At 47.2% G+C, this 115,343-nt stretch carries 103 protein-coding genes and 1 tRNA gene (2 of these 104 cut by a window edge); 53 read left to right on the top strand and 51 right to left on the bottom strand.

Going from position 1 to position 115,343, the window contains the following annotated elements; genetic code table 11:
* The 8 genes from trmD to ACWQXP_RS13055 form a co-directional block, all read left to right on the top strand.
* Positions 1-39, top strand: partial view of a tRNA (guanosine(37)-N1)-methyltransferase TrmD gene (gene trmD / locus ACWQXP_RS13020; RefSeq protein WP_454063306.1) — the 3' portion only. Its footprint begins 714 nt before the window's first position; only the last 39 of its 753 coding nucleotides appear in the window; the start codon falls outside the window, past its left edge; its stop codon occupies positions 37-39.
* A 139-nt stretch (positions 40-178) separates the two neighbouring features.
* Positions 179-646 (top strand): 50S ribosomal protein L19, encoded by a 468-nt coding sequence (gene rplS / locus ACWQXP_RS13025; protein ID WP_454063307.1) that lies wholly within the window; start codon positions 179-181, stop codon positions 644-646.
* Between the two features lie 62 nt (positions 647-708).
* A complete protein-coding gene (locus ACWQXP_RS13030; RefSeq protein ID WP_454063308.1) occupies positions 709-1,323 on the top strand; it encodes a ribonuclease HII in 615 nt (204 codons plus the stop codon).
* 2 nt (positions 1,324-1,325) lie between these two features.
* Positions 1,326-1,718, top strand: a complete 393-nt coding sequence (locus ACWQXP_RS13035; protein ID WP_454063309.1) for a YraN family protein — start codon at positions 1,326-1,328, stop codon at positions 1,716-1,718.
* Between the two features lie 380 nt (positions 1,719-2,098).
* On the top strand, positions 2,099-2,767 hold the full coding sequence (locus ACWQXP_RS13040) for a cell division ATP-binding protein FtsE (RefSeq protein ID WP_454063310.1): 669 nt from the start codon (positions 2,099-2,101) through the stop codon (positions 2,765-2,767).
* Complete coding sequence (gene ftsX, locus ACWQXP_RS13045) at positions 2,764-3,663, top strand: permease-like cell division protein FtsX (protein ID WP_454063311.1); 900 nt, start codon at positions 2,764-2,766, stop codon at positions 3,661-3,663. Before ACWQXP_RS13040 ends, ftsX begins: the two co-directional genes overlap by 4 nt.
* Positions 3,660-4,856 (top strand): murein hydrolase activator EnvC family protein, encoded by a 1,197-nt coding sequence (locus ACWQXP_RS13050; RefSeq protein WP_454063312.1) that lies wholly within the window; start codon positions 3,660-3,662, stop codon positions 4,854-4,856. The genes ftsX and ACWQXP_RS13050 overlap by 4 nt, the downstream gene beginning before the upstream one ends.
* Positions 4,857-4,883: 27 nt before the next feature.
* On the top strand, positions 4,884-6,206 hold the full coding sequence (locus tag ACWQXP_RS13055; RefSeq protein ID WP_454063313.1) for a S41 family peptidase: 1,323 nt from the start codon (positions 4,884-4,886) through the stop codon (positions 6,204-6,206).
* Between the two features lie 15 nt (positions 6,207-6,221).
* Here ACWQXP_RS13055 and ACWQXP_RS13060 read toward each other — a convergent pair whose 3' ends face one another.
* Both ACWQXP_RS13060 and ACWQXP_RS13065 read right to left on the bottom strand, forming a co-directional pair.
* Positions 6,222-6,458 (bottom strand): Lrp/AsnC family transcriptional regulator, encoded by a 237-nt coding sequence (locus ACWQXP_RS13060; RefSeq protein ID WP_454063314.1) that lies wholly within the window; start codon positions 6,456-6,458, stop codon positions 6,222-6,224.
* Positions 6,459-6,647: 189 nt separating this feature from the next.
* A complete protein-coding gene (locus ACWQXP_RS13065) occupies positions 6,648-7,118 on the bottom strand; it encodes a histidinol-phosphatase (protein WP_454063315.1) in 471 nt (156 codons plus the stop codon).
* A 593-nt stretch (positions 7,119-7,711) separates the two neighbouring features.
* On the opposite strand from ACWQXP_RS13065, the gene thiS reads away from it, so the two are divergent.
* The 14 genes from thiS to ACWQXP_RS13135 all read left to right on the top strand — a co-directional run bounded on the left by thiS (position 7,712) and on the right by ACWQXP_RS13135 (position 22,139).
* On the top strand, positions 7,712-7,957 hold the full coding sequence (gene thiS / locus ACWQXP_RS13070) for a sulfur carrier protein ThiS (RefSeq protein WP_454063316.1): 246 nt from the start codon (positions 7,712-7,714) through the stop codon (positions 7,955-7,957).
* Between the two features lie 22 nt (positions 7,958-7,979).
* Positions 7,980-8,753: a thiazole synthase gene (locus ACWQXP_RS13075; RefSeq protein WP_454063317.1), complete on the top strand. Its 774-nt coding sequence runs from the start codon at positions 7,980-7,982 to the stop codon at positions 8,751-8,753.
* Between the two features lie 96 nt (positions 8,754-8,849).
* On the top strand, positions 8,850-9,482 hold the full coding sequence (gene thiE / locus ACWQXP_RS13080; RefSeq protein WP_454063318.1) for a thiamine phosphate synthase: 633 nt from the start codon (positions 8,850-8,852) through the stop codon (positions 9,480-9,482).
* 228 nt (positions 9,483-9,710) lie between these two features.
* Positions 9,711-11,390 carry a proteasome ATPase gene (gene arc / locus ACWQXP_RS13085; RefSeq protein WP_454063319.1) on the top strand — a complete coding sequence of 560 codons (1,680 nt, stop codon included), beginning with the start codon at positions 9,711-9,713 and terminating at the stop codon, positions 11,388-11,390.
* A gap of 49 nt (positions 11,391-11,439) precedes the next feature.
* Positions 11,440-12,915: a depupylase/deamidase Dop gene (gene dop / locus ACWQXP_RS13090; protein ID WP_454063320.1), complete on the top strand. Its 1,476-nt coding sequence runs from the start codon at positions 11,440-11,442 to the stop codon at positions 12,913-12,915.
* 24 nt (positions 12,916-12,939) lie between these two features.
* A complete protein-coding gene (gene prcB / locus ACWQXP_RS13095; RefSeq protein WP_454063321.1) occupies positions 12,940-13,785 on the top strand; it encodes a proteasome subunit beta in 846 nt (281 codons plus the stop codon).
* A 3-nt stretch (positions 13,786-13,788) separates the two neighbouring features.
* Positions 13,789-14,472, top strand: a complete 684-nt coding sequence (prcA, locus tag ACWQXP_RS13100; RefSeq protein ID WP_454063322.1) for a proteasome subunit alpha — start codon at positions 13,789-13,791, stop codon at positions 14,470-14,472.
* Between the two features lie 540 nt (positions 14,473-15,012).
* A complete protein-coding gene (gene pafA, locus ACWQXP_RS13105; RefSeq protein ID WP_454063323.1) occupies positions 15,013-16,386 on the top strand; it encodes a Pup--protein ligase in 1,374 nt (457 codons plus the stop codon).
* A complete protein-coding gene (locus ACWQXP_RS13110; RefSeq protein WP_454063324.1) occupies positions 16,383-17,306 on the top strand; it encodes a M23 family metallopeptidase in 924 nt (307 codons plus the stop codon). The genes pafA and ACWQXP_RS13110 overlap by 4 nt, the downstream gene beginning before the upstream one ends.
* A gap of 72 nt (positions 17,307-17,378) precedes the next feature.
* The gene (locus tag ACWQXP_RS13115) at positions 17,379-17,963 is read left to right on the top strand and encodes an LOG family protein (protein WP_454063325.1); all 585 of its coding nucleotides are present in this window, start codon (positions 17,379-17,381) and stop codon (positions 17,961-17,963) included.
* A gap of 62 nt (positions 17,964-18,025) precedes the next feature.
* Positions 18,026-18,886 carry a tryptophan 2,3-dioxygenase gene (gene kynA, locus ACWQXP_RS13120; protein ID WP_454063326.1) on the top strand — a complete coding sequence of 287 codons (861 nt, stop codon included), beginning with the start codon at positions 18,026-18,028 and terminating at the stop codon, positions 18,884-18,886.
* A complete protein-coding gene (locus ACWQXP_RS13125; RefSeq protein WP_454063327.1) occupies positions 18,858-20,084 on the top strand; it encodes an aminotransferase class V-fold PLP-dependent enzyme in 1,227 nt (408 codons plus the stop codon). Before kynA ends, ACWQXP_RS13125 begins: the two co-directional genes overlap by 29 nt.
* A gap of 999 nt (positions 20,085-21,083) precedes the next feature.
* On the top strand, positions 21,084-21,404 hold the full coding sequence (locus ACWQXP_RS13130; protein WP_454063328.1) for a hypothetical protein: 321 nt from the start codon (positions 21,084-21,086) through the stop codon (positions 21,402-21,404).
* A 57-nt stretch (positions 21,405-21,461) separates the two neighbouring features.
* On the top strand, positions 21,462-22,139 hold the full coding sequence (locus ACWQXP_RS13135) for a class I SAM-dependent methyltransferase (protein ID WP_454063329.1): 678 nt from the start codon (positions 21,462-21,464) through the stop codon (positions 22,137-22,139).
* Between the two features lie 143 nt (positions 22,140-22,282).
* Here the strand turns inward: ACWQXP_RS13135 and ACWQXP_RS13140 are convergent, their stop codons facing one another.
* Positions 22,283-23,098: a hypothetical protein gene (locus tag ACWQXP_RS13140; RefSeq protein WP_454063330.1), complete on the bottom strand. Its 816-nt coding sequence runs from the start codon at positions 23,096-23,098 to the stop codon at positions 22,283-22,285.
* 271 nt (positions 23,099-23,369) lie between these two features.
* Between ACWQXP_RS13140 and ACWQXP_RS13145 the strand changes: the two genes are divergently transcribed.
* The 6 genes from ACWQXP_RS13145 to ACWQXP_RS13170 all read left to right on the top strand — a co-directional run bounded on the left by ACWQXP_RS13145 (position 23,370) and on the right by ACWQXP_RS13170 (position 29,660).
* Positions 23,370-25,010 carry a TolC family protein gene (locus tag ACWQXP_RS13145; protein WP_454063331.1) on the top strand — a complete coding sequence of 547 codons (1,641 nt, stop codon included), beginning with the start codon at positions 23,370-23,372 and terminating at the stop codon, positions 25,008-25,010.
* Between the two features lie 234 nt (positions 25,011-25,244).
* Positions 25,245-26,390 (top strand): efflux RND transporter periplasmic adaptor subunit, encoded by a 1,146-nt coding sequence (locus ACWQXP_RS13150; RefSeq protein ID WP_454063332.1) that lies wholly within the window; start codon positions 25,245-25,247, stop codon positions 26,388-26,390.
* 4 nt (positions 26,391-26,394) lie between these two features.
* On the top strand, positions 26,395-27,111 hold the full coding sequence (locus ACWQXP_RS13155) for an ABC transporter ATP-binding protein (protein WP_454063333.1): 717 nt from the start codon (positions 26,395-26,397) through the stop codon (positions 27,109-27,111).
* Between the two features lie 84 nt (positions 27,112-27,195).
* Positions 27,196-28,347 (top strand): ABC transporter permease, encoded by a 1,152-nt coding sequence (locus ACWQXP_RS13160; protein WP_454063499.1) that lies wholly within the window; start codon positions 27,196-27,198, stop codon positions 28,345-28,347.
* Positions 28,348-28,406: 59 nt separating this feature from the next.
* A complete protein-coding gene (locus tag ACWQXP_RS13165; RefSeq protein WP_454063334.1) occupies positions 28,407-29,105 on the top strand; it encodes a CPBP family glutamic-type intramembrane protease in 699 nt (232 codons plus the stop codon).
* 132 nt (positions 29,106-29,237) lie between these two features.
* Positions 29,238-29,660 (top strand): DUF6941 family protein, encoded by a 423-nt coding sequence (locus tag ACWQXP_RS13170; protein WP_454063335.1) that lies wholly within the window; start codon positions 29,238-29,240, stop codon positions 29,658-29,660.
* Positions 29,661-29,686: 26 nt separating this feature from the next.
* Here the strand turns inward: ACWQXP_RS13170 and ACWQXP_RS13175 are convergent, their stop codons facing one another.
* A complete protein-coding gene (locus tag ACWQXP_RS13175; RefSeq protein ID WP_454063336.1) occupies positions 29,687-30,493 on the bottom strand; it encodes an SDR family oxidoreductase in 807 nt (268 codons plus the stop codon).
* A gap of 787 nt (positions 30,494-31,280) precedes the next feature.
* Here ACWQXP_RS13175 and ACWQXP_RS13180 point away from each other — a divergent pair.
* The 4 genes from ACWQXP_RS13180 (at position 31,281) to uvrA (ending at position 36,589) form a co-directional block, all read left to right on the top strand.
* A complete protein-coding gene (locus ACWQXP_RS13180; RefSeq protein WP_454063337.1) occupies positions 31,281-31,886 on the top strand; it encodes a nucleoside deaminase in 606 nt (201 codons plus the stop codon).
* 10 nt (positions 31,887-31,896) lie between these two features.
* On the top strand, positions 31,897-32,730 hold the full coding sequence (locus ACWQXP_RS13185) for an ROK family protein (RefSeq protein ID WP_454063338.1): 834 nt from the start codon (positions 31,897-31,899) through the stop codon (positions 32,728-32,730).
* Between the two features lie 97 nt (positions 32,731-32,827).
* Positions 32,828-33,205: a fluoride efflux transporter CrcB gene (crcB, locus tag ACWQXP_RS13190; protein WP_454063339.1), complete on the top strand. Its 378-nt coding sequence runs from the start codon at positions 32,828-32,830 to the stop codon at positions 33,203-33,205.
* Between the two features lie 582 nt (positions 33,206-33,787).
* Positions 33,788-36,589 (top strand): excinuclease ABC subunit UvrA, encoded by a 2,802-nt coding sequence (uvrA, locus tag ACWQXP_RS13195; protein WP_454063340.1) that lies wholly within the window; start codon positions 33,788-33,790, stop codon positions 36,587-36,589.
* 269 nt (positions 36,590-36,858) lie between these two features.
* On the opposite strand, the gene ACWQXP_RS13200 is transcribed toward uvrA, so the two are convergent.
* The gene (locus ACWQXP_RS13200) at positions 36,859-37,239 is read right to left on the bottom strand and encodes a hypothetical protein (RefSeq protein ID WP_454063341.1); all 381 of its coding nucleotides are present in this window, start codon (positions 37,237-37,239) and stop codon (positions 36,859-36,861) included.
* Between the two features lie 340 nt (positions 37,240-37,579).
* Between ACWQXP_RS13200 and ACWQXP_RS13205 the strand changes: the two genes are divergently transcribed.
* The 4 genes from ACWQXP_RS13205 (at position 37,580) to ACWQXP_RS13220 (ending at position 41,602) form a co-directional block, all read left to right on the top strand.
* Positions 37,580-40,039: an ATP-binding protein gene (locus ACWQXP_RS13205; RefSeq protein WP_454063342.1), complete on the top strand. Its 2,460-nt coding sequence runs from the start codon at positions 37,580-37,582 to the stop codon at positions 40,037-40,039.
* Positions 40,040-40,114: 75 nt separating this feature from the next.
* Entirely contained in the window at positions 40,115-40,531 is a 417-nt protein-coding gene (locus tag ACWQXP_RS13210) for a DUF2780 domain-containing protein (protein ID WP_454063343.1), read from the top strand.
* A 105-nt stretch (positions 40,532-40,636) separates the two neighbouring features.
* Positions 40,637-41,305, top strand: a complete 669-nt coding sequence (locus ACWQXP_RS13215) for a DUF2959 domain-containing protein (protein WP_454063344.1) — start codon at positions 40,637-40,639, stop codon at positions 41,303-41,305.
* Positions 41,306-41,353: 48 nt separating this feature from the next.
* Positions 41,354-41,602, top strand: a complete 249-nt coding sequence (locus tag ACWQXP_RS13220; RefSeq protein WP_454063345.1) for a GlsB/YeaQ/YmgE family stress response membrane protein — start codon at positions 41,354-41,356, stop codon at positions 41,600-41,602.
* A 419-nt stretch (positions 41,603-42,021) separates the two neighbouring features.
* Here the strand turns inward: ACWQXP_RS13220 and ACWQXP_RS13225 are convergent, their stop codons facing one another.
* The 17 genes from ACWQXP_RS13225 to ACWQXP_RS13305 all read right to left on the bottom strand — a co-directional run bounded on the left by ACWQXP_RS13225 (position 42,022) and on the right by ACWQXP_RS13305 (position 60,861).
* Positions 42,022-42,417, bottom strand: a complete 396-nt coding sequence (locus ACWQXP_RS13225) for a glycine zipper family protein (protein ID WP_454063346.1) — start codon at positions 42,415-42,417, stop codon at positions 42,022-42,024.
* Positions 42,418-42,885: 468 nt separating this feature from the next.
* The gene (locus ACWQXP_RS13230) at positions 42,886-43,368 is read right to left on the bottom strand and encodes a response regulator (protein WP_454063347.1); all 483 of its coding nucleotides are present in this window, start codon (positions 43,366-43,368) and stop codon (positions 42,886-42,888) included.
* A gap of 982 nt (positions 43,369-44,350) precedes the next feature.
* Positions 44,351-45,178 carry a response regulator gene (locus tag ACWQXP_RS13235; protein WP_454063348.1) on the bottom strand — a complete coding sequence of 276 codons (828 nt, stop codon included), beginning with the start codon at positions 45,176-45,178 and terminating at the stop codon, positions 44,351-44,353.
* Positions 45,179-45,242: 64 nt separating this feature from the next.
* On the bottom strand, positions 45,243-45,377 hold the full coding sequence (locus ACWQXP_RS13240; RefSeq protein ID WP_454063349.1) for a hypothetical protein: 135 nt from the start codon (positions 45,375-45,377) through the stop codon (positions 45,243-45,245).
* Between the two features lie 427 nt (positions 45,378-45,804).
* On the bottom strand, positions 45,805-47,721 hold the full coding sequence (locus ACWQXP_RS13245) for a PAS domain S-box protein (protein ID WP_454063350.1): 1,917 nt from the start codon (positions 47,719-47,721) through the stop codon (positions 45,805-45,807).
* Entirely contained in the window at positions 47,718-48,692 is a 975-nt protein-coding gene (locus ACWQXP_RS13250) for an ABC transporter substrate-binding protein (protein ID WP_454063351.1), read from the bottom strand. The genes ACWQXP_RS13245 and ACWQXP_RS13250 overlap by 4 nt, the downstream gene beginning before the upstream one ends.
* A gap of 561 nt (positions 48,693-49,253) precedes the next feature.
* Positions 49,254-50,708: a mechanosensitive ion channel gene (locus ACWQXP_RS13255; RefSeq protein ID WP_454063352.1), complete on the bottom strand. Its 1,455-nt coding sequence runs from the start codon at positions 50,706-50,708 to the stop codon at positions 49,254-49,256.
* Positions 50,709-50,819: 111 nt separating this feature from the next.
* On the bottom strand, positions 50,820-51,278 hold the full coding sequence (gene mscL, locus ACWQXP_RS13260; RefSeq protein WP_454063353.1) for a large-conductance mechanosensitive channel protein MscL: 459 nt from the start codon (positions 51,276-51,278) through the stop codon (positions 50,820-50,822).
* A gap of 589 nt (positions 51,279-51,867) precedes the next feature.
* Positions 51,868-52,302, bottom strand: coding sequence for a response regulator (locus ACWQXP_RS13265; RefSeq protein ID WP_454063354.1), 435 nt, complete (start codon positions 52,300-52,302; stop codon positions 51,868-51,870).
* 325 nt (positions 52,303-52,627) lie between these two features.
* Positions 52,628-53,686, bottom strand: coding sequence for a DUF481 domain-containing protein (locus ACWQXP_RS13270; RefSeq protein WP_454063355.1), 1,059 nt, complete (start codon positions 53,684-53,686; stop codon positions 52,628-52,630).
* A 363-nt stretch (positions 53,687-54,049) separates the two neighbouring features.
* Positions 54,050-55,837 carry a sigma-54 interaction domain-containing protein gene (locus ACWQXP_RS13275; RefSeq protein ID WP_454063356.1) on the bottom strand — a complete coding sequence of 596 codons (1,788 nt, stop codon included), beginning with the start codon at positions 55,835-55,837 and terminating at the stop codon, positions 54,050-54,052.
* A gap of 114 nt (positions 55,838-55,951) precedes the next feature.
* Positions 55,952-56,347 (bottom strand): hypothetical protein, encoded by a 396-nt coding sequence (locus ACWQXP_RS13280; protein ID WP_454063357.1) that lies wholly within the window; start codon positions 56,345-56,347, stop codon positions 55,952-55,954.
* A complete protein-coding gene (locus ACWQXP_RS13285; protein WP_454063358.1) occupies positions 56,348-56,845 on the bottom strand; it encodes a Rab family GTPase in 498 nt (165 codons plus the stop codon).
* A 17-nt stretch (positions 56,846-56,862) separates the two neighbouring features.
* Positions 56,863-58,617: an OmpA family protein gene (locus ACWQXP_RS13290; protein ID WP_454063359.1), complete on the bottom strand. Its 1,755-nt coding sequence runs from the start codon at positions 58,615-58,617 to the stop codon at positions 56,863-56,865.
* A gap of 101 nt (positions 58,618-58,718) precedes the next feature.
* The gene (locus tag ACWQXP_RS13295) at positions 58,719-59,342 is read right to left on the bottom strand and encodes a hypothetical protein (protein ID WP_454063360.1); all 624 of its coding nucleotides are present in this window, start codon (positions 59,340-59,342) and stop codon (positions 58,719-58,721) included.
* A gap of 921 nt (positions 59,343-60,263) precedes the next feature.
* On the bottom strand, positions 60,264-60,476 hold the full coding sequence (locus ACWQXP_RS13300; RefSeq protein WP_454063361.1) for a hypothetical protein: 213 nt from the start codon (positions 60,474-60,476) through the stop codon (positions 60,264-60,266).
* A gap of 34 nt (positions 60,477-60,510) precedes the next feature.
* Positions 60,511-60,861 (bottom strand): hypothetical protein, encoded by a 351-nt coding sequence (locus tag ACWQXP_RS13305; RefSeq protein WP_454063362.1) that lies wholly within the window; start codon positions 60,859-60,861, stop codon positions 60,511-60,513.
* Positions 60,862-61,126: 265 nt separating this feature from the next.
* Between ACWQXP_RS13305 and ACWQXP_RS13310 the strand changes: the two genes are divergently transcribed.
* The 8 genes from ACWQXP_RS13310 (at position 61,127) to ACWQXP_RS13345 (ending at position 69,791) form a co-directional block, all read left to right on the top strand.
* Positions 61,127-61,543 (top strand): protein-tyrosine phosphatase family protein, encoded by a 417-nt coding sequence (locus ACWQXP_RS13310; protein WP_454063363.1) that lies wholly within the window; start codon positions 61,127-61,129, stop codon positions 61,541-61,543.
* Between the two features lie 68 nt (positions 61,544-61,611).
* Positions 61,612-62,442: a bifunctional DNA-formamidopyrimidine glycosylase/DNA-(apurinic or apyrimidinic site) lyase gene (gene mutM, locus ACWQXP_RS13315; protein WP_454063364.1), complete on the top strand. Its 831-nt coding sequence runs from the start codon at positions 61,612-61,614 to the stop codon at positions 62,440-62,442.
* Positions 62,443-62,753: 311 nt separating this feature from the next.
* Complete coding sequence (locus tag ACWQXP_RS13320) at positions 62,754-63,731, top strand: PhoH family protein (RefSeq protein WP_454063365.1); 978 nt, start codon at positions 62,754-62,756, stop codon at positions 63,729-63,731.
* Positions 63,732-63,803: 72 nt separating this feature from the next.
* Complete coding sequence (gene ybeY / locus ACWQXP_RS13325; RefSeq protein ID WP_454063366.1) at positions 63,804-64,259, top strand: rRNA maturation RNase YbeY; 456 nt, start codon at positions 63,804-63,806, stop codon at positions 64,257-64,259.
* 97 nt (positions 64,260-64,356) lie between these two features.
* A complete protein-coding gene (gene ftsY, locus ACWQXP_RS13330) occupies positions 64,357-65,274 on the top strand; it encodes a signal recognition particle-docking protein FtsY (protein ID WP_454063367.1) in 918 nt (305 codons plus the stop codon).
* 170 nt (positions 65,275-65,444) lie between these two features.
* Positions 65,445-67,514, top strand: a complete 2,070-nt coding sequence (locus tag ACWQXP_RS13335) for a M1 family metallopeptidase (protein WP_454063368.1) — start codon at positions 65,445-65,447, stop codon at positions 67,512-67,514.
* Positions 67,515-67,524: 10 nt separating this feature from the next.
* Entirely contained in the window at positions 67,525-68,622 is a 1,098-nt protein-coding gene (locus ACWQXP_RS13340; protein ID WP_454063369.1) for a hypothetical protein, read from the top strand.
* A 38-nt stretch (positions 68,623-68,660) separates the two neighbouring features.
* Positions 68,661-69,791 (top strand): phosphatase PAP2 family protein, encoded by a 1,131-nt coding sequence (locus ACWQXP_RS13345; RefSeq protein WP_454063370.1) that lies wholly within the window; start codon positions 68,661-68,663, stop codon positions 69,789-69,791.
* Between the two features lie 347 nt (positions 69,792-70,138).
* On the opposite strand, the gene ACWQXP_RS13350 is transcribed toward ACWQXP_RS13345, so the two are convergent.
* From ACWQXP_RS13350 to ACWQXP_RS13365, 4 genes are all read right to left on the bottom strand, one after another.
* On the bottom strand, positions 70,139-71,530 hold the full coding sequence (locus tag ACWQXP_RS13350) for an NAD-dependent malic enzyme (RefSeq protein WP_454063371.1): 1,392 nt from the start codon (positions 71,528-71,530) through the stop codon (positions 70,139-70,141).
* A gap of 458 nt (positions 71,531-71,988) precedes the next feature.
* On the bottom strand, positions 71,989-73,695 hold the full coding sequence (locus ACWQXP_RS13355) for an ArnT family glycosyltransferase (RefSeq protein WP_454063372.1): 1,707 nt from the start codon (positions 73,693-73,695) through the stop codon (positions 71,989-71,991).
* On the bottom strand, positions 73,688-74,020 hold the full coding sequence (locus tag ACWQXP_RS13360) for a lipid-A-disaccharide synthase N-terminal domain-containing protein (protein ID WP_454063373.1): 333 nt from the start codon (positions 74,018-74,020) through the stop codon (positions 73,688-73,690). Before ACWQXP_RS13360 ends, ACWQXP_RS13355 begins: the two co-directional genes overlap by 8 nt.
* 64 nt (positions 74,021-74,084) lie before the next feature.
* Positions 74,085-74,882 carry a glycosyltransferase family 2 protein gene (locus ACWQXP_RS13365; RefSeq protein ID WP_454063374.1) on the bottom strand — a complete coding sequence of 266 codons (798 nt, stop codon included), beginning with the start codon at positions 74,880-74,882 and terminating at the stop codon, positions 74,085-74,087.
* Positions 74,883-75,537: 655 nt separating this feature from the next.
* Here ACWQXP_RS13365 and ACWQXP_RS13370 point away from each other — a divergent pair.
* Entirely contained in the window at positions 75,538-75,786 is a 249-nt protein-coding gene (locus ACWQXP_RS13370; RefSeq protein WP_454063375.1) for a hypothetical protein, read from the top strand.
* 69 nt (positions 75,787-75,855) lie between these two features.
* Here the strand turns inward: ACWQXP_RS13370 and ACWQXP_RS13375 are convergent.
* From ACWQXP_RS13375 to ACWQXP_RS13415, 9 genes are all read right to left on the bottom strand, one after another.
* A tRNA-Pro gene (locus tag ACWQXP_RS13375) sits at positions 75,856-75,932 on the bottom strand.
* A gap of 102 nt (positions 75,933-76,034) precedes the next feature.
* Complete coding sequence (locus ACWQXP_RS13380) at positions 76,035-76,379, bottom strand: MerR family transcriptional regulator (protein WP_454063376.1); 345 nt, start codon at positions 76,377-76,379, stop codon at positions 76,035-76,037.
* A gap of 40 nt (positions 76,380-76,419) precedes the next feature.
* Positions 76,420-76,695, bottom strand: a complete 276-nt coding sequence (locus ACWQXP_RS13385) for an integration host factor subunit alpha (protein WP_447969143.1) — start codon at positions 76,693-76,695, stop codon at positions 76,420-76,422.
* A gap of 270 nt (positions 76,696-76,965) precedes the next feature.
* Positions 76,966-78,588, bottom strand: a complete 1,623-nt coding sequence (cimA, locus tag ACWQXP_RS13390; RefSeq protein ID WP_454063377.1) for a citramalate synthase — start codon at positions 78,586-78,588, stop codon at positions 76,966-76,968.
* A 12-nt stretch (positions 78,589-78,600) separates the two neighbouring features.
* Positions 78,601-79,833: an aspartate kinase gene (locus ACWQXP_RS13395; protein ID WP_454063378.1), complete on the bottom strand. Its 1,233-nt coding sequence runs from the start codon at positions 79,831-79,833 to the stop codon at positions 78,601-78,603.
* Entirely contained in the window at positions 79,833-81,059 is a 1,227-nt protein-coding gene (locus ACWQXP_RS13400; RefSeq protein WP_454063379.1) for a hypothetical protein, read from the bottom strand. The genes ACWQXP_RS13395 and ACWQXP_RS13400 overlap by 1 nt, the downstream gene beginning before the upstream one ends.
* A 73-nt stretch (positions 81,060-81,132) precedes the next feature.
* Positions 81,133-82,191: a threonine synthase gene (thrC, locus tag ACWQXP_RS13405; RefSeq protein ID WP_454063380.1), complete on the bottom strand. Its 1,059-nt coding sequence runs from the start codon at positions 82,189-82,191 to the stop codon at positions 81,133-81,135.
* Positions 82,192-82,209: 18 nt separating this feature from the next.
* Positions 82,210-83,532, bottom strand: coding sequence for a homoserine dehydrogenase (locus ACWQXP_RS13410; protein WP_454063381.1), 1,323 nt, complete (start codon positions 83,530-83,532; stop codon positions 82,210-82,212).
* Positions 83,529-84,719 (bottom strand): aminotransferase class I/II-fold pyridoxal phosphate-dependent enzyme, encoded by a 1,191-nt coding sequence (locus ACWQXP_RS13415; protein ID WP_454063382.1) that lies wholly within the window; start codon positions 84,717-84,719, stop codon positions 83,529-83,531. The genes ACWQXP_RS13410 and ACWQXP_RS13415 overlap by 4 nt, the downstream gene beginning before the upstream one ends.
* Positions 84,720-84,974: 255 nt before the next feature.
* Between ACWQXP_RS13415 and ACWQXP_RS13420 the strand changes: the two genes are divergently transcribed.
* Genes ACWQXP_RS13420 through mutS form a run of 4 tightly spaced genes read left to right on the top strand, consistent with a single transcriptional unit; the run spans position 84,975 to position 90,558 of the window.
* Positions 84,975-85,697, top strand: a complete 723-nt coding sequence (locus ACWQXP_RS13420) for a pyridoxine 5'-phosphate synthase (protein WP_454063383.1) — start codon at positions 84,975-84,977, stop codon at positions 85,695-85,697.
* A 56-nt stretch (positions 85,698-85,753) separates the two neighbouring features.
* Entirely contained in the window at positions 85,754-87,376 is a 1,623-nt protein-coding gene (locus ACWQXP_RS13425; RefSeq protein ID WP_454063384.1) for an NAD(P)H-hydrate dehydratase, read from the top strand.
* Positions 87,373-87,867 carry a tRNA (adenosine(37)-N6)-threonylcarbamoyltransferase complex ATPase subunit type 1 TsaE gene (gene tsaE / locus ACWQXP_RS13430; RefSeq protein WP_454063385.1) on the top strand — a complete coding sequence of 165 codons (495 nt, stop codon included), beginning with the start codon at positions 87,373-87,375 and terminating at the stop codon, positions 87,865-87,867. The genes ACWQXP_RS13425 and tsaE overlap by 4 nt, the downstream gene beginning before the upstream one ends.
* 48 nt (positions 87,868-87,915) lie before the next feature.
* Entirely contained in the window at positions 87,916-90,558 is a 2,643-nt protein-coding gene (gene mutS / locus ACWQXP_RS13435) for a DNA mismatch repair protein MutS (protein WP_454063386.1), read from the top strand.
* A 62-nt stretch (positions 90,559-90,620) separates the two neighbouring features.
* On the opposite strand, the gene ACWQXP_RS13440 is transcribed toward mutS, so the two are convergent.
* The 11 genes from ACWQXP_RS13440 to ACWQXP_RS13490 all read right to left on the bottom strand — a co-directional run bounded on the left by ACWQXP_RS13440 (position 90,621) and on the right by ACWQXP_RS13490 (position 102,033).
* Positions 90,621-91,247: a hypothetical protein gene (locus tag ACWQXP_RS13440; RefSeq protein WP_454063387.1), complete on the bottom strand. Its 627-nt coding sequence runs from the start codon at positions 91,245-91,247 to the stop codon at positions 90,621-90,623.
* A gap of 82 nt (positions 91,248-91,329) precedes the next feature.
* Entirely contained in the window at positions 91,330-91,881 is a 552-nt protein-coding gene (locus ACWQXP_RS13445; RefSeq protein ID WP_454063388.1) for a hypothetical protein, read from the bottom strand.
* A gap of 196 nt (positions 91,882-92,077) precedes the next feature.
* Complete coding sequence (locus ACWQXP_RS13450) at positions 92,078-93,343, bottom strand: M16 family metallopeptidase (protein ID WP_454063389.1); 1,266 nt, start codon at positions 93,341-93,343, stop codon at positions 92,078-92,080.
* 33 nt (positions 93,344-93,376) lie between these two features.
* Positions 93,377-95,473, bottom strand: coding sequence for a polyribonucleotide nucleotidyltransferase (pnp, locus tag ACWQXP_RS13455; protein WP_454063390.1), 2,097 nt, complete (start codon positions 95,471-95,473; stop codon positions 93,377-93,379).
* Positions 95,474-95,566: 93 nt separating this feature from the next.
* Positions 95,567-95,836 carry a 30S ribosomal protein S15 gene (gene rpsO / locus ACWQXP_RS13460; protein ID WP_454063391.1) on the bottom strand — a complete coding sequence of 90 codons (270 nt, stop codon included), beginning with the start codon at positions 95,834-95,836 and terminating at the stop codon, positions 95,567-95,569.
* Positions 95,837-95,869: 33 nt separating this feature from the next.
* Entirely contained in the window at positions 95,870-96,871 is a 1,002-nt protein-coding gene (truB, locus tag ACWQXP_RS13465) for a tRNA pseudouridine(55) synthase TruB (protein WP_454063392.1), read from the bottom strand.
* 28 nt (positions 96,872-96,899) lie between these two features.
* Complete coding sequence (gene rbfA, locus ACWQXP_RS13470) at positions 96,900-97,280, bottom strand: 30S ribosome-binding factor RbfA (protein ID WP_454063393.1); 381 nt, start codon at positions 97,278-97,280, stop codon at positions 96,900-96,902.
* Positions 97,281-97,306: 26 nt separating this feature from the next.
* Positions 97,307-97,588, bottom strand: coding sequence for a DUF503 domain-containing protein (locus tag ACWQXP_RS13475; protein ID WP_454063394.1), 282 nt, complete (start codon positions 97,586-97,588; stop codon positions 97,307-97,309).
* A 97-nt stretch (positions 97,589-97,685) separates the two neighbouring features.
* Complete coding sequence (gene infB, locus ACWQXP_RS13480) at positions 97,686-100,256, bottom strand: translation initiation factor IF-2 (RefSeq protein WP_454063395.1); 2,571 nt, start codon at positions 100,254-100,256, stop codon at positions 97,686-97,688.
* Positions 100,257-100,277: 21 nt separating this feature from the next.
* Complete coding sequence (gene nusA / locus ACWQXP_RS13485; protein WP_454063396.1) at positions 100,278-101,483, bottom strand: transcription termination factor NusA; 1,206 nt, start codon at positions 101,481-101,483, stop codon at positions 100,278-100,280.
* 64 nt (positions 101,484-101,547) lie between these two features.
* Entirely contained in the window at positions 101,548-102,033 is a 486-nt protein-coding gene (locus tag ACWQXP_RS13490) for a ribosome maturation factor RimP (protein WP_454063397.1), read from the bottom strand.
* 563 nt (positions 102,034-102,596) lie between these two features.
* Here ACWQXP_RS13490 and ACWQXP_RS13495 point away from each other — a divergent pair.
* Positions 102,597-103,472 (top strand): P-loop NTPase, encoded by an 876-nt coding sequence (locus ACWQXP_RS13495; RefSeq protein ID WP_454063398.1) that lies wholly within the window; start codon positions 102,597-102,599, stop codon positions 103,470-103,472.
* 143 nt (positions 103,473-103,615) lie between these two features.
* Here the strand turns inward: ACWQXP_RS13495 and ACWQXP_RS13500 are convergent, their stop codons facing one another.
* The 5 genes from ACWQXP_RS13500 to ACWQXP_RS13520 all read right to left on the bottom strand — a co-directional run bounded on the left by ACWQXP_RS13500 (position 103,616) and on the right by ACWQXP_RS13520 (position 109,930).
* On the bottom strand, positions 103,616-104,473 hold the full coding sequence (locus ACWQXP_RS13500; RefSeq protein WP_454063399.1) for an SWIM zinc finger family protein: 858 nt from the start codon (positions 104,471-104,473) through the stop codon (positions 103,616-103,618).
* A gap of 560 nt (positions 104,474-105,033) precedes the next feature.
* The gene (locus tag ACWQXP_RS13505; protein WP_454063400.1) at positions 105,034-105,432 is read right to left on the bottom strand and encodes a hypothetical protein; all 399 of its coding nucleotides are present in this window, start codon (positions 105,430-105,432) and stop codon (positions 105,034-105,036) included.
* A gap of 748 nt (positions 105,433-106,180) precedes the next feature.
* On the bottom strand, positions 106,181-106,681 hold the full coding sequence (locus ACWQXP_RS13510) for a hypothetical protein (RefSeq protein ID WP_454063401.1): 501 nt from the start codon (positions 106,679-106,681) through the stop codon (positions 106,181-106,183).
* 100 nt (positions 106,682-106,781) lie between these two features.
* A complete protein-coding gene (locus ACWQXP_RS13515) occupies positions 106,782-108,620 on the bottom strand; it encodes a beta strand repeat-containing protein (RefSeq protein WP_454063402.1) in 1,839 nt (612 codons plus the stop codon).
* Positions 108,617-109,930: a hypothetical protein gene (locus ACWQXP_RS13520; RefSeq protein ID WP_454063403.1), complete on the bottom strand. Its 1,314-nt coding sequence runs from the start codon at positions 109,928-109,930 to the stop codon at positions 108,617-108,619. Before ACWQXP_RS13520 ends, ACWQXP_RS13515 begins: the two co-directional genes overlap by 4 nt.
* A gap of 327 nt (positions 109,931-110,257) precedes the next feature.
* Here ACWQXP_RS13520 and ACWQXP_RS13525 point away from each other — a divergent pair, with 327 nt between their 5' ends.
* From ACWQXP_RS13525 to ACWQXP_RS13535, 3 genes are all read left to right on the top strand, one after another.
* Complete coding sequence (locus tag ACWQXP_RS13525) at positions 110,258-111,907, top strand: tetratricopeptide repeat protein (RefSeq protein WP_454063404.1); 1,650 nt, start codon at positions 110,258-110,260, stop codon at positions 111,905-111,907.
* A gap of 823 nt (positions 111,908-112,730) precedes the next feature.
* The gene (locus ACWQXP_RS13530; RefSeq protein ID WP_454063405.1) at positions 112,731-115,256 is read left to right on the top strand and encodes a protein kinase domain-containing protein; all 2,526 of its coding nucleotides are present in this window, start codon (positions 112,731-112,733) and stop codon (positions 115,254-115,256) included.
* Positions 115,257-115,260: 4 nt separating this feature from the next.
* On the top strand, positions 115,261-115,343 hold the 5' end (the start) of the coding sequence (locus ACWQXP_RS13535; RefSeq protein ID WP_454063406.1) for a sigma 54-interacting transcriptional regulator. Its footprint extends 1,270 nt past the window's final position; 83 of the gene's 1,353 nt are visible here — the first part of the coding sequence; the start codon lies at positions 115,261-115,263; its stop codon lies off the right edge, out of view.

Raw genomic sequence — 115,343 nt, forward strand, 5'->3', positions numbered from 1 at the left:
GAAATTCTGCACGAACAATCTCACGCCACGAGCAGTTAGCACGCGATCAACTGCCATATTTCCATAGGTCATTCTATGAAGAGCAAGAACAGTGTATTTTCCATACTGAAGCATCAAACAACAGATTTTTTATAACAAGACTCGTTTGTAGAAGAAAGCGGCAGGAAGGAGCCCAACGATGAACCGGTTAGAGCGATTAGAACAATCATTTGCACAAGACACAGTACCCTTTTTTGAGATTGGTGACACCGTTCGCGTCAAGGTGAAAGTCATCGAATCAAAATCATCCGGGAAAAAAACTGAAGAAGAAAAAGAACGGATTCAGGTATTTGAAGGGGTCGTCATTGCCAGAAAAGGCAAAAGCGTCAGTGAACGATTTACCGTTCGTAAAATTTCCTTTGGCGTCGGAGTCGAACGAATTTTCCCGATTCATTCGCCCAGTATTGCCGGGATCGAGGTTATTCGGAAAGGGAAAGTCCGACGGGCCAAGCTCTATTACCTGCGAACGAAAAAAGGGAAAGCCGCGAAGGTGGCTGAACGAGAATTTACGCGAACAAGTAAGGTCAGCAAGACCCCTGTCACAGCTCCGTCTTCAGAACCGGTTAATGAAACAGCCGATGCTTCTGATTCAGCTCAAGAAGCATGACCAGTGCCTGCTGCGACCATCGTATGAAAACAGATCAACAACCACCCCAATCATGAGGGCTCATGGAGCCCGACCATTTTTTTGAAGACACGGCCCATTCGTGTGGGTATCAACGTATTGCCGGCCTTGATGAAGCGGGACGAGGTCCCTTGGCAGGGCCAGTAGTCGCCTCCGCGGTTATTCTTCCTCGACGATTTCAACTCTGCGGACTCAATGACTCAAAAGTTTTGACCGAATCCCAACGAGAACTTCTCTTTATCGATCTGACGCATCGCGCCTCGGCATGGGCCATTGGCCTGGCTACCGAAGAAGAAATTGATCACCTGAATATTCTTGAAGCCACACGCTTGGCTTTTCTCAGAGCACTGACTGCTCTGTCGGTTATTCCCGATTATCTACTCATTGATGCCGTTGATTTACCTCATGTTCCCATTCCCCAACGCGCAATTATCAAGGGCGATAGCCTGTCTCTGACGATTGCTGCAGCCTCAATCTTGGCCAAAGTGAGTCGAGATCGCGTGATGAACGAGTATCATGAGCGCTTTCCTCAGTATCAATTCCATGTCCACAAAGGCTACCCGACACCACAACACCTTCAACTTCTTGCTGAATATGGTCCCTGCCAAGGACACCGGCAGAGCTTTCGTCCCGTTCGAGAGTGTCAGGATATTGCCTAAGCATGACGAAAAAGCCAGCGAGTCACCTTTTTGGACAAACAGCTGAATCGCTCGCCGCTCAACATCTCAAAAAGAAAGGCTATCACATCCTTGGTCGAAATGTGCAGTTCCAGGGTGGGGAACTGGATTTGATTGCCCGTGATGGAAAGACTCTTGTGTTTGTCGAAGTCAAAGCCAGACGCTCAGACAGCCACGGAGGTATGCTTTCGACAATTACTGAATCGAAAAAACAACGATTAATCAAACTGGCCTCCCGCTATTTATCTCAACATCAACTCAGCTATCAAGAAAGCCGCTTCGATGTGGTGCTCTGCCGTCAACATCCGGATGATTCTTTTGAAATTATCCACATTGAACATGCATTTGAAGTTCCAGGGGAAGACAGCAGATGGTGAGCTGGTATAATACTCCTTATAGCCATTTCAGTTATACCGAAACGATAAAGCGTCAACGTGTACAATGTTGATATCCAATACGTGACAGAAAACCTCAATCATTACCAGTACATCCAAGCGGGTATAACCTTCCGCATGTTTGAAGTGAATAATCTCGCTGAGTTAGTTGATATGCCCAGCTGGAACTTATTTGGATTCGCTATAGCAGACATTTGAGTTGGATGAATTCGCGATAGTATCCACTAACAAAGCCGCTGACAGAAGCTTGCGAAAATCTGAGAAATCATGTGATCTCGTCTCGACCGAAGAGTAGTATCGATGAATGAACTCGAATTGACCATGTTCGTCCGGCCTCTATCACCTCGTATGACAGAGGCCGGATGATTCAACTTTTTCACGTCACAAAATATTATGAAGGATGCATTGCTCTTTCCGACCTCTCCCTACGGGTGGAGAAAGGTGAATGTATTCTAATCACAGGGCCAAGCGGCGCAGGAAAAACAACATTACTCAAGCTTATCTTTGGGGCGGAGTTTCCTGATGATGGCCAAATACTCGTTCAAAATCGCAATATCGCCCGTCTTCGGGCGACAGACATTCCTTACCTTCGCCGAACCATGGGATTCGTCCTGCAAGACTTTAAGCTCTTGCCACATAAAACGGTGTATGAAAACGTCGAACTGCCACTGATTATTCGAGGGCTGTCTTCTTTTGATGCCAGAAGAAAAGTCGCCGAATCTCTCCAATCGGTCGGCATGGATCACAAACGGACCACACAAACATCTGTCCTATCTGCCGGTGAACAACAACGAGTCTGTATTGCACGAGCCATTGTGAACAGCCCCATTATCTTGCTCGCTGATGAACCAACAGGAAATCTTGACCCCCAATTAACGTATGAAATTTCTGAGTTATTCAAAGCGATTCATGCTCGAGGCACCACTGTGATGCTCGCCACTCACAACCGTCAAGTTGTCGAGCAAATCAATGGACGAATGATCAAACTCGACTGCGGCCGCCTGCTGACTGATCAAGGAACACTTTCGTGAAACGTCTCATGTATCTTCTCCGTGAGGCCATGAGAGGCCTCCGGACGAACAGAACCAACACGCTGATCGGCATTATCACGACGGCCTTTACGATCGCGAGTTTTGGTATGTTTTTATTGTTGTATCACAATGTTCGGACCATTGCCGGCTCACTTCAGGATCATGTCCAAGTGATCATTTACCTTGAGGAGGAGATATCCAACGAAGAACACGCCAACCTCAAAAAAACATTGAACCAAGAAACACACATCGATACGCTGACCTTTGTCTCAAAAGAACAGGCCCTCAAGGAATTCCACGAGCAATTCCCTGAGGAGTCTTATCTGCTTGATGGCATTGGCGATAATCCATTACCTGCCTCCTTCGTCGTCACGGTCACTCCGCATGCTCAAGTATCTGATCTCGTCTCAGAACTCGCCTCTCGGGTCAAAACGCTTTCAGGGGTCGAGCATGTCCGGTATAGTCGTGACTGGGTCGAACGATTGACGCTCTTTACCAACTACCTTGAAATTGGAGCATTGAGCATCGGCCTCATTCTCGCTCTGGCGTCAATGACCATCATTTCGAATACGGTTCGACTTGCGTTTTATGCGCGACGCGACGAAATTGAAATCCTTCGTTTGATCGGAGCAACTGGAGCATTTATCGCCATCCCATATCTCATCGAAGGGGCGGTACTAGGAGCGGTCGGAGGGGCCTTGTCTCTGGGTTTGTTACGCGGAGGCTTTGAAATTGTGAAAGACAAAATCCACGAATTGGGCTGGGTCGGAGGCCTTCAAACCACTCTTGACTTCTTCCCCATTCACATGTCGGGTATGTTAGTGTTGGCAGGACTGATTCTGGGCTGCGCAGGAAGTGCCCTGTCAATTTACGGATGGATGAAGGTCAGAACATGAGAGTCGTCGCGCCACTGCTCCTCCTCTTCATTATCGAGACACATCTACTCCCTTCATCGTGGACGTGGGCCAAACCGCTTACCAAAACAGCCATTTCTCAAGAGTTGGAACAAGAGCGCCTTCGGCTTAAAAAGCTCAATGATGAAATTAACCAGACCACACAAAAAGCGGAAAAAGCTGGAAAACAATCAGAGTCCGTTCTCAAGAAAATTGAAAAGCTAGATAAGTCGCTCATTGAAAAGCAACGGGAATACCGTCGCGTCAGCAAAGAACTCAAAGGGAAAGATCGCGAACTCGGCAAACTTCAAGAACAATTATCAGACGTTCAAGCAGAAGTCTCACAACATCGACGCTCAATTTCAAATCGGCTCCGGGTTCTCTACATGGAAGGGCGTGGTGGATATCTCAAAACCTTATTCGAAGCCAACACCTTGGCAAACTTTGAACGACGGGTCGCCTATTTATCGACGATTTCAAAACAGGAGTTTCAACTGTTGGACACCTATCGCCAGCAATTGATGGAATTAGAAGACCTCAAAGAACGTCAAACGCAAACACGGGAAGAACTTCTGAACTATAGACAGCATACACTACAAACCATCACGGAGATGAAGGGTGTCAAAAAAGACAAACATGTGGTCTTGACGAGTTTGTCGAAAGAACAAGAATTATATGAGCGCACAGTCGAGGGACTGAAGCGGTCGGCGAAGCAGGTTGATGCCTTACTCAAAGAGTTGGATCAGCGCTTTAAACTCTCTCAAGCGAAGCCAAAGTCAAAAAAGGGCCAAGTCCACACCAAAGGATCCTTACTCTGGCCAACACAAGGAAAAGTGGTGTCGTTTTTTGGCCGTCAAAAGCATCCAACCTTTGATACGTATGTCAATAAAAAGGGAATAGAAATCAAAACTCATCAATCGAGTCCGATTCACACAGTCTCTCAAGGTAACGTGGTCTATGCCGATTGGCTGAAAGGGTACGGACTCGTCGTAATTGTTGATCACACGAATGGCTTCTTTTCTCTGTATGCTCATGCCTCGACCTTACTCGTCAAGGAAGGACAGGCTGTGGCCAAGGGAGACGTCATTGGAAAGACCGGAGAAACTGGACTTACAGATAAGAATACGCTCTACTTTGAATTACGAAAAGGCACTACACCCGTTGATCCTCTTCGATGGCTTGTCAAACGTCCATAACTGTGGAGTAGCAAAAGGAATTTTTGTATGAAACAAGAACACCAGTCAACTGTATGGGTAACCGGACTTACCGTCGTCACTATTCTTCTTGTCGGTGTCCTCATCGGGAAAGGGTGGGATCGAACCGGTTATGCGAGTGAGAACTATGAAGAACTTCAAATTTTTGCGGAAGTGTTATCCCAAGTCAAAAAGCACTACGTCGAAGAGACGAAGATGCAAGACCTTGTGCATGGTGCCGTCCGTGGCATGCTGGCTGGCTTAGATCCGCACTCATCATATATGACTTTAGATATGTATAAAGAGATGCAAGTCGAAACTAAAGGAGAATTTGGGGGACTGGGGATCCAAATCGGAATCAAAGACAACCGATTAACCGTCATTGCGCCGATCGAAGATACCCCAGCCTTTGCTGCAGGCATTCAAGCCGGTGACGTGATTGCCAAGGTTGGTGATACACCAACCAAGGACCTGACACTCATGGAAGCTGTACAAAAAATGCGCGGCCCCAAAGGCACCGCTGTCACTCTAACCGTCCTTCGCGAAGGGACGAAAAAGCCGTTAGTCTATGAGATCACACGAGATACCATCAAGATTCAAAGCGTGCGCGGCAAGGTTATTGGTGGCAATACCGGCTATGTTCGTATCACGCAATTTCAAGAACAAACTCCTGATGATTTATCCGACACATTAGAAACCCTGAAGGAACAAAACATCCAAAGTTTAATTTTGGATTTACGGAACAATCCTGGTGGACTCTTGACCGCAGCGGTTGGAGTCTCAGAGCAATTTTTGAAATCTGGAAAATTAATTGTATCGATTAAAGGGCGAAACGGGCGAGAAGATGAATATCGTGCCAGAGCGAATGGCAATACACTCGAATATCCGATGATTGTTCTGATCAATCATGGTTCAGCAAGTGCTTCTGAGATTGTTGCCGCTGCCATGCAAGATTGGGGAAAAGCTGTTATTCTTGGAACAACCAGCTTCGGGAAAGGCTCAGTTCAAACCATTCTGCCACTGTCTGATGGGTCTGGACTCCGCTTAACGACGGCCAAATATTACACGCCTGAAGGTGAGTCGATTCATAACATTGGAGTCAAGCCGGACATCGTCGTGGACCCAAAAGCCACGGCAAAGGTCAAAGAAACCGCCTCAACGGAAGAAGAAGACGCTAAGGCTGAAGACACCGTCGCCCTTTCGCAGAAACCTGCTCAAGACGCCGGCGAAGAAAAATCTGAAGACAAGAAAAAGAACGATAACGACGTTCCGCCAGATGATATCCAACTCCAGAAGGCCTTGGAACTTCTGAAAACCTGGAAAGTCTTCAAACAGTTACGGCCAGCAGCTTAACGTCGTGAATGCGCGTTAGAATTTCAGGACAAGTGCCGTGCTGGTTTTGAGCACACCATCAATACTTCGAATACGGGAGAGGACAATATCATGTAATTCTTCAATGGTTTCAGCTTCAATTTGCGCAATAAGATCGTGTGCACCTGTTACAGCAGCTAGCGATTGGACACCCTGAATTCTCATGATCGTTTTATAAGCACTTTTCGTATGATTTCCTGTTACATCAATAAGAATAAAAGCAGAAATCGACATAACAAACGATTCTTTCTTCGTTAGAAATTGTTATTCACAAGACTTCCAAACTCGGGAATTCAGCCTGGAGATGGGCTACCCATATCATACAGAGCGTCTGCCCTCAATCTCTCTGATTTTTAAGTGTAAGAAATTGACATTGGGATTTTTCAAACGCTACCAAAGCCTTACGGTACCGTCAATCGACAGCTATCGAGTTAACTTTGAAGCGAGGACATGAATGGCCGCTAAGATTTCGTCAGTCCGTTCCGCCATTCCCGGAATTGTTCGCAACATGTGAGAGCGGACTAATTGTTCTAAATCATCTAACGTCTGAATGCCTAAACGAAAATACAAATCATGCACTAGATGCTCAGAAAAACCTGGAAGCGTCGTCCACTCTTTCACCTCATCCGGCAATGGGGTTTTGAGTTCTTCATACGCTTGAATATGTCCGGTCGATAAATACTCCTGAATTTTCACGGAGAGATCTTTCCCTACCCCTGGAATCAACTGCAAATCTCCTCGTTTTGCGATCTCACTCACATCCTCTTGTAATTCGAGCAACGACTCTGCAGCTTTACGGTAAGCTCGAATACGATAAGGATTGGTATTTCGCCCTGACAGTAAGCCTGCCATCGAATGAAAGAGGCCCGCTAATGCTTGATTGTGATGTGCCATACTCACGACTCATGACCGTCTCAATAACCAGCAACCCCAAAATCGTATTCTAAGGGAAATTCTCCATTTGATCTACTGTAGTAAATCCAATAAATTTCCAGTTAATTTGAAAGGGAGCCCTAGACGACGGTTGTGGCGTAACCCTATGCATCCCAATGGCGCAACTGACGTTGAATATTATTCAGCCCCTGCGGTATCGATTTAAGTTAGCCTTGGCTACGATCGCTGTATATCTCACCGAGAACCGAATAGACATTGAACGTTGAACCCGGCTCTTCCCCTGCTGTGTTGATTAGAAGTAGCCAAGACAGTGTAATCCTACGCCTCAAACATCAGAAATTATTTGCAACGGCTATAGAGCGAACCAACAGAAGGCATGGACCGTTCAGACGCACGGAAATTTATGAATACGGTTATGGGAACTTTCTCCTCGTGTATTATGGTCACAAGCGACTTTCAACAACACCCCGAACCCACATCAAGTCCCTTAAGGCTATTTTATTGACAAGCATTTCAAGCCTACCGTAGGATAAAATTTAAGCTAAGCATCCATATTCACTTAACATTCTTGACCATGGTTCTACGGTCTTTTCATGGATATTCAAGTCAACGGAGAATCTCAAACTTTCCAAGACGGGCTCACCGTCACAGACCTTCTCCAGCAGTTGGACATTCGTACCGAACAGGTCGCGGTTGAACTCAATTTACAAATTTTGGATCGTGATGATTTCTCCAAATCAATCCTACGCCATGGAGATGCGATAGAAATTTTAAGCTTCATTGGCGGCGGGGCTGGGACAACATCACGAAGACACATTACGTCGACAATTCCACACTAAATACAGGATTAAATATTAGACTATGAGTGATGATCAATTAGTGATTGCAGGCAGAGAGTTTCGGTCCCGTCTTTGGGTTGGTACAGGAAAATATAAAGATTTCAATGAAACCAAAAAAGCCATTGACGCTGCCGGAGCCGATGTCGTCACCGTCGCCGTTCGGCGAGTCAATATCACGGATCGAAAGTCAGAAAACTTGCTTGACTACATCGATCCAAAACACTACACCATTCTTCCAAATACGGCAGGGTGTTACACCGTCGAAGATGCACTTCGCTACGCACGTCTTGCCCGAGCAGCCGGGGTCTCGGATTTAGTCAAACTCGAAGTGATTGGCGATGAACGAACCCTCTTCCCTGACACTGCAGGGCTCATTGAAGCGGCAAAAATTTTGGTTAAAGAAGGATTCATCGTCTTACCCTACACCAATGACGACCCCATCGTGGCACAGAAGCTTGTTGATGTTGGCTGCCCAGCCGTCATGCCGTTAGCTGCACCCATTGGGTCAGGGTTGGGTATTCGTAATCCGTATAATTTGAAAATCATTCTTGAAACCATCAAAGTCCCCATTGTCGTCGATGCTGGCGTCGGAACGGCATCAGATGCGGCCTTGGCCATGGAGTACGGGGCAGACGCCGTACTGATGAATACAGCAATTGCCGGCGCAAAGAATCCCATCATGATGGCCGAAGCCATGAAGTTGGGAATTGAGGCGGGAAGATTGGCTTACAAAGCAGGCAGAATCCCCAGAAAACTTTATGCCACCGCAAGCACGACTATCGAAGGGATGCTCTAGAAGGATAATGTAAAGTGCAAAAGTATACAAGCAGGGCTTCTTTAACTTTGAATTTTTCAATTTAGACTTTTTGTTTTAAATTTCTCTTCCTCCTTGATGACCAAAAAAATTTTACCCCGTTTGTATGTGGTGACCAACCGTCACCAAACGCGTGAACGCTCTCTTCAGGCAGTTCTTCAAGAAACCCTCAGTGCAGGAACAACGTTCGTTCAGCTACGAGAAAAAGATATCCACACCCGGCATCTTCTTGCACTCGCACAAGACCTACTGCCCGTAGTCCACCAACATCATGCGTTCCTCCTCATCAATGACCGGGCGGATATTGCAAAACATATTGGCGCAGATGGCGTTCACTTGCGATCGAACAGTTTGCCAATTCCTCAGGTGCGCCAATTCCTTGGCCCACAAGCGTTAATTGGCAAGTCCACACACACACTACAGGATGTATTAACCGCAGAGCGTGAAAGTGCTGACTTTCTTGTACTTGGCCCAATCTATGATACGCCCTCAAAAAAAACCTACGGTCCCCCCCTCGGATTAGGGGTACTAGAGCAGGCCTGTCAACAATCCACGCTGCCTATTTACGCCATAGGCGGAATCACCCCGGAACGTGTAAGCGATGTGAAACAGGCAGGGGCCTATGGCGTCGCAGTCATTTCAGCAATACTGGAATCCACCAGCATTCCTTCTGCCACTCATCAATTTTTGCAAGCACTTGAAAATTCATAAGTCAAGCTTTTTTGCCCATCAAACAGCATTGACCATATGCTTTGTCGGTTGACCCTTTTGAAAATCGAGTGATAAGATAATTTTACTTCAAACAATTCACATAGATTAAGAAATACGAAATACAGAATATGATTTGACAGTCTTGATATACGCATTACCCAGTGATTGAGATGTTCTCTCCTAAGTCCTGCCGGGAACGTTCATCATAAACGAATAGGTGGAACGACTATGGGGATGGGAAAACAGAATGATCCGAACAGTGAACTAGAAAAACTCCGCAGCGAACTGGAGTCTATGGAGACTGAAATGCATCAGCTCTACGACTCACGTCAGCAACTTCGTCAGTCTCAACAACAAAACGAGCGTCTCGTTTCCACCCTTCAAGAAGCCAAATCCCAGATTGAAGCATTACGGAAGGAAGTAGAAAAACTTACTGCGCCTCCTTCAAGCTACGCCATTTTCTGCAGTCTGAATCAGGACGATACCGCCAACGTGTCAGTCTCTGGCAGAAAAATGCGCGTCAGCATGCACCCAGCACTTACCGGGAAAGAATTGCGAAAAGGACAAGAGGTGATTCTCAACGAAGCTCTCAACATCATCGAAATGCGAGAATTTGATCCGCAGGGCGAAGTCGTCCAATTAAAAATCCAGCTCGATGATCATCGAGCGTTGGTCAAATTACGGCATGATGAAGAGCGTGTCGTTGAAGTGGCTCAACCGTTACAACATGAACCCCTTAGCGTTGGGGATCTCTTGCTCTTCGATCCACGGTCCGGCTACATCACCGAAAAACTTCCTAAATCCGAAATGGAAGAATTAGTACTGGAAGAAGTCCCAGACGCGAACTATGAGCAAATTGGAGGCCTTGAAAAAGAACTCGTGCAAGTGAAAGACGCTGTCGAGCTACCATTTTTACATCCTGACCTCTACGCCGAACACCGACTCTCTCCACCCAAAGGGATCTTGCTATATGGTCCTCCAGGGTGCGGCAAAACCTTGATCGCCAAGGCCGTCGCCAACTCGATTGCTCAAAAGTTAAAACATCTCACAGGAAAAGATATTCGAAGTTACTTCCTGCATGTCAAAGGCCCAGAGTTATTAAATAAATATGTTGGAGAGTCTGAACGTCAAATTCGTGAAGTCTTTGCCAAAGCCAAAGAAAAAGCTTCTAACGGCTATCCAGTCATCGTATTTTTCGATGAAATGGATGCGTTGTTTCGAACACGAGGTACGGGCATTTCTTCAGATATAGAGTCAACTATCGTTCCACAATTTCTTGCGGAAATCGATGGAGTCGAAAGCCTCCGAGATGTCATCGTCATCGGTGCCAGCAATCGACAAGATCTCATTGATCCAGCAGTCTTGCGACCAGGCAGGTTAGACGTCAAAGTGAAAATCCCTCGACCGGACAAACTAGGCGCCAAGGAAATTCTAGGAAAATATCTCACGCCCGATCTTCCCTTCTCTAAAACTGAACTTGATCAACAGCAGAATGACGCTAAAAAACTGGTCGCACATCTTATCGATCTCGCCACTGATGCGCTCTATGCTAAATCAGAGGAAAATCGTTTCCTGGAAGTCACGTATGCAAATAGCGAAAAAGAAACATTTTACTTTAAAGACTTTGCGAGTGGTGCACTCATTGAAGGCGTCGTCTCTCGAGCGAAAAAGATGGCTATCAAACGTGCGATTGCGACAGGCGAAAAAGGCATTATTGCTGATGATCTTCTCAAAGCCATTCGAGAGGAATTTAAAGAACAAGAAGATCTTCCCAATACAACAAACCCCGATGATTGGGCGAGGATAGCCGGCAAAAAAGGTGAAAAAATTATCCACGTTCGGACATTGACTGAAGAACCATCTGAATCACGAGAAATAGAAACCGTCAGCGTCGGACACTATTTCTAGTGTGAGTCTCACTTCCTACCCATCTATTTCAAGCTGACATGGAGGAGCATTGCACCGAATTCTAGGCACGGAAACAGAGTTTGGCATTCTTGCCAAGGGGGCTGGACATTCCGATCCCGTCACAGATTCCATTCGACTCATCAGTCACTACCCCACGCTCCCTTCTCCCCAGGGCATCTGGGATTATGAGAATGAAAATCCATTCTTTGATGCTCGTGGCTTTCTCGTTGAGGGAGAACCTGAGCGACCGAATATCCGACATAATCGTCAGCTGAACAAACTTCTCCTGAATGGAGGACGTCTCTACGTCGACGGAGCTCACCCAGAATACTCCACGCCGGAATGTACGCTTCCGCTTGAACTCCTGGCATACGAACGAGCCGGCGAGCGAATGATCAACGTTTGCCTACAGGCTCTCAATTCGACTCAGGAGTCTGATACGTTCTTTATCTACAAAAATAACTCTGATGGAAAAGGCAATAGCTACGGCTATCACGAAAATTATTTGCTTTCGCGTTCAGTACCTTTCGAAAAAATTGCCCGAACGCTCATTCCATTTTTTGTCACGCGTCAAATTTTTACCGGTTCCGGAAAAGTCGGGTCTGAAAACGGCACCGACGCCGTCGATTACCAAATTTCTCAACGTTCAGACTTCTTCGAATGCGTGATGGATCTCAATACGATGGTCAAACGGCCCATCATCAACACACGCGATGAGCCTCATTCCGAGCAAGATGTTTACCGACGATTACATGTCATCGTTGGTGATGCCAACATGGCAGAAATTCCCACCTACCTGAAGATTGGCACGACCGCCATCATTATGGAGATGCTTGACGCAGGATGGGAGTTTCCCAAAATTGTCCTTGAAGATCCAGTTCGAGATATCAAGACCGTTTCACGTGACATAGGCGTCAAGGCGAGCCTGCGATTAACCAATGGCCGGGCCACCTCATCCATCGATATTCAACGCACGTATCTTCAGGCAGCTTATGAGTTTTTTAATACTCGAGACCTTCCGCCAGGAACAAAAGATGTCCTTGTATCTTGGGAACGAATCCTCGACAAACTTGAGCAAGACCCGACACAACTTGGACGAGAGCTGGACTGGGTGGCCAAACAACAGATGATTCAATCATTCATGGATCGCAAGGTCTGTGGCTGGAAAGATCCTCGCATTGCTCTACTCGACCTGCAGTATCACGATATGCGGCCGGATAAAGGCTTGTACTATACTCTTGAACGCGGAAAACGCATTGAACGCTTACTTCAAGATAGCGATATTGAACAGGCCATGGTCGAACCGCCGCTTAATACACGGGCATACTTCCGAGGAACGTGTCTTAAGCAATTCGCAGAAAAGGTGTACGGCGTCAGTTGGACATCCGTCTTGTTGGACCAAGGAAACGATACAATCAAACGAATTCCTCTCATGGATCCTTACCGCGGAACACGCGCCTTAACCAATGACCTCTTAGAGGGCGTCTCAACCGTCGAGCAACTTCTTACGAAACTCTCAGGATAAGCGCCTGAGAGCTAAAGGATCTTCATGAAAACTCACGACCTTGATATCCCTCAATTTCCACATGATCACTGTTCCAGTTTTTTCCAATTTCTTTCAACCCATCGACCAGAACTCACACCAGCTTCACGCTGGGGACAACCGATCCTTCAACAACCCAGCACCTTCGAGTTCAGTGGCACACCCAAACCATCCCCCCTGACGCATGGGACAACCGTTCTCGCGTTCAAATATGATCAGGGAGTCGTGATTGCAGGCGACAGGCGGGCAACGGAAGGGTTTCAGATCGCCGAAAATCGAATGGAAAAAGTGTTTAAAACAGATGATTATTCAGCCATGGCTATTGCAGGAGCGGCGGGACCCTGCGTGGAAATGGCCAAACTGTTCAGCATTGAACTCGAACATTACGAAAAACTTGACGGCGTTCAATTATCCTGCGAGGGCAAAGCCAATAGACTGGGACAAATGGTCAAAGCCAACCTTCCATTAGTCATGCAAGGGCTCGTCGTCATCCCCTTGTTTGTTGGGTACGATATCAAACGAAATCTGGGCCGAATTTTTAAGTATGACATCACTGGAGGCCGATATGAAGAGACGGAATATCATTCAGTGGGATCAGGGGGAAAAGACGCACGACTCATGCTCAAAGAACGATTCAAAAAAAATCTCGACAAACAGGCCGCCATTCGAATTGCTCTTCTTGCCTTAGCCAATGCCGCCGAGGAAGATGTTGGCACGGGTGGACCAGATCCACGTCGACGCATCTACCCTACGATGAAATTCGTCAATACCCAAGGCGTTCAAGACGTTGAAGAGGCCACCCTCTCAACAGTATGGGAAGAACTCTCTCGCACTCGAACCCAGGAGCATTAATTCGTGGCACTCCCCTATTACGTTTCTCCAGAACAAATGATGCAAGACAAGGCGGAGTATGCCAAAAAGGGTATTGCCAAAGGACGCTCTATTATTGCCATTGAATATGAACACGGCTTGTTATTAATCGCCGACAATCCCAGCGCCTCATTATTTAAAATCTCTGAAGTCTATGATACCATCGCCTTTTCTGGAGCTGGGAAATATAGCGAATTTGAAAATCTTCGAAAAGCTGGCATTCAACATGCCGACCTCAAAGGGTTAATGTACAGCCGAGAAGATGTCACAGCTCGATCATTAGCCAACGGATATTCACAGACCCTCGGAACCATTTTCAGCCAAGAACTCAAACCATTCGAAGTTGAACTGCTGTTAGCTCAAGTGGGTGAAGCGCCAGGACGAAACGAACTGTATCGTATTGCGTTCGACGGAAGCATCGTTGACGAACAACGGATGACCGCGATTGGAGGACGCGCCGAAGCTCTCCTGACTTTTCTCCGCAATGAAAGCCCTGAAAACCTCCCAACGTTACAACAAGCCCTAACCCTCTGCAAAAAGGCCTTTGAACAGGTAACAGAACAACACATCACGATTGAAGGATTAGAAGTCGCCATCCTTGATCGCGACAGGCTTGGCAGAAAGTTTCGACGCATTCCTTCGGCTGAAACCCACACACTACTTTCCTAACGTTGAGTCACATGTCACTTGGGATGAGCACCGACCCTTAGGGCCTGGGCACACGCCACCGGGAGAAATACGAACATTCGCAATCAACAAGGCAAGTGACACATGACTCCCTAAAGCGGTTATCGTTCAGTCTCATACCATTCATGCCATAACGAATAGTTATAATTTCAACTAGTAATTATTAGAATTTGCTATAATATTGAAGATTGAGGAGTCACGATGTATGCTGAATTATAGCGAAGCCATTTCATTTCCAGTTGAATTATTATAGCGAATAGTAAAATTTCCAGGCGAGCCAACCAGACTCACCCAGCGGAATTTACTACTCCAACAATTGGAAGAACATTGAATCGGCTATAAGACTGCCACAGCGTATGACTAAGCCTCAAATATCGGAAGGTTATACCCACATGGATGCTCTGCAGCAATTGACCTTGTATATCACGTAGTGGATATCTAAATTAGCAAATGGATATTCTACCGATTCGCCATAACTGAAACGGCTATAACCACGGCTTCCATTGCCTTGGGGGTTCTACCATGAAACGCATCTTTGGGCTTGAATGCGAATATGGTCTGACGTTTTCACCAAACGGCCGCGTCTATTTGCCTATTGAAAAAATCCTTGGATATATCTTCGAGGGATTGATTCCCAATAGTTGGCCATCGAATGCTTTCCTCGCAAATGGCGCACGCTTTTATCAGGACACAGGATGTCATCCCGAGTACTCTACGCCAGAATGCGACGATCTGCTTGACCTCGTCATGCACGATAAAGCCGGAGAGCGAGTCCTAGAATCATGTCTCCCGATTGCAGAAGATCGACTACGGGAAGAAGGTCTTTCCGGGAATATCTTCATTTTCAAAAATAACACCGACTCGCTTGGCAATACATATGGATGCCACGAAAATTTCCTCATGCGTCGAGACGTCGACTTTTGGAAAGTCTCGGAACAATTGATTCCGTTCTTCGTCACGCGACAAATCTTTTCAGGAGCAGGGAAAATCCTCAAGGTGTCAGGGAAACCGCAATATTTTATTTCTCAACGTGCCCAACATATTCATGAAAAAACCTCTTCATCGACCACCTCATCACGAAGTATCATCAATACACGAGATGAACCACATGCCGATGCAGAAAAATATCGACGTCTCCACATTATTCTTGGCGACTCGAATATGTCTGAATTCGCCACCTACCTCAAAGTTGGAACCACAGACTTAGTCCTTTCCATGATTGAAGACAAGTTCACCGTGCCAAGCGTTGAGCTTGATGAACCAGTCAAAGCCATTCGGGACATTTCAAAAGACACCACCCTAAAAAAACGAATCAAGCTTGAAGACGGACGGGAACTCACGGCCCTGGAAATCCAGCGGATGTATTGGGAACGAGCCAGCGAATACCTCGAAACCCATCCTCATGACAAAATCATGCACGATGTCCTGAGAGAATGGGAGCGTGTCCTTGATCGCTTAGAAGATTCTCCCATGCTCCTGGTTCGAGAGCTCGATTGGATAACCAAGAAATGGATCATGGAATCGTATATTGAGAAAAAAGGGTGTGAATGGGATGACCCTCGACTCGCTATGATGGATCTGCAATATCATGATATCAATCAACAACGAGGACTGTATTATCTCTTAGTGGGACGGGACCATATCCGAAAGGTCGTTTCGGAAGAAGCGATTGAGCGGGCAAAAAATATTCCACCGCAAACGACTCGGGCAAAAGTGAGAGGGGACTTCATTCGCTTCGCGAGGGCCAAAAACCGTTCATACACCGTGGATTGGACATACTTAAAACTGAATGGCTACTGGGAGGAAACCATCCTCTGCATGGATCCCTTTTGCGCATCCAACCGACGGGTGGAAGAACTCCTCACCCAGGTACCACAGACGAGACTCAAGACATGAGTGTTTATCGAATTGATCAACCGTTCTCAAAATCCCGACTGCCCGGGAAAATCCTGCTCGTCATCACCTTGCTCATTGCCAGCATTTTTCCGCTCAAATTGGTTCCGAGTGCAAAAGAACAACGACCAGGCATTGATGGACAATTGAGTGCTAAGCAAGGAGAGGTCCTCTGGGTCCACGTGCCTGTCGGGACGCTCAACCCAACAAAGGTCACAGGGACATTTCTTAAGCGAAACATTCCATTTATTCAAGAATCATCTACTACCTATGTCGGACTCCTGGGAATCGACATGCAGGATAAACCCAGCCTGCATGAATTAGATATCACGATCACAACAGAGGCTGAGACAAAACATCGAAGCTACACCGTCTTGGTCATGAAAGAAAACTACTCCGTCCAACACTTGAAACTTCCTAAAAAGAAAGTTGACTTGGACGACAAAACACTCATTCGTGTCAAAGCCGAACGAAAAGAAATGATGGCAGCCTTTGCATCTATCAGCCCCCACCCATTTTGGGAAGGCCCGTTCATTGCTCCAGTGAAAGGGCGTATCTCAGGTCGATTTGGCAGTCGACGAGTCATTAATGGACAATCCAAAAACCCCCATAGTGGAGAGGACATCGCCGCGCCGAAAGGCACCAGTGTCGCCGCCATGAATACAGGAACGGTCAGCCTCACCCATGATCATTTTTTCACAGGCAAAGGCGTCATCCTCAATCATGGAGTCGGACTGTACTCCATGTATTTCCATCTTTCAAAAATCTCCGTCAAAGAGGGAGAGGTTGTGAAGAAAGGACAGATCATTGGGCAAGTTGGCTCAACCGGACGAGCCACCGGCCCGCATCTTCATTGGGGCGTCCGCCTAAACGGATCACGAATTAATCCTTACGCACTCATCAATCTTCCCATGAAATCCTAACTACACGCCCATCTCTGAACCTGAACCTCAGGACTCAGAGAATAATCGTGATCATTATTGAAAGCAAAACACATGAAACGTCTTTGTGTCTTCTGCGGTTCGACAAAAGGCAGTCAAGCATCCTATGAACAGGCGGCTCGTCAGCTCGGTCAGCTACTCGTTCAACGAGGGATCGGCTTAGTCTACGGTGGCGGCAATATCGGGTTGATGGGCGTCATCGCAGAAACGGTGCTGAAAGAAGACGGGGAAGTCATTGGTATCATTCCAGCTGCTCTCGCAGAAAAGGAACTGGCGTTTCAGGAATTGACTGATTTACGCATTGTCCAAACCATGCATGAGCGAAAAGCGATCATGGAACAACTCTCCGATGGGTTTATTGCACTCCCTGGTGGGTACGGAACATTAGAAGAAATATGCGAGATGGTAACCTGGGCTCAATTGAACATTCATCACAAGCCCTGCGGGCTTTTAAACGTGGAAGGGTTTTACGATTCGTTACTCGCCTTCATGGACCATCAAGTCCAACAGGGCTTTGTGACATTAACCAATCGCACCCTAATCCTTCAAAACCAGGACCCAAAACGATTGTTAGACCAAATGAATGAAAAAGTAAGAATTTCAAAATCCTCCCCAAGAAAACAAGTTATCGTCAAGTAATAAAAATTCCCTCTTCACAAAATACAGCCATCGGCCTACAATCAGTCCATACATTCACAACTATGGACGAGCACACCCCACATATTCGAAAGTTAGAAGCAGGCATTCAACTCGATTTTCACGATCGAATGACCTATGCCGGGTACTTGCATCTCGATCAATTACTCGCCACACAAAAACCGTTAAGCCATCCCCCGCATCACGATGAAATGCTTTTTATCATTCAGCATCAAACATCTGAACTCTGGATGAAACTGATTCTTCATGAACTGCGGGCAGCAATAACCCATATTCAACGAGATCGGTTCAATCCTTGCTTTAAAATCTTGGCGAGAGTCAAGCAAATCCAACGGCAACTCTTTGAACAATGGGCCGTACTCGAGACTTTGACCCCTAACGAATATGGTCAATTTCGTAACGTGTTAGCCAATGCTTCAGGATTTCAATCTATCCAATACCGGTCTATCGAATTTATTCTTGGCAATAAGGATGCTGCCGCTGTCGAAGTCTTTCGACATAATGACCGCCTGTATCAAGAAATGATGCGCGTGCTCAATGCCCCCAGCCTCTACGATGAATTTCTCTGTTCATTATCCAGACAAGGACACCCCATTCCTCAGACATGCCTTGAGCGAGACTGGTCTCAACCGCATTCACGTAATGCAGAGCTCACGCAAGTCTTCAAGCAAATCTATGACCATCCGGAAGCGCAATGGGACGCCTATGAAATGTGTGAAAAACTTGTGGATGTCGAAGAAAATTTTCAGCTTTGGCGCTTTCGTCATCTGAAAACCGTGGAGCGTATTATTGGGTTTAAGCGGGGAACCGGGGGTTCTTCAGGCGTGAATTTTCTCAAACAGGCACTCGAGATCACCTTTTTCCCAGAGCTCATCGATGTCCGGACGGAAATTGGAAACGAATAACATTCAGCATGCCCTGGCGGCCCTGGGCTCTGGTCCATTAGAGGAACACACTCTTCTAACTCATATTCACCCCTTGTTTTCAGAGGTATTACGTCGACAGGAGACGTATCTCGCCAACCACTCATTAGGGCGCCCGTTAGACCAGACAAAGACAGACATTCAGCAGGCATTAAACCATTGGTATGCAGATATGGATAATGCCTGGGACGATTGGCTTGCCGAAATTCAACACTTTCGTCACAGTATTGCTCAACTCATCCGCGCACCTTCAACAGACTGTATTGTACCCAAAACCAGTGCAGGCCAAGGATTACGAGCAGTGTTGAATTGTTTTGATCAAAAGTACAACGTCATTACTACGACAGCTGAATTTAGTTCCATCGATCACATCCTCAAAGTTTATGCGCAACGAGATCGGATCGCATTACAACATGTCAAGCCGGACGACCAGGGGATCTATCACGAAGAAGATATGGCCGCTTCCGTGAAGCATGCCAATTCATTAGTCGTCATCTCAATGGTTCTGTTCTCAACAGGTCAGTATTTCACCAATTTAGCGGAAATGATTCGTGAAATGCAGGCACGTGGAGCCATGGTGCTCATCGATCTGTATCATGCAGCTGGAGCGTTACCAGTTAACATTGAACTGCTAGGAGCTGATTTCGCGATTGGCGGATGCTACAAATACTTACGCGGTGGGCCAGGTGCCTGTTGGTTATACATCCATCCACAGCACCTCACCGGTTCATTAACCACTCTTGATACCGGTTGGTTCGCACAACCGAGTCCATTTGAATTCAGACGGCCAGAGGAAGCAAAACTTGCGCAAGGCGGGAATGCCTTCCTTGAATCCACACCAGCCGTTCTTCCGTACTACCAAGCGAAAGCCGGGCTTGCACTCACACTCGGCCTTGGAGTTGAACGTCTCCGTGCGTATTCGCTAAAGCAACAAGCAAGATTGACAGACCTTCTCCACAAACATGGTATACACGTATTGGGGAAACCAGAAACACGAGGGGCTTTCTTGACCATCCGTCATCAATCGGCAAATAGCATTGCGTCAAAGCTGAAGAATGCCAAAATCACCATCGATGCTCGAGAAAACCTTCTTCGCATCTGTCCAGACATACTTAATACGGACCAAGAATTTGTTACAAGTGTTAGTCAATTCGGCACTATTATGGGAAGGAATCAATAGGTCGAATGGAGCAATAAGTTAAACACACCACTTAGTATGACATGAAAATAGGATAAAGCCGTAAGTAATTCGCAACCGAATACCAAGAATGTTTCTTTCAACCGTATTCTTCAAGAAATGAGAAAGTAATGATTAATCCTGTTTTGAGAGACAACGGGAAAACTCCGGATGAGCCACTCAGTGCACATCTAGGACTCTGGCTTCCACCAGACTCTCCGTATGGGAACTTTTCACTAAAGCTGATAGGCTAATCCATCGATTTGACGAAGCGAATCGCCGGCTAATCGACAGTTTCAAATTGTGGAATATGTGTCAAGTGGATTCCATATTTCCAGATAACTCTCTTGAACGTCACAAATATGCGACAGAGCAAGCGATTTACTTAATCAAAAGAGGCGCTGACGATCTAATCGCACTCACTTAGTGTTTGTGGGGTTGGGAGAAGAATCATAACTATCCTAATAAAATAAAGGTTGATTGCATCGGTCATGCGTTAAAACGAAACTTAGATACACGATTACCACTCTGGAACGATCATGTTGACATTCTCCGTTTGCTAAACGATATAGGTAATGCTTTTAAGCATTCATTCATAAATTCGGATACAACATCGATAATGGGGGTCGATGAGCCCTGTATATCAGTGCTAAACTTAGAAAATAACCAACTGGATTCAGAGGTTCAGTTCCACAGTGTTTCGCTAATCAGTGTTGTATTAAAATTTAATAAATTCTATCGTGCGGCGATAGAATCGTTGCCTATCTCAGAAACACACCGCCAGTAAAATGCGTAGTCGCCATGAAAAAGAAGCAGCTTCAAGCTTTTAACTTTGTCTGCCATCTGACCAAATTTACAAAATACAAAAGAGGCAACATCAAATTCTTTTCTATCATAAATATCATTATTTTAATGAAATTCAGGAAAGTGAGTAATTACCAGTTTTAACTTTTGTGAGTATTTTTTATGAGGATCTGCTTTAAGGGGGAGGATTAAATGCAAATGGATATTACAAGTTTAAAACGAATTAAGACATTTATGGAATTTCTTCAACGTACCAAACAAGAAGGCGTCAAGCCTTCATTTGTCAGCACCCCCACCGAACACGGCGACAATATTAATGCCATTGCGACGATCGATGGAAAACAAGAAAACATCGGATTGGTCTTTTGGGATGTCAGTTTGCTCCAAAATCACGGATTAGCCGATACCCTAGACGATGAAGAGCTCGCTCTTGGCATGAATATCACCGATGGTTTGGTTGAGGACGCGGAAAAGATCCTGGCATTTGTCGACACCGAACTTGCAAAGATTGATGGGTAGGGATAAATCTGCTCAGAAAAACAAGATCGGACGTTACCTGAGAAAGAGGGTTGTCCTTTGAGTCATACAAAAATCATCACACTTCCTCAGCTCGGAGACGTTCCAATTGTCATCAAGACCAAACGAGACATTTCAGATGAAACCTCCATCGATAAACGGGATGATGAGTCACTTGGGTGGGGATATTGGGATCGAATCTGGCCGTCGGAAGTGGCCCTGTCGATATTCCTTATCAAAAGCTTCTTTCCACAAAAATTGAAGGGACAAAAAGTTCTGGAAATTGGTTGCGGTGTGGGCTTAGCCGGCATCGTCGCCGCACAATTAGGTGCATCCATGACATTTTCTGACATGGTTCCCGTCACGCTCGAAGGAGTGAAGGAATCGTGCCACTTAAATGACATCACACACTTCGACACCTGCACCTTGGATTGGTTTGACATCATCAATTTGAATCAGATCTACACTATCGTATTGGGAAGTGAGGTGTTTTATGATGAAAAGAACTTACCAGGAATCTCAAATGTCCTGAGCACTGCGCTCAAACCCGGAGGACAGGGATGGTTTTGTGATCCTAACCGTCTTGGAGTGGGGACGATTGAGTACTACTTCCAAGAAAATTTTAAATTTTCCGTGGAAGAGATTCCTCTTGACTCTGCACTCCGAAAAGCTACGGGCGGACAAAAAAAGATTGGATATGTCTACAGATTATTGAAGAAATCTAGCCAGATTACATGAAACGAGATACCAACATTCTACGGAATCCAAGTTTACGTGCCGTCAATGGACAAAGTTCTTATTCTTACATTTGAGGTACTTCGACTCTACATTTTCCACACAAGGAAGAACACCACTCTTAATTTCAGTTCAGCCCGAAATGGTTAGTATGCCGGCGGGCGCGAGAGTGGAAGGTTCGTCAAGTACTCCTGTGCACGAAGATTATCGAAAGTAAATGGTCCTTTCCCCCATGTGACCAGGCCAACCTTGCCTTCTTTAAACGTGGAATCGGAAAGTGATAACAACATACGGTCGTCAAAGAATACATTGAATAGATCATGGCTCATCATCGGACTTCGCTGAACACGAAGAGCATGCCAATCGCCTTTAACCAGCTTTAATTCTGACTGACCAAACGACGTGGCCTTTCCATCTCGAACGAGAAAGGCTTCTACCGTCTTGGAGGCGGGCGTCACAACCGCTGCATAGAAATTCTTATGATCCTTGGCTCCCAACACAATCCCAGCCTTCCCTGGTCCTATGTCCTTTGTAAGCTTTATACGTACGGATACATCGACATAGGTCACTTCCGTTTCTTCACCCAGAATCACGTCATAACACGAAACATCGGAACAATCCGCATCTTGAACCACAGCTTGTGGTTGAGAAGGCGCTGAAGGCTCATTGGTGACCAACCATGTGCCTTTGGCATCATGATTCTTCACATCGCTCATAAAGCCAGCTGGCGGAGAGCCAGCCTGCTCTTTATCAAAATTCCAATCCTTATAAAGCGGCTGTGTGGTTTTAATTTTAGGCTTAGGAAGTTCTTGTGGCCCTGCCTCTTGATCTGCAAAAGCCTCAGGAGGGCCTGAAAGACCAAATAATGCAATCGCAGCCCACAACACATACCGAGTCTTCACATCACGAGTGTCAAATTTCGATGATCTACACCAGGATTTCAGGAAAGTCTTTGCCAACACGTACATACAACTCCTTATCTTTCACAAAATATGATGGAATAAATCGCAGAAGGCGATATGGAATATGTCATGATTTTACGAATTTACGTCACACGTTCTCAAGAGCTACCAGTGATTGGACACAAGCCGATGATAGAGTCGCAGATGAAAGCAAAGAATAGCATTTCTACTTAAATTTACCACAACACGAGGGATTCCAACCGTATTCATCACTTCCTTGATTTGCATAGTGACTGACTCGTTTGATAGCGTAAGATATACTATCAGCGACTTGAAAACGACGTTTCGATTCTACAATCCATCAGCTGTTTCTCGTCTGCTCAAAAAGATGCAGCTACATACTTACGGTTGGACCTCTCGTATCACAATCCGAACGGTCTGGCTCATCAATTGCCTCCTATTCTCTTCATTGCTGGGGCAGAGCTATATCGCGATCGCCGAATCTCCCCTGACTGCACTCATCGACCCCGAACCCATAGAGACCCTCACACTGAACGAAGCGGTACTACGAGCACTTGAAAGTAATCTGGATATTACCATTGGTCGTCAAGCACGAGATGTTCGGCTGACCGATATTATCCTGCAACAAGCACAATTCGACCCTACGGTCGAACTCTCCAGTCGATACGATCGAACCATTACTCCTCTCAATCGGCCCATATTCGGGTTCGATAACATGGTGACTGGATCAGATCCTGATAGCATTGATCAAAACGATATTAGCATGAGGCTTGGCCTCACCCAAAAACTCTATTCGGGAGGAATGTTCGATTTGGCATTTGATTCGAACAGAAACTCCGTCGCAGGACAAACGTTTTTTTTGTTCAATCCAGCGTATACCAATACCCTTTCCTTAAATCTCAGCCAACCGTTGCTACGTGATTTTGGAGCGGATATTAACAAGACACAAATCAGCATTGCCCGAAATGCCGCGACAACCGAACACCATGTTTTCGTCGACCAGGTGTTAACCGTGATCAAAGATGTCGAACAAACGTATTGGGAACTGGTCTTTACTCGAAAAAATGAAAAAGTTGCCAAAGCCACGCTCAAGGCGGCCCAAGAGTTATTAGCCACCAATCGAGCTAAAGTACGAGCCGGAGTCATGGCTGAAGTCGAAGTGTTACAAGCACAAGCCGGCGTGGCCAGCCGTGTGGAACAAGTTCTAGTGGCCCAGAAAGCCGTGCGCGATCAAGAAGATCAACTGCGGCGACTCTTCAGTCCTTCTGAAGAAGACCTTCGACAAGACATTGTCGTACTGGCAACTGATACCCCGATACAAAAAGCGAACACCAGTACCTTAAGGCAAGATATTGAAACTGCACTTAAGAATCGACCAGAAGTCCTACAAGCTCAAAAAAATATTGAAACGGGAACACTCAACACGACTTTAGCAAAAAATCAGCTGCTTCCCAGTCTGTCACTCGAGGGGGGGGTGGGCCTGAGTGGGTTAGGAAAGAATCCTCAAGATTCACTTGACCGGACATCCAGTTCAGACTTTTACAATATTGGTGGTGGTCTCATCTTGAGCTACCCCCTTGGTAATCGTGCAGCGCAAAGCCAATACAATCGACGAGTCCTGGAAGCCAATCAGGCCAAGGCATTGCTCCAACGTGTTCGTCACCAAGTCATCATCGATACGAAGGAGGCGGTTCGCCGAGTCAAAACTGACTTCAAGCGTATCCGCACCACTCAAACTGCCCGGCAACTGGCTGAAAAACAACTGAAGGTTGAACAGGAACGATTTCAGCTAGGCTTGAGTACAACCCGTATCGTCCTTGAGTTCCAAGGCGACCTTGCCGTCGCACGAGGCAATGAACAACGAGCCATTGTAGACTATAATCAATCATTGGCCAATCTTCGCCGAATGACGGCAACGGCGTTAGATGAATATCAAATCGTTCTCCAATAGACACCGGTCATGCAAACGTAAAGGGTAAAATGTAATACGTTTCATCTGTCCGGGATATCTGTTCACTGGCAAATTTCAGTTTGAATTTGAATTTGTCTAATATCCCTCTCATAACTGCTGTCCTCCATTCCCTCAAGTCATTCAAGCTTGGTACTATAGAGTACCGGTGACCAACAGATTTCTGTCGACCACCTTCTTAAGCGCTCAGGAACGTGAGTGCCGCGGAAACCTAATATGATGAAGCGATGGACCATCGTCTTTTTCCTACTTTTCGCCTTCGGTGTTGGCGCACTTGTCTGGGTATTTTCTCCACTATCTGGAACCGCTGATACCTCCCCGAATACACCAAACCTTGTCACCGTGACCAGGGGGTCCATTGAGACGCGAGTTTCGGAAACCGGCACACTCCAACCCTCAAAAACCGTTGAAATTAAATCACAGTTTTCAGGTGAAGTGGCACAACTGTTGGTGACAGCCGGACAACGTGTTGAAGTCGGGCAACTGCTGGCGGTTATCATTCAAGAGCCTCGAGAGGCTCGACAAGTCGCCCAACTTCGAGCTGCGATTCAGGAAGAACGAATCAATGCGGACAAAGCAAACCGTGAACTTGTTCGCATGCAGTCACTCTTCGAGAAGGGGTTTATCCCAAGAAAAGAGTTAGAATCGGCTGAACAAGAGCACCGTCGAACCCTGGTTCGTTTAGAGTTAGCCGAACGACAATTACTCCTTGCACTGGGCAGCAATCAAGTGCTGTACCAACGGTATCTCACCAAACAGCTATCTCCTAATCGTCCGGAAGAATTTCAACTCAAATCACCATCCTCCGGGACGATTTTAGAAGTTCTGGTGCAACCTGGAGAAATCATTACGTCCGGGACGGCCACATTTGGGGGCGGCACAGTCCTTATGCGCGTATCCGACTTACGTCAAATGGTCGTAAAATCAAAAATCAATGAAGTCAGTATTGCCCGAGTCAAAGTTGGTCAACGCGTAGATATTCGTCTTGATGCCTTATTACGACAACAGTTTCAAGGAACGGTCACGAACATTTCGACCCAGGGACTTCAAGAAAACAATATTGTCACCTATGAAGTGACCATCGCCATTGAAAATCCCACGTCAGACCTCCGCCCGATGTTGACAGCCAATGTTGATATTGTCACCGACTCTCTTGACGATGTCCTGACCATCCCCCTCGAAACACTTCAGGCCGACCGAGGTGATGACATTGTCGAAGTCATACACAACGGCACACCCACAAAGCGTAAGGTCCGAGTCGCCTTTCGAACAGAGTCTCAAGCAGTCATCACAGAAGGGCTTACTGAAGGCGATGAGGTTGTCATTCCGTCCTTCAACAAACCGGAATCCTCACAACGGTAAGTCCATGACACAGGCTACTCCTCTTATCGAATTAGAACAGGTGAGTAAGGTCTATCAAGCTGGAGAGATTGAAGTACGTGCGCTGGTCAATGTCAGCTTTTCTATTCAGCGTGGGGAGTTTGTCGCGATTATCGGACAATCTGGAAGTGGGAAAACGACCTTACTTGATATATTAGGATGCTTAAATCGTCCGACTGATGGAGAATATCGACTCGACGGTGATGTCATTCATTCATTACCCGAGCATGAACTGACAAGGATTAGAAATCGAAAAATTGGATTTATCTTTCAGACCTTTCATCTTCTTCCTCGAAAAACCGCTGTAGAAAATGTGCAATTGCCGCTGCTGTATGCGGGATTTTCTGAAGACAAACAACGGCATCGCGCACTCGAATTGCTCACGAAAGTTGGACTGGACAATCGGACACATCACTACACGAATCAATTGTCAGGAGGACAACAACAGCGAGTGGCGATTGCACGAGCCTTAGTCAATCGACCCGATATTATCCTAGCGGACGAACCAACTGGAAATTTAGACAGCCAATCCGGGCACGATGTCCTCACGATGTTTCACCAACTCCACCAACAGGGGCAAACAATTATTCTGATCACACACGACCGGGACATCGCCTCGCAAGCTCAGCGTCGTATCAGTTTGGCCGATGGCGAAATCGTGGCCGACGACGGCGTATCTACTCCAAGGCCAGTGGTAGTCTAATCCCCATAGCCTATGATCTTATACTCAATCATACTTGATGCCTTGAGAAATTTATCGGCTAACCTACTTCGTTCAGCTCTGACGATGCTGGGCGTCATCATTGGAGTCGCCTCTGTGATCACCATGATTGCCATTGTCGAAGGCGGGCAAATCTGGCTCGTCAGCTCCATTGAGCGTCTCGGGACCAACTTACTGTTTGTCTGGAAAAAATCCTTGACTGTCGAAGAGCAGCGTCTTTTTAAAGGCCGGTCTACTGGATTGGATTATGATGACTCCCTTGCCATTCGTCAAAAATTTCCACATCTTCACGTCATCCCTCGTGTCGAACTTGAACAAGAAGTCAAAGCGGGAGAACGCCACTTTAGCGGAGACATCACCGGAACAACGCCGGAATATTCAGAAGCACGAAACTTTCATGTCGCACAAGGACGTTTCCTGCTCACAAACGATATAGAAGAATGGAAACGAGTCGTTGTCTTAGGAAAGGAAATTGCGGAACGCCTCTTTGGGAGTGAAACGGCAGTGGGAAAAGAAGTCAACATCGGCAACCAACGTTTGACCGTAGTCGGCGTCATGCAACCCAAAGGCATCGTGTATGGATCAAATTATGATGAAATGATCTTTATCCCCGTGACCACAGCGATACGGCGCTTTCAAGGAACAGATGAATTACAATCAATGGTCATTCACGTTCCTAAACGAGACATGATGGATCAAACGATGAAACGACTCCATGCATTTCTCATTCAACAACACGATGGAGTCGACGACATTCGTGTCCGCAATCAAGGCGACTTTCTAAACGCCGTGGATCGCACCATCTGGACGTTTCGTATCGTTCTCGGCGGCATTGCCGTCGTGGCTCTTGTTGTGGGCGGCATTGGTATTATGAATATTATGTTGGTGACGGTGACGGAGCGAACACGAGAGATTGGACTCCGAAAAGCGATAGGAGCCAGGCGTCAAGATATACTCCTTCAATTTCTTATTGAATCTGTGACGATTAGCGTCGTCGGTGGACTCATTGGCGTGCTCATGGGTATTGTTTTCGCGTATGGGTTTGGAGACTTTGTGGCCCAAGCCATGCCCGGAGGAGGAGATTGGGGGGCCGTGATTCACCCGTCGGCCATTGCGATTGCATTTTCATTTGCCGTGATCGTCGGTGTCTTCTTCGGACTCTACCCCGCCATCAAAGCCTCAAAGCTGGACCCCGCCGAAGCGCTCCGCTATCAATAAAAGAGAATGGCCACTGGCTACAACTAATCAGCATGTCTTCCGACTAACCATGCACTCGAATGCGGATTGAACCAGAACAATGGCCGAGCCTTGCCTTAGTATCGGTTGCCGGTACCATCATTTTTTATCTTCTTCCTCACTCATATCAAGAATATACGATTGTCCAGTTTATGCCGCAAATATTGGCATATTTGGGATTAGGAATGTGGACCGCGACAAACGACAACGTGAGCATTCGATTAGGAATACAATCCACCCACATGTGGGTCGGCTTGCGGTGGGGATGTATGGTTGGACTTCTCTTAGGCATAGGCAATTCATGTATCATCCTCTACATCGTTCCGATTTTAGGAAAGGACATCACCTTTCTTGCACAAACGCCCCATGCACAAGTTCCAACCCTATTAATGATTCCATGGACCATTACGGTCATAGCCATTGCCGTCGAATTTAACTTCAGAGGATTCCTGCTTGGACGTCTTATCTCACTCATCGCGCACATTCAATACCTCACTCCTTCTTACGACAAATACCCAAAACACCTCAATCACATCATTGCCATTCTTCTCTCCGCCCTGGTTTTTACATTTGACCCCTTTATGGTTTCCACCTTTCAACACCTACATTGGATTGCACTATGGGATGGCATCATTTGGGGTTGGATGTGGGTTCGATTAAAAAACCTCTATGCGGTGATGGCTGCGCACGCGATAGAAGTCATGGTGTTGTACCTCTGGATCAAAACCGCACTCACCTGACTCGTCGCCTGTATCTCGTATCTCGTATCTCGTAAAAGATAGCAGGGGCTGACACATTAAGGTCGAACATTGTATGGTAAATGGCTTCTTCTGAGGCGATTCATGTTTCGAAACGAAAAGGAATGAATATTTATGCCCGACATTGTAAAACCGAGCGTCCAAGCCTTCTTGGTCTGTGACACAATCATCATTGATAGTTTGACAGGCAAAAAAAGTATCATTGGCGCCTTTACCCATCTGTGGGCCAAAACGTTTCCTTGCCAACACCCGCAAATGGGCGTGTATTTCTGTCTCAACGACGCGGAGGGAACGTATCAATTTGAGATCGAACTCATCTATCTCGATAAAAACCAAACCGTGGGGAAGGGTGCCCTGTCACCCATCGAAATCAAGAGTCGGCTCGAAACTCATGACTTTGGCCTGAACATTTCGACCATTGTTTTTCCTGGTCCTGGTCGATATGAATTCCGGCTCCATGCCAACGGGCAGTTCATCACCCAAAAAGATTTCCATGTAATTCAGCAGGAATCCTCTCCTAAACCACCAGAGTCATAACGTTGGAAAAAGCATAGCTCAAACGCTCACCTAACCTCTTCCTTCACCGCCTTTTTTGCAATCCCGTCGATCAATTTAGGTAACAAGATTCTCACAAGTCGGCCCCAATACCCTCGCCAGGAAGTAACCAACAAGCGCTGACGTTTCTCCATGGCGTTGAGGATCATGACCGCGCAGGATTCTGAAGTTTGATACGTGTGTTGATTCGCAGGGCTTTCTCCCACCCGTTGCCCACGTGCATCAAACGATCGCTCATGAATTTTTGACACCACGAAATCCGGAGCGATGATCGTAATTGAAACACCCGCATCCTCTAATTCCATTCTTAATGATTCAAAGAACCCCATCATGGCATGCTTGCTCGCACAATACCCGGTTCGTGTGGGTACACCGGTCAGACCCGCCACACTCGCCACAGCAACCACTCTCCCTTTTGACTGCTTAAGATGGGGCAATGCGTATTTTGTGCAATAGACACCACTCAAATAATTCACTTTCATGATATGGTCGAATATCGAGAGATCTGAAACCTCCTCTAACGTAGCCCGCATCGATATACCAGCATTATTCACAAGAACATCCAGCGCACCAAACGTCTCAATCGTTTGTTGAATAAGCCGTTGACATGCCTGTTCGTCTGTGACATCAGTGGGTAAAACACACGAAGTGGCTCCCACTTGCTCGCATTCAGCAGCTAAGGTTAAAAGTCGTTGTTCGTTTCGTGCGGCAAGAATAAGCTTTGGCTGCTGTGGTGCTAAAGCAAGAGCTAAGGCTCGTCCAATGCCTTCGGAGGCGCCCGTGATGATGATGACTTTTTTGAAAAAAATAGACATATGTGCTTTATGAGTTTCAAGTGCTCTCCAACCAGCCAAAATCAAACGCGATGCTTCTGGAAAGCTTTGTTTGTACGCTGTTTGCATTAAGGATGCAAGAGCATTCATCCTCAGGCAAGTGCGAGGTCAATCCATTCAAACGTCGAACGAATTTATGTATTGACAGGCTATCAAGATAGGCGTAGCATTAATAATGTTTCTTCTGCTTGCGGATGAGTCGTGCGGGAAATTCAGTCATTGCGATTCAGACTCAAGCCCCTACACGAAAAGGAGGTCTCTCATGGATGACGCTACGCCACCTGGCCACCTAGCCCCGTCTGTGGTAATGATTGCCTTCCAACCACAACGGCCTTTATCGTTTTTGCCGAGTTGATGTTCCCATCCTGATCAAGAGATGGTGCTCTTAAGCACAATGTTCATATTTCTGACATTCACAGCTCTCATGCAGAAGAGGTGAAAAGGATGATGGAAATAGAGTACCTCACCAGGAGGACTCGGTTTGATAGCAGAATCAACTGGCCATGATGTAAACGAAAAAGCCTTGTTCGACCTCAGATGGGACGAGACATATCGAAGGCACAAGAAAGACAGCACAGTTTGTGCGAAATATGGGCTTCCATCATCTCAGTGTGATGGGAGCCCGTTTTTTGAGTAAAGTACCCCCGTCATTATGATTATTCATCTCTACTCTCATCTTTATTAAGACCACCGTTCCCTCAAATCGTTCTTGCTCCCGCCTTGAAGCGAAACGATATGGTGAATCATTTCGACACAAGGCGGGTTCTATATGAATCAAGACACCATCACTTCATTTTCCACCTTCACACTTCAGTTACCCGATTGGCTACCGGAATACCTGATCAACATCCCTGCATATTTCAGTACCATAGATCAAAAAATGACATTTGTGACGGAGCTGGCTCGTCTGAATGTTAAATATCGTACTGGAGGTCCCTTTGCTGCCGCTGTCTTTGATTCCATCACCAACCGTTTAGTCGCTCCCGGTGTGAACCTTGTGACAACATCTCACGTTTCGATTGCTCACGCGGAAATCGTTGCCCTGACGCTCGCGCAACACGCCGTCGGGCATCATGACCTTGGAGCTGAAGGACATTCACCGCATGAACTCGTCACGAGTACTGAACCCTGTGCGATGTGCTTAGGAGCCATTCCCTGGTCAGGCATACGCACACTCATCTGCGGAGCACGAGATGAAGATGCGAGAGACATCGGATTTGATGAAGGCACAAAACCTCCGAACTGGGTCAACACGTTACATGCACGAGGCATCGTCGTGACTCAAGACATCCATCGCCACAAGGCCATTCAAGTGTTACAAGACTACGCGAAAGATGGTGGCAGTATTTACAACGGTCGACAGAGCACACCCTAGGAGAATCATCATGGCTAAGAACCCTCCAAGTCGCAAACAGGATCGTCAACCTATCAAGACACTCGCCATTGATATCGGAGGCTCTGGAATTAAGGCCATTGTCCTCGACGAAATGGGCACCCCTCTGACAGAACGTGGACGCATTGCCACCCCCAAACCAGCTCTCCCGACTGCCATCACAGAAACTATTGCGAAGCTGGCTGAGGCACAAGGTGAATTCGACCGCATATCAGTCGGGTTTCCCGGTGTCATACGTCACGGCATCGTGTACACGGCTCCTAATCTGGGCAATGCGATATGGAAAGGGTTCAATTTAGTTGAAGCCCTCACCACGCAATTAAAAAAACCCGTCAGGGCTGCGAATGATGCCGATGTGCAAGGCTTCGGGGCGATACAAGGGAAAAACATCGAACTGGTTATTACCCTAGGAACAGGATTTGGATCTGCGTTGTTTGTTGACGGCAAACTGGTTCCAAACCTGGAATTAGGGCATCACCCTTTTCACGATCATGAAACGTATGAAGAACAATTGGGGAATGCAACTCTTGAAAAGATCGGGAAAAAGAAGTGGAATAAACGACTGGCCAAAGCCATTAAAACATTAGATCGTGTGTTAAATTTTGATCACCTTTACATTGGTGGAGGCAATAGCAAGAAAGTCAATCTGGTATTACCGGAGAAAGTCACCCTCGTTCCCAACACGGCAGGCCTGCTTGGCGGGATCGCATTCTGGAATCTCGGCCAGGATGACCTCATGAATCGATGGATTCAAGCCAAAGAGACCGAGAAAGTCACAGCCAAGCAACGCTCACAACGAAAAAAGATAAAGCCTCTCAAAGATTGATCCTCGAGAACACTTATAGTACGGTCTTCTCATCGTTGCCCTCTTCACAGCAAACACGTTCGGCACTGATCATTATTCAGCATCTGACATTCCTCATATGACACAAATTGTTTTAGTTGGATTAGGCGGCATGATTGGGTCAATCAGTCGTTTTCTCCTCTCTGACTTTGTTCAACGGCTTAACCCCATTCTTGGATATCCATTTGGCACACTGACCGTCAATGTGCTGGGGTGTTTCTTGATTGGCCTGCTCAATGGCTTAACCGACTCACAACAGCTTTTCATTGCCAACATTCGTCCGTTTCTATTTATTGGCGTCCTCGGAGGATTCACAACCTATTCCACATTTGGCTATGAAACCTTTGCGTTTTTACGAGATGGGCAATACTCACAAGCTTTTCTCATTGTTGGATTGCATCTTTTTCTCGGCCTGGGAGCCGTCTGGCTAGGTGATATGGTAGGCCGCATCGGTTAACATCTTGCCATTCAGATTTCTATCCGATTTCTCCCTCTCAAAGTCTTCCCTCACAATCCCATCTTGTTGCTATCCCTGACTTTCACTCAAAAGACGTCAGTTGCTAAACAGTCATGCACCGTTGAATTTGTTACAAACGATTGACATGCAAGCCTTGTAACAGACCATGATTTGGTTAGTGCATGAGTCCCCTGGTACAGTTTCTCTTTTGGGAATGTTGAAAAAAGCCGCTAGCGGCGTTCTCGCTCCCTCGCCGTCCGAACGCCACGAGATTCTCTGAGAGGGAGCTTGCGTTGTGTCAGTGAAGTCATTCAGCTGCGTGTGCCGAAATTGCGCGAGAGTGCCGTGCTCACGTAATACCAGTACGCTCCACCTATGATCGTTCTGGCAAGAGGGAGTCCCCCTGCAACAAAAAATGAGTGTCATGTGGAACTACCTCCAGAGATAATCGTGCCCGAGGGCTGCGGCCTTGCTGGACGGATTTTTTTGAACATTCCCTCCCTTCAAAGCATGCGTCTTGCCTAGACGATTCCTGGGCCATTGGCATGAATTATTCAATAGGCCTCTTTTGGGACTAAAGATATGGCAGACAAGAAGAAACGTCGCGATCTCATTATTGAAGGCGCACGACAGAACAATCTCAAAAATATCTCGCTCTGGATCCCCCACAATGCCCTCACGGTCATTACCGGCGTCTCAGGATCAGGAAAGTCGTCGCTCGCGTTCGATACCATCTTTGCCGAAGGACAATGGCGATATATTGAATCACTTTCGTCCTACACCAGAATGTTCTTAGAGCGCGTGACTCGCCCTGACGTCGATCGTCTCATTAACATTCGCCCGGCGATTGCGCTTGAACAAAAGAATCCTGTTCGGACGTCCCGTTCCACGGTGGGAACAGCCAGTGAAATATCTGATTATCTACGCCTCCTGTTTGCGAAAATCGGTCAACTGACCTGTCCTGACTGCCATATCAAAGCCGAAGCCCATCAGCCGGAATCGGTGGCTCAGAAACTTTTAGAAGTATTTCCGCAGAGCCGCGCCTTTATCCTTTTTCCAATTGAAGCACCAAAACCTAAACAGATGCCCGACTTTATTTCATCATTACTCAAACAAGGGTATGTTCGTATTCTCGACCATGATCAACCCTTGAATCTCAACACCGATCCTGTCCCGAAAATATTCACACAGCCAATTGTACAGGTCATCGTCGATCGACTGGTCCTCCGAGAGGATAATCGTTCAAGACTTGTGGAGAGTTTGGAGTCGGCCTTTCAAGAAGGACACGGATTCGCACAGGTCCAAGTCGTAGGCCAAAAAATCTCTACCTTCTGCACCGCTCTCCGTTGCCCTCAATGCCATCGAACGTTTGACACTGTTCGGCCAGTACACTTTTCGTTTAACCATGCCTTAGGGGCATGTCCCGAATGTAAGGGATTCGGCAATATTCTTCAGTATGACGAAAATCTCATCATTCCAGATCCTTCCAAGTCGCTCAACGATGGAGCAATTGATCCGTGGACAAAGCCATCCAATCGATGGTGGCAGGATGAGATGCTGAAAGGTTTCAAAAAGCGCAAGCTTGCTGTCACGACACCCTACGAGAAACTGTCACGTGAGGAAAAACGAATAATTTGGGAAGGTGATCGAAAGCTTGAAGGCATTCATCAATTTTTTGAATACCTGGAAGGCAAGCGATACAAGATGCATGTTCGTGTGTTTCTCAGTCGTTATCGAAGTCCATCTCGCTGTCCGACCTGCCAGGGTAGCCGGCTTCGCCCTCATGGGCTCATGGTGCATATACACAAACAGAATATCCATGACGTTTCCGAATGGCCAATTCAACAGGTTCATAGCTGGGTACGGACTCTCACGCTTTCTGACTCTGAACGCGAGATCGCGAACGACATACTCCAAACATTAGAAGCTAAGTTGACTTTTCTGCTTCATGTTGGACTCGATTACCTAACCATCAACAGGGAAATGCGTACATTGTCTGGAGGTGAAGCCCAGCGTATATCATTAGCCACACACCTCGGAGCTAAATTAGTCGGAACACTGTATGTTCTCGATGAACCCACTATCGGCCTTCATCCACGTGACACCGCGGCCTTAGCCAGTTTACTCAAGGCGCTTGCCCGAAATGGCAATACCGTTGTCACCGTCGAGCATGATCACCAGGTCATTGAACAAGCTGATCACATCATTGAAATCGGTCCGGCTTCAGGCGAGAAGGGAGGTGAGGTGATCTGCTCGGCTTCCTACCCCACCTTCATCAAAAATCCTCATGCTATCACGGCTCGATACCTACGTGGCGATGAGTCAATCTCCGTCCCACCGCATCGTCGTCCTGGAAACGGGAAAAGCCTCACGATCACCGGAGCCCGAGAACACAACCTAAAAAATCTGACGTTACATATTCCTTTAGGAACGCTGACGAGCGTCACTGGTGTGTCCGGGTCAGGGAAAAGCACACTTGTCGAAAATATACTCTATGCTGCAGCCGCTCGAGCATTCAAAGTTGCCTCACCCCCGCTTGGAACATTTGACGAAATCACCGGGCTAGAACACCTCCACACCGTTCGGCTCATTAACCAGGAACCTATCGGTAAAACACCTCGCTCAAATCCAGTCACCTACATGAAAGTCTTCCAAATTATTCGACAACTTTTCTCGCAGAATGCAGAGGCACGCGCACGCGGACTGACTCCAGCTTATTTTTCGTTTAACACCGGCGCGGGGCGATGCCCACGTTGTGAAGGACAAGGGCATGAAAAGTTAGAAATGTATTTTTTGGAAGACCTGTATGTCACATGCGAAGACTGTGAAGGTCATCGATTTAAACCTGAAGTTCTCGCGATTCGGGTTCAGGGCCATTCAATCCATGACGTCCTCACCATGACAGTTGAACAGGCACTCACAACATTTGGAGAATTCGCTCCAACCCTCGTCCCACCTCTGGCACTACTCGACTCTCTAGGGTTAGGATATCTCCGGTTAGGTCAGCCGGCTACGAGTTTATCAGGAGGAGAATCCCAACGATTGAAAATTGCCGCAGAACTTGCACGTCTTCCAACAGCGAAACGCGGTTCAACGCAATCAAACGAAACGCTCTACATTCTGGACGAACCGACCACCGGACTCCATATCGACGACATTAAAAAACTGCTATGCGTTCTGAATCGCCTGGTAGACGAAGGAAATACCGTCGTCGTCGTCGAGCATCATCTCGACATCATGAAATGTTCGGATTGGATCATCGATCTTGGGCCGGGAGGCGGAGAACATGGGGGAAAGATTGTTGCCGAAGGACAACCTGAGATCGTGGCGAACAATATCGAATCCTATACTGGGCGATTTCTTCAAACCGTTATACAACCATGAATATTCGGTAAATCACCAAAAACTTAATAACGAAAAAAGATTCACACCACAGGGAATGCTCCACGGTATATCGAATGAGGAATAGACCAGAATATTCGAGACCTCAAATACATAACAAACTACCACACACAAAAATCGCTACCCACCTGCTTGTCCCACAAACCTCTTTTCACCTGACTAGAGTATTACTGGCATATCTGTTGCCCACACACCCAGGGTTATTCACCTACTACGTTTAAAACTTTATCTAGCCAACTAAACATGAAGGTCTACCTCTTCACTCCATGTAATGTTTGTCGACTGGCCCACGATCGTTCTTCTCTTTGAACCTCGTTAAGTGACTGCATCAATTGCCCATATAAAGTCTCTGCATAAGGACCATCCACGACTTCAAGGTGACTGACGGGGAGCTCAAAAACCTTACGGACTTTTGAGCATCGTGTGCTCCAATAGGCCTCTAAGGCTGTATCACTTTGAAAAAGCACAATCTCTCCGTCATAGGACTGAGGTACGTACTGTTTCTTGACTTGAGCAACGATGCTATCGCGATAAATTTGTCGTAGGCAAAGCGGTAAGGGACGTCCCAATCTAAAATACGCCAGACAGACCAATTGAACCCATTCACCGAAATCAGTCTCTGGGTTCGCCATTGAAGACCACGAGAAACTCTCGATAATAGAGTTCTAGCTTCTGTTTATCGTTCATCTCGCTCGCAGTCGTGAGAATAATCAACAGACATTTTTTCCACTGGGGCCTCGGATCTTCTGTTATGGCGATTGTAGGTGTCCTTGGACACGATCTTTTATAGTCGTGGAGTAATCAACAGACATTTTTCCCACTGGGGCCTTGGACCTTCTGTTATGGCGATTATAGGTGTCCAAGCTTGAGAATGGCCCATGAGTTATGATGCAATGCGTTTGAACAAACTCCCCCTGCAACACCCATTGACAAACACATCTCTTCGTAAATCATTGTGAAAGGATCGTGTCGATGCAAGACTTTGAAAAACTTGGTGCCTTCTATCTGGGACGCCCATTCGACTTAGAGAAAAAGGAATCCAAACCCGGCCTTCTCCTTTATGACTCGAAAGACCTCGTGACTCATGCTGTCTGCGTGGGCATGACGGGAAGCGGGAAAACCGGTCTCTGCATTGGGCTGTTGGAAGAAGCGGCGATTGACGGTATTCCTGCTCTGGTAATCGACCCGAAGGGCGATTTATCGAATCTATTGCTGACATTTCCCAAACTTAGAGGACAAGACTTTCTCCCATGGGTGAATAAAGACGACGCACAGAAAAAAGGCTTCTCACCCGTGGAGTATGCCCAGCAGGAGGCCGACACATGGGGAAAAGGGTTACGATCATGGAATCAAAGTGGAGATCGAATCAAACGTTTACGTGATGCTGCGGACTTTGCCATTTACACCCCGGGCAGTACTGCTGGCCTGCCGATCTCTATCCTGAAATCATTTTCAGCACCTCCCACCTCAATCGCGGAAGATACGGAACTCCTGAGCGAACGGATCAGTACAACGGCAACCAGCCTCTTGAACCTCGTTGGCATTCAGGCCGACCCTCTCCAGAGCCGAGAACACATTCTTCTTTCGACTGTTTTGGGACATGTATGGAAACAAGGACAAGATTTGGACCTGGCGCAACTCATCGGGTATCTACAAAACCCGCCCATTCAGAAGATTGGAGTCCTGGATGTTGAGTCGTTTTTTCCCTCAAAAGATCGCTTTGCCCTTGCGATGCGCTTCAATAATCTTCTTGGTGCGCCAGGATTTTCTACGTGGCTCGAAGGACAACCGCTCGACATCGATCAGCTCCTGTATACCGCCGATGGCAAGCCACGAATCGCCATTATGTCAATTGCACATTTAAATGACACGGAACGTATGTTCATCGTCACCATGCTGTTGAGTCAAATGGTGAGTTGGATGCGAACTCAATCTGGTACCACAAGCCTTCGCGCCCTGGTCTATATGGACGAAGTCTTTGGCTACTTTCCACCTGTGAAAAATCCCCCGTCGAAAGCTCCACTTCTCACCCTGCTCAAACAAGCACGCGCCTTTGGTGTGGGAACGGTCCTGGCGACACAAAACCCTGTGGATCTCGATTACAAAGGCCTCGGCAATGCAGGAACCTGGTTTATCGGCCGTTTGCAAACCGAACGCGATATCGCACGTGTCCTCGATGGCCTTGAAGGGGCCGCGTCTGAAGCGGGAAAAGCGATGAATCGGAAACAGATGCAAAAAACCCTCTCAGGATTAGACAGTCGCGTATTTCTCATGAACAATGTTCACGACGACAAGCCTGAAATTTTTGAAACCCGTTGGGCGCTCTCCTATTTACGTGGGCCACTGACAAGGACGCAAATTAAAACATTAATGGATCCATACAAGGATCAACTCCCGAAAACAAAAGACCCGACAACGACAGGCCATGCCAAGACGGAAGCAGCAAAAACCAAAACCCCAAACACTCAAATTGAGACCTCTCAACGACCGGTCTTACCGCCAGAGATTTCACAGTACTTCGTTCCCACACGAACGTCTCAACCTGACGAAGCAAGCCTCACGTATCAACCACAATTATTGGCTTCAACCTCCATCCACTACATCCAAAGCAAAACAAAACTGGACGTATTACGAGATTTCACCGTACTTCTTCCTATTACGGATGACCCAATTCCTGTTGACTGGGATAATGCCATTGAGACAGAGATTTCCCCAGATGACCTGGAGAAACGACCTGAAGAAGGCGTGAGCTATTCACCAGTGCCTTCAGCAGCCGGGAACACAAAACACTACAAGAACTGGGAGAGAGATTTTAAGAATTGGGTTTACCGTCATAAGGCGCTCGAACTATGGAAAAGCCCTGCTCTTAAAATCATTTCGGATCCAGACGAATCCGAACGTGACTTTCGCATTCGGTTGCAACAACTCGCACATGAACAGCGAGACGAGGACATCGAACGACTTCGAAGGAAGTATGCACCCAAAATGACCACACTTGAAGAACGGATTCGTCGTGCGGAGCAGACTGTCGATCGAGAAACGGAGCAAGCCAAGCAGCAGAAAATGCAAACGGTCATATCCTTTGGCGCCACCTTGTTATCGGCATTTCTTGGAAGAAAAACTGTCAGTCGATCGTCTGTGGGCCGAGCAACATCAGCCATTCGCGGCGTGGGACGCTCAATGAAAGAAGCCAAGGATGTCGCACGAGCTGGCGACACAGTTGAAGCCTTACAACAACGACTTCTCGATCTCAACAACCAATTCCAAGAGGACAAAGACACTCTAGCCTCCCAATGGGAACAACAGGCCGGAACTCTTGAATCCTTCACTGTCAGGCTCAAGAAAACTAATATTTCTCTCAAGTTGGTCACGTTTGTCTGGATCCCCTATTGGAAAGATTCATCTGGAGACATGACTCCAGCCTGGAAATAACATACAATAGCCTATAGTCCCCCTCTACTCCCTTTCATCATCCATCACGACTTATTAATTCAAAGGAGGAATGCCATGGTGGAACTCGTTCAGATGTTGACGAATAATCTTGGAGTCAGCGAGGATCAGGCTAAAGGTGGCGCTGGCATGCTGTTCAACATCGCAAAAGAAAAGCTTGGCAGCGGTGAATTTCAACAGATCGCCGAAGCCGTCCCCGGCATAGGGAATCTAATGAGTGCTGCCCCAACGGCCGGCGATGGAGGAGAGGGTGGTGCCGGAGTCATGGGAATGCTCGGAGGGCTCGCTTCGAGCTTAGGTGGAAGTGCCGGAGGCCTTGGATCACTGGCTGCGCTCGCAGGGGGATTCTCAAAACTCGGCCTGGATACGGAGATGATCGGTAAGTTTATTCCCCAGGTCTTGCAATACGTGCAAAGCCAAGGTGGTGACGGCGTCAGAAACTTACTCGAAAAAGTCATTAGCCCCAGCGCATAAGACTTTTGTTTCCTGGTTCTTTTCATCAAGAACCGGGGAACCCCATGCGAAACATGATGAGATCATTAATTATATTCCTTCTTTAGACCCAGGAGACTAGCATCCATGAACATCCGTCCGACTCAACGTACGCTGAATAGTTGGCTCACGTGCCTCATCGTCATCTCATTGACTGGCTGTCAAAGTGTCTATTACGAGGCCATGGAAAAAATTGGGTACCACAAACGCGATCTCCTCATTTCCGATGTCGAAAAAGCTCGTGACGCCCAGGCCGATGCGAAAGAACAGTTCAAATCCGCGCTTGACCGCTTTACATCTGTTTTAAACTTTAAAGGTGGTGACTTACAAGAAAAATACGACAAGTTAAACGCCGAATACGAGGAGAGTGAGGTCAAAGCACAAGCCGTCCATGACCGTGTGGCATCAGTCGAAGACGTATCCGAAGCCTTGTTCACTGAGTGGAAAGCCGAACTTGAGGAATACTCCAACGCCAGTTTGCGCCGAACAAGCCAACGTAAGCTCGATCAAACACAAAAACAATACAGCCAACTCATCAAAGCCATGAAGCGTGCAGAGAAGAAAATGGACCCCGTCATGTCTGCATTTAAAGATCAAGTCCTCTTCTTAAAGCACAACCTCAATGCGAAAGCGATTGCGTCACTCAAGAATGAACTCGTGGCCGTCGAAAGCGACATTTCGTCATTGATCAAAGAAATGGAAGCGTCGATCAAGGAAGCCGATTCGTTTATTTCGACCATGGCCAAAGAAGAGTAAGAATCTCAAGAAGTCTCAAACAACTCGTCTTCGATAAGGAGAACAGCAATGGGAATTCTATCCTGGATTGTATTTGGATTGATTGCTGGAATTCTGGCAAAGATCATGATGCCCGGCAAAGATCCCGGAGGCTTTATCATCACGATTTTGATTGGAATCGCTGGCGCCACAGTCGGCGGCTTCATCAGCACAGCATTGGGATATGGAGAAGTCTCAGGATTTGACATCCGAAGCTTTGGGATTGCAATTGGTGGCGCACTTTTACTGCTGTTCGTATATCGAAAAATCAGAAGCTAGCAATTTCATGCTTGATATTCTTTGGTGTTACGAGCAATAGTCTCTCCTTCTGACAGCACAATGTCGACTCCACCTAGGAACCTCTCGCTATCGGAAGTTAATTGAAGTGGCCATAGAAGACGAATGTAGGCATGTTGACGCAAGTGTTCCGGACACGATCATTGGGGTCTCGCGAGTGACTCGTAAGGATCTTACGTTGAAGTCTTCCAACCTTCTACGCCGTTGATTACAGGTGTCCTAAGACACGATCGTTGGGGGTCTCGCGAGTGACTCGTAAGAATTTTACGTTGAAGTCTTCCAACCTTCTACGCCGTTGATTACAGGTGTCCTAAGACACGATCGTTGGGGGTCTCGCGAGTGACTCGTAAGAATTTTACGTTGAAGTCTTCCAACCTTCTGCGCCGTTGATTACAGGTGTCTTAGTCCCAACCAATGGGTTCGTAGCCTTTTTCGATCAAACAACGATTGACGAAATTTCGATAAGCCGGACTCGCTTCGGCTCCTCCGGACGTAAAGATTCCTCGCAACAGCCCTTGCGTCGCACCTGCGGCCGCTCCAATCATCGAGCCAAGCCCAACGTTTCCTGCAATAGCCCCACCGACGGCACCTGATGCCGCACCGATTGCTCCGCCTCCTACAGTCTGACCGGCAACGTGCTCTCCGGCACTCCCTTTCGAGACATACTCTTCAGCGAGCTCTTCACAAACTGAAATATCTTGCTCTGCCTGTTCTTCCCCACTATCTTGCAGAGCTTGGTTAGGATAGAGAACAGGCCGTGGACCAGAGCAGCCAGAGAAAACGCAAAGACTTATCATCAACAATCCTAATAACATTTTTGAGTTGCACATCTTCATTTTTATCCATTGGCTTTATTAGACTTGGTTATCCAAACGATTTATTTTCAGATAATCAAAATCTTACTTTTCGTGACTTTCGCCCCGGTATAATACTCAAAAATTGTACACTTCTATTCTTTCTCGTTAACTCTTCTATCATCTGCCTAGTTCCCTGCAACTGTCAACAAAATTCTCTGTAAATGATTGCAGACGATTTGATACAGGCTTATCATTTTCATCCAATCCATGACAAACCTATTACTTCAAGGCATACTCCATCAGCTTGATCCACCGATGCCTTTTATAATATTTCCAGAAAAATAAATATGATTAACATGATTAAAAGGCACGCCAAGACAAGAGGAACTATGTCAATATGTCGAAACCGTTTTGGCATGGCAGGTTGCTCGTATTTCATAAAATCTGTTGGATTATTAAAGTGTCCATTCAACTTACAGCTAGCGAAATTTCACGCGGGGTACGAGCAGCGCCTTCAATGGCTTTCTCCACTGCAGTCAAGACCCTCGGCCACTCATACGGTTTAGAGAGAATAGTAAATATTTTTTTCCTTTCATCGAAAGATGGGATAAGATCTGGGGTTTGGCTCGTCACTAAAATAACTGGAATAGACTTGAACGTGGCGTGGGAGGCAACATGCTTAACAAGCTGAACACCATTCATTCGCGGCATCTGCAGGTCTGTCAGCACCACATGAACGTCAGCTTTTCCAAGTACGTCAAGCGCCTCCATACCGTCTTGGGCTTCTTTACAGTCATAGCCACACCCTTCCAACATCGTTCTTAGGACCAATCGGTGATCTGGTTCATCATCGACAATCAAAACACATTTCACCTCTCGTCTTTCCCCCTGAGTACCCCATGCTTCTCCTGAGACATCCTGCTGTTTTGTATAAGAATCGTGTAAAATCATGAGTCCCTGCCACTAGAGAAGACCAATCACTTATGTTTCATATCTTATATTCAACCGCTGTGCCATAAGAGACAAATGAGAAATTTATCCATATATAACAACATCTTACGATGAATGACTAGAAATACTTTCTTCTATCTATCCATTCGAACTGAGTCAATGTGACTCAAAACTGTTTCAGTGTTTCTTCAAGAGACATGAAAAGATGAAGGGACGTACAAGGAGAGTAGAAAGACAGGATGAAGGTTCTCACCAACTACTCAAATACTGGAGAATCATGACTGACAACTCTAAGCAACATGAAAATTTCTCAATTTTTGGCAAACCATTTGAGAATATCGGTGAAACGTGAGATATCTTATAGCCGTTTCAGTTCTACCGAAACGATCAAGCGCCAACTTGTACAATGTTGCTATCCAATACGTGAGAGAAAACGTCAATCATTGTCAGTTATAGCCGATTCAATGATTTTTCGTACTCATGACACATGGGATATCGCGTTGAAAGTCCTCATGATTGAGCTGGAACGTATTTGTATTCGCTATAATCCAATCGGATATAACCTTCCGATGTCTTGGCTACCTATAATCGACACTTCAAGGGGTAAACCGGGTTCAATGTTCAATGCCTATTCGGCTCTTTGTCAAGCATACAACGATCGTAGCCAAGGCTACCTTGAGTTGACCTCTCAAGGGGGCAGAACAGCATTCAATGTCAGTTGTCATTGGGGATGCATAGGGAGTTACGGAACAATCTTCGTCACTAGGACACCTCTAATCCTCATGGTCAGTTTGGCGAGTGAGTCTCAGTAAGGGTTGGGCTGACAAAGAATGGCGTGTTACGGGTTCGTGGCCTAGGCCCCCTATAATCACAATATTGAGTAACCCTAGCGATTCGCTGTAAAGATTGAAACGACAAGGCCAGTGGTGCGTTGAGCCTTCGTGGCCTAGGCACCCCTGGGAATTAATTGGATTCGCTATAATCAATTTTTAGGTGGAATCTTCGAAATGACTAACCAAAACTCGACAATATGCTTGATGAGGTTCCAAAACTCGTTCAAATCTGTAGGTTTTGTCACATAGCAATTGGCAAAATGTTCGTGTGCCTTCAAAATATCCTCATCTTGTGCTGAACTTGAAAGCACGACCACTGGGATTGCTTGAATTTCTTTGTCTGCTTTCACTTCAGCTAACACTTCATGGCCACTCTTCTTAGGTAAGTTGAGATCTAGCAAAACAAGGTCTGGCCGCGCCGCGTTGACATACGAGTCTTGACGACGCAAAAATGCCATGGCTTCCTCCCCGTCATTCACGACCGAGAGATGAGCCGTCACTTTCACATCCTTGAGCGCTTCTTGAGTCAAACGCACATCGCCTTCATTATCCTCGACAAGAAGAATTTCCAATTTCCGTGGCGCTGGGACAACCATATTCGGCTCTGTTACCTTCCTTGCAACGACATTACTTACTGCACGAAACAAGGCCTCAAATTCAAATGGTTTAGGCAATACAGCGGACGCTCCGATGGATAATGCTTGTGTATGAATATCTGTCGTCGAATGAGCAGTAATCATGATCACAGGAATATCTCGAGTCGAAGGATTTTTTTTTAATTCTTCTAATAGATTGAGCCCATTCATTTCAGGCATATGATAATCAGTTAAGATGAGGTCAATCGCTTCAAGACGCACGACTTCCAGTCCTTCAACCCCATTACTCGCCTCAGTACAGTTCCATTCTAATGTTTCAAGAAGTTCACGAAGAATGAGCCGATTGGATGCCTGATCATCCACAATAAGAACACGTTTCATACACAAGCCTCCCCTTGAAGATATAATTCCGATAGAAAAATCTACATATTCTAGAAAATGAACATCACACTTCAGCCATTGGCCCGGACATATCACGTTTCCGATAAAAAACGCCAATGATTCTCACACTATAGCGAATCCAAATACGTTCCAACTGAGGCATGCGAACAAACCCCGCGCAATTACTCACTTCAAACATGTGGAAGTCATTTGAAACGGCTATGGTCATCAGGCACCCAAAAACACTTGGCGTTGAAAGAGCAATACGTATATCAAATACATAACTCCATGAAGACAGGAATCCTGCTTATGAACACATGCCAAAATTCGACACTGGCATACTCAAAACATTGTCGCCGATCAAGTGTTATTAAAACTTCACTCGTACTCTCGAATTTTATATGCACAGCTTCAAGTGTTCACTCAAAGTCAGGCAGTGACAAGATGAAAAAGAGTTTTCACGTCAGTGAAAAGCAGGACCGATCTTTCATCTACCTTATCTATTTATCCTATAGAGAATCACCGTTGACCAAACGTTTTCAATTCAATCAGTTCCTCTTTGTCCTCCCGTTGTCCACAAGAATCGTGTGCGAATTCCAAACGTTCTGTTAGCCAGAAGTGCACCCTCATTCCTTGGCTATGGTAAAGAAAAAAGTTGAGCCCTTTTCTGGTGTGGACTCGACCCAAATCTGCCCTCCATGGTCTTCCACGATTCGTTTGCACAGGGCAAGACCAATTCCTGTTCCAGAATATTGTGTTCGATTATGGAGTCGTTGAAATACCTCAAAGATTTTGGTCGAATGTTCAGGCTTAATTCCAATACCGTTATCCTGAACGGAAAAGAGCCAATCCATTGTTCGTGATTCAGCACAAACGGTAATCCTCGGGATAGTCGCCGCATCACAAAATTTCATAGCATTGGCAAAAAGGTTTTGAAACACTTGGGTTAACCGACTGACATCAGCTCTCACATGAGGAAGATTTTCCCAAACCATTTGAGCGTGACGTTCTGAAATTAACGTCTGCAGATTCCTGACGGCTTGAACAACCACCTCCTCACAATCGATCATGCTCATATGTAATTTACCTTTCCCCACTCGCGAATATTCTAAGAGATCGCGGATCAATGTTTGCATGCGATTGGCTCCATCCACAGCATAGGCAATGAACTCATCCGCGTCCGCATCAAGTTTCCCCACGTATCGCTTACCCAACAATTTTGTATAACTCGACACCATCCGTAACGGCTCTTGTAGGTCATGAGCCGCGACAGAAGCAAATTGTTGCAAATCCGCATTTGAGCGAGCCAACTCGGCACGTTGTTGGAGAATTTCCATCTCGATCATTTTTCGTTCGGTAACATCTTCCATCACCGAGATGTGATACGACGGTTCCTCTCCAGGTTGCCACATCGGTGAAACAAACAGATTCACCCAAATAGTCGTCCCGTCTTTTCGAGTGTAATGTTTTTCCATCGAAAACTTTTCGATTTCACCCTTCAATAAGCAATCCATGTTGTTCACATCTTCCGGTAGATTCTTTGAATGGGTAACCTCCTGAAATGTTCTCCCCAACATCTCATCTTGAGAGTAACCGAGAATGTCACAGTAGCGCTGATTGATTCGAACAAATTCACCGGATCGAGAGGTTATTTGTGCAACTCCCACAGCGGCTTGTTCGAAGATGACGCGAAATCTCTGCTCACTCTCTTGCAGCTCACGCGTGCGCTCCTCAACACGGCGTTCTAGTTGCGTATTCAACCTCTGCAGTTCTTGCTGATTATTAGCAATCGTTTGGGCCATCGAATCAAACGCCTCACCAACACGAGCAAGTTCATCTTGCCCTTCCAACGCAGCACGAGCTGCTGTGTCACCATCTGTAAAGCGATTCACTGTGGCAATAAGACGCTCAACACGTCGAGTGACAACACGGTGGAAAATGATTCCTAATACCCCAGCAAGCACAGCAAGGCCAAGCCCATATGCCACGGCCTGACGGTGGAGCACATCTACAGCCGCTTCTCTTGCTTGACTCAGGTTAATTCGTTGATAAAGAAACCCACACTGTGGCGGACGAAGTGTTCCTGTGATAATTGGGTCACAGATGTTGACATATCCTGCGAGATGTCGGGAATCAGGCATCAAGCGAACCACAGCCCCGCCGGAAATGTTCACTTGATCAATCATGAGTCGATCTAACGGTGGCGTCAGTGACGTCCATACGGTCCCAACATCAGACAAGCGGGTCGAAGCAATGATGACACCCCTTGCATCAGTGAGCAGGGCTAGCTCGTGCTTGGGAGCTGAACCAAGTGAGACCACCACACTTTGCGCGCCCTCTGAATTTTCAGCCCTCAACAAAATTTGCAGCACACCTTGCAGTCGCGATAATTCGGCTCGAAGGCGATCAGCAGCCTGTTCCTCGACATTTTGAATAACCACCGGCTGAGTCGCAATATACGTCAAGAGGCCAATCAAGAAAGAAAATGCCGCGAGGATGCCAATGACGAGATATCGCAAAGGATATCGCGACATCATGTTCATGATGAGCCCTTCTGTAACGCCACCGCACTAAAGAGTGAATCAAGCTGGACGGAAGTTCGCAACAGGTCTTTCGTCAACATGAGATCTCGAAGACGTCTGGCAAACAACCCTAATCCCGGGGTACGACCTTGAAGAAGTTTTTGGTTTTCTTCCAAGCTGGGAAGTCGGAAGCCGCGATAACTCTTCAGTGCATCTTGAGGAAGAATTTTCAGTCGTTTCTGCATGCGACTTGCGGCATCATGGGGATTGGCCGTGAAGTAGTCGATGGCGCGAAACCATCCACGCACCACCTTGCGTACGTTATTGGGATGTTCAGCAAAATATGCTTGATTGACAACCAAAACATTGACTATTTCCCCAGGTATGTCACGACTCGTAAACAATTCATGTGCACCCAGTGCAAGGAGTTGAGACCGAACAGGCTCAAACGTCACCAACGCATCGACTTTGCCTGCCTTGTATGCCGCAACATGCTCCCCAACTTCAAGGCTCACGACGGTAATATCTGTGAGGGACAAACCATGTTCCTCCAATGCGCGCGAGAGAAAATACGCGCCAAGAGCACTGGCTTCTACTCCGACTCGCTTCCCAAGCAGCGACGTAAACTCCGTAATATCTGGTGAGCCGAGAATCACATCTCCACCATAAGAAATACTCGCCACCAAAAAGACTTGGACTGGAATCTTACTTTCGAGAAGCAATAAGGTCTCATCGAGTGTTAATGCAGCGGCTTCCAGTGCTTGATTCCGAAAAGCACGAATGACTTCGCTGGCCGAAAGATACTCCACTAATCTGACAGAGCTGGACTGAAAATAGTTCAGATCTCGCGCCAAATACAGAGGCTCATACCCAATCCAAACATTTGTCCCGAGTCGTAGGGGACGATCAGGATGCTCAAAACACGCACCCAAGACACAGATCACGACTGCAAGAAAGAACCCAAGTACGATTTTCAACAATCGTGAATTCATGGCAACGTTGTGAGACCTCACAGACAAACAGTCATGCCTCCTTCACAATCATTTCTTGTATAACCGGGAAACAGCAAGCCCCAAACCCAGCAACAACTCGTGACTCTCGAAAAAGTCCTGAATCTGGAAGGATTCAGCTTAAGCGGAGGATTCTTCATGGAACGGTAACTCCTACGTGATCAACGTTGATCGTAGCGTTAACCCTTATCGAAGAAATTTGAAGCGAGGAATATGAATTCTATGATTTCAATTATAGAGGACTGGCACAAATCCTCAAGAAGAAAATACCTAAGAGTCTATGGCAGAGGATAAAGAAAGGCTGTGCCATAAATGGCATTTTACATGCATTATTTACGCAACACAAACCCTCAAGAACTATTGGCGGATACAAGCGCTGACAACACAATAATTTGCTTGAAACTGGTAAACCGTCGTACCCACGACGTGGAAAGTAAAAATGAAGAGGACATGAGAAGCACCAGTCGACCGGTCAATAATTCTCAATAAAAAACAACCGTCCCCTGATCTCTATTTCTGAGATCAAGGGACGTTAGGAACCCCTTACCGTTCTCCACGCAACTTGCTGAGCCAATGCTCCATTTGTCGGCCAGCAGCTTCACGACCCCCGAGACCAAAGGAAAGGGCCACCGCCACAGCAATTGCGCCAAGCGTGAGCCCGAATGCCAGATTCACGATATCATCCGCTAGACCCATCGCACGGAGGCCCATCGCCAAAATCAAACCGAGAATGGCAAAACGCGCAATATTAGCAGCCGACGTGGAACCCGCTCTGCCGATCACTGCATACGCCAGATTGGAAAGCCAAAACCCTATGATAATAATTAAACCGCCGAGTAGGACTTGGCTGCCAAACTGTATGAACATGGCCACAAGCCCGGAGACTTGGTGAAACCCAAGACGATTCGCAGCTTCGACCGTTGCGAAGAGCATGATAAAGAAACTGATGACTTTCCCGACAATCTGAGACGGCGTCGGCTCGCCCATTAGAACCTGACCAACGCCAAGTTTCTCTGGTAATCCATTGAACCCAATTCCACCCAGAAGATTGCTAACGAGCGAGGAAACCAGACCAGCAACAAAGTAAGCAATGGCCAGGATAATGGCTGCCGCAAAAATGTTGGGAATCGCTGCTAACATCGCATTCAGCATCTCAATCGCCGGTTCAGTCAGTGCATCAATATTTAATGCTTCAAGTGCGGCCACGATTGCAGGAACAAGAATCAGAATATAGACGACAAGCCCGACAAGGCGAGACAAACTCATGGTTACTCGAAGGCCGGCATTCTCACCAAGACGATCGACTCCTGACGCCGCCAAAAGATTACTGACTAAATCTCGTAAAATTTTTGCGACCCACCAACCCACAAGGCCAATAATGCTAGCGGCCATGATATTCGGCAGCACGCCAAGAATGTCGTTGACCATCCCCTGGACAGGATCAAGAAGCCCCTTGAGTTCCAAGGCTCCTAAGATCGCTGGGAGGAACAACAAAAAAATTAACCAGTAGAGCACATTTCCCAGCGTATCACTCATAGGGCTCATCCCAGCTCCAGACGCCAGCTTTTCATCAAGGGTTGTTGCGCCTAACGCCTTGGACACCAGGGTTTGTACAATCGTGGCTAACACCCATGCCACAAGCAACAAGACACCCCCGGCTACAAGCTTAGGGATAAACTCAAATACCTGCCCGACCAATCCTTGAAGCGGACCAGACACCGTTTCCAGTTTCAGCGCATTAAAAAAGGCCATGAGGACGAGAAGAAGGATGACGTAATACAAGCCCGCCGCCACACCTGACTCAAGATCCATATGCGTACCAGTGCTCGTCCGTAACCGATCATTAACGTGTAAAAACCCAAGTGACTTTCGGACACCTCCTCGGATCGCAACCGCTATAAACCACCCCACAATAAGAATAGCCAGTGCGCCAAGCACAGTCGGTAAGGTTTCGCCAAGCGTTGCCTGTAACGAGTCCACGAGTTTACTCATGTCCATAGTTGGCTCCTTTTCAATTGACTGAGTTGTTATTTGCGAAACGCACCCAGGCAACGACACGTGCACCATTGCCATTGCCTGGGTACGACGCAAGCAAGTTACGTGCTTACCTTATGCCGCACTTTTGACCTCTGATGTACAATGACCACAACGTGTCGCTTTAATGGGTATCGTCATCTGACATTGTGGGCAATCTTTCGTCGTCGGCTCTGCAGGAGGCGCCTCTTCTTCTCGCTTCAATTTATTCATCCCCCTGATCACCATAAAGATCGCAAGGGCCACAATAATAAAACTAATCACCGTATTCACAAAGACCCCAAGATTCATGGTCACAGCTCCAGCTTCATTGGCCGCAGCTAACGATGCATACGGACCTGCCGTTGCACCGTCTTTGAGCGTCACAAAAAGATCCGTGAAATCCACGCCACCCATCAGTAGACCTATCGGCGGCATAATGACATCACTCACTAACGAAGAGATGATTTTGCCAAACGCCCCGCCAATGACGATACCAACGGCCATATCTACCACATTGCCACGCATGGCAAACTCTTTAAACTCTTGGAGCATAGTGCCCCCCTATGTAAATTTGGATTGATAAGAATCTACTGTATACTGTGAGCTGACTGGAGAGCACATGTGCGACGCCAGAAAGCTCGCAGTGGGTGTGTTGTGTGCTCCAATCTACTATCCCCCTTTTTTGGTCCCCAGTCAAGCATCACCAACTCTATTCGCATCCTGTTGAGGAGTCGGCCACCCCCTGAGCCAACATTCTTCTCTTCAGCATGCAAAAAAAGAGGAACGATCATCACAGACTGTCCATGCTCTACGGAAAAGTACCCCCTCTATTTGTCCTTCTCCGTAAAGACAAGCAACAAAACCTAGATAATCGTTCCTCAAGATCACAACGACTATAGCGAATTTAAATACGTTCCAGCCGAGCCTGCTTGACTAATTCAGCGTCATTACCCACATCAAACATTGGGAGGTTATACCCGCTTGGCTGTCTTGATAATGATTAACGTGTTATCGTTTCGGTATAACTGAAGCGGCTATATGCCTCAAACAGCGTAAGTTATTTGAAACGGCTATAGCGTACACTCGCTGACAATACCGTCACCCTATTCGAATGCTCAACATCACGACCGTCCTGAATACCTCAAGACAACGCCGCCGAAACAGCCAAGATGATCTTTCGATAATCGAGTGGTTTGCTCAGCACCGTATGAACGCCTAACTCCTTGGCTCGATCAGACACACCACATTCATTATCTTTGGCCAAAAGAATGGTGGGAATTGGTGGACCTTTCAGTTGACCTAATAATGTTTCGAGTAACTGAATTCCTGTCATCACTGGCATCTGCTGATCAGTGATGATAAGGGAAGGACGATGTGTCCGAAGATAGTTGATGGCTTCTTGTCCATGTTCGACTTCCGTGCACGTGTATCCCTGTATACGAAGCATTCGATGAACAAAATGCCGGACAATTGGATCATCGTCAACAATGAGAATTTCATCCATGCATCCATCCTTGCCTCCTACGAGAACATTACGAAGACCATTCCAAACTTCTTCTCGTTCCATCGTTAACATCGAACCCTCCAGGTCTTAGTGAACTTCGTGACAAAACGATAGATAATCAATTATAGTGCCAATAATTTAATTCTTTACTTTCAATAGCTTACACTCATTTAATAAATAAGGCTTCATGCTCATGGCACACATTCTGAGACAGAATTCTGTTTCAGAATGTGTGTCAATGCACTCAACTGCTTTGCTGCAACTAGGAGATTACTGCATGAGGGAAAGCGCTTGATTCGTCTGGGAGTCAGGTCAACATGGCTTGACAACGCTGCTCCCAAACGAATCTAACGGTAGGCCAATTGACGATGACATGGCACGGGAGGATTCATTACGCTCAGGACACGAAGGCATAACCCAAGGTCAAGAGGTACAGCGTATCGGACTTCTTAAATCCGGGTGAGGGTGAATTATCATACCGCCAATTGACTTGTAAGCTTGATACGAAGTTTTCCCAAATATTGAGTCGAATGCCCTGCTGACTCGTGATGTAATAATCGCTACTGCTCTCCAAAGATGGGAATGCCTGATGTTGATGAAACAGCGTGACCGTCGGTAACACCGGCCATAAAAAATCAATGGCCCAACGTCCCGTCACATAATTTTGGTCGGGGGCAATCTTAAAGTCCTCATTAAAAAATCCAAGTCCGATTTCAGCGTTGAGTTGCATTTCTTGAAAGTATGAGCTTGCAAAATCGCCCTTGTCGATAATCTGATATCCGGGTCCAGCGTTGATTGATGTTCGAAGCTGCAAATCCTGAAACGTATCTTGCTCAAAGATCGCACTCGAATAGGCGTAAAAACGCTTTGTGATAAAGAAGTCAAGTTTGATTGTTCCAAATGAGTTTCGAGCATTAATACCTGAGCGATCTTCTCCATACACCCATCGACCTAAAATCGTCAGACGCAACCGATCACTTCGTGCGATTAACTCTCCCAAGAAACTCGCATTTTTCTGTTTTGTGTTACCAGAGTTAATCGCGCCCCCAAAACTGATATTACCGGTATACTCCACAGCCTTTTTTTCTGGTGGATTCACGGAAATAACGGAGTCCATCGTCACAGGGAGTGGACGATTCAATAACTTGGTTTGAACGTGAAAATTCCCGGCCTCATCCGTCGTTGGAATTCCCGTGAGCGTCATCCCGTCATTCAACTCCAACGTAATGGGCTCCTCAGATGTAATACCCACCACCTCACTCCAATGAATGATGATCGGATCTTCCTCGCTAAACGCCGTCTTGACGGTCAGTTTACCTTCAGTCATGTCAAGAATTTCGCCAAACACCCGACTTCCATCTTTCAGGTCGATCTGGGCCATTGTTCCAGCATACGCGACAACGGTCATCACCATAGAGATGAGAACAACACACAGCACCCACTTACTTTTGTGCATAGAACCTCCTTGTATTAGCACAAACATCTTTACTCAAACATTTCGAGCATACTTGAACACGACCTTTTCTCAATGAGCACATGGAGGGGAATTAGAAGGACCGAATCATGAGGGGACATAGATGGAAACCCGCATGATTATGCGAGGGGGTAATCACGATTGACGGCTAACGATCCTACAAAACTCTAACGTTCTTTTCACAATCACAACATGTCGTTCACCTCAATTCATGTCTCGGACGTCGCGTCCCTATATATAGGCACACGATGCGCATTGATCGCGAAGGGCACAAGACCACGTTCAAACAACACACGGGTTAAAAATATGGACATCTTGAATCATTCACGACCTGTGGTATCCGTCCTACCCTTTTGCTGGAAGACCAAGACTGTCCAAGCGACGATAGAGTGTTGATCGACTCATTCCTAACAATCGTGCCGCTTCCGCACGCTTGCCTTTTGCACGCTTGAGAGCTGCAACGATTTGTTCCCGTTCATCACATTCTGGATTGAGACTCATTGATGGAATATCGCCAGCCTCCAAACATTCTGGTGGAAGGTCGGATGGAAGAATCATCGCACTATGACAGTGAATAAAGGCATAGTCTAATGCACTTTTGAGTTCGCGAACATTTCCAGGCCATCGATACTTGATGAGTTGCCTCATGGTGTCTGAACTAATTTCTTGGATTTCCCACTTTTTAGTGACTGCACGCGATTGACCAAAAAACACCTCACTTAAGAGTGGAATATCTTCTCTTCGATCACGCAAAGGTGGAAGATGTAATCGCGCGACCCTGACTCGATACAAGAGGTCTGACCGAAACGCTCCCGTCTTGACGAGCTCCGGAAGATTTTGATGCGTCGCGGTGACGACCCGGACATCAACCTTTCGCGGATGGGATTCACCCAACCGCATGATTTCCTTTTCTTGAAGCACCCGGAGCAGAGTCGTCTGAATACTGAGCGGCATGTCTCCAATTTCATCAAGAAATAGGGTTCCAGAATCCGCGGCTTCAAAAAACCCTTGGTGATCGTGCATTGCACCAGTAAAGGCTCCGCGTTTATGGCCAAACAGTTGACTGCCAAGAAGCGAGTCTGTCAACCCGGCACAATTCACTGCAATAAATGGCTGGTCTTTTCGAGAACTGGCCTGATGAATCGCCCGAGCGACTAATTCCTTCCCCGTTCCTGTCTCACCTTCAATCAATACTGTCGCATCAGTCGGGGCAATGTCCTGGATTCGTGTATACACATCAGTAATGGCGGGACTTTTTCCCACAAGATCAAAGAAGCGATTTTTCTCAGTTAAGATCTCACGAAGTCCCTCCACTTCTGTCACGTCATAGAGAAAAAAAATGGTTCTCTGGGAATCTCGAGGATCTTCCTGAATATCAATTTCTAATGAAACACGCTGCCCCCTCGTTTGTTCGATGACGACAGGCACTTTACATCGTTCATCAATCGGTTGTTGCACCATGTCATGAAGAATAGTCCTATCGCTTTCCGAGAAAGCCGGGATGGCATTCCACAACTGACCAACCACTTCCCCTTCTGTCAGTTTCAAGAGCTCTTGCGCAACAAGGCTAACAAAGGTGATACGGCCCTGGGCATCAGTCATGATCGTACCTAATTGCAAACGATCAAGAATGACCATGAGGTCGTCACGAAGTTGTTCGCTCCGTTCGAGCTTCCCGCCCAATGCCCGTTCAACTTGTTTGTGTTCGGCCATGGCCTGCTGATGCTGCAACCCGCCTTCTCTTGCGGATTGGAGCACCGTCTGTAATGCAAGTGCACCACCTCCAATTCTTTGAATCAACAAAATCTCCATTTCTGGACTTGCCACGACCGTTGCTTCAAATTGATAGTCTGCGCCATCAGCCCCCTGTTCTGACCAAATACCAGAGGTGAGCTGTCCGCTCGTTTGACTATCCAAAAACTCGTGAACCTCTGGCAAAAAATGCTGTAAGAACGGTGATTGCAAGTCTGGTTGAATCGTCGGAAATTTTTCAGAGGTTTTCCCCAAAAACACTCGATACCACTCAGGAAGCGGGTGGAGACATTGAAATGTTTGAGAGATTTTTTCACGCTTCAGCACAAGAATTGACAGCGCTTCGATCACTCCGCTGAAAAGGAAAAGCTCATTCATCATGATTGAAGGATCATGTGCGTGTGAGATGAATTATTCATACGCATAGGTCTTTATGGACAAACAGACAGTTAGTAGCAGGAGTCTTCAGCACGATAGAGACCACCACCACACAACCTACGAATATGAAGAAGATTTGGTCGTTCGCGTCTGCGTCAAATAATAGGCCGACTGTCGTCTTTGTTGCTGAATCGCCATTTCTGTCGCATCAAGTAACAAAACCCAGTCTCCTGATTTTCCTGGAAGGAGATGAAGATCTAGAAAATGCTTGACATCAAATTGAACAAATGGGATGACCACTAATTCACCATTTAAAGGGAGAAGTCCATGTAAAAAACAGACAGACTCCGTGATCGTTTGACCTTTTTTGCAAGACTGCAGACCATAGTGTCCTAATGCCCCGCCAGCCTCCAGAACATGGCAATCCTGACTTACATAGAAATAACCCGGAAATCGGCATGTGACAATATGCTGGAAGAGATATTCTCGTACGGGATAAGGATAGGACTCCATTTAGTCATCGACCATATCTTTGGCAAGGGTGAAAAATGCCTCCTCCACGCCTTGTCCAGTTTTGGCGCTCCCTTCAATCACGGTCCATTCGCGAGCCTTTAACTCTGCAATAGCTTCCTGGCTAATTTCCCATTGATCGGACAAGTCCGTCTTATTGATAATGACGACAAATGGCACATCCCCAAGAATCTCTTGCGCCATCTGCTGAAGGCCTTCAACAACACCAAAGGTGAGTTGACGAGTGCCATCGATGACCAACATATATCCCGATGAACCACGCAAATACGATGCCCGAATTTTTTGAAACTCATCTTCCCCGTGCAAATCCCAGAGAATCAGCGTCATCGGCTCCCCTTGGATTTCCAGGACTTTTTTGTCGATTTTCACCCCCACCGTTGTTAGATATTTCTCAGAAAAAATCCCTGAGACATATTGCTTAACAAGACTGGTTTTTCCCACCGCAAACGCGCCCAATAGGCACACTTTCTTTTGAATCATTCCTCCCAACCCTTTCCCTACTCTCGCGAATTCTTGATGAACACCTTCATTGAGACACGGCGTGCTAATGCAGGGTCGTTAATGACCTTGCCAGATACGTCGTTCACTAGTTCAACAGGGATCACATCTGTGCGTGTCAGTGGTTCGAGCGATAAGGCCTTCCACACGGCCTGCGATCGCGCAAGCCGTAACTGTTTGTTTCTCGATTGAGAACCTTCTCGACTTGATTGCCCTTGAATCTCGACTCGTACCTTTTGCCCTAAACCCTCTGCAAGAATATCGAGCTCCTGTACTTTTTTTGAAATAGCCAAGAGATCATCCTGGCTCACTTGAGACAGCCGGGCACTGCCTTTGGCAAAATTGAAGTTCTGTTGTTCAATCTCCTCTCGAAGTGCTTCAAATTGTGCCACATTTGTATCAATGAGATGTTTAGTGACAATTTCAGTCAAGCCTGGAGTGATAGGCTGAAGACGGTCTATTCGACTAATCCATTGATGCGAAGCCTGGCCTGAGATAATAAGACGCGTATTCTCGACCTTGAGATCAACCGATTCTGGCGGTTGTAGCCGTGAACGGACTCTCATCTCAAGAAAGTGTGGGGAAAGTGCAAAGTAAGGCTCAAGCTCAAATTGGATTGACTCAGTATCTAATCCTGCTTGTTCAGCCAGCACGGTTGGATCAGCGGAAAGCGGGTCGCGAAGTCCGTTCACAATGGTTTTGCCTTCCTGGTCATCAATAGAGGTCACACTGATACCTGCCTCTTGGGTGACAAGTTGACGGAATGTCGTCCAACGTTGATGATCAATGTAGGTCCATCCCCCCCAAAGCAAGAGTCCCGCACAGATAACGACCGACAAACCCCAAAGAAATGGAGAGGGCTTCGACGAGCCACCTTCAAATTGAGCCTGAAGGCATTCCTCAAGTTGCGGACGAGTCTTTTCAAACAAACTTTGATTTCCATTGAATGACTCAAAAGCATCAGAAAATATCACATGCACAGACTCAAGAACCTGTTGAAAAACTTCACGCAATTCATGCGGCGGAGTCCCACGAACCACTCCAGCTAATAGAGCGTTTGAGCCTTGTTCAATCCAGACCGTCAGTTCCCCAACCCGCAGAGATTCCAACGAATCAGAATGCTTCCCTCCGAATGAATCATGTACAAAATCCTGAATGGCCGTCAGCATACCAGAGACCACCTCTTCATCTTGGATAGCCCCAATATCAGCAGCGACATGCTGAAGGAGTAGGCCCGTCTCTCGGTGGATTAAAAAGACTTGTTCAACTCGAAACTTGAGGGTGTGAAGAAGCACAATTTCTGCAAACGGTTTTCCGGTCCGCAACGATTCCATCCTCCACTGCAAACCTTTCCAAGAGACACTATGTTCAAGTGTTTGATTGAGCGATTGCACCATCCCCTGTAATGCACTGAAAATAGCCTTGCGAATCGCAGGGGCCATAATTGGAGAAATTGCATCAACAATGATGCGTGGAGACTTTTTGATGGAAAGAATTAACACTTCCGTTAAAATCGGAGAAAGCGATGAGGCGAGCTGAGTATCTTGTTTCGATCTCAGAAGAATCGCATCAGGCAACACACGACTCACATCTTTCGCTTGAAGAGCCGGATCATCTAGGCGATTTTGTAATTGCTCAAGTTGGGTTTGTTCAGGAGCGAGAAGAATATTTCGTAACTGATTGAGCGCTTCTATTTCAGAAATCGAAGCCTTAGTCTTAGGATCAGTGGAAATGCTATCAGAAGGAGAAGCCATAATTAGAATCCCCGGAAGCGTTCAGAATTCGTAACGTACCGCCTTACCCTAAGAAGAGAGACATCGTACAGCACGAATGATTGATTAACCAATCAAGGGGATTACTCGTTGGTGGGTAACTTAAAATCATTATTCAGCCGCAGAGCTGATTCCATAAACATTTCAGCAAGAGATGCTCGATCCAGCTTTTCTCCACGAAGCTCTTCAATGGCGTTTTCAAACATCACAGAAAGGTCAGTGCTCTTTTGTTGAATTTCCTGCGATAGATTTTTATGCTGCTCTAAGGCTTGTTGCCGTAATTCACGCTGTCCTTGAATAGTCTGGTCATCAAGTTTCGTCACCCGCTCCTGAAGCAGTTTCCCGAGATGTCCCAGTTCACGACTTAGCTCGCTCAAAGACTCGGTCTTTTCCTTCTGTTCATTTTTCATTCGACTCGTCAAGGACTCAACTTCATTTCTGACGTACTGCTCAAGCGAGTCAAAACGACTCTTGAGGTCATTGCGCAATTCAGCCGCTTCCTTCAGTAATCGTTCCTCTAAGCGAGTAAACCGTTTTTCATACTCCCGGCTTTGAGCACCAAACAAAATGTCCCGAACCTTGTCCAAACTCGCGGTACCGGCATGCTCATCGTCCAACATTTGTCCATCCAGTTCATTTCCCTCAGGCTTACGGGTCTGGACGGATACTTTTAATTGACTTGGTTGATTTTTACGACTTAGGCTCATCGTCATGCTCCCTGGCTAAGGATGGACAACTATTTATAGGTCAAGGCCTCATGCCTCAGATCACTCAACCAAGAAATGGGTAACCCCATCGACACAAATCGGTCATGGAATTTTACTTATAGCGCCCCTCTCAAAAATGATTCAGTATCCTATCACTTAAGGGTATAGCGAACAAGCCATGGATTCGGACAGAGGAAAGAACTAACACATATGTACTGCAAACAGGAGGCAGCTCATCGAACTAAGCCTTTCTAAACGACGGGAGCCCTAGGACACAGTAGTCCTCATTTACAAAGGCCTTTGAAGTCGTTCTTTATGTTGGACTTAGGGAAGATCAATCTCCCTACGTTGAGAGTACCTAGCACACGATGGGTCCAACTCATTAGAGTCGTCGATGCAATTATATAAATTGGTCGGGAATTGGCGGGGTGAGGAGTCAGCTCACAGGCGTGACTCCAGCACACGATAGTTCCCTGTATTGAAGGCTACTACTGAGGTATGTTTATTAATTGATAGTCGCCAAGTAGCTCGGGAACCAAGGTGGGCTAACACACGGTCATACAACGTAATACTAGCTAGTGATATATTTACTTATTCTGAATCGAAGCAAACAGGACAGGTATCAAAATTACAGGTGGCCTAGGCCACGATAGCTCCACGTTCTCAAAATGGTTGGTGTAGGAATTTCGCAGGACAACCCACTTGCAATTCAGAGAATTCAATGACAAGTGGCCTAGGCCACGATAGCTCCACGTTCTCGAAATGTTTGGTGTAGGAATTTCGCAGGACAACCCACTTGCAATTCAGAGAATTCAATTACAAGTGGCCTAGGCCACGATAGCTCCACGTTCTCGAAATGTTTGGTGTGGGGATTTCGCAGGACAACCCACTTGCAATTCAGAGAATTCAATTACAAGTGGCCTAGTCACCTTCGGGTTCGCTGTTACCATGCTGATGCGTGACTTGATCTTCTTCAAACAGTTCAGCCATCTCGTCAGCAATCATATCGCGATCATTTGGCACTGACACGACATTGAGTTCCTTACGAGCCTTTGGCTCTTCTTTGGAGGAAGGCGAGGAACTCGGGGAATCGGAGTCCTGATCGGAAGGTGGATTTTCTTTCTCGTCGTCCATAGTGCGCCTCTAGTCCCAGGCAAATAATAAATGGTTATTCAAAGGCTTCCAATGAAGATTGCTCAGGAAACTCTTTATGACAATGTTGACAGGTCACAAAGTAAATTGATTCTCGGACAGACATGATAATGCGAAAATTGAGGGTCACACCCCGTTGCTCACAATGAGGACAGGCAATATCCCGGAGTCGATACGGAACATCTGGTTGAGTCCGGAGATAGAATTCCATATCCGTATGGACGGGAAACGTATAATAACAATCACGGCAAATCGCCTTCCATTCATCACCTTCGCTCACGGTTCGGCTATCAATACCAAACCGATTTGACTTGCAAATGGCGCACTTAACCAGCCCAAGGCGCTCTTCCACTTCCGAAACAGTCATCAATTCATTATCCTGTGACTAATATGTAAATAGCGAGAATGCCTAAAAATTCTTGTCCAATATGCAATCATCATGGAAGATAGTATAGGTATCCATCCTACCTTCCGCAACTCATTTTCATCACTCAACAAAAAAAAGGCTTTTAAATCAGAGGAAAGCATCATCCATTCTTGCGCTTCTAGACGCTTGCCGGAGCCTCATCATCCGAGCTACAAACAGAGTAACAACCTCATGTTTTAGCACTGAACTGACGAAACCCTCTCTTATGGATACTTTACTTGGCTCACTCTATATCGGAAATATTGATGATGCTCACGACCCACCTCCGGTCATTTCGGCACTTCTTTGGACAGCGCTTGAGAGCAAACTCATTCCGCCAAAGGGCATTCTGTTGGGTAGAATTCCGCTCCGAGAATATACCGAAGCTGTGCCCATGGATATTGAATCTGCCGTCGTATGGCTCGAACGCCACCTTCCTCACCATCAGGTCTTAATCGCGTGCCGTGCGGGTATGGGACGATCAGTATCCGTCATGATTGCGTATCTCTGTTGTGTACAAGGCATGAGCTATGAGAAAGCCGTAGATTTTGTTCGGCAACGCCGAGAAGGGACGACTCCACTCCCAAGACTCGAACACACGATAGAAAAAGTCAAAATACTACGGCAAAAAATATCCACGTAACCTGTTGCTTTCATTCAACACTATGAAAATTTCCCCGTTTCCCACATACCAGAAAGCCGACTTCTTCGATGCCAGAACTCCCAGAGGTTGAAGTCATACTCAACCAACTCCGCTCGCACATTCTTGAAAGTACGATTAAAGAATTTCATGTACAACGGTCAGATATTATCCGAATCGGCCTATCGTCTCGCCAGTGGTACCTGGGAACACAAATTACCGATCTCATCCGAAAAGGGAAAAGTCTGATCTTTACGTGCAGAAAGAACCAACTCACACGGTATATGCTGGCAGAGCTCGGCATGACCGGATTGTTTCTCTTTCAATCTGCTAGTACCGGTTATGACAAACACATTCATCTCACCTTCACCTTAGATCAATCAAATGAAGCCACGTTGCACTACTGGAACCCAAGACGATTTGGTCGGGTCTATTTACTCGACGCCGAACAATTAGCCCACTTCACTCAACGTCGATTTGGGATTGACCCACTTTCACTGACCCAAGAAAAGTTTCATGAGATGATCCACAACTCACGTGGACGGATGAAGGCCTTCTTATTAAATCAGCACAAACTCGCGGGAATTGGGAACATTTACGCCAATGAAATTTTGTACGATGCTCGCATTCATCCCTATGCACAGGGCTATCGATTATCCAGAGCCGCCATCGCACGTCTTTATGGCTCCACCCAAAACATTCTTCAACAAGCCATCATTTCCGGAGGATCATCTATCCGAGACTTTCGAGCACCCGATGGATCACGAGGACACTTTCAACAACAGCATGTTATTTATCAAAAAGCCGGTCATCCTTGTCCTCGCGGATGCTCAAAGATCATCAAACGTCTCACGTCCGAACGCAGTTCATTTTACTGCCCATCCTGTCAAAAACGTACCTAATCAAAAAGACGCATACTTCCTAAGTAACCAAACACGATGGATCTGCTGGTTGGTCAAATCCGTCATGAAATGCATGAAATTTATAAGCCTTCGAATGCGGCAAAGACCAAAAGGCAAACCACCACATCTCTTGTTGAAAACAACAATGACCGGAACCCCTCTCTTCGGTGACGCAAGAAGGCGTTGCTCATCTTCCCGCGCCCGTCTTCACAACTCCACTCGACAACCAATCAAATTCTTGTCTCCTCGTATTCCCTCTGTTAGACTTCTTTTTCTGGATTCAATACAAGGGAAACGGCTTCGAATCATACGTGAAAAAATTGAAACTCAAAGAGGGAGTTGATCTGGCCAACCTGTTTGGTCCACACGACTTACATCTTCGCATGATCGAAGGAGAACTCAATGTCGATATGACCGCTCGGGGTGATGAGATCACAGTAAAGGGACAACCTGATGCCGTGCTGCGAGCGGAACGCATCTTACATGAGTTAGGTGACTGGACTCGTGACTACTACGAATTAAAACCCGACGATATCACTCGCGCTCTTCGGTCCACGGAAACAGAACTCGAGCGTCCACTCAAAAAATTTTCCCTCGACCCTTCATCAAGCAATACCAACTTGAAAAAAGGTGGCATTGTTCCCAAGTCCCCGGCACAACAATCTTATATTGAAGCCATCCAACAGTACGACCTCGTCATTGCGATTGGTCCAGCAGGCACTGGAAAAACTTACCTCGCCATGGCCATGGCCTTAGCGGCGTTTAATAAACGAGAAGTCAGTCGAATTGTCCTCGCACGCCCGGCCGTGGAGGCGGGCGAACGGCTCGGTTTTTTACCGGGTGATATGATCGCCAAAGTCCATCCGTATCTTCGCCCCTTATACGATGCGCTCTATAGTATGATGGATATTGAACGGGCCAACCGGCTGGTTGAGCGTGGAGAGATTGAAATCGCACCGTTAGCGTTCATGAGAGGACGAACGCTCAACGATGCATTTGTGATCCTCGATGAGTCGCAAAATGCGACGGCAGAACAAATGAAAATGTTCTTAACAAGACTTGGGACCCACTCCAAAGCCATCGTGACTGGTGACATTACACAGGTTGATCTGCCACCAACTCAAACGTCAGGCCTCGTACAAATCGCTGAAATCCTTCAAGATATTGAAGACATTAAATTTATTCACTTTACCGAACGAGATGTGGTGCGGCATGCACTGGTACGAGCCATTATTAAAGCCTACGATCAATATGGACAGAAGACCGCTCACGCGCAGGAATCGCGATGAGACTCACCTGCCTCCAGCAAAGAAAGTACACCCTTTCTTGATTCGGGCTATACGTAGAAATAGACCGGACTAATGTCCGTTCTTCTCCGTTCCCGGCTACGCCAAACAAGGATCAACGAACACGCCCTTCGTACGGTTGCGCAGAGGATTCTGAACAAAACCGGCGTCCCAGACTCAGAGCTCAGCGTTGAGCTCGTAGGCAACACTCGCATGCAAACGTTAAACCGACAGTATCGTCATCAGGACCGACCAACCGACGTACTCGCGTTTCCATTATGGGAAGGACCCGGCCCTCGCACGTCATTGCTTGGAGACGTCGTCATCTCCGTACCTATGGCTGAGCGCCAAGCGGCGACCTATGGACATTCTATTGACAAAGAGATGATACACCTACTCACACATGGTATCCTGCATCTCATCGGCTACGACCATGAACGCGGACAACGTGAAGCCCAACGCATGCGGCGAAAAGAACAAACGATTCTGGAAGCACTTCAACCAATACCGAAAATCTTAAGAAAAAAATAAGACCTCGGTAATTAAATTCTCTGGTCAGTCAGAGAAAAGTTTTTTACACTTTTAATGAACAGACGAGAAATGTTTATCGTCACGAATTAGGCTTACAATGGGATGGTTACAACGCTTACAAGATGGATTGACAAAAACTCGCAAGAGTGTCCAGGGCTCACTACAACGCCTGATCGGTGCAGGACCGGACCCCGCAGTTTTGGAAGAAGTTGAAGAGGCGTTACTCGGAGCTGATGTGGGAGTTCGTGTCGTCGATCGTCTAATGGAGAGAATCCGAACGGAAGGTGTGACCACCGAATCCGACGACCCCCTCCAACCCTTTAAAGATACGTTGCTACAAATTTTTCAACCCATTCAATCGGAGTCACTCGACACATTAATTCAACAGGGACCCCGTCCCTATGTTTTGCTCGCCATCGGCATCAATGGAGTTGGAAAAACCACGACCATTGCCAAACTCGGCAAGCGTTTTCAACAATCCGGTCTACAGCCGTTATTTGTTGCGGCCGACACCTTTCGCGCAGCCGCAACCGAACAACTCGTGACATGGGGAAACCGCATTGGGGTTGACGTCATTCGACACCAGCAGGGCGCAGACCCTGCGGCCGTCGTCTTCGATGGGATTGTCGCGGCCAAGGCTCGAAAAAGCGATGTCGTCTTAATCGACACGGCAGGACGGCTCCACACCAAAGTCAATCTCATGCAAGAACTCGAAAAGATGAAACGGGTGATCACACGAGAACTCCCCGGAGCACCTCACGAAATCCTCCTGACTCTTGATGGGACGTTAGGGCAAAACACGATTGCTCAAGCGAAACAATTTCATGAATCGCTTGGCGTCACAGGACTGGCTCTCACTAAACTTGACGGAACCGCTCGAGGCGGTGTGGTCGTTGCGATTGCGGAAGAACTCAAGATTCCAATTCGACTCATCGGCGTGGGGGAAGGTGAAGATGACCTCCAAGATTTCCAAGCCCAAGAGTTTATTGATGCCCTTCTACAGGTAGACGGCTAACAATTCCCAATTCTGATTATACATGGACTTTATTAATGCCTTCATCAATTGAGAGACACCATCAATACAGCCCAGACGCAAGCTCGAGATATGGCACACACCTGACTCTCCTGCTGCTTTGTCTCTGCTTCAGCTTCCCTTTTGACGAAGCAGCCTGGGGTATTTCACCCATGATCCCGCATCACAATCTGATCATGACCATTCAGCCAACCAACCACAGCCTGACAGTTGAAGATACGATCACATTCCCTCACACATCGGCTTTTCCTGACATGCTCGAACTAGCCCTAAACAAAAACTTGATCATCGATGAAATCCTGTTCAATGACTCCGCCTTACAACTTCAAAAAATTATACAAACACCACAATCTCCGGATCAAGAAAGTGAACATCGACTACATATTCCTCTCTTTGATTCACAATCCAAGAGCTCTCTTCCTACGATCAAGGTTCGCTACCATGGAATGATCGCCGATCACCCACGAGGTGCTCCAGGTCTTCGCTTCACCACTCCGGATAAAACCACGGGATATATTGGCCCCGAAGGCGTCTACCTCACCTCGGAAACCCAATGGTACCCAACCACTCCTCATACCCTTGCGACCTTTCAGGTCAATTCGACCGTTCCTTCTGGGTGGGAAACGGTCACACAAGGAAAGGAAACGTCTCGTACCGTGACTGAAGACAGGACCACGTCGACGTGGAGCATCCCGAATACAAGCGAAGCCCTTACTCTGGCCGCAAATCATTTCGTCAAACAGGAAAAGGTATGGGAAGGCATTACCATCGCCACCTATCTCTTTCCAGAAGATGCCCAATTGTCTGATCAGTACCTGGAGGCCACGATACAATACCTTGACATGTATACCAAGTTATTGGGACCGTATCCTTTTTCTAAATTCGCCGTGGTCGAAAACTTTTTCCCCGCAGGAATTGGACTGCCCTCTTTTACGTTACTCGGCAACCGAATTATTAAACGCGGGTACACACAGCCCTATTCTCTCGGCCATGAGATTGTTCACTCATGGTTTGGCAATTCAGTCTTCAACCATTTCTCGGAGGGAAACTGGGTTGAAGGACTGACCACGTATCTTTCAAATTATTACTATGAAGAGGTGCATGCCTCAGCAGACACCGCGCTGAAGAAACGTCAGCAGATGTTTTTCGAATATAATTTATATGGAACGCCGCCACATGAATACCCGGTCAGGCAATTCCATCACAAAGAAACTCGCGTCGACAATGCCATTGGCTACCAAAAAACCGCCATGCTCTTTCATATGCTGCGCCAAGAAGTCGGAGACGCCCACTTCTTCACGGGTATTCGAATCCTTGTCAAAGAATGGACTGGGAAATATGCTGACTGGAACACGATTGAACAGATTTTCAGTCACATCACTGGCAAAGACCTTCGCTGGTTTTTTCAACAGTGGGTCGAGCGAACGGGGTCTCCTTCCTTGAGCATTACACAAACAGACGTACAAGCCGATACTGAATACCCTGGGCAATTTCTTGTGAACGTCACGATCGTTCAAGAGGAGCCTTTTTATCGTCTTCGACTTCCGACCGTTCTTTACCTTGCCGATGGAACACAATTCGACACCGTCATTTCCTTGAACGATGACGTACAAACGGTAAGCCTTTCTGCTCCGTCTCAACCCACCCAACTCGTCATTGACCCAGACTTTACGGTCTTGCGGCGGATGTCTCGAGCTCAAATGCCTCCCATGCTCAACGCCTGGGTGACCGCTCAAAACCAATCAGTACAAATGGACGAGACAAATTCGCCAGAAATACAAGAAGCCTATCAACCAATCCTGCATCGATTACGTTCCCAGAGCTCCTCAATTATGTCTGAAACTGAGACGAATGTTCGCCTGCCACTTCAGGAGAGCTCATTCCTGGTCTTGGGGCATCCGCTCAAGAGTGACCTCGCACGACGGGGACTGACTGGTTGTGGTGACGAGGTCCAGGTTGGCGATGACTGGATTTCCATTCAAGGAGAAAAATTTGAAGGACCTGACATTGCTTGGCTCGTGACATGCCCCAATCCAAGTGACCCAGACCATGTGATGAGCGTGTTTCATGGATTCTCTCCATCAGCAATTTCGCGCGTAGCTCGACTCCTCTTTTTTTATGGTTGGGATAGCTATCTGGTCTTTCAACATGGAAACGTTCTCACACGAGGCCTTTTCGATCCTCCCATGAAAAATCTCACTGTTTTATTGAATGCAGCATAAGGAGAACCCATTGAACGCCATTCGAATTCACAACACATCCTTAACTCTCTACGGCTACCTCATGGCGATATTGATCATGGTTTTACCTGTTTCTCCTGGGGAAGCCAAAAACGCGTCACCGCCATCAGCCGAACCACACCTCAAAAACATTCGGCAACTCACGACTAACGGCAAGAATGCAGAAGCCTACTTTTCTTTTGGCGGGAATACCCTGGTCTTTCAATCCACCAACGATCCAGAATTAAAAACACCCTTGCCTTGCTACCAAATTTACACCATGGACTTAGAGGGAAAAAATCAACGACGAGTCAGTACTGGTTACGGCGGGACCACATGTGGATATTTTTTTCCCGGTGACCGTCGAGTGCTGTTCTCTTCTACTCATATGCGCTTTCCGAACTGTCCTCCGGCTATCAAACGAACAAAACACTATCGATGGGCATTAGACGACTATGATATTTTTTCGGCTCACGTCAGCGGCCTGGACCTCCAACGTTTAACCGCATCTCCTGGTTATGATGCCGAAGCAACCATATCTCCCAACGGCCGCACGATTGTGTTTACCTCCGTGCGAGAGGGCGACCTCGATATCTATAGCATGGAGATAAATGGAGCCAACATCAAGAAACTGACTCACCAGATTGGATACGACGGTGGGGCATTCTTTTCACCCGACAGCACACGCATCGTCTATCGCGCAAGCCATCCTGACACACCTGAAACCCTCAAGACGTACCAAGACCTCCTCGCCAAGAATATGGTCGAGCCTTCAAATCTTGAAATATTCATCATGAATGCTGATGGGTCAGATCAACATGCGATTACACAGAACGGGGCGTCGAATTTTGCGCCATTTTTTTATCCTGACGGAAAACATATCATATTCTCATCAAACGTCTCTTCGAAATCCGAAGCCAAAGATCGCCCGGCCTTCCATCTTTACTCCATCAACGATCAAGGTGAAAAGCTGGAGCAAATCACAACACACGGACATTTCAATAGTTTCCCCATGTTCTCTCCGGACGGATCGAAAGTAGTCTGGGTCTCTGATCGAAACGCGTCAAAACCTCGTGAATTTAATGTGTTCCTTGCTGATTGGGTCCCTTGAACACGATGGACCGTTTCAGCCATTCTGACTGAACTGGAGTGATTGCATCATTTCTTCATTCTTTTTTTAATCTCGATACGCGTCCCTCCGTTTTAAGCAGGGTCCCTTCTCATATCTCTATATTGGTGTGCGTCATCGCCTCCATTGTTCTTGTGGGAGGGATCAGTGCACTGTCACAGATAGACTTTCCCATCATTCAGTTCATTCGTGCCACACCCGTCCAGGTATTGGCACAGCTTGGTCAAATCGGCAATCGACTCGGACACGGGTCAACGTTGGTGATCATCTCTCTGTTTGTGTTTCTTGCAGGGTATCTCTGGAAAAAGAACAGGCTGAAGCAAATCGGCGTGCAGACGCTTGTCGCTCATGGGATCTCGGGACTCATCACGCAAATGATCAAACATTCGATAGGCCGTCCCCGACCACGACTTGCGCATCAGGATCACTGGCAAATTGGCCCCTCCTTCCAAAGTGGGTTAGATGCCTTCCCGTCAGGTCATTCCTCCGCTTCATTTGCTGTCGCAGCAATTATTGCGAGACATTTCCCACGATACGCATGGATGCTCTACGGAGGCGCGGCCTTTGTCGCACTCAGCCGAATTATTAAGGGATCCCATTTTCCATCTGATGCATGCGTTGGCGCGTTTCTAGGCTATGTCATCGGCCATATCCTGGCACGCCCTATTCGAAATTGGCGTCCCTCCCTTATAGAATCCCTCGCAACGGGCCTGCCATTTTTTGTGACAGGACTAGGACTCTTCTGGATCGCTGTTCACAAACCTGACTTGGATATTTTATATGACATCATTCTTGGGGCAGGTATTCTCGTGATGGCCGTTGGATATGGGATTCGACTACGAACACGTCTATCCGTACAAAACACCCCAAAACTCATACAAATAAAGCTCACCACAAGTTCCCTGCTCATCGCCTTAGGCATCGCCTTGTGTTCAGGATCATTCTTGATCACCACACTGGCCACCCTATCTGGTGTCGCCTGGTGGGTGGTACGCAGCCATCAGATTCACACGGCCACCGAGAGTCTTCATGACAAAGACTTACGACGTCCAGATAACTTATTGGCAAAAGAGGTACTGCTGGGATTGGGAGCTTTGACCTTAGTAGGACTGATCCATCAATTACGGGGAATACTCCCGCTGGTGTCATGAAGAACGAGAACACGCGATAAAGACATGACAGGGCATGAAAGACCAGGTTATAGCCGTTTCAGTTATGCCGAATCGGTGGAATATCCATTTGCTAAATTTAGATATCCACTACGTGATATACAAGGTCAATTGCTGCAGAGCATCCATGCGGGTATAACCTTCCGATGTTTGAGGCGTAGTATTTCGCTGTCTTGGCTACCTCTCATAAACGGGTCAGGATAGAGCCGAGTTCAACGTTGGATGCTTATTCGATACATTAGGTATTACCCAGAAACGCAGCCAAGGTCACCAACTGAAGTTAATTGGATTCGGTATAATCTTTTAGACAGTGAATGTTGTGGGGCTCGCTAGAATTTTTCTTCAACATCAAAGTATTCGTCATCAAAGTGTTTTTGCGCCACCCCGCTCGTCATGGCCGCTTTGGCCACAGCCTTGGTGACAGCAATATGAACCGTAGGGTCTAGAGGACTCGGCACGATTTCCCCACCTGGTGTCGCATCAACGATAGCCTGAACTGCGGAAAGCAGCATCAGGTCGTTGATTTTCGTGGCTCTCGTTTCAAGCGCACCCTTAAAAATTCCCGGATAGGCCAGCAAGTTATTGACATATCGTCCATCAGAATAGAAAGCCGCTCCAGCTTTCATGGCCTCGTCCTCGGTGATTTCAGGAATGGGATTACTCAGAGCTAAGATGATTTGTTGTTTTTTCACCAACGTGGGCGAAATCAATCCTTTCACCCCTGTCGTTGAAATCACCACGTCGCAGCGCTCCATGACCTGCTCTAACGTTGCACTGTTCTGACGAAAGACCTCAAGGCGTTCGACCGCAGCAGGATTCTTATCGCAGCACCAAATCGTCCGATTCGTATACGCCATGATCAACCGAGCAATGGCACTTCCGGCAGCACCGAGCCCAATTTGGCCAATCTGTACCTTTTCAAGATCTCCCTTGACGATACGGCAAGCATTGATCACAGCAGCCAGGCAAACCACGGCCGTTCCATATTGGTCATCATGCATAACGGGTATACTGAGCTGTTTGACCAACGCGGTTTCAATCTCAAAACATTCCGGCGCAGAAATATCTTCTAAGTGAATCGCTCCAAACCCTGGGGACAATCGTATAGCCGTATCAATAAATTCTTGTGAATTGGTTGTGTCGATCGGGATCGGGACCATGTTATAGCCGGTGAATTTCCTAAATAGTGCCGCCTTCCCTTCCATGACCGGCATCGCCGCCAATGGACCAATATTCCCCAATCCTAAGGTTCGACTCCCGTTCGTCAACAGCGCGACAGTATGATGGACCCACGTGTAATTGTACGCTTCGCTTGGATCTTTCTGAATAATTCGGCAGACATCAGCCACGCCTGGCGTATAAATCGCCCGCATATCATTAATGGTCTCAATCGGATGGTTGAGTTCCATCTTGATTTTCCCACCCAAATGTCGCTCAAGGACCTCATCAACGATCTGCTCAACTTTGGTTTTCTCTAATGCTCGAATCGCCTTAAGGATTTGAGCAAAGTGCTCTCGATCAATGGCAATAATGGTGACATCTCGCCAGATATAAAACTTGCCAAGCTTGCGCGTCTTCACATCCCCAATACTGCCGCCTTGCTCTGAGATCGCCGACACAAATTTCGCTAAAACCCCAACCTGGTTTTCACTCTTGTAGCGGACCATCCGAATGAATTCGGTCTTTCCGCCTTGTGCCGCCCTCATTTTCTTGGATGCCATGATCTAAGATCTCCGTATATTCTGACTGCTCATGTTTTCAGACACATCCCTCTTGTGGCTGATCTTTGAAGCAGACAAGCAAGTGGTTCGGATACACAACGTGCAGGAAAGCTACTCGGTGAGGGGAACAAGAATTATTGGATTCATGGAATAGCGTGAGGATTCACCAAAAACGTTGTATGAATTGGTAACAACTTCTGAATGAAAACAAGGTCAGAAGATATAAGACACAATTAAGGGCAACTTTTGTTTGAATAGACCTTAATTACATTCAGCATATCGTATAGTGCTACTAGAGACAAGGCCTTGCTCGACGTACGCCATATTGCTCATTGTGAATCATTACGAGAAACAGCCCAAGAATGCCGTAGACTCTTCACTCGTGTCTATGATCGAGTCACCCAGAGACTGCGCAAAGCAATCAGGCATCACGTTTCGAGAAGTGAAAACCACACATGCTACTTCTTTTGCGAAGGCGGACTCAGAAGCAGAGAAAATCCGTTGCGTTCTTGCATCAATAGATAATCAGACGCTGATTCGGGCAACTGGGGCCGTAGGTGTGACTGTAAAACAATGGCCTTTTGACCGGACACATTTTCATGTGGTTCAAACTTATGATCTTCGCCAGGATTAATTTGATAGACTTTTCTCTGCGCGTAGAACCCTAACGACGGACGTTTCCGTCCGAACTGAATCAAACGATCTTCCGGCTTCAAATTCAAACCAGCCAAAGAGGCTAATTGTTGTGGAGGGTCAATAAAATAGGAATGAAACTTAGGAAGTGCAAACACCACAACCACGAACACCAATACAACCATCATACCTCCGGCTACGCCAAATCCATAGAGGCGCGTCTCTTTTGAAGCAAGAAGGTAGCGGAGCCCCATGGTTCCCAGAATCACAAGAAAACCCAGAAACACAGGAATGACCTGGACCTCCATTTGACCGGCAGCCGGGAATTCTTTGGTAATTTTATCAATAAATGTTGTATACACGGCTGGAGCAGCGGCTAACGCTAATCCCAAAGCATATCCAATCGTGATAAGTAACCTTTTTGACGTCGTTAGGCCTAGCGGGGATTGCTCTTTCAAGCATCGATCCCAATAGAGCGCAACAAGAATAGCTGATGCTGGGAATAGAGGGAAAATATAGTGAGGTAATCGCGTCGCTGAGAGAGTGAAAAAGATCAGCAGCCCCACAATCCACAATGCCGAAAATATCGCAAGTCTTTCCTCTGAGGTCCCATCATTTGCGATCGTACGAAACGATGCCATCCCTTTTAAGGTGTAATAGAGCGGCATGGGCAGAAATGCACTCCAAGGGAAAAACCCTAATAACAAAACGGGAATATAGAAAAGAATCGTTCCACCATGACCTTCCATCGGGTTGGCAAAACGCCCAGTAGTATTTGCTTGAGCTGCAGTAATATAGGCCTCCCCATGAATGGTAAACATCGCGATATACCATGGTGCCGCAATCAAACCCACAAGAAGTAAGCCAAGCAGCGGATAGCCTTTCTGCCAATAGGACTTCCATTGTCCGGTCAGGCTCAGGTACGGAATAATCCCTAACAAGGGAATAATCATCCCCACCGGACCTTTGGCCAGCATGGCGCAAGCAATTCCCACATACAAACCGAAGAACGTCCACCGCTTGGATTGATCCGATTCCATGCCGAGCCAAAAGCTATAACTGGCCAACGTCGTAAAAAATACTAATTCGGGATCGGTGAGCACCATTCGGCACACACCAATCATTTCAAGATTCAGAAGAAGCATGAGGGCACCCAAGGTGGCAATTCGCGCCCCCCCAACCTTGGAAAGAAACCCATACTGCAACAGGATCAGTCCGATACCAAATACTGCCGAGGGCAATCTGGCTGAAAATTCATTCACCCCAAACACGGCATAGGAAGCACTGATAATCCAATACACAAAGGCCGGCTTGGCAAATCGTGGCTCGTAATTGAGCGTGGGAGATACCCAATCACCGGTTTCCAACATTTCTCTTGCCGCCTCAGCATTACTGCCTTCGTCTCGGTCAGTCAGGCCCAGCCCACCAAGATTTACCAACAGCAGAAGACTGGCAAGTACAAAAATCGCTAAAACATTTCTGAATGACGAATTGAAAAGCTGGTCGGATGATGACAATGAACAATTACCCATTTGAGACTTGTTTGCGCCCTTGATAAATCAGCATCAAATTTCGTGCATAGACAAAACTATTTGCGCTATTCCCTAATATAAGAATTTCATCCCCAAGATACAGAACGTAGGCCAACGTCATCACGGCCCCGGCAAAACTCAAATACCAAAATAACAACGGCATATGGCTTTGAGCTCTTCTCTCAGAAGCGATCCACTGAATAATCCATCGTGAGAAAAACAGGAGCACTCCGAAGAGTCCAACACATTTCCAGGCAATTTCCTCTCCGGTCATACTCGAAAAGTAGGTTTCAACTGCAAGCCAAAGGCCATCAATCATTGTCATAGTTTCACCATTGGAAGAGGAAATGTCCTAACGAAAAGAACGATTTTGGCTGAAGAGGGAGGAATTAGGTGTTTTCGTTCAATGAATTCTTTAAGATACGGGATGAAACGTGATTCGTCACATGTTGCTGATCGCGAATCTGATAGTTCAAACATCGACTCTGCATCCAACGTACGGCAAAGAGATCATATAAACTGGTGAACAGTCGATTACCCACTCCATACTTTGACAGTCCATGAACTCGAGGAAAATGTTGAACGGGTATTTCTGTCACCGAGAAACCATACATTTGGGCTAATGCAGGGAAAAAACGATGCATGCCCCGAAATAATGGAATCCGGTCGAGAACCGATCGCTTAAACACTTTGAGCGAGCATCCCGTATCCTGAATCCCATCATGAATGACCGCGTTACGCACGCCATTGGCCAAACGGGATGACCACCGTCGAATCAGATTGTCATTTCGTCGTTGACGTCTTCCACACACCACGTCGTACTGATTCGCGAGAGGTAATAGCTTGCCAATATCATCAGGGTCATATTGAAGATCGCCATCTAACGTCACAATCCACACCCCATTGGCATGCCGAAACCCTGCATCAAATGCGGCTGTTTGCCCATAATTACGATCAAAAGAAATGACCCGAATTTCTGAATATTCATGAACAAGGTCTTGAAACAGACGGTCACTGCCATCCGTGCTTCCATCATCGACAAAGATAATCTCAAAAGGCGCAGTTTTGGTTTCTTCTCGTCTGGAAAGAAACGTGAGCAGCTGGCGAGACAGAGGAGTAATATTTTCTCGTTCATCCTTCATCGGGATGACAACTGAAATCCACGGATGCGAATCGTCAGAGATCATAAGAAGATCGGCTGCAACATCACGGACTTTTTTGATTGAAGAACGTATTATAGCGAATCCAAATCATGAGAAGCAGGTATGCTTGGACACGATAGCCAGGAAAACCACGATTTTTTGACATGCCTCAAACGAGAGCGTTTGAATAACCCTGCTGAGGTTTGCTTTAGAAGTGTCCAAGTCCAGTCGAGCCAGCCTGACTCACCCAGCGTAATTACCCACATCAAACAGTAGAAGGTTATACCCGCTTGGAGGTATTGAGCATGATTGACGTGTTATCTCACGTATTGGCTTTCAATATTATACAAGTTGGCGATTTATCGTTTCGGTATAACTGAATCGGCTATAACTCATACACACATTGATCAAACAGATGCCCCTGACAAACCAACCTAACCTATCTGATGACAAAGGAAGGGAAACTGAGGGTAGTATGTACAGACCTCCGCACGTCAAGCAAACTAGCACGACCCCAGCTCATGAACGCGCAAAGCGTGGGCATTTTACTGGATCTCAAGAAAGACGGTCAAACCCAGTGGCTCAGGCATACCCCCATGACTAAGAAACGGTTTGCATAAAGCAACAAGTTGACCACAAATTTGACGCTCATGTATGGTGAAGGTCTTGTTCATACATAAAAGATGGGGGAATATCTGCAATGACCGAACAAATCATGCAAGCCTATTTGAACGTCGAAAAAGCCATGGAAAGCTACAATGACGTCCTGAATGAATACGTCAGCAAATTGCACAAGACTGATGGACCTGATAGCACGAAACTGGCGAGAATGAAAGCGGGAACAAGAGCCATGCGGGATAGCAGTGGAATTTACTTATCATATGCGAAGTTTGTGGCGTATGGTATGCCAGAGAGCGAAGACCTCATTGAAGATGACATCCAAGCCTAACCTTCTCCTGCCTACATTGTGCTGTTCATGATTTCTGTATGAAATGTTAGTCCACAATAGTACGGAATCTGGTCGGGGCGAGCCGATTTGAACGGCCGACCTCTCGCACCCCAAGCGAGTGCGCTACCGGGCTGCGCCACGCCCCGACGACAATCATTTCTCTATAACAGCACCAATGAAAACTGAACATGGATGTACTTACAACGCATCAAAGCAAGTCATGCTCTTTTTTGTTAAGCTACACCAACCTATCGATCATCAAGCATCTTAAGAATATTCTTTAATTCAGTTTTGGCTTTTTTGACTCGCTCCCCACTGGCGCTTGGGACATTCGAACTACGCTTCCGACGGTACCAATACCGTTTCAATCCTGCAATGGTATAACCCTCTTCGTAGAGCATACGCTTAATTTCTATCACAGTCTCAATGTCAGCTTGGGAATAGACCCGATGACGTCCTTGACTTTTTTTTGGTCGAAGGAAGCTAAACTCAGATTCCCAAAATCGTAAGACGTACGCCGGAAGCTTAGTAATACCGGCGACTTCACCAATCTTATAACACGTCTTTCCGGCTTGCTTCGTCTCCACACTCATCAGGACTATCACCGAAGAGGCATACACGCCCCTCGAAATCTTATGAGTTTACATGCTTCTTAAATAACTGGCTCGGGCGAAACGTCACGACACGTCTTGGGGTAATAGCAATTTCTTCACCTGTTCGTGGATTTCTCCCCTTACGTTCCCCCTTACTTCGCACAATAAAGTTACCAAATCCTGCAATCTTAATGGCTTCCCCTTTCTTCAGACTTTCCTTGAGAATGTTCAACACATCCTCAACCCGGTCCATCGCTTCTGTTTTTGAAAGCCCCACCTTTTCACAAATGATGTTGGCAACATCAGCCTTTCTCATAATCCCCCTCAACCCCTAGTGTAGTGGTTAAAAAATTCGTGTATAACCGAAGAAACATCTCTTGTTGCTCTGGAGATGATCATCAGTGAGACATGCATCTTATTTTTAAGGTTTTTCGGTTCACTACACTAGTTGACGATGGATGTTCGTGTTGGCTCGCCTCAAGAACTTTATCTGAGGCTTTTTTCAAACGTACAGGCGATTTTATGAAATGTCAAGGAATAACAACAACTTACCATTACTCAATCAATCGCCTCCAGAGAGGGACTTTTAGAGGGACCGTTCCTCCTGCAGCAACTTATATTCTATGCCATCAACTAATGCCTGCCAGCTTGCCTCAATGATGTTTTCAGAAACTCCAACCGTTGACCATTTGCCCTTATGATCACCAGACTCAATTAAGACGCGAACTCGAGATCCCGTTCCCTGGCTTCCTGACAATACTCTAACTTTATAGTCTAAGAGCTTCACATCTCGTAATTGTGGGTAGAATTTTTCAAGTGCTTTTCGCAGGGCATTATCCAACGCATTGACCGGACCATCCCCGATCGCAGCGGTATGTTCCACAACCTCTCCAACTTTGACCATGATCGTGGCTTCAGACATGACCGGTTGCTCATTCGTTTGTCGTTTTTCAATAATGACTCGACAGCCCAATAACTCAAAAAATGGCGTATGTTCACCCAGCGCCTTCTTGACCATGAGCTCAAAGGATCCTTCAGCTCCTTCAAACTGATAGCCTTCATATTCACGGTCCTTCAAAGACGATAAGAGGCTTTGCACATGTGCATTGTCTTTTGGCAGCCTCAACCCTAACGTTTCAATTTTTCCAAGCACCGCACTTCTGCCACTGTTATCAGAAATCAAGACACGTCGGTGATTACCAATATCTTCTGGTTGAACATGTTCATATGTTAACGGGTTTTTTTGCACAGCATGAATATGCACGCCACCTTTATGGGCAAACGCGGTATCGCCAACGTAAGGTTGACGTTTATTGGGCAGGAGGTTCGCAATATCCGAAACATACATGGACACTTTTCGAAGTTGAGCTAATCGTCCATTCTCTAAAACCGGCATGTTCATTTTTAATTGAAGGTTGGCAACAATGGAACAAAGGTTCGCATTCCCACACCGCTCTCCAATGCCATTGATGGTTCCCTGTACTTGCCGTGCACCGGCATTGACAGCCATGATGGAATTTGCAACACCCATTTCCGCATCATTATGGGCATGAATGCCGAGAGGCACAGAGCATTCAGCCTTGACATGTTCAAAAATTTCCTTAATCTCCCACGGCATTGACCCGCCATTGGTATCACAGAGAATGATACGTTCGGCCCCGGCTTCCGTCGCTTTTCTCAAAGTTTTCATCGCATAGTCTGCATCTGTTTTATATCCATCGAAGAAATGCTCGGCATCGTAGAACACGCGACGCTGTTGGTCACAGAGATAGGCGATTGAATCACCGATCAGTTCAACATTTTTCTCTAGTGACGTTCCCAAAGCCTCCGTCACATGTAACGTCCAACTCTTTCCAAATAATGTCACGGTCTCGGTCTCAGCTGTCAACAGAGCTTGGATATTTGGATCATTCCGTACGGCATTATCCGCTTTTCGTGTGGAACCAAATGCCACAACCGTTGCCTGACTCAATGGTGTTGTCTTGATGACTCGAAAAAACTCAATATCTTTTGGATTGGCTCCTGGCCATCCTCCCTCAATGTAATGAATGCCTAGCTCGTCAAGCTTTAACGCAATATGGACTTTATCCTCGACGGAAAAGCTGACATCTTCGGCCTGCGATCCATCACGCAAGGTGGTATCGTAGATTTCCAAGAATGGCTTAACTGGGGAATGATCTGTCATGTTTAATGTGTGTTCGACACCCATCCATGAACGTCATTATTGAGGAGTGGTTGGGTCTTTATCCAATTCAAATTCATTATGCAATGACCGTAACGATAATTCTAAATATTTTTCTTCCACGACACAGGACACCTTAATTTCAGAGGTACTAATCATCATAATATTGATGCCTTCACGGGACAGTGCCTGAAACATACGAGCCGCAATGCCTGAATGCGACCGCATACCCACTCCTACGAGTGAAACCTTGGCAATATCCTCTTTAACTTCAACCTCACGTGCATTGATCATCGCCGCCACCTTTTTAACAATGGTCAGCGCTTGAGTAAGTTCGGCTCGCGGAACAGTAAACGAAATGTCTGTTAAAGCATCTTGACTGATATTTTGAATAATCATATCGACATTGAGGCCTTCCGCAGCCACAGCCCCAAACACTTGAGCGGCAATCCCAGGACTATCCGGCACACCCACAACGGTCAACTTCGCTTGATTCAGATCTCCGGCAACCCCAGAGACGAGTACCTTCTCCATATCAGCGTGTTCCTGCGTCACAAGTGTTCCCTGCCCTTCTATAAAACTTGATTTGACTTCAAGCGGCACATGATGCCTGGCCGCGAACTCCACAGACCGTGCTTGTAAGACTTTTGCTCCCAAACTAGCTAATTCTAACATTTCCTCATAGGAAAGTACGCTAAGCCTTCTGGCATTCGGGACCACATTGGGATCTGCGGTATACACACCGTCAACATCCGTATAAATCACACATCGATCTGCTTTTAAGGCCGCAGCCAGCGCAACAGCGGTCAAATCGGAACCACCTCTCCCAAGAGTCGTCACATCTGACGACTCATTAATGCCTTGAAAGCCTGCCACAATCGGGATGACCCCATCTGACAACGCGACTTTAACTCGGTCTGCCGCAACTCGTGAAATCCGAGCCTTCGTATGAGAATTGTTCGTCACAATCCCGACTTGTCGACCAGTAAAGGATTGAGCAAGAATCCCGCGTTCCCGTAACGTCATCGCCATTAACGAAATGGTGACTCGCTCTCCAGAAGACAGCAACATATCTAACTCCCGTTCGTCCGGAACGTCGCAGACTTCGCGCGCTAACCGCAGAAGACGATCGGTTTCTCCGCTCATCGCTGAAAGCACCACGACGAGTTGATGGCCATCACGAGCTGTTCGCTCAATCAAATCAGCCACGGCATGGATTCGCTCTACACTTCCAACGGAAGTCCCACCGAACTTCTGAATAAGTAATGCCATCAGGAGGCCTCTGTCGCGAGCATCCGTGCAAGAATCCTCGTGGCATCTCGAACAGGACCTTTGACCGCATGGATTTCATCAAACAAGAATTGTGACTGCGTATGCCATGCCTCGAAAGGTGAATACAACGCATAGGGAGTTGGGGAGAGCATTGACACCTGAGCGTCTTCACCAGCGCGACTTCCAACGACAAGTAGACGACAATTGCCCTTCTCAGAAAATGCTTGAATAAGAGGACCAACGACCTGCGCATCAAACATTTCTATCGTATGAATCGCTGCCTGCATATCAGTTGTTCCTTCGGTATTGGGCATGGGTACATGCAAATACACGATGTCTCTCGTCTGAATTTCAGCCAAACATAATTCCACATATTGACTCAGGTCATGCGAATCATCTTCCGTATGGCTCAGAGGATTCAGCACGTCCATACCTGCACTCATTGCAATGCCTCGATGCACACTTGAAGGTGAAATGGTGACATTTGGAATCGGCCACCGGTCTTTCCATTTAGGCAATTCAATCGCCTTACCAGGCCCCCACAACCAGAGACAATTTGCTGGATTGATCGCTGCTTGCTCACGTTCTTGATTGACTGGATGATGCCGAAGAAGAACGCGGGAGGCTTCCATGAGCTCTTGAACCACATCCGCGCCTTTCCCAGATGGGAGGAATGGTTCAATCGTTCGCCCACGAGCCGCCCGAGGATCGTAACAGCGACAACGGCATGGACTTCCAATCCACACCATTAAATGGCGATGTCGTTCACCAGTATAGAACTGAATCGCTTCGGACCCAAGTTGTTCATTGGCAATGGCAATCAATTCCTTCGCATCTTCTGTGTCGAGACCTCCGGCCTCCTCGTCATCCAACGTGAGGGAAGGTCCTAGTTTTTTGTCATACCCCCGCCCATTGACTGAACCCAAGGTCACGAATTGGCAAAGAAATGCCATATCATGTGGTTCAAGAACAATGTCCAAGCTCGCGGCTTCATAAGGCCCGAGCCCAGAATAGTATCGACTGGGGTCATATCCAAGCAGAGACAAATGAACCACAGCACTTGAGAGCGGAATAGTTTGGGACGCCAGAGTCAGCGTGCCGAATTCTCCCCGGCTCGCCATCTCGTCTAAGTTTGGGGTTTTCGCAACTTGCAGAAGCGTCTGTCCATCAAGCTCCGGAAGAGCATGAGACGTGAGACCATCACCTTGGACAATGATCGTTTTCATTGTCAATCACAGATCTCTAATCAAGAATGAAATGACGTTGACTCACCAGGACTCCTACCTAACACCAGAATCTTCACAAAGACAATACCGCAGCAACTTCTTCGCGAGTCGCGCGAACCGTTAATGGTTGCGCCGAAATATTCATCGCCGTATCAGGATCTTTCAGACCATGTCCCGTCAATGTACAAACAACCGTCATGCCATCAAGCAAGTGATTCGCCGCTTGCAACTTAATCACGCCCGCAACAGATGCCGCAGAAGCCGGCTCACAAAATATTCCTTCTTCTCGCGCCACCATTCGGTAGGCTTCGAGTATTTCGTCATCGGTCACCATGTTGATCAGACCATCTGACTCCTGAACAGCATTCATCGCTAATTGCCAACTCGCCGGATTTCCGATCCTGATCGCCGAGGCAACTGTTGCTGGATTCTCAATCACATGTCCTCGCACAATCGGAGCCGCTCCTTCAGCTTGAAAGCCCATCATCTTCGGCACACTTCTGACTTGACCGGCCGCATGATACTCCTGGTATCCCTTCCAGTAAGCCGTAATATTTCCGGCATTTCCTACCGGAAGCACATGAACCGTTGGAGCCTTTCCCAATTGATCACAGACTTCCATGGCTGCCGTTTTTTGACCTTCTAATCGAAAGGGATTAATGGAATTCACCAGTTCAAACTCGTCATCTCGACATAACTCCTTCACAATATTGAGTGCTTGATCAAAATTTCCTTCGATTTGGATAACCTTGGCCCCATGCATGATGGCCTGCGTGAGTTTCCCAAGTGCGATATTTCCCGCAGGAATTAACACATACACTGGAATCCCCGCCTTCGCGCCATAGGCGGCAGCTGCCGCAGACGTATTGCCTGTTGAAGCACACATCACGGCTCGTGCTTTTTTTTCAAGTGTTTTGGAAACAGCCAACGTCATCCCCCGGTCCTTAAACGAACCGGTGGGATTGGCTCCTTCAATTTTCAAGTACAGCTCAACCCCTGGACAGATACGTTGAGCCAAACGCTTCGTCTGAACTAACGGGGTATTGCCTTCTTGTAAGGAGACAATGGGGGTCGAGTCACTCACCGGAAGAAACTTTCGATACTCTTCAATCACTCCGCGCCAGGGAATCATACATTCACCATGATTTCACTATTCACCATCATGACTCGCACCTTCTATTCGCAGCAACATCGGCGCTTCCGAGACAAATGGCATCCGCGTGATGGTTTGAATCGCGGCTTGAACCGAGCGCTCTGAAGAACGATGCGTCATAATGACTAAAGGAACGGTTTGACCCTGTTGCCGTCCCTTCTGCAACACTGAGGAAATACTAATATTCTGCGCTCCCAGAGTACTTGCGATTTGAGAAAGAACGCCAGGTTCATCTACGACCATGAACCGTAAATAGTACATACTGGAAATTTCTTCGATGGGTCGAAGCCGAATAGGAGCACGGTGCTCCCACTGATAGGAAGCAACCGGCACACGACCAGCAATGTTCTTGAGCCGATTTCTTGCAATATCAACAATATCACTGACCACGGCGCTGGCCGTCGCAAGAGATCCAGCACCTTGCCCATACAGCACGACATCTCCAACGGCATCCCCGACGACATGAATCGCGTTATACACCCCTCCAACCTGGGCCATTGGCGAGGTCGAAGGCACAAGAGTTGGGTGAACTCGCGCTTCGATTTCATGATCGAGGTACTTCGCAATGCTTAACAATTTAATCGTATAGCCAAACTCACGAGCAAACTCAAGATCAAGCGTCGAGAGGCGTGAGATCCCTTCGGTATGAATGTCTTTGATATTGACTGTTGTGCCAAACGCCAAATTAACCAAAATGGCAAGTTTGTGCGCAGCATCGACACCCTCGACATCAAATGTCGGATCAGCTTCGGCATAGCCTTCGTCTCTGGCCCTCTGAAGCACTTCCTCGAATCCTTTGCCATCTTCCGTCATTTTCGTCAGAATATAATTCGATGTCCCATTCATGATTCCGAACATCGAGGTCACGGCGTTTGCGGCCAATCCCTCCGTCAACGCTTTAATAATCGGAATTCCACCTCCGACACTGGCTTCAAAACCGAGGTCAACCCTTGCCGATGCTGCGGCATGAAAAATTTCTTCTCCATGCACGGCTAATAACGCTTTATTGGCTGTCACGACGGATTGGCCATTTTTTAGGGCCTTGAGGATAAAACGCTTAGCTGGATCATAGCCTCCAATCAATTCGACAACAATATCGATATCCGCATCCTCAAGGACAGATTGAGCATCCGTGGTTAACATGCCATCTGGGAATGAGAGCCCACGATCTGTTGTAATATCTAAATCTGCAATTCGAACAAGCTCAATCGGTACGCCAACCCGCTTAGCAATCAACGAGGCATTGCCCAATAACACCTTGGCCACGCCACACCCGACAGTCCCTAACCCTATCATTCCCACCGTGACTCTGGATTTCATCGGCTCGCATCCCCAAGTTTAAGGGCATGTTTCATTCCTCGAACGGCCTGATAAATACGATGTTCGTTTTCCACAAGGGCAAAACGCACATATTCATCACCTCCTTCTCCAAACCCTATACCTGGAGAAGCGGCCACTTTTGCCTCACGCAATAATAACTTTGAAAACTCAAGCGACCCCAGACCTCGAAACGCTGGAGGAATACGTGCCCACACGAACATGGTCGCTCGAGGATAGTCAACCTCCCACCCGATTCGATTCAAACCATCGACCAGCGAATTACGTCGTCGCTTATAGCGTTCCACAATATCCCCTACGCATTCCTGTGGGCCATTCAAAGCAATGATACTCGCAATTTGGATCGGCTGAAACATTCCATAATCCAAATAACTTTTAATTTTTGTGAGTGCACCAATCATCTCTTGATTGCCTACACAAAACCCAACTCGCCACCCCGGCATATTATAACTTTTTGACAAAGAATAAAACTCGACACCGACCTGTTTGGCTTCTGGCACCTGAAGGAGACTCGGGGCTCGATATCCATCAAATACGAGATCGGCATACGCTAAGTCATGAACCAACCACACTTCATTTTCTAATGCAAATGCGACAATCTTTTTAAAGAACTCCAAATCCACCACACTCGTCGTAGGATTGTGTGGAAAACTCATAATGAGTATCTTGGGACGCGGTTGAGTTTGACGGTAGACCCGCGTGAGGTTTTCGAAAAAATCTCCCGCCGCCGGGTTCAACTCGACCCCGCGAACCTCACCTCCAGCGATAATCACGCTATACATGTGAATCGGATACGTCGGGGTGGGCGTCAACACCACATCCCCTGGGCCGACCATCGCCAGCGCCAGATGAGCCAGGCCTTCCTTCACTCCCAATGTGGCAATCGCTTCGGTTTCTGGGTCTAAATCAACATCGTAGTTTCGCTTATACCACCCACAAATCGCATGACGAAGCTTCGTAATCCCTCGTGATGCCGAATACCGGTGATTTCTTCCATTGCCAGCCGCCTCAGTCAGTTTATCAACAATGTGCGAAGGTGTCGGTTGATCAGGATTTCCCATTCCTAAATCAATAATATCCTCTCCACGCTGTCGTGCCTCCAGCTTCAGCGACTGAACTTGGGCAAATACGTAGTGTGGCAAACGCTCAATTCGATAAAATGGTGTCATCAAGTATGTCCGTAAAAAACTTGCAAGATCATCTGAGAAGAAAGTATTTCTCCTTGTTTTTCCAACAATTTTGTATTTTAGATCAGCTGATTCAAGCAGTCAATTTCATTTCATACAACCGACAAATGCACGAAGACAGAATGAAGACGAAAGCCTAAACCCCATTCATTTTCTTGCAGCCATATTTTCACTTCTGACATAATGCATTCCCCTTTATGTGATTGACAAAGATTTCAAGCAACAAGAGGAAATGGTATGGCCAGACTCGGCGTCAATGTAGACCATGTCGCGACCCTCCGACAAGCCAGAGGAGGACATGAACCAGATCCCATTACGGCTGCCACACTGGTTGAGTTAGCTGGGGCCGATGGAGTGGTCGTTCATCTTCGGGAAGATCGACGTCATATACAAGATCGCGATCTCACACTTTTAAAGGAAATCGTTCATATCCAATTAAACCTGGAAATGGCTGCTGACGAAGCCGTGGCAAAAATGGCGCTCAGCATCAAGCCTGACATGGTCACGCTCGTCCCTGAGCGACGCCAGGAACTCACTACTGAAGGAGGCCTGGCCGTCGTTGAACGCAAAGATCGAATCCACGAGATGATTCAACTGCTCCATGATGGGGGAATCCCTGTCAGTCTGTTTATCGACCCTGACCAGCAACAAGTACGTGCCGCACACAAAATTCAAGCTGATTCCATCGAACTTCATACAGGACGATACGCCAACACAAGAAATAGCAAAGACCAACAGACAGAATTCGAAGCCCTTGAGCAAGCCGCCAAGCTCGGATACAAACTTGGCTTAGGTGTCAATGCCGGCCATGGGCTCACGTACCACAATGTGCAGCGATTAACGAAAATCCCTGAAATTCTTGAATTCAATATTGGCCACAGTATTATCTCACGTGCGGTCTTTACCGGCCTGGAAACAGCTGTTCGGGATATGAAAGCCTTGCTCAATCCACTTCCCTGAAATAGTCAGCATCAATTTATTACCCACAACCAGGCAATCCCGACTTCTAACAAATCATGCGTAATCCCAACTTCATTCCGACTCCAGTTGGGCCAACGACTTTCCTTCCCCTTGTCACGGCCTCTCAAATGCAGGCGCTTGATCGACGCACCATAGACGAAAGCAACGTATCCGGAAGCCAATTAATGGAACGAGCCGGAAAAGGCGTCGTTCAAGTCCTTGAGCAACAGTTTGGATCACCTTCGGGCCAACCGATCTCGATCGTGTGCGGGAAAGGCAATAATGGCGGGGATGGTCTGGTCATTGCCCGGCTATTAAAACAGAAGCGCGCAAAAATCCAGGTACTTCTTCTGGCTCACCCTAAAGAACTGACCCAAGATGCTCTGGGCATGTATAAACGCCTACGGAAAATCGCGCCCTCTTCAATGATTAAAATAGAACCATCGGAAGCCATCATTCAGACCTCGACCCACAAGGCCTCTCTTCTCATTGATGCAATGTTAGGAACTGGGCTGTCATCGACTGTCAGAGAGCCCTATCTCACAGCCATCAACCACATGAATGACGCACAAACCCCAATCGTTGCCGTGGACATTCCATCAGGAATTCATAGCGATACTGGAGAGGTGCTAGGAAATGCAATCGAGGCTCATACCACAGTGACATTGGGATGCCCCAAGATCGGTCTGTACCTTGGAAAAGGCATCAACCATACGGGAAGCATCACCACTGTGGATATCGGGATTCCTGAAGCCTATGTCAAGGAATTAGGATCATCGCTTCACCTGCTGACTCCAGAGTCTCTTGCGGCACTGCTTCCCAGGCGAAACCAAGACTCCCATAAAGGCACATATGGGCATATCGGATTGATTGCTGGCTCACCTGGAAAGACTGGATCCGCAGCCTTAGCCGCTCGAGCCGCGCTACGAACTGGTGCTGGCCTGGTCACAATCGCTACACCTCGATCTGGCCAGTCAAGCCTTGACGCAAAACTATTTGAAGCCATGACATTGGCCATGCCAGAAACCAAGGCTCATACCCTCAGTCGCACCGCACTCAAACCTCTCCTGACGTTTGCCAAAGAGCGAGATGCTATTGCGCTTGGACCGGGAATCAGTACTCATGCAGAAACTGGAAAGCTCATCAGGCAATTGTTGCCGTGCCTTAAGCAGCAGTGTGTCATTGATGCCGACGGGCTAAATATTCTTGCAGGCCACCTTCAAGTACTATCTTCCTGCAAAAGTATCCCAATCCTCACACCGCACCCAGGAGAAATGGCCAGACTCCTTGGCCAGACCTCAACTAAAACTGTTAACCAAGACCGTCTCGGTGTTGCATTGAAATTTGCGAAAGCTCATAAGGTCATTCTTGTACTGAAAGGAGCTCGAACCATCGTCGCACATCCAAATGGCCAGGCAGCCATCTGCACGACGGGAAATCCCGGAATGGCGAGCGCTGGTATGGGTGACGTCTTAACCGGTGTGATCGTGAGCTTTCTTGCCCAAGGCCTCTCTCCCTGGAATGCGGCACGTACTGGAGTCTGCTTACATGGACTTGCCGGAGATTTAGCCGCGAAACGGGTCGGACAAGCTGGATTGATCGCCAGCGATCTCATTGAATATCTTCCACACGCCTTACAAAATATATTCTCAGGATGCGAAGAGTGCACACCTTCATGAAACCGGGTTCCATGGAGAATGATGAAGGGAATGTATGGACCACTCGCCTTCCATCAGTTCAAGCCACTGAATCATTAGGGCACAAAATTGGCCAACAACTCACCGGAGGGGAGATCATTGCTCTTAAAGGAGAACTTGGCGCAGGAAAAACCGTATTCGTAAGAGGGTTGGCATCAGGAATCCTTATCGATTCAGCCGTAGTCACGAGCCCAACGTTTACACTCATTCATGAATATCATGGACGTCTTCACCTGATCCATGCAGATCTCTACAGACTGGAACTCCCCCAAGAATGGCTAGCCCTTGGACTTCAGGAATACTTCCATTCATCCTCGGTTGTGGTGATCGAATGGGCGGAGCGGATGGAGGACGATTTACCACTCGATCGTCTTGAAATTTACCTCGAGCATCAGCAACGATCATCCAGAAAGGCGACCCTAAGGTCTACCGGACCACAAAGTCGAGAGCTCGTCTTAAAGATCTTGGAATAATTTCGTCCTCATTTCCATAACCAGTATTTTGGAAAGATATGAGTAGTCATGGCTGAAACAGATACAACCCCATTAATGCGACAATTTCGAGAAGTGAAAGCTGAATACAAAGAAGCGATCGTATTTTTTCGAGTCGGAGACTTCTATGAAATGTTTTTTGAAGATGCCGAAGAAGCTTCAAAATTATTAGACATTGTTCTCACCTCACGCGGAAAGAATAGAGAGACTCCTATTCCACTTTGTGGAGTCCCGTATCATGCAGCCACTGGTTATATCGCCAAACTCCTCAAGGCAGGCAAAACCGTCGCTCTGTGCGAACAGGTAGAAGATCCAAAGGTTGCCAAAGGACTTGTGCGGAGAGAAGTGGTGCGTCTGTATACGCCGGGGACCTTATTTGATAGTGACCTCCTTCCATCAAAGGAAGCGAATTTTCTCGCCTCGATCTCCTGCATGACCCCATCAGCTCAGGATCTCCCAAATCCGCTAATGAATTGGGGGCTCGCCACACTTGATTTATCAACTGGTGAATTCTGGGTCGTCGAATATGACTCCCCTCAACAACGTGAGTCCCTTGTCGACGAATTAGTGCGCTTAGAACCGCGAGAAATTATCTTTCCGACATTCGCACCATCAGACATGATTCGGTCTCTCAAAGACCTCCGTCAGTCAAGACTGGTCGAACAAGATGAAAGCTGGTTTCACGTCGAGGAAAACCAACGGCTCATTGCGACACATTTTGAGGTTCAGAACGCTGAAGAGTTGGGGCTGCCACAGTTAAGCAGAGGGATCGAAGCCGCCGGAAGCCTGCTTCGTTATCTTCAAACGACTCAGCCAGGCATGAATCATCAACATATTCAAAAACCCCGACTTCGTTCTTCACAAAGAGAAATGGAGCTTGACGGGGTGACCATCCGAAACTTGGAACTCGTTAAACCGTTTTCTCAAGACCGAGACTGTTCAACTTTACTCACGATACTCGATAAAACCGTGACAGCCATGGCTGGACGACTTCTCCGGCAATGGGTCGTCCGTCCGCTCCTAGACCTGACAGAAATTCATGCCCGGTTAACGGTTATTTCAGAATTCGTCAATAATCTAAGAGTTCGCCGTGAACTACGAAACACTTTCAGAGAGATCCAGGACCTTGAACGATTAAATAGTCGCATTGCCCTGGGAGTCGCCGCACCTCGCGATATTCTTGGCTTACAACAATCACTGTCTGTTTTACCAGAGCTTCAATTACTGCTGGATTCCCTAGAAAGTCCTCTCACCAAAAATCTCAGAAGTCACTGGGACAACTTGGAAGATATCACAACACTCATAGATCACACCATTAATACTGAAGCTCCACTCACTTCTGGATATGAAGGCATTATACGAGAAGGATTTCATAGCGAACTTGATGAGCTTCGAAAAGTCGCACGTGAAGGTCTCCGTTGGATTGCTGAACTTGAAGTACGTGAAAAAGCCAGAAGTGGCATAGAATCGCTTAAAATTAAATATAACCGCGTATTTGGATATTACATCGAGGTCACAAAAACACATCTTGCAAAAATCCCTGACGACTATATTCGTAAACAAACACTCGTGAATGCTGAACGCTATACCACAGAAGAATTGACTCAGCTAGAGAATCGAATCATGGGGGCCGATCAGAAGATCAAAAACCTTGAGACGTCCCTTTTTGGACAACTCCGTCTCCAAATTACGCAGGCCACGAAACGCATACAGGACATGGCCGCTATCATCGCACAAATCGACGTACTGACTGGCCTTGCAGAAACCGCCGCCACAAATCGTTATGTCATGCCAACAGTTGACCAAGGCAGCGTCATCGCTATCCAGGATGGACGACATCCAGTGATCGAACAAACGGAAGTCTTGGGAGGTTTTATTGCAAACGACACCAACCTTGATTTAGATCAGCAGCGACTCTTGTTAATTACAGGGCCAAATATGGCGGGGAAAAGCACCTACCTTCGTCAAGTCGCACTGATTGTCCTCATGGCCCAAATGGGCAGTTTTGTTCCTGCCTCTTCTGCACATATTGGTTTGGTCGATAGAATTTTTACACGAATTGGCGCATCGGATGATCTTGCAGCAGGGCAAAGCACCTTTATGGTGGAAATGGCAGAAACCTCAAAAATTCTTACCGCCGCGACATCAAGAAGCCTTATCTTACTTGATGAAGTTGGGCGGGGTACCAGTACGTATGACGGACTCAGCATTGCCTGGGCAGTTGCGGAATACATACTTGACCGCTGTCATGTAGGTGCGCGGACTCTCTTTGCAACCCATTATCATGAAATGACAGAGCTCGAAGAACTACGGGAAGGATTAAAAAACTATACTGTTCTCATTAAAGAAAAAAACCAAGATGTCCTGTTCTTAAGAAAGATTATTAAGGGGAAGGCCAATCGAAGCTATGGAATTCATGTCGCAAAATTAGCAGGACTTCCAGAGACGATCATTCAAAGGGCACAAAATATTCTTCAACAACTAGAGCATGAATCAACAAGCGCAACATATGAGCCAAGCCAACAACAGCCCCTCCTTAATCAACCAACTCCATCTGCCCACGTCATACTTGACGAAGTCAAACAAATGGATTTATTTGGGATGACCCCACTCGAAGCCCTCAACCGATTGGCAGACATGAAATCCCGTCTAGAACAGGAAGAAAATGAATAAAAAAAAGGAGCAGCTTAATGTGTAAGCCGCTCCCTTTTTTATTTGACGAAGAATTTCTAATCTTACGGAGTAAGTTTACGGTACTCAACACCTTGATTAGAATTTCTGATGATGCCTGACACTGCTGGTCCACCAGGAATCAGCACATCGTACAGCATTTTTCGGCTTTGTGGCCAATAGTCATCAATCATCGCCTGTTGAATAGGAAGTGACCGAAGACTAGCCATATTTCGTGGTTTTTCCGGGGTACCGGCATTATCATCAAGGACCTTCAATGAATTGATGACTCGATGATTCTGCTCGGTCTCTTGGACAACTATTTCTACTAAAGAATACTTCGACGGCTTCGTGCCCGTCATGACGGCTTGGCTATGAGAGTCTTTGCCTAGTGATTGAAGCTGATTCCAGACCTCATCACTTCCAGCATACATTTTGATGTTCTTTCCAGGATAATACTTCTGCCAATAGAGTCCGCTTTCGGCGTTGCCGCCAAAAACTGCGACATTAATCCACACAGCTTTATCATAAGGATCAACCACGGCAACTCGACCATGTAGAGTCGTTGGCTTGCTCAGGTCACCCCACTCAAAGCGCTCTTGGAAAGCCTCAATGCCCATGGCATTGGAAGCCATTCCACCAACTAGGGCAATGGCAGCGAGAACTGCCCACCGAGTCTTACGACCTTTCATAATGCCTTCCCTCCTCTTAAAGAATTTCATTAGATATAATAGTTTTCAAAATTCTTTTAAATTTCATGTAGAACAGAACGCACTACTCTTCTTCCATAACCTTGAAGCCCGTGATCGTATCACCATCGGTAAGCTGTACTTCCATGGCCACAAAATCTTGTGCGGCTTTGGTGAGTTGATCTAACAACGCCTTGTCTTTCACCCGTAACCGTACTGTGGTTTGCGGGTTGTACCAACCGGCATAGGCCTTGTTTTTGTCTTCTCCGCCAGTGAAGCCCCAGCTACAGCAGGCCACCAATGGGTCAGGCAGTGCAACATTTCGATCATCGGAAGCCCGACCTGGGAAGTTGCCAGTTTCTGCAGGATCACTGGTATTCCAGTATTGGATTCCAAACAACACTTCACCTTCCGGGTTATCAGCCCAGTGAGAGTACAATCTCCCCTTCAAACTCGATACCTTCTCTCCTTTAAAGGAAATTTTTCCTTGACTAGTGACGTCTTTAGGATCACCCTTTGATTTTGGGTTTTTTTCCGCTGGACCATCTTGAGCAAGGGAAACACCGGTCATACCAAATGTCAGAAGACCGAAGGCAACTAGCGCTACGACCCCAACACGAAAAGATGACTTGTTCATCTCCTCCCTCCTTCACTGTTGTTAGAATGACTTAAATAAAGGATACCAACAATCTTTTGGGAACACTCTTGTTTCAAAACAATGACTCAATTCTTTTGATCGTTCTAGCAATTTTCTCTTCAAGGAAATTAGAGGACCATGCTACTTATCCGAGATCTGGTTGTCAAGCAATTATTCATCGAATTCCAAGGGTATTTTAATGGACTCCGTTTAACGTCACCTTCTTAGCGACCGGGCCTAACGCGGTCACCACAAGTCCATTTATATCAAGGAGTTGCCGATTTAATTGACGAAGATCATCAATGGAAATCTGGTCAATTTCTCGGATCATTTCCTGAAGTGAAACGTAGCGCCCCTGATACAACTCATTCTTGGCCAGTTTATTCATCCGCCCATACGTGCCTTCCAGTCCTAACATGAGATTCCCTTTGAGTTGCGTTTTGGTTCGCTGAAGTTCGACTTCTGTCACCCCGCGCCGACAAAGTTTCTGAATTTCTTTGCACACAACACGAACAACGTTCTCAACTTCTTCTGATCGTGTCGCAGCATACACGGTCAACAGCCCACCATCAGAGAAACCAGACAGATGCGAATAGATCGTATAAGCCAACCCTCGTTTTTCTCGTAACTGTTGAAATAATCGAGAACTGACGCCTCCCCCGAGGATGGTGTTTAACACATTGGCGGTATAACGATCAGGATGTCCGACAGGCAATCCTTTAAAGCCCATGCATAGGTGAACTTGCTCGAGTTTTTTGCGGTACACGCGCGCTTTCATCGACCCATTATCGGGCCAAGGGTCCAGAACTTTTGATGTCGGAGAGGCTTGAGTTCGAGTCCACCCACCAAAATATTTGTTTAATTGAGGAAGTAATTCCTCGACCTTAAAATTCCCTGCAATGGAAACAACGGTTTTTTCGGGATGGTACTGATTCTGTAAATACCGAAGAAGATCACGTCGTTTCAACGTGGTCATGGTCTCAGGTTCACCCAATATCGGGCGCCCTAACGGATGAGTGCCTAAGACATCTTTTCCATGGAGCTCATGAACAAGATCTTCCGGGTCATCCTTCACCATACGAATTTCTTCTAATATCACTTGTTTTTCTTTTTGAATCTCTGCTGTGCTAAACCGAGACTCGTGAAACAAATCAGCCAACAGGTCCAAAGCATGTCCGACATGCTGATCCAAGACTTTCACATAAAAGGCGGTTGCCTCATGTGTGGTAAACGCATTCATTTCACCACCCAAGGCATCAATTTCATTGGAAATTTGTGCAGCCGTCCTCCGCTTTGTCCCCTTGAACATCATATGTTCGATAAAATGGGAGTAACCGGATTCGCTGGTGGCCTCATTCCGACTTCCCACGTTTGCCCAAATGCCAATAGCAATGGACCTTAGCGAAGACATCCGCTCAAGAACGACCCGCACGCCATTATCTAATATGACTTTTTTATACACAAATTGGCTCTTTGCAATTACCTTACAATGACACTACTCTTCGGCTGGGGCACTTTCACCCATCGCCTCTTTACGACTTAGGCGAATCTTTCCTTGTCGATCAACCTCAAGCACTTTGACGAGAATCTGTTCGCCTTCTGAGATTTCGTCCGATACTGCCTGCACTCGATGAGGAGCCAACTGCGAAATATGCACTAATCCATCAACATTCGGAAGAATTTCGACAAAGGCCCCAAAATCCACAATTTTCCTGACAGTACCGAGATATATTTTCCCAGGCTCAACTTCCTCAACCAAACGATTAATCATTTCCTTAGCTTTTTCCGCAGACTCACCATCCACCGCCGCAATCGTGACAAGACCAGAGTCATCCACATTCACCTTGACGCCACATTCAGAAATTATACTGCGTATGGTCTTTCCACCTGGCCCGATGACGTCACGAATACGGTCTTGCTTGACTTGTAAATTAAAGATTCTTGGAGCGTATGGAGCAAGCGTTTCGCGAGGGGTCGCCAGAGCCGCATCCATTTTCTCTAAGATATGTAAACGTCCAACGCGAGCCTGCTCCAAGGCTTCCTTCATGAGAGCGGGCGTTACGCCGGATATTTTGATATCCATCTGAAGAGCCGTGACTCCTTGCTTCGTCCCCGTCACCTTAAAGTCCATATCCCCTAAATGATCTTCAAGCCCTAAAATGTCTGAGAGAATCAAAGAGCGGTCTTGCTCAAGAATCAGACCCATCGCAATCCCTGCTACAGGGGCTTTAATTGGAACGCCGGCATCCATCATGGCCAAGGTCCCACCACAGACCGTCGCCATAGACGATGACCCATTGGACTCCAAAATATCGGAGACAATACGAATCGTGTAGGGAAATTCTTCTGCTGACGGCAAGACTGAAGACAGGGCTCGTTCAGCAAGTTTACCGTGTCCAACTTCTCGTCGTCCTGGCGAACGAAGAGGCCGCGCCTCACCAACGCAAAATGGAGGGAAATTGTAATGCAATAGGAATCTTCGAAAATATTCCCCTTCCAGAGCGTCAATTCTCTGCTCATCTTCTTTTGTTCCCAATGTCACCACGGCTAAGCTTTGCGTCTCTCCTCTTGTAAAGAGAGAAGACCCATGGGTCCTTGGAAGCAGCCCGACTTCACATGTAATCGGCCGGATATCCGCAGGACCTCGACCATCGGCCCTCACTTTTCCGTCTAAAATCATGTTCCGGACTTCTGAATATTCTAAGTCATGATAAATACGCTTGACCTGTTCAGCACGTGCCTCATCATCTTCCGCAAGCTTCTGGACAGCATCCTGACGGATCTGATCAAGTTGTCCCTGTCGAGCACTTTTATCCGGAATAACAATCGCCTGACGAATGGGGTCTGCCACAATGACGCGAACTTGAGACTCCAGTTCGGCATCGATGGGCTCAACCTCAAACACTCGCTTTTCTCGACCGACAAGCTTTTGCAACTCAACGAGTTTTGCGACGATTTTTTTTATTTCTGCATGGGCTAATTCAATCGCCTCAAGCATCGTTGACTCCGGTAGTCCGTGAGCTCCAGCTTCGACCATCATGACCGCATCAGCCGTCCCTGCGACGACAAGATTTAAATCACTGGCCTCCATAGTCTTGAGGTCGGGATTCACCACGAACTGGCCGTTTGATCGACCGATTTTCACACCCGCTAACGGCCCACCGACCGGAATATCAGAAATGGCCAAAGCCGCAGATGAGGCCGTCATTCCCACAATATCGGAGGAAATCGTCTGATCCACAGATAGAACTGCCGCAATGACTTGAGTCTCGTAGTGGTACCCTTCTGGAAAGAGAGGTCGGATTGGCCGGTCGATTAAGCGACTCGTCAAGACCTCTTTTTCGCTTGGTGCACCTTCACGCCGAAAAAACCCACCTGGAATTTTGCCAGCCGAATATGTTTTCTCAATGTAATTGACGGTTAGCGGCAAAAAGTCCGTTTGAGGCTTGAGCGTCTTAGCTGAGACAGCCGTTGCCAATACTACAGTATCTGCATAGGAGGCCAACACCGCACCATCAGCTTGTTTCGCCATTTTCCCTGTTTCTACGCGAAGGGTCTGTCCACCAACCTCGATCTCCACGGCATGTATCATTGCTCTCTCCTCTCGAGCGGTTTCCGCACTCACCAACTCGGAACCCAAAATGTTTTTCTCAAGGCCAATATGTCCATTGGCGTTGCGTGATAATTATTTCCGCAGACCCAGCGACGCTAACAACGTTTGATACTTCGCATGATCCACTCGACGTAAGTAGTCCAACAAACGACGTCGCCGACTCACCATTTGCAACAACCCTCGTCGAGAATGATGATCTTTTTTATGCGACTTAAAATGTTCCGTCAAATCTGTTATTCGGCTCGTCAAGACTGCAATTTGCACCTCAGATGAACCGGTGTCTTTCTCATTACGCTGAAATTGTTGAACAACAGCTACCTTCGCTTCTTTTGTGAATGCCATCGCATGTCCCTCCTCGTATGCGCTAATCCGAAATTATCTCTCAATACACATGGTTTCAACTCGTACGGTTCCCATCTCATGTCCTCCCGATGAGCGAGTCGATGATCCCGTGATTCCAATAGCCAACAATTGACCTTGGATGTCCCGAATTCGAACACGTTGCCCTTCACCGATCTTGCTCATGTTCTCATCTTGATTCACCAAAATATCTTCCCATGGAATCGGCACACCATTCATCACCTTTTTCATGTCCTCAGCCTTCACCACCACAACGGGTAATTGGGGAAGCGCCTCATCAATCGTCAAGAAGGATCGGGGCATTTCTGAAGAAAGCCGTGCTTCGGTCAGCCCATCAACATCGAGTGCATCTTGAACGGAAAAAGGCCCGACGCGACTTCGTTCAAGCCAGAGTAAATGTCCTCCGACCTTTAAACGATCGCCAATGTCGGCACATAGGGTCCGAATATATGTCCCCTTGGAGCAATGTACCCGTAAATCCACATCACACCCTCTCACCGCCAACGTTTCCAGTCGATAAATCGTGACTGACCTCGGATTTCTCTCGACAGTTTCCCCACGTCGAGCAGCCCGATAGAGGGGTTGCCCTTTGATTTTGACCGCTGAATACATAGGAGGAATCTGCTGGATATCACCCACAAATTCATTCACAACTGATCGAATCAGGGATTCAGACATCCCATCGACAGACGTTTGGTGGATGATCGCACCCGTGGCATCCTGAGTATCGGTTGATTGGCCAAGTCGCAAAACCGCTGCGTACTCCTTCTCCCATTCGAGCAGATAGCTCGCAATTTTAGTTCCTTTCCCCAGTAAAACAGGGAGAACCCCAGTCGCTGCAGGGTCGAGCGTTCCAGCATGCCCGATCTTCTGAATACCCAACAACTGTCGAAGATGAAGGACCACATCATGAGAAGTCCACCCAACAGGTTTCAGGACATTTAAAATTCCGTGAAGATGGCTTGGCACAATATTGGTGGAACGTTGAGGATGAGCAGCAGTGAGGATGGATTCCATATAACGTATCGATTTGTCCCTTTTATCCTCAGAGTGGTAAGGGATCGGAGTCATCTTCATGATGTGGAAGCGAATCTAACAACTGATCGATTCGACGACCGTGCTGACGACTTCCATCGTGGCAAAAAGTTATGTCAGGGGTGTAGCGCAATTCAAGACGTCGACCCAGCTCCCCTCGAACAAACCCCACCGCATTGGAAAGTCCTTGTAATGCCGCATCTTCCGATTCACCTTCTCGAAGAGATGTCACATAGACTTTGGCAAATCGTAGATCTGGACTCAGATCGACATCCGTCACGGTGACAAATCCAACGCGAGGGTCTTTGATCTTGCGAGCAAGAATATCAGCCACCTCCATACGGATTTGATCCGCCACCCGTTCTGCCCGTTTGTAACTTGGCTTGGCCATGACTGTTCACGTTCGTGAGAACCCTCTTATAATAATTCAATATGGGATCGACTGATGACTAATGTCGGATTTGACTGAATCGCATTACGAACCTGATCTAGCACCTGATTGACTCGACCCGATTCATTCGCCACACAGGCAATACCCAAAACTGCCTTCTGCCATAAATTTTGATCATCCACCTCAGCTACAGAGACATTGAACTTCCCACGAAGACGCGTCTTTAAACTGGAAAGAATTTGACGTTTCGCCTTCAACGATTGACTCTCAGGGAAATGCAACTCAACCGTGCACAGTCCAATAACCATTCACCAACAAGGCCGTCGATTCATGAAGTTTGGCTGACCCCCGACCATGACCTGAACTCATAAATAATCAGGAATCATGGCCCTGCGTGAGCAGCACCTAAAGCTTAACGGCTTCCTCATCGTAGACATAGGCTTCAAGAATGTCTCCAGCCTTGAGATCATTGAAGTTCTCAACGCCAATTCCACATTCATAGCCTTGCTGAACCTCACGAGCATCGTCCTTAAATCGTCTCAAGGATCCAAGCTTCCCTTCATAGACCAGCACATTGTCTCGTAAGACTCGAATACCCGCACTTGCTCGAGCTATCATCCCATCAGTGACATAACATCCAGCAATCGTCCCCATTTTGGGTACCGTAAACAACTGACGGACTTCCGCACGTCCCAACACGCGTTCTTTCAATGTCGGAGCCAGTAAGCCTTCGGCCGCCGACTTCAGTTCAGACATGACTTTATAAATCACCGTATGCAATCGAATCTCAACACCTTCGCGTTCAGCTAAGGAAGCCGCCTTCGGTTCAGGACGGACATGAAACCCAATGACTAAGGCTTGGGAAGCCGCGGCTAACAACACATCGGACTCACTAATCCCTCCGACGCCACTGTGAATCACACGAAAACGCACAAGATCGGATGAAAACTTCTCCACCGCATCACGAATAGCCCCGGCGGAACCCTGTACGTCAGACTTAATGAGTATCGCGAGTTCTTTCACTTCGCCTTCCTGAATTTCAGCATAAAACTCATCAAGGGTACGACGTGGTCCTGTGGCGGCTAAGTCAGCCGTTCGTTGCTTGTCTTGACGCCCCTCTGCAATACCCCGAGCCATTCGCTCGTCTTTGACAACAACGAATTGGTCTCCAGCAGCCGGTACACTTAAAAGACCAATCACTTCAACCGGAATGGAGGGACCCGCTTCTTTCAGTTTTGCACCTGTATCCGAATTTAATGCTCGAACCCGACCACTGACCGCGCCCATCACAAAGATGGCCGACGTTTTGAGGACTCCATGTTGAACAAGCACCGTGGCAACGGGACCTCGCCCTCGATCCAATCGAGCCTCTAAAACCACGCCTCTTGCTGAACAGGCAATATCAGCTTTGAGCTCAAGAATTTCAGCCTGTAGAAGAATCATTTCCAATAGTTGATCTAAGCCAAGCTTCTCCTTGGCAGATACTTCGACAAAAATGGTTTGCCCTCCCCACGCTTCAGAAATCAGGCCATGCTCACTGAGCCCCTGTTTCACCCTATCGGGGTTAGCGTCGGGTTTATCGATTTTATTGACCGCAACAACGATCGGAACATTTGCAGCCTGTGCATGATTTATGGCCTCAACAGTTTGCGGCATCACCCCATCATCAGCCGAAACCACCAAGACGACAATGTCCGTCACTTGAGCTCCACGAGCCCTCATCGCCGTAAAGGCCTCGTGACCTGGAGTGTCCAAAAATGTCACACGCTTCTCACCTACCTTCACAGAGTACGCCCCGATGTGCTGTGTAATCCCCCCAGCTTCCCGATCTGTCACATGCGTTTGGCGTATGGCATCAAGCAATGAGGTTTTCCCATGGTCTACATGCCCCATGATCGTGACAACTGGAGCACGTGGCACAAGCTGCTTCTCTGTGGTCTCTTCGAGAACTTCCTCGAGAAGATCTTCTCCTTGTTTCTCTGCAGCTATTTCAATATTAACGTTTGCCCCCTCCGCGATTAAGGCTGCCGCATCCAAATCCATAGGCTGATTCATCGCCAGAACGATTCCCATATCCATAAGTTTTCTAATCACTTCAGCCGGACGCTGCCCCAATAACTCGGAAAATTCCTTAACCGAGATTCCGGCATGAACTTTTATTCCCTTCTTTCTTGGCTTCGTGACTTCAGTGACGGAAGTGGATTGACTTGGCCGCGATCGCTCTTCACGTCGCAACGCAGGCAGGGGACGAAGGTCTTGCCACCGAGCAGCATCTTCATACTTGGCAGCGAAGAGATCGTCATCACGTTTTTTTACAGATTTTTTAGGCTTTTTGATTTTCTCTTCAATGGGATCGGCAGCAGGTGATTTCTGAGCTTCCTTAGGTTCAGCTTTCACACTCACAGTGGTTGACTCTGGTCCCGTTGAAGGGTCGGACGTGTCGGAACTCTCCTTCGTCGCCTCACTCACTGGTTCAGTTTCAACAGCTAGAGGGATCGGGATCTCTGTGTCGGGCTCAGCCTGAGATACCACAATCGTCTCTGGGTCTAGTTCTACTGGACCGTCCACGAGTGGAGAGACTCCAGACTCTGCCTCACCACCGTCAAGCGTACTTTCATCAGCCTCTCCAACCGGCAAATCAGTAAGCAATTCCTCATCTTCGACTTTTTTCCGCTTAATGAGAATATGTTTTTTTTCGGGTTTTTTCGGCTCGTCAACCGCAGACGAAGACCCTCCCTGCCCTTTACTCTTCTTCGAACCGCCGGAAACCTTTCCTAACCCTTTTTTCCCTGACTTTTTAGAATCATCCAGGCCCTCCAACGGCTTTTTTCCTTGAATCACTTCAACCGCTCGCCGAACACTTTCGTCATCCAGCGTGTTGCTATGAGAAGTCACCTCGATCCCCAGTTGAACCAACTCAGGGATAAGGACTCGACTTTCCATCCCTAGCTTTTTGGCTAACTCATACACCCTCATCCAGCAATAACCTTCATATCGTTAGACGGTTTCAGTTGTTGGCGCCTGCTCATTACTCGAACCCTCTGAATCACCAGCGTGAGTAGTTTCCTGTACGACGGCTTTCTCTCCCGAAGGTTCATCTTGGCCTAATTGTGCAGCGGTTTCTTCCGCGAGTGCAGCTTTAATATCTCGATCGCGTTCAAGTTTTTCTTTTTCGTATTCGGTCGCACTAATGATGTCAATCTTCCACCCAGTCAGTTTTGCAGCCAATCGAACATTTTGGCCATTCTTCCCGATTGCGAGTGAAAGCTGAGAGTCAGCCACCACCACCAAGGCAGCCTTCTTTTCCTCATCAATACCAACTTTTTCAATGGACGCAGGATTCAGGGCCTCACCGATAAAGACCCGAGGATCGTTCGTCCAGGGAATAATGTCAATTTTCTCACCACGAAGCTCCCGAACAATCGCTTGCACACGGGATCCTTTAATCCCCACACAGGCCCCGACTGGATCGACAGCTTTATCGCGAGAGGCAACAGATATCTTGGTTCGATCTCCCGGCTCCCGCACGACACCTTTAATCTCAACAATTTTCTCTGAGACCTCTGGCACTTCTAGCGCAAAGAGCTTGACGACAAACTGAGGGTGCGCTCTGGACAAGATGACTTGAACATCTTTCGGAGTCCGGCGAACTTCAAGCAGGTAAGCCCGAATTCGATCACCACGACGGTGTGTTTCTCGAGGAATTTGCTCTTGAAGAGGAAGAAGGGCCTCCGTCTTACCAATCTCAACAAGATAGTTTCGTCGTTCCTGGCCGAGTATGACTCCATGAACAAGATCACCCTGCCGCTTAGAGTAATCACGCTCAACCGCTTCCCATTCGGCCTCTCTGACCTTTTGACAAATGACTTGCTTCGCAGCTTGCGCGGCAATACGACCAAACTCTTCCATATCGATTAACGAGCCAATTTCATCGCCCATCTCCGCATCACTATCAATTAGGCGAGCCTCTTCAAGCGAAATTTCTGTACGCGCATCAGTTACCGTCTCGGCAATGGTTTTTTTGGAAACAATGGAGATTTCTCCTGTTTCGTGATCAACATCTACTTGAATGTTCTCACCATGGCCATAACGCTTTTTAGCAGCCGTCACGAGGGCCGATTCAACTGCAGCAAGAACGCGATCTTTATCAATGCCTTTCTCACGGCCAATTTGCTCGATCACGGCCATTAATTCACGCTTCATGTATCAGCTCCCGATCAAAGTGAATAATGGATAGACACCCAAACCATCTTGATATTGCGGTCATCTAAAATTCTATTTCTAGCCGACCTTTGTCAAACATTCCCCAATCCAAGGTGACGAGAGGTTTCTGAATACCCTTTGACGGCGTAGGCTTTACACAGATACCTGCGTCGGTCACTTCGTGTAAATGCCCAACAATAAATGAATTTTTCTTCTCAGCATTCAGCAATTTCACGCGTATTAACTTGTTCAACGCACGTTGGTAGTCTTGGCGATGTTTCAGGGGTCGATCTAATCCTGGGGAAGATACCTCAAGTCGATAGGTATAGGGAAGAGGATCAAGTACGTCAAGAGCTCGGCTCAAGGAATGATGAAGCGCCTCACAATCTTGAATCCCAACACCACCAGGCTTATCAATAGTTACACGAATGCAGGAGCCAGCTCCTTTTCCCAAACAGCTAATTTCAACAAGTTCCACAGCAAGCGCTTGCGCCAACGGACTCGCAATCTGCTCAATCCGTTGCTCGACGCTGTGACCTGGAACCGTCATGCTCAAATACGAATAGATTCGCGCTCTATCCGAATACTCTAACTTTTCAATAGTTTAAGACCAAAAAAAAGTGGGCATTCGCCCACTCCACCTTCTGGGACCCTAGCATTTCTTCGATCTAAACGCAAGAGCCTGTGCCGACAGGGAGGTTTGCAATGGGGATTCACATCATACATCCTTCATAACCGCCAGAAGCTCCATCACCTGGAAAGCAGTAGACATGCCAAAACTCAGAGTCTATAGCGAATCCAAATAAGTTCCATCTGAGGCATATCAACTAACCCCTCGCGATTAATCGTTGTCAAACATCGAAAGGTTATACCCGCTTGGATGTACTGGCAATGATTGACGTGTTCTATCACGTATTGGATATCAACATTGTACAAGTTGGCGCTTGATCGTTTCGGTATAACTGAAACAGCTATAGGAACTCCATAGGCTTAAGAGGACCCCTATGATAAACTGATTTTAAAGACATTCTTACTCAACATAAACACTGTGATTAGACGTCCAGACCTACCTGGGCTCTCTCAATCATTAGGAATTTATTCGCTAGGAACCGTATGGGCAAAATCTTGTCAATCGCATCCGGAAAGGGTGGCGTCGGGAAAAGTGTGATTAGCAGCAATCTTGCGCTGCTCCTGACAAAACGGGGGAAACGGGTTATTTTAACGGACTTTGATACGGGTGGAGCCAATCAGCATGTTCTGTTTGGCCTGTTTCACCCAACTGCCACGATGACTGACTTCTTGAGTCACCGCCTGAAAACCCTTGAAGAGGTCGCACAACCCGTCAATGGCTATCACAACCTACGGTTGATCCCGGGAACAGGGGATACTCTGCGCACCGCCAACCTTCAGCATGCCAGAAAAAAACGACTCATACGCCACCTGAAGGAACTTGACGCCGATGTCATCGTCGTCGATGTCGGGGCAGGGACCCATTATCATACGCTTGATTTTTTTCTTTTAGCTGACCATCACTTGGCGGTTGCCACACCAGATCCAACCTCTGTCCTTGACCTCTATCGATTCATTAAACTCGCGGCCATCCGAAAAGTCCTGACCTCCTTTGCCGCTCGCGACCCCGTTGCCAACGCGCTCCTTGACCGAGAATTTCAAAGCATGTCTGAAGTCTTGGAAGCGGTGGGGGAAACGAAGGAAGATGGACTCCCGACTGCAGAACAGGCGCTGAAAGACTTTCACCCTTCCTTAATCCTCAATCGGATGACGAATGGATCTCGGATTAACACGCTGCAGCTTCAGAGCCTTCTCAAGCAATATGTCGGAACTGACCTCACCTTATTAGGGAATATTCCCGAGCATGAATCAATTTCCCGTTCGGTGCAAAAATATTTACCAGTCGTCGATCTTGACCCTACTTCCCCAGCATCAATTGCGTTGGAACACATCACGGACAATATTGTCACACGGCTCTAAAGTATTACAACGGCCCTCAGCTCTCACTCTATCTCACATCCAAATAGCACAAGCAGAAAAGTCCGAGTTTTCAGAAATGGAAAAGTCGATCAAATGATCACGTGGGGGATACAGCGGAAAGGAAAGACAGGTGGACGTTCTGTTTATGACGGAAGACCTTTTGACAATGTGTTGAGCGCCTCAGAAAGACCGCCTAGCTCAGCGCCTTTCTTCTCTAGCTCTTCACGAATCACCCTAAGTTGTTGAGCGAGGCCATCTCGTTCTTGGCCAACGCGATCAGATTCTGCAAGCGAATCCTGATACTTTTTGATTTCAGCTTCAAACCCCACAGAAGCAGCTTGCGCGTCTTTCACTTCACGCCTCGCTTCTTCCAGGTCTTGGGTCAATCGCACAACCTGTTCTTGTGCCGCCTGAAAATTCGCTTGCGTTTCTTCGTGAGCTTCTTCGTTTGTCAAGAATTGTCGATGCAGTGAATCAATCGCCACACTCCATTCCCGTACAGCGCCAGCCGGTAACTTGGGAAGGGAAGGCAAGGGACCAGCTTGCCCCAGCTTTGTCACACAGGCTTCCAGCCAATCAACAAAGACGGTCACGTCCCGAAAATTAAAATCATTCGAAGTCGAATGTACATCCTGGCTTTTTTCCTGAACAGGTGGAACGAAATGATCGGACTCATCAACTGGCTCATTATCAGTCGCTGTTCCCTCATAATGCTGCAGTAACACCGCCACACAATGTCGACAAAACGGCTTCTCATTGGAAGGGCATGAGCATTTCGTCGCCAAGACACCGGAACGTAACTTGATGGTCTGTGAATAGACACCAAACGTCCCGCTGACTTCGGCAGAAACCGATCCAGCGTCTGCCTCAAGAATTTGCACCCGACTCTCAGTAAAGTATTGCTTGCCAAGCCGGTAGACTTGTCCGCCAACCACGGAATGAATCATATCGGGCTGGAGTTGTGTAAGCGTTTGTGCAGAACATGCGATACGATTACGCATAGGCTCCTCGCGGGCTTAAGATGGGACGTGATCTCTGCAGACAACAAGATTCCCAGGCATCACGTATACTCCTCTTTTTCATTGCTTCTATGCCCTCACCTTCAAAGAGTCATTTATTGTATCGGTCAATAGAGTTGAAAATTAACGCAATCACACGAACACGAGAAGGTCTATTGTGCCTGCAGTAAAAGCATGAAAACATTTCCAGACCACATAACCACGTAACATGCCAAAACCCGCTTCATTCTCCACCAAGCATTATCTTGAAGAAGAATCAACCTGACGGCTGATCAACAATTATGTGTGAACAAGGCTATGAATCTATTATGCCTGACCACGCCCTCTTAGCCAATATACTTCAGGTTTTTCTTGTACCCATTTTAGAACACATTCCAGCTTAAAAAAACTGCTGAGAAACACTACATGTCCAATAGCTTCAAACCTTAGACTATATAGAATTCATCCACTAGACTCAGAGAGTCAACGCAAACATGTCATATTGGGAACTTCAAAAAACAAGATACGGTGAGAGAAGGGACGGATGTGAACGAGAAAGACCGTTACTCTTTGTCATGAAAATGGCCCAGTGCGGCATGATGCAACTCATGACCACAGACAGCAAAGTTCCATTTGGGGCAATACAAGGTGTTCGTGGTGAAATCAAAAAATCCTCTCAGCGTTTTCAGAGAGGGCATGTTTCCTCCATGAGATGGCATGAATTGGACGCCGCTCTGCCCGGTTCGATTCTCCCACTCCTCATGTAAGGTTTGTTGATCGAGAAACACCACGTTGAGCTGTTGAAGTTCATACTCTTCTCGATATCGACTGTCCGTCGTACACCCTATTATTCCACCGCAGATCAGCAGCAAGAGCAGAAGACAACGTAATTGCATGACACGAGGAAGGACGGAATGAATTCGGACAATCGTTTGACCCTGAGTTGTGAAAACCATCGGCATGATTTGCGTTCGCGGCGCTAGCAATAAAAGGCACACTGTTTGATGTTCTTGTCGGTTTCAATTCGCTGCTCCTTAAACCTGAACCAACATCTTGTTGAACAGGAATACGCATATCGATAATTTCATTGGATATTCTGCAATAACCCAGCACCTGGATATTTCAGAGTGACACGCCTATTTATTTACTGACTCCTACGGATGATCAGAAAGTTTCAGTCGATTCAAAATCTTTGCAAAACATTCCGCAATAACTGAAGTGGAAATACGTATTGAAATGAGAGGAAAAGAAAAGGAACAGGCAGCTGACTGAGAATGATGGCTATAGCGAATCTAACTGTTGAAATGCCTGGACACGATACCATGCAAGAAGGTGCAGTCTTGTATGGCATTCAACTGCGTGACTCAGCCATCGACCTGATGTATCAATGACATGTGTCCAGGTCCAGCTGAGGCATATCAACTAACTCCGCGCGATTACTTACTTCAAACATGCGGAAGGTTATACCCGCTTGAGTTATAGCGAATACAAATACGTTCCAGCTCAACCATGAGGACTTTCAACGCGATATCCCATGTGTCACGAGTACGAAAAATCATTGAATCGGCTATAACTGACAATGATTAATGTTTTATGTCACGTATTCGATATCAACATTGTACAAGTTGGCGCTTGATCGTTTCGGTATAACTGAAACGGCTATAGCTTTTCACTCTGCTTGATGAATCTCGAAAGTCGGCGAGGACGATCTTATTTTAAATACGGCCGTAAGCCTTGGTAGTTCTGGCCTAACGTGTGCCCGTCCTTTTCCCACGCTTGCATAAAAGTTGAAAACCGGCGCTTGTCATAACTTCCCAACATCGAGGCTCGAATGACGAGCTCGCCGGTATCGGCCCAGAAAAAACGGGAAACCGAGGCATGTCGATTCAAGTCATTAATCAGCGACATTCGCGAAAGATCATCCTCTCCAGAATCACTCACCTCGGAACTGGACTGCGATTCGATGCCGGCAAAGGCCGACTGAACCATAATTCCATCCTTGAGCGGCACCAAAAGAAATCCGATCTTCGATGGATGCGTGACTTTGACCCCTTGCTGCATGGGGTTGCATTCATAACCCAAAAATTCCAGATGTTTGATAATGTGATCCTTCTTCTGCTCATCATTGCCAAACGCAAGTCCACTGCACAACACCAACGCGAAACATGCGACTGTCGACAAAAGAAAGAAAAATCCACGGAACGTCCTCATACAATCAACTCTCCTCAAACCTTTATCCGACGCCACAACCCTCATCGACGATGAGGGTTGTGGCAGTGACCTCTTCTTTATTCAACCAATGAGATGCATATTAATTGCTATTGAGGTTAATGGTGCCTCCGGTGTTCACCAAAACTGCAGCATCGTCACTGATAGCCAACTGATTGCCTGAAGGGTCAAATCCTTCTAGAGGATTGAACCCCGGTTGAACATTCACAGAACCCGAGACCCGCAACTCTGGAAACGCGGCGAATGGTGTTGTGCATGAACCAGTCGCACACACATTATTCGTCACGCTTAAGATATTGGGGTTCGCTGCCGTGCCTCCACTAAACTGTCCCAATGGACCGGTTAAGCTAAAGGCTCCCCCAGCATTGGTTTCAACCAAGGCTCCACCGGCAATCTCTAAGACACTCCCATTTTGCAAATTAAAAATGGCCCCGGTCACACTCACAGCACTATTCGCGCCTGACACACTGATCAAGGAGCCATTGACCGTAAGGCGACTCGCGTCCAAGGACACGAGTGCATCATTGGGCAGATTGGCCACTAAAGTTGAACCACCATTCACATCAAGGAAATCCGACCCCGTCGACAGCGTGCTTTGCACAAGCACGACCAACGGACTCGTCGCATCAAGAAGCTGTGCATCCACGTATCGACTTCCGTTCGACAGTGAAAGCACGCCTCCATTGTTTATCGTCACGTTGCTGGAAACCCCTTTCTGCACAATGGAAAGCATTTCGGAACCCATGGCCAGGGTACTTTGATTAACGGTCACCAACGTCTCATCGGCAACAATCGAGCTTCCGGCTAAGGTAACAAGCGTCTCAAAACTTCCCGTGCTCCCATTTTGCAGGTCAAGCAATCCACCATCGTTCACTGTGAGAATCAAGTCTGTTCCCGAGACTAAATTATCGAGATGGACCAGGTCATCGGCCGTCACCTGACTTTGATTATTGACGATGACAGCCGTGTCATTCAAGATTCCAGCACTCGCAGTTGTTCCGCTTCCTCTAATAATCGATGCAACCGACACATTCCCAGCATTCGTGACATCCAACACTCCCCCGGAATTGACGATAAAAGATTCGGAGAGTCTTGCCAGCACGCCTTTCGTGGGCAAACCCATCTCAAGCACACTGTTATCAACTGTCACAAATGTCTCATCGCTAGCAATATTTCGAATCACAAACCCAAAACCATTGGCAATAGTGACTTGACTACTATTCGTTAAGGCTAAAAACCCACCATTATTGATTGTCAAGTTCATATCTGAACTCCGCTGGGAAAATTTATCGATAGTCAACGTCCCTTGATCAACCGTAATGAAGGTATCCCCTGAAGTAATCGCATTTTGACCGCTGTTTGTCAGGAGATCACCATTGACGTTCAATTCTCCACCACTTTGAATAGCAAGCAACCCATTGGCCGTATTGAGTGCACTGCCATTACTCGCTGACACGACGGTTCCATTGACCGTCAGATTACTTCCCTCAAGTACTTGAACCAATGCCGTACTCGCAGTGACATCCAATGTGCTGTTCCCCAGAGTCAGAAGGTTTTGCGAGGCATTGAACTCACTACCGTCTAAATCAAGAAGAGAGCCTTCTATGGCTACATTGGCATTCGTGAATTGCGCGACATCGACTGACGCATTCACTGTCGAATCTTGGAGGGCAAGACCTCCCAAAATCGTCGATTGCTCAATGGGCGTATTTTGAGTGCGGATGCCAGCCAACAGAGAGCCAGTGTTATTGGGATCTTCAAATGCAGAAAGCAAATCTGACGAAACCGACGGAGAAATGTTCCCGACCGAAGATATGGGAATATTCGAGATATCGCCTGAAAAATTTTCTAACGCCAAAATAACCGGAGACCCATCACTAGAAGAAGAGCCATTTGTCGACGAAACAAAAGGTGTACTCATCCCCATCGTACTACCAGACAGGATGACGGTTGGACTTCCAGAACTAGACGGAAATCCGGACTCACCAGGGCCTGGTGGTGGCGGAGGTGGTGGCGGAGCTGGCGGAGCTGGAGGCGGCGGACATCGAGCCGGTGCTCGCCACCTACCTGAAAAAGTGGTGGTGGTGGTGGCGGCGGAGCTGGAGGCACTGGTGGTGGAGCTGGTGGCGCTGGCGGCGGTGCTGGCGGCGGAGCTGGTGGTGCTGGCGGCGGTGCTGGTGGTACTGGCGGTGGAGCTGGTGGCGCTGGCGGCGGTGCTGGTGGTGCTGGCGGCGGAGCTGGTGGTGCTGGCGGTGGTGGCGGTGGAGGTTCTACTACCTGAGTTGTTCCGTCTCCAGACTGCCTAAATTCTGTTGTGGGAATACGATCATCTTCAACAATCACAGAGGGTGGTAATGTTGGTTCAAGGTTAGCCGCTGGGTCCGGCTCAAACAACGCAGCCACTAAGTTGTCAGCTTGCTGTTGCTGCGCTCCTACAATTTGCGTTTGGGCTTCAACTGGTGTTCCTGTGTGTTGTGGATTGGCTTGAAATTCTTGAATACGCCATGGAGCATTTTGATCTACAAACGGGTTGCTCACAGACTCTCCGATCACTTGAACACCCTGCTGGGCACCTAAACTCGTCTGCACAGCACCTGAGTCATCGGGCAAGAACGCCGCATGTCCCTCCACCACATGTACCGTCGATGTCATATGATTCGCCGCAACACGATCTTGCGACGCCAGGGAATATCCCGAACTCAGTAGAGGCCTTGATTCACTCAAGGACTCGTTTCCGGCAAAGGACCCTTGGCTCGTTGGTGGGGTAACCGTGAGACCGACAATGGAGGCAGGTTCGACCTCAAGAGAAAATGTTTCGGTCTTCAGGACAATCGGCAAACCATCTGTTTTGGTTGAAACACAGATGTGCCCATTCAATACATGTATAACTTTGGGCAACTGGCCATCTTGTAAGATTTGAAGTTCAGATTGCTCCTCCATGACTACCAAGGTCTCATGGTTAATGAGCATGGCAAGCATGGAATCATCGCCTGTTCGGATTTGGTCGCCGTAGACAACTGGACCTTTAAATTCTAGTCGTTCGCCAATGGCAGGTTGATGTGAATGATAGAGAAAGACTTGACCAGAGATATTGGAAACGATTCCTACGGATTCCGTCTCAGCGGGAAGACTTTGTGCGAGAACAACGTGCCCCCAAAAGAGATGACTGGCGATAAGAGACCAGACCACCGACCGAAAAAACGTGTTCGCCCTAAGTTGCCTTGCCTTCATAAAGTGGCCCTCCTCTGCCCCTTTACTCACTCCGTCCAAGCGCAAAAATCTTTTCCGCGCATTCCGAGACCGTACATGAATAAATGTACTTTATTGTTTTTTATTGTTGGGCTTGTGTCAAGATATTTTTTACGTATGATACGTTGCCGCGATAAATACCAGAACATCTGTGCATAAAGCCCTGCCTACCCTCACAAATACATATTTAACAGAACACTCTCTTCTCCTGTTCATTCACCATTCTCTCTTGACAAAACCTGAAGGCTAACGTAAAAGCCGACGAGCGTTTCACTGTGTGTCCCACATTCCATGGAAGGAACTAAGGTTATGCAACGTAATTATGGGTACGTATTCATTCTCGGATTACGAGCATTAGGGGGAAGTCTCATTGTTACGTGTTTCTGGGCGCTCTTCCTGAGCCCCGTTTTTGCGCAAAAAGGAGATGCCGAGGTGTTACTCGCCGAGGCCACCATGGCATATGATGACAAAGAGTATCAAAAAACGCTTGACCTGCTAAACCAAGCCCATGAACGTGACCCACAGAATGCGAGAGTTCTCTATTACCTTGGGCTGACCCATCTTGCCCTTAACCAACCGGCCAATGCACAACAACATTTAGGAGCGGCCTACCAATTGAAGCCGGATGACCTGTTCATTCGATATCAACTGGGCATGGCCTACTTTGCTCAGCATCAATATGATGAAGCTGAACCCTTACTGTTCGATGCCTACGAAGAAAAACCAGGCTTGGAAAGTTTGGGATATTGCGTCGGATTTCTTCACTATCGAGAGAAAGATTATGACGAAGCCTTAGCCGCGTTTAATACAGAAACATCGAAGGATCCGAACATTCAACAACTGACGATGTTTTACAGTGGGTTGGCTAGTGGCGTACTTGGACTTCCGGAACAGGCCATTATTGAATTAGATGAAGCCACCAAAGCCGATGCGGTTTCCCCGTTAACGCAAGGGGCCATTCAACTGCGCGATACCCTCGCTGCTGGCCGACGAACCACACACGAACGCAAACGGTTTACGGCACAACTCAGCATTGGTGGATTTTATGACGATAACGTGGCCATCAATCCCAACCGGAATTCCGATGCGACGGTCCAAGCCTTACGAAACAGAAAAGCTCCCTCTCCTGGCATCTTAGCCTCAGCCTTGCTCAATTATGCATGGCTTCGGCATGGCCCTTTTGAATCCACGATCAATTATTCGTTTTTCCAAACACTCAACGTCAATAATTATCTCTCTCGATTTGATACCCAAGACCACTTAATTGGTATTGGAGGGTTTTACCGTGGAAACGTTTTTGATCTTCCGTACCAACTGGCCGCGGAATACTCGTTTGATTATCTATGGCTTGACTCCGTTCCGTTTCTGAGCCGGCATAGTCCAACGTTTTCAGCCACTCTCGTTGAACCCGTCATTACGCTCCCAGTGCTAGGGCAAGTTGGAAACATCACCACCGCTATCGTTCGGCATCAAGTAAAAACTTTTTACAATGAAGCCTCAAATATCGATCCTCGATTTTCTCCCGATGATCGTGATGGATTTAATACCATGCTTGGCCTCACTCATGTGTTCCGCTTTGCGGAAGACGCCCATTTACTCAGAGTCGGCTATCAGTATGATAATGAAAATACTGATGGGGCGAATTTCACCTATCATGGACACCGATTCTTAACCGGAGGGCAAGTATCACTTCCAATTGATGGCCTACGGCTTCGCTACAGTTTTGATATACATTGGAGGAATTATAATGCTGGCGCCAACACTTTTTTCCCGACAGCAACTCCTAGCACGGTTCGCCGTGATGATACTCAACGAAATCACCTCCTCCAACTGGTGAAAGACTTGCCGAATAATTTCTCGCTCATTGGGCAATATCAGCGTATTCGCAATGATTCAAATATTGCCGTCTACGATTACACCAAAAATGTCTTTACAGTCATTTTAGGGTGGACATATTAAAAGCACCATTTGAATCTCAATCAAAAGACACGCGTCACCTCCCAACATTACGAACATCCGCTGATGCAGTCTAGTTTGGAGAGGAGTAAAAACACCGTCTGATGATATAGGAAAAAATTAGACGTCTTATTCTCCAAATGCTTCTTGGTTATGCAAAGTTCGCAGGATTATGATGTATAAGGTTGCCTACAGCCGTTGTAAATAATTTCCGATGTTTCTAGTAGGTAATTTCGCGGGGGCACATGGATACCTTTGATGCTGGAATCAAAAGGATTATTATGTCGCTATTTTCGATTGTCCATCAGGAACGCTTGATCTTCCGAACAAACGTATCCACTGAGACCATTTATGATCACAATGGTGAATGACCATAGGAATTCTCAGTGAAGGTTGAACAGATAAGACAAGTGGTGCGTTGAACGTTCATGGCCTCAGCACACCACTGGAACTTATCTGGTTTCGCTATAGACTTTTCGACTCAAACCACCTTCTCTCCCTATTTGTCTACCAGATTCAACTCAAGCAGAGCGTCTGAAACGTTTCTTTTTAAGCTCCCAAGCTTTTCAGCCAATAGCCCAACTGATACCGTCAGCGAAGGCCCCCAATTCAGGCCCTCCACATGAGATGAGCCTACTCCGCTGAAGTAGCCTTGCCGACAAAGGTCGGATAGCTCTGTCTTCCTATCCCTTGTTCCATCAATGCATCAGCGTGAGCGCATAATCAGATAAAATGTCAGGTTGTTTTCCTAATTAGAATGAGTATACTTCTAGCGTGTATTGAGTTCTTCCGGTGCTTTATTCAGTCCATCTGAGAGTCGCCCTCAATGGATAGCCAAATATTTTCCGGAAAGTATCAAGTCCAACGAGAGATAGCGAAAGGTGGAATGGGCGTCATTTACCATGCCCTCGACCTCACCCTCCGACGACAAGTCGCCATCAAAGTCCTGCATCCACAATTCAGTAGCGACCCAGCATTTGCACAGCGGTTTCTTCGGGAAGCACGAGCCATGGCTCGACTCGATCATCCCAACATTATGCGAATCTACGCCGTCGAAGAAGAACAGAATCGTCATTATATTGTCATGGAATATTGCCCGGGAAAAGATCTGAAAGACCTCATTAGAGAACAGAGTCCCCTGTCGCTTACCCATGCCCTACGTATAGCCATTCAAACGGCAGAGGCTCTGACCTATGCTCATAACAAAGGTATTGTGCATCGGGACATTAAACCGGGCAACATTATGCTCACGGAACGAGACCAAGTGAAAATCACCGACTTTGGAATAGCAGCCGCACTCGATGAGTCATCGGTCACGGTCACCGGAACTGTGATTGGCACGCCAGAATACATGTCACCAGAACAGGCACGCGGAGAGCTGGTTGACGCGCGAAGTGATCTCTATTCGTTGGGAATGGTGACCTACGAAATGATCACAGGAAAAACGCCTTATAAAGGAATTCCAGGTCATACAATCATTGGAAAACTGGCGTATGAATCATCAGATCCCATCCTAACCTTCCCGCAACATACTCCTCTCGAAATTCAAGATGTCATTAGAGGACTCATCAAAAAAAACCCCGATGAAAGGATTAGTAGTCCAGATCAAATCATTGGGACTCTGACTTATAATCTCAGTCAGTTGGAGCAAGATCAATCCAATGTCGATGCGACTATGGCCTTGGCACAAACAGGATTAGAACCACCCCAACCTACCGTCAAGAGGCCAAGGCCATCGATAGGACATACTGAAGCTAAAGGAAAAACCGCAGAGATCTCTGAATCTAGGCCTCCATCTGATTCGATGAACGATGGTCCAAAGCCAACCCAAGACTCCAATCAAACGCCTCCTGAATCGACGCGATGGTCGCTTATATTAGTTGGAGGGTTGCTAACCGCGTTATGTATTCTGGGGGTCTTCTACTCATATCCTTGGCCATTTTTCGTTTCTGAGAAAAAAGAAGAAATTGGACATAAAGCTGAACTGTCTCAACAAACACATACTGAGCCGCAACGTCAGGCAGCGAAAAATGAACACTTAACCAATTTGGCAACTGCTAAGGATGTAGACAATGATGGAGTGCAAAATTTCCGCAAAGCCAAGGCTGGTACCGAAGCGAAACAACAGGCCGAACTCGCTGCAGTAAGACACCAAGAGGAAGCTCAACGGCTCGCGGCGGAACAAGCCGCTCAGACAGAAAAGAAGGCCCGTGAAAAAGCGGCGCGCGAACGTCAAGAGGCTGAGGCACGCGCAGCAGCTGAGCGTCAACGCCTCGCCGCAGAACAAGACCGACAACGCCAAGAGGCCGAACAATTGGCAAAGACTAAAGCCGAAAAGGACCGCCTCGTAGCAGCACTCGAAGCTGAAAGTAAGAGAACTGAACAAGAAAAAGCTGAACGTCAACGGCTAATTGAAGAGCTCAAGAGAAGAGAGCAGGAAGACCAACAACGCCGAGACGCTGGAGCCAAGGCTGCCGCCGAAGTAAAACAACGGGCCGAACTCGCTGCAGCAAGACACCAAGAGGAAGCCCAGCGCCTCGTGGCAGAGCAAGCCGCTCAGACAAAAAAGAAGGCCCGTGAAAACGCGGCGCGCGAACGTCAAGAGGTTGAGGCACGCGCAGCAGCTGAGCGTCAACGCCTCGCCGCAGAACAAGACCGACAACGCCAAGAGACCGAACAATTGGCAAAGACTAAAGCCGAAAAGGACCGTCTGGTAGCAGCACTCGAAGCTGAAAGTAAGAAAACTGAACAAGAAAAAGCTGAACGTCAACGACTGATTGAAGAACTCAAGAGAAGAGAGCAGGAAGACCAACAACGCCGAGACGCTGAAGCCAAGGCTGCCGCCGAAGCGAAACAACGGGCAAAACTCGCTGAAAGCAAGCGGCAGGAAGCTCAACGCCTCGCGGCGGAACAAGCCGCTCAGACAGAAAAGAAGGCTCGTGAAAACGCGGCGCGCGAACGTCAAGAGGCTGAGGCACGCGCAGCAGCGGAGCGTCAACGCCGCGCGGCAGAACAAGACCGACAACGCCAAGAACTGGAACGACAACAAATTACGGTATTATTGGAAAATTTCCAGAAGGCGTATGAGACTCAAAGCCTTCCAACTCTTCAACAAATCACAACCATGGACTCGAAAAGAGTCCGGTATTTACAGTTGATGTTTAAAACATATTCAACAATACAAGTAGCAACGGAAATAGAATCCATAACCAATCAAGGGGTTTCGGCAAAGTTATTGATCACGAAGTTGATTGATCAAAAAGGTAAACGCATAACGCCTAACCCCATCATTCGAGAAACCACGCTTACAATCCCCAAGGAAGGCGAACAATGGGGGAAAATTCAATGGTAAGAATATGATTGAATTGAAAGTGTATTTAGATTCAGTGCTCATTCACAAAACCACTCATGCAAAAAATCGTATTACGATCGGACGTTC

Source organism: Candidatus Nitrospira salsa (genome assembly GCF_965152625.1).

Excerpts from the sequence above, each read along its gene's own strand:
- ACWQXP_RS13225 (WP_454063346.1), bottom strand. The coding sequence starts at position 42,417 with ATGATAAGTCTTTGCGTTTTCTCTGGCTGCTCTGGTCCACGGCCTGTT.
- ACWQXP_RS13165 (WP_454063334.1), top strand. The coding sequence starts at position 28,407 with ATGCGGATTGAACCAGAACAATGGCCGAGCCTTGCCTTAGTATCGGTT.
- ACWQXP_RS13275 (WP_454063356.1), bottom strand. The coding sequence starts at position 55,837 with ATGATGAATGAGCTTTTCCTTTTCAGCGGAGTGATCGAAGCGCTGTCA.
- rpsO (WP_454063391.1), bottom strand. The coding sequence starts at position 95,836 with ATGGCATTCACAAAAGAAGCGAAGGTAGCTGTTGTTCAACAATTTCAG.
- ACWQXP_RS13285 (WP_454063358.1), bottom strand. The coding sequence starts at position 56,845 with ATGATTCAAAAGAAAGTGTGCCTATTGGGCGCGTTTGCGGTGGGAAAA.
- crcB (WP_454063339.1), top strand. The coding sequence starts at position 32,828 with ATGACACAAATTGTTTTAGTTGGATTAGGCGGCATGATTGGGTCAATC.
- ACWQXP_RS13220 (WP_454063345.1), top strand. The coding sequence starts at position 41,354 with ATGGGAATTCTATCCTGGATTGTATTTGGATTGATTGCTGGAATTCTG.
- nusA (WP_454063396.1), bottom strand. The coding sequence starts at position 101,483 with ATGAAGCGTGAATTAATGGCCGTGATCGAGCAAATTGGCCGTGAGAAA.
- ACWQXP_RS13130 (WP_454063328.1), top strand. The coding sequence starts at position 21,084 with ATGGATATTACAAGTTTAAAACGAATTAAGACATTTATGGAATTTCTT.
- ACWQXP_RS13475 (WP_454063394.1), bottom strand. The coding sequence starts at position 97,588 with ATGGTTATTGGACTGTGCACGGTTGAGTTGCATTTCCCTGAGAGTCAA.
- ACWQXP_RS13385 (WP_447969143.1), bottom strand. The coding sequence starts at position 76,695 with ATGAGAAAGGCTGATGTTGCCAACATCATTTGTGAAAAGGTGGGGCTT.
- ACWQXP_RS13060 (WP_454063314.1), bottom strand. The coding sequence starts at position 6,458 with ATGTCGATTTCTGCTTTTATTCTTATTGATGTAACAGGAAATCATACG.
- ACWQXP_RS13160 (WP_454063499.1), top strand. The coding sequence starts at position 27,196 with ATGCTGGGCGTCATCATTGGAGTCGCCTCTGTGATCACCATGATTGCC.
- rbfA (WP_454063393.1), bottom strand. The coding sequence starts at position 97,280 with ATGGCCAAGCCAAGTTACAAACGGGCAGAACGGGTGGCGGATCAAATC.
- ACWQXP_RS13530 (WP_454063405.1), top strand. The coding sequence starts at position 112,731 with ATGGATAGCCAAATATTTTCCGGAAAGTATCAAGTCCAACGAGAGATA.
- ACWQXP_RS13230 (WP_454063347.1), bottom strand. The coding sequence starts at position 43,368 with ATGATTTTACACGATTCTTATACAAAACAGCAGGATGTCTCAGGAGAA.
- ACWQXP_RS13110 (WP_454063324.1), top strand. The coding sequence starts at position 16,383 with ATGAGTGTTTATCGAATTGATCAACCGTTCTCAAAATCCCGACTGCCC.
- ybeY (WP_454063366.1), top strand. The coding sequence starts at position 63,804 with ATGTCCGTTCTTCTCCGTTCCCGGCTACGCCAAACAAGGATCAACGAA.
- ACWQXP_RS13525 (WP_454063404.1), top strand. The coding sequence starts at position 110,258 with ATGCAACGTAATTATGGGTACGTATTCATTCTCGGATTACGAGCATTA.
- ACWQXP_RS13180 (WP_454063337.1), top strand. The coding sequence starts at position 31,281 with ATGAATCAAGACACCATCACTTCATTTTCCACCTTCACACTTCAGTTA.
- ACWQXP_RS13215 (WP_454063344.1), top strand. The coding sequence starts at position 40,637 with ATGAACATCCGTCCGACTCAACGTACGCTGAATAGTTGGCTCACGTGC.
- ACWQXP_RS13500 (WP_454063399.1), bottom strand. The coding sequence starts at position 104,473 with ATGCGTAATCGTATCGCATGTTCTGCACAAACGCTTACACAACTCCAG.
- ACWQXP_RS13205 (WP_454063342.1), top strand. The coding sequence starts at position 37,580 with ATGCAAGACTTTGAAAAACTTGGTGCCTTCTATCTGGGACGCCCATTC.
- ACWQXP_RS13395 (WP_454063378.1), bottom strand. The coding sequence starts at position 79,833 with ATGGCATTACTTATTCAGAAGTTCGGTGGGACTTCCGTTGGAAGTGTA.
- thiE (WP_454063318.1), top strand. The coding sequence starts at position 8,850 with ATGACCAAAAAAATTTTACCCCGTTTGTATGTGGTGACCAACCGTCAC.
- pnp (WP_454063390.1), bottom strand. The coding sequence starts at position 95,473 with ATGATACATGCCGTGGAGATCGAGGTTGGTGGACAGACCCTTCGCGTA.
- ACWQXP_RS13305 (WP_454063362.1), bottom strand. The coding sequence starts at position 60,861 with ATGACTGTTTCGGAAGTGGAAGAGCGCCTTGGGCTGGTTAAGTGCGCC.
- mscL (WP_454063353.1), bottom strand. The coding sequence starts at position 51,278 with ATGCTCCAAGAGTTTAAAGAGTTTGCCATGCGTGGCAATGTGGTAGAT.
- ACWQXP_RS13495 (WP_454063398.1), top strand. The coding sequence starts at position 102,597 with ATGGGCAAAATCTTGTCAATCGCATCCGGAAAGGGTGGCGTCGGGAAA.
- ACWQXP_RS13065 (WP_454063315.1), bottom strand. The coding sequence starts at position 7,118 with ATGGCACATCACAATCAAGCATTAGCGGGCCTCTTTCATTCGATGGCA.
- ACWQXP_RS13115 (WP_454063325.1), top strand. The coding sequence starts at position 17,379 with ATGAAACGTCTTTGTGTCTTCTGCGGTTCGACAAAAGGCAGTCAAGCA.
- ACWQXP_RS13150 (WP_454063332.1), top strand. The coding sequence starts at position 25,245 with ATGATGAAGCGATGGACCATCGTCTTTTTCCTACTTTTCGCCTTCGGT.
- ACWQXP_RS13050 (WP_454063312.1), top strand. The coding sequence starts at position 3,660 with ATGAGAGTCGTCGCGCCACTGCTCCTCCTCTTCATTATCGAGACACAT.
- ACWQXP_RS13175 (WP_454063336.1), bottom strand. The coding sequence starts at position 30,493 with ATGTCTATTTTTTTCAAAAAAGTCATCATCATCACGGGCGCCTCCGAA.
- ACWQXP_RS13250 (WP_454063351.1), bottom strand. The coding sequence starts at position 48,692 with ATGAATTCACGATTGTTGAAAATCGTACTTGGGTTCTTTCTTGCAGTC.
- ACWQXP_RS13355 (WP_454063372.1), bottom strand. The coding sequence starts at position 73,695 with ATGGGTAATTGTTCATTGTCATCATCCGACCAGCTTTTCAATTCGTCA.
- ACWQXP_RS13445 (WP_454063388.1), bottom strand. The coding sequence starts at position 91,881 with ATGAACAAGTCATCTTTTCGTGTTGGGGTCGTAGCGCTAGTTGCCTTC.
- ACWQXP_RS13030 (WP_454063308.1), top strand. The coding sequence starts at position 709 with ATGGAGCCCGACCATTTTTTTGAAGACACGGCCCATTCGTGTGGGTAT.
- mutM (WP_454063364.1), top strand. The coding sequence starts at position 61,612 with ATGCCAGAACTCCCAGAGGTTGAAGTCATACTCAACCAACTCCGCTCG.
- cimA (WP_454063377.1), bottom strand. The coding sequence starts at position 78,588 with ATGGGTGTCGAACACACATTAAACATGACAGATCATTCCCCAGTTAAG.
- ACWQXP_RS13300 (WP_454063361.1), bottom strand. The coding sequence starts at position 60,476 with ATGGACGACGAGAAAGAAAATCCACCTTCCGATCAGGACTCCGATTCC.
- arc (WP_454063319.1), top strand. The coding sequence starts at position 9,711 with ATGGGGATGGGAAAACAGAATGATCCGAACAGTGAACTAGAAAAACTC.
- ACWQXP_RS13245 (WP_454063350.1), bottom strand. The coding sequence starts at position 47,721 with ATGAACATGATGTCGCGATATCCTTTGCGATATCTCGTCATTGGCATC.
- ACWQXP_RS13335 (WP_454063368.1), top strand. The coding sequence starts at position 65,445 with ATGATCCCGCATCACAATCTGATCATGACCATTCAGCCAACCAACCAC.
- ACWQXP_RS13440 (WP_454063387.1), bottom strand. The coding sequence starts at position 91,247 with ATGAAAGGTCGTAAGACTCGGTGGGCAGTTCTCGCTGCCATTGCCCTA.
- ACWQXP_RS13380 (WP_454063376.1), bottom strand. The coding sequence starts at position 76,379 with ATGAGTGTGGAGACGAAGCAAGCCGGAAAGACGTGTTATAAGATTGGT.
- kynA (WP_454063326.1), top strand. The coding sequence starts at position 18,026 with ATGGACGAGCACACCCCACATATTCGAAAGTTAGAAGCAGGCATTCAA.
- ACWQXP_RS13415 (WP_454063382.1), bottom strand. The coding sequence starts at position 84,719 with ATGACACCATTTTATCGAATTGAGCGTTTGCCACACTACGTATTTGCC.
- ACWQXP_RS13240 (WP_454063349.1), bottom strand. The coding sequence starts at position 45,377 with ATGTTTGAAGTGAGTAATTGCGCGGGGTTTGTTCGCATGCCTCAGTTG.
- ACWQXP_RS13255 (WP_454063352.1), bottom strand. The coding sequence starts at position 50,708 with ATGGACATGAGTAAACTCGTGGACTCGTTACAGGCAACGCTTGGCGAA.
- ACWQXP_RS13200 (WP_454063341.1), bottom strand. The coding sequence starts at position 37,239 with ATGGCGAACCCAGAGACTGATTTCGGTGAATGGGTTCAATTGGTCTGT.
- ACWQXP_RS13310 (WP_454063363.1), top strand. The coding sequence starts at position 61,127 with ATGGATACTTTACTTGGCTCACTCTATATCGGAAATATTGATGATGCT.
- ACWQXP_RS13270 (WP_454063355.1), bottom strand. The coding sequence starts at position 53,686 with ATGCACAAAAGTAAGTGGGTGCTGTGTGTTGTTCTCATCTCTATGGTG.
- tsaE (WP_454063385.1), top strand. The coding sequence starts at position 87,373 with ATGAAACCGGGTTCCATGGAGAATGATGAAGGGAATGTATGGACCACT.
- infB (WP_454063395.1), bottom strand. The coding sequence starts at position 100,256 with ATGAGGGTGTATGAGTTAGCCAAAAAGCTAGGGATGGAAAGTCGAGTC.
- ACWQXP_RS13400 (WP_454063379.1), bottom strand. The coding sequence starts at position 81,059 with ATGAAAACGATCATTGTCCAAGGTGATGGTCTCACGTCTCATGCTCTT.
- ACWQXP_RS13295 (WP_454063360.1), bottom strand. The coding sequence starts at position 59,342 with ATGAGCCTAAGTCGTAAAAATCAACCAAGTCAATTAAAAGTATCCGTC.
- ACWQXP_RS13290 (WP_454063359.1), bottom strand. The coding sequence starts at position 58,617 with ATGGCTTCTCCTTCTGATAGCATTTCCACTGATCCTAAGACTAAGGCT.
- truB (WP_454063392.1), bottom strand. The coding sequence starts at position 96,871 with ATGGAATCCATCCTCACTGCTGCTCATCCTCAACGTTCCACCAATATT.
- ACWQXP_RS13055 (WP_454063313.1), top strand. The coding sequence starts at position 4,884 with ATGAAACAAGAACACCAGTCAACTGTATGGGTAACCGGACTTACCGTC.
- ACWQXP_RS13035 (WP_454063309.1), top strand. The coding sequence starts at position 1,326 with ATGACGAAAAAGCCAGCGAGTCACCTTTTTGGACAAACAGCTGAATCG.
- ACWQXP_RS13040 (WP_454063310.1), top strand. The coding sequence starts at position 2,099 with ATGATTCAACTTTTTCACGTCACAAAATATTATGAAGGATGCATTGCT.
- ACWQXP_RS13425 (WP_454063384.1), top strand. The coding sequence starts at position 85,754 with ATGCGTAATCCCAACTTCATTCCGACTCCAGTTGGGCCAACGACTTTC.
- ACWQXP_RS13515 (WP_454063402.1), bottom strand. The coding sequence starts at position 108,620 with ATGAGTACACCTTTTGTTTCGTCGACAAATGGCTCTTCTTCTAGTGAT.
- pafA (WP_454063323.1), top strand. The coding sequence starts at position 15,013 with ATGAAACGCATCTTTGGGCTTGAATGCGAATATGGTCTGACGTTTTCA.
- ACWQXP_RS13235 (WP_454063348.1), bottom strand. The coding sequence starts at position 45,178 with ATGAAACGTGTTCTTATTGTGGATGATCAGGCATCCAATCGGCTCATT.
- ACWQXP_RS13075 (WP_454063317.1), top strand. The coding sequence starts at position 7,980 with ATGAGTGATGATCAATTAGTGATTGCAGGCAGAGAGTTTCGGTCCCGT.
- ACWQXP_RS13210 (WP_454063343.1), top strand. The coding sequence starts at position 40,115 with ATGGTGGAACTCGTTCAGATGTTGACGAATAATCTTGGAGTCAGCGAG.
- ACWQXP_RS13125 (WP_454063327.1), top strand. The coding sequence starts at position 18,858 with ATGTCCGGACGGAAATTGGAAACGAATAACATTCAGCATGCCCTGGCG.
- ACWQXP_RS13265 (WP_454063354.1), bottom strand. The coding sequence starts at position 52,302 with ATGTTAACGATGGAACGAGAAGAAGTTTGGAATGGTCTTCGTAATGTT.
- ftsY (WP_454063367.1), top strand. The coding sequence starts at position 64,357 with ATGGGATGGTTACAACGCTTACAAGATGGATTGACAAAAACTCGCAAG.
- thiS (WP_454063316.1), top strand. The coding sequence starts at position 7,712 with ATGGATATTCAAGTCAACGGAGAATCTCAAACTTTCCAAGACGGGCTC.
- ACWQXP_RS13420 (WP_454063383.1), top strand. The coding sequence starts at position 84,975 with ATGGCCAGACTCGGCGTCAATGTAGACCATGTCGCGACCCTCCGACAA.
- ACWQXP_RS13520 (WP_454063403.1), bottom strand. The coding sequence starts at position 109,930 with ATGAAGGCAAGGCAACTTAGGGCGAACACGTTTTTTCGGTCGGTGGTC.
- thrC (WP_454063380.1), bottom strand. The coding sequence starts at position 82,191 with ATGATTCCCTGGCGCGGAGTGATTGAAGAGTATCGAAAGTTTCTTCCG.
- ACWQXP_RS13410 (WP_454063381.1), bottom strand. The coding sequence starts at position 83,532 with ATGAAATCCAGAGTCACGGTGGGAATGATAGGGTTAGGGACTGTCGGG.
- ACWQXP_RS13490 (WP_454063397.1), bottom strand. The coding sequence starts at position 102,033 with ATGACGGTTCCAGGTCACAGCGTCGAGCAACGGATTGAGCAGATTGCG.
- rplS (WP_454063307.1), top strand. The coding sequence starts at position 179 with ATGAACCGGTTAGAGCGATTAGAACAATCATTTGCACAAGACACAGTA.
- mutS (WP_454063386.1), top strand. The coding sequence starts at position 87,916 with ATGGCTGAAACAGATACAACCCCATTAATGCGACAATTTCGAGAAGTG.
- ACWQXP_RS13505 (WP_454063400.1), bottom strand. The coding sequence starts at position 105,432 with ATGCCGATGGTTTTCACAACTCAGGGTCAAACGATTGTCCGAATTCAT.
- ACWQXP_RS13185 (WP_454063338.1), top strand. The coding sequence starts at position 31,897 with ATGGCTAAGAACCCTCCAAGTCGCAAACAGGATCGTCAACCTATCAAG.
- ACWQXP_RS13360 (WP_454063373.1), bottom strand. The coding sequence starts at position 74,020 with ATGACAATGATTGATGGCCTTTGGCTTGCAGTTGAAACCTACTTTTCG.
- ACWQXP_RS13365 (WP_454063374.1), bottom strand. The coding sequence starts at position 74,882 with ATGATCTCTGACGATTCGCATCCGTGGATTTCAGTTGTCATCCCGATG.
- ACWQXP_RS13370 (WP_454063375.1), top strand. The coding sequence starts at position 75,538 with ATGACCGAACAAATCATGCAAGCCTATTTGAACGTCGAAAAAGCCATG.
- ACWQXP_RS13280 (WP_454063357.1), bottom strand. The coding sequence starts at position 56,347 with ATGGAGTCCTATCCTTATCCCGTACGAGAATATCTCTTCCAGCATATT.
- ACWQXP_RS13170 (WP_454063335.1), top strand. The coding sequence starts at position 29,238 with ATGCCCGACATTGTAAAACCGAGCGTCCAAGCCTTCTTGGTCTGTGAC.
- ACWQXP_RS13510 (WP_454063401.1), bottom strand. The coding sequence starts at position 106,681 with ATGAGGACGTTCCGTGGATTTTTCTTTCTTTTGTCGACAGTCGCATGT.
- uvrA (WP_454063340.1), top strand. The coding sequence starts at position 33,788 with ATGGCAGACAAGAAGAAACGTCGCGATCTCATTATTGAAGGCGCACGA.
- ACWQXP_RS13350 (WP_454063371.1), bottom strand. The coding sequence starts at position 71,530 with ATGGCATCCAAGAAAATGAGGGCGGCACAAGGCGGAAAGACCGAATTC.
- ACWQXP_RS13155 (WP_454063333.1), top strand. The coding sequence starts at position 26,395 with ATGACACAGGCTACTCCTCTTATCGAATTAGAACAGGTGAGTAAGGTC.
- prcB (WP_454063321.1), top strand. The coding sequence starts at position 12,940 with ATGAAAACTCACGACCTTGATATCCCTCAATTTCCACATGATCACTGT.